Below are 114,037 nucleotides of genomic sequence, written 5' to 3'. Positions count from 1 at the left end.
CCACGCCGAGCTGCTGCGCGGCGTTGATGGCCACTGGCAGCACCACCAGCGCCGCGGCCTGGTTGCTCATCGGCGCGGACAGGACGATGGTCAGCACCATCAGCACCACCATCACCATGCGCGGGCCCCCCAATGCGCCCAGCGCCGCCACCCTATCTCCCACGAACGCGCCCGCGCCGCTCACCTCCATGGCCAGCCCCAGCGCCATCATGGAGCCGATGAGCAGCACCACGCGCCAGTCCACGCGGAACGCGGTGCGCGGGTCCACGCAGCCAGTGGCAATCATCAGCAACATGCCGGTGAGGCCCGCCACCGACAGCGGCACCACGTCCAGCGAGCCCGCCGCCAGCGCGCCCAGGAACAGCACCACCGCCAGCAGCGCCTTGCCGTAGCGCGGCGGCTGGTACTCGTGGCCGCTGAGTACCGTCAGGTTGCCGCCCCGCGCCAGCTCGTCCACCCGGTCGCGCGCGCCGCGCAGCAGCAGCACGTCTCCCACCGACAGCGGCAGCATGGACAGCGAGCGCTCCCCGAAGGTGCGGCCCAGGAGCTGGAGCTTGGTGACGCGCTGGATGGCGGGCTTGCGGTGCAGGGCCAGCGCCACCAGGCCGTAGCGCTCCACGAAGAGCGTCTCCTTCAAGCTGCGCCCCACCAACGGGCTGTCGGGCGGCACGCTGGCTTCGATGAGGATGGAGTCCTTGTCGTGCAGCTCCTCGTCGGACAGCCGCACGTCCGGGCGGATCTGGATGCCGCGCAGGTCCTTCACCCGCAGAATCGCCTCGCGGTTGCCCTCGATGAGCAGCCGCTCGTCGCCGCGCAGCCGGTACCCCGGCACCGCGGACAGGGCCTCGCCGTCGCGGATGATGCCGATGACGCGCAGCCCCAGCCCCTCCGAGATGTCCCCCAGCTCCTTGCCCACGTAGCGCGAGTCCGGAGGCAGCACCGCCTCCGTGAGGTAGTCGCGCAGCGTCCAGTCCTCCATGGCACCGCGGCCCTCGCGCGCCGGCAGCAACCACGGCGCCAGCAGCACCACCCCGAGGATGCCGACAATCGCCAGCGGCAGCCCCACCGGCGCCAGCTCCGCCACGCCGATGCCCGGCATGCCCAGCCGCTGCATCGCCGCGGACATCACCAGGTTGGTGGAGGTGCCGTAGAGGAACACCATGCCACCCAACATGGAGGCGTACGCCAGCGGCAGCAGCACCTTGCTCTTGGGCACCTTGGCGCGCTGGGCCGCGCCGATGGCCACCGGCAGGAAGGCCGCCGTCGTCACCGTGTTGGAGATGACAGAGGAGAAGGCCGCCACCGCCACCATCATCGCCATGACGAACGTCTGATGGCCGAAACGGGCGAAGAAGGCCAACCGTTGACCCACCAACTGAACCACGCCCGTCGATGCGAGTCCCTGCGTCATCGCGAGCAGCGTGAAGATGAAGATGACAGTGTCGTTGCTGAACCCCTCGAACGCCTGCACGGGCGTGAGCACGCCGGTGAGCGCCAGCAGGCACACCACCACGAGCGAGCTGACCTCGATGGGAAGCGTGTCGAACGAGAACAGCACCAGCGCGACGACGACAACACCCAGGACGATGGCGATGGTCATAAGGCCCGCCCCAACCTGCATTCGCTGCGCTGATATGGCGAGTGCCGTGGCGCACTGCGCCGTTTACTTCTGGATGACCGGCCGCTGATAAGTGGAATTAGGAGCGGCCTGTTCGGTACCAAGACGGGCGGTCGGTCACAGGTTGCATTTATGCCCCCCTTCCAGAACGTTTGGGGCCTGTCTCCAGACCTGAACCACGAGGACGAATCCATGGCTTCGACGCAAGTTGCGGCGGAGGGCCAGCAGGCCCCCACGAAAAATCCCACGCTCCTGGCCTGGGTGGCCAAGATGGCCGAGATGACCCAGCCGGACAGCATCGTCTGGTGTGACGGGTCCGAGGCGGAGAAGAAGCGGCTGACGGACCAGGCGGTGAAGGAGGGCATCCTCATCCCGCTGAACCCGGAGAAGCGCCCCAACAGCTACCTCCACCGCTCCAACCCGAACGACGTGGCGCGCGTGGAGCACCTCACGTTCATCTGCACGCCGAACAAGACGGACGCCGGCCCGACGAACAACTGGATGGAGCCCGAGGCGGCCTACACCAAGCTGGGCAACCTGTTCACCGGGTGCATGAAGGGCCGCACCATGTACGTGGTGCCCTACGCCATGGGCCCCATCGGCAGCCCCTTCACCAAGCTGGGCGTGGAGCTGACCGACAGCATCTACGTCGTGCTGAACATGCGCATCATGGCGCGCATGGGGAAGCAGGCGCTGGACATGCTGGGTGACAGCGACGACTTCAACCGCGGCCTGCACAGCACCGGCGACGTGGACCCCGACCGCCGCTACATCTGCCACTTCCCCCAGGACAACACCATCTGGAGCTTCGGCTCCGGCTACGGCGGCAACGTGCTGCTGGGCAAGAAGTGCCTCGCGCTGCGCATCGGCAGCTACCTGGGCCGCGAGGAAGGCTGGATGGCCGAGCACATGCTCATCCTGGGTGTCACCAGCCCCAAGGGTGAGACGACCTACGTCGCCGCCGCCTTCCCGTCCGCGTGTGGCAAGACGAACTTCGCGATGATGATTCCGCCCCCCGAGTACAAGGGCTGGAAGATTGAGACCGTCGGCGACGACATCGCGTGGATGCACCCCGGCAAGGATGGCCGCCTGTACGCCATCAACCCGGAGGCCGGCTACTTCGGCGTGGTGCCCGGCACCAACTACAAGACGAACCCCAACGCGATGGAGTCCATCGCCAAGGACACCATCTTCACCAACGTGGCGCTGACGGCGGACGGCGATGTGTGGTGGGAGGGCAAGGACGGCGAGGTCCCCGACGAGCTCACCGACTGGCAGGGCCGCCCCTGGAAGAAGGGCAGCGCGGAGAAGGCGGCGCACCCCAACAGCCGCTTCACCGCGCCCATGTCCAACAACCCGGCGCTGAGCCCCAAGGCCAACGATCCGACGGGCGTGCCCATCTCCGCGCTCATCTTCGGCGGCCGCCGCTCCAACACCGTCCCACTGGTGCTCCAGGCCTTCAACTGGACCCACGGCGTGTTCCTGGGCGCCACCATGGGCAGCGAGACGACGGCCGCGGCCACCGGCAAGGTCGGCGTCGTGCGCCGCGACCCCATGGCCATGCTGCCCTTCTGCGGCTACCACATGGGTGACTACCTCCAGCACTGGCTGGACATGCAGAAGCACATCGCCCAGCTGCCGAAGATCTTCCAGGTCAACTGGTTCCGCCAGGACAAGAACGGCAAGTTCATGTGGCCGGGCTTCGGCGAGAACATGCGCGTGCTGGAGTGGATCGTGAACCGCGTCCACGGCCGCGTCCCCACCCAGGAGACGCTGCTGGGCTGGGTGCCCCGCGCCGACCAGGGCCTCAACCTCAATGGCCTGGACCTGGCCTCCGACGTGGTGGCGGAAGTCACGTCCATCAAGGAGGACGAATGGAAGTCCGAGCTGAAGAGCCAGGAGGTCTTCTTCGAGCAGCTCGGCACCAAGGCGCCGGACGCGCTGATGCTCCAGCGCAAGCTGCTGATGGCGCGCCTGGACCACTGAGTCCCCGCCGGCCTGTAGCAGCCTGAAATCCCGGGGCCGCCTCCCGCTCGCACCGAGCGCGGGGGCGGCCTCTCCATTTTTCACAGGAAGTAAAAGTCAGCTCTTCGACCTTCCCGGAGCTCCGCGCTAGGCTCTCAGGTCATGAGACTGGCTTTCGTGTTGTCGGTGATTCTCGCGCTAGCGCCACCTGTGGCGTTCGCACAGCGCGGGAAAAATGCAGCGGCCCTCATCAAGGACGGCGAGCGGCTGTACCAGGGAGGCAAGTACCGCGAGGCGGCGGATGCGCTGAAGAAGGCGCATGAAGCCCAGCCCCACCCGCGGCTCATCTACAACATCGCCATCTCCCTGGAGAACGCGGGAGAGCTGCGCGAGGCGGTGACCTGGTACCAGCAGTACGTCGGCGCCACCGACGGCACGGACCCGACGCTGCTCAAGCGCAGCGCACGCAGCATCGACCGGCTGCGGGTACTCATCGAGAAGGAAGACCAGGTCGCGGCCGCGTCCAACGCCGAGCGCCAGCGGCTCCAGGACGAAGCGGACACCGCGCGCCGGCAGGCGGAAGAAGAGCAGCTCGCGGCCCGCCGCGCCGAGGAAGAGAGCCGGCGCCAGCAGGAGGCGGAGCTGCAGCGCGCGCTGACGTCCTACAAGCGCCAGCGCATCGGCGCGTTCGCCGCGGCCGGCGTGGGCGCGGCAGGCGTGGTGGCGGGCGTGCTGTTCGGCATGCAGGCGCGCGACGCGCGTGAACAGTTCGACGGAGCGACCCGGGTGGAGACCAAGGAGGAGTTCGCCGACAAGACGCGCAGCCGGGCGCTGCTGGCGGACGTCGGCTTCGGCGTGGGACTGGCCGGTGTCATCACCGCCATCGTCCTCTACCCGAAGGATGGCCCCCCGGTTGCGGGTGAGGTGCGAGTCACGATGGCGCCCAAGGGCGCTGGAGCAGGAATGGCGGTGAGCTTCTGATGCGCGCGCTGCGATTGATGATGACGGGAAGCACCCTGCTGATGGCCGGGTGCAGCTTCACCACCGCCAGTGGGCTGACCGAGTGCGAGACGTCCTCTGACTGTGAAACCGCGCAGGTATGCACCGCTGGCTACTGCCTGCCGCAGCCAGAGGGCTGTGGAGTGGTCTATGGCCCGGCCTCCGCGGCCAACGCCATTCCCCTGGGCGCCGCGGTGCCGCTGAGCACCTCCGACGGCCCGGACGAGTCCGAGGTGCAGGCGCTCAACGCCATCAAGCTGGCGCTCGACGAAATCAACCAGCGCGAGGGCGTCAACGGCCGGCCCTTCGTCCTCCACATCTGCGACACGCGCTCGGAGCCGAACCGCGCCGCCGAGCAGGCCCAGTGGCTGATGCGTGAGCGCCAGGTGCCGATGATCTTCACCTCCAGCAGCGCCCAGGCGCTCGCGGTGTCCTCGTTCACCGTGCCCAACGGCGTGCTGATGATGACGTACAGCGCCACCAGCCCGGACCTCGCCGCCATCAACGACCAGAACGGCACCACGGCAGGCCTCGTCTGGCGGACGGCCCCGTCCGACGTGCTGCAGGGCCGCATCATCGGAGACCTGCTCCAGGGCGCCATCCTGGTGAACGGCGCACCGCTCTACGACAGCATCTCCAAGGTCGGCATCAGCTACGTGAATGACGCCTACGGGCAAGGCCTCTTCGGCGTGACGCTGGGGCGCATCGACACCACCCAGCGGACCGTGACGTCCGCCCAGTACGCCCGCAACAGCGCCGACGTCTCCAGTGTGGTGCAGCACATCACCACCAGTCTGCCGGATGTCGAGGTCCTCATCGGCTTCTCCGAGGACAACGCGCGCATCATCAACCAGACGGCTGCCGCGGGCCGGAACACCCAGCGGTGGTTCTTCACCGACGCCGGCAAGGACCGGGGCCTCTTCACCTCGCTGGGCGCCAACGCCGCGCTCGTGGACGATTCCTACGGCACGTCTCCAGCGCAGGCCCGTCCAGACCTCGTCTATCAACTGTTCGCCCAGCGCTTCCGCTCCGCCTTCAACCAGACGGACCCGGGCCAGTACTCCTTCACCGCGCACGCGTATGACGCCATGTACCTGGTGGCGCTCGGCGCCGCGTACGCCGCCGGTCCCGACGTCAACAACCCGCAGGCCATCACCGGCGCGCGCATGGCGGACGGCCTTGCGCTCGTGACGCCGGGCGAGGCAGGCACGTCCCTGAACTACAACCTGGGCACGGAGGGCTTCGCGGGCGCTCGCGCGGCCATCCGCAATGGACAGGTCATCAACGTGACGGGCGCCAGCGGCGACCTCGACTTCGACGCCACGGGCGAGGCGCCGTCCGAGTACGAGCTGTTCCGCGTGAAGGACGGCGGGTTCCAGACGGTGCAGCTCATCGCGCCGCCCACGGAGTGACGTGACGGGGCCTCAGGGCCCCAACGTCCGCGCGAGCACCTCGACGGCGGCGGCGAAATCCTCGGGCTGGGGCAGCAGCGACAGCACGAGGAAGGCGCCGCCGCCGAAGTCGTAGAAGTAGCCCGGCTGCACCCGCACGCCCGCGTCCAGCAGGGCCAGGCAGGTGGCCTCCTCACCGGGCGCCCTCGGAATCCGGACCACCGCGCTCCACCCGCCCTCCGCCGGCACCACGTCCCAGTTGGCGTCGCGAGGCCGGGCCGCGAGCAGGCGCTGGCGGTTGCCCCTCACCCGCTCCAGCACCGCCGCCTGGAAGCGCGGCGCATGGGCCAGGAGCGCGGGCAGGACCCGCTGCACGAGCGTGCCCACGGGCAGGTACGTGTCCCCCACCCAGTCCAACCGGGCCAGCGCCTCGTCACGGAGCGCCGCGGGCCCGCCCACGTGCGTCCACGCCAGCTTGAGTCCGGGCAGCCCCGCGGACTTGGAGAGGCCGGAGAGGGCGAAGGTGAGCATCGGCAGCGCGCGCCCCGCCACGGTGGCCACGCGCCCGGGCGCCGGCGCCGATGCGAAGGGCGAGAAGACTTCGTCGCAGACGAGCGCCAGCTGGCGGTGCGCGCACACGTCCGCCAGCGCCGCCAGTTCACCGTCGTGCAGGAAGTGGCCGGTGGGGTTGCCGGGGTTCACCACCAGCACCGCGCGGGTGCGCGCGTCGCACGCCGAAGCCACCTCCCCCGCGTCCAGGCCGAAGCCATGCGCGCGCGGCAAGGCATAGGAACGCGTCTGGACGCCCTCCAGGCGCGCGAGGTGCTCGAAGAGGGGGTAGCAGGGGGCCGGGACGAGAACGTTGTCCCCTGGCTCGCACAGGAGCTTGAAGAGCCAGCCGTAGGCTTCGCTGGTGCTGGAGGTCAGCAGCAGGTGCGCTTCGGAAACCTGGGCGCCCCGCGCCGCGAAGTCCGCCACCAGCGCCTGTCGCGCGGAGGCGAGCCCCAGGGACTCGGGTTCGTAGGAGAAGGCGTCCTCGGGGGCCAGGAGCGCCGCGTCCGGCAGGGGCAACCCCACACGCGTGGGGTTGGATTCCGTCAGGTCCAGGAGGGGACGCCCGCTGGCGCGGAGCCTCTCGAGCGCCAGTGCCAGCGGGTTGGGTGTCCGTGCGAAGTCCGTCCGCGCGGAGAAGCGGCTCACAGGCCCGTTTGCAGCATGGCGTTCGCGACACGACGAATCAGGTCGCGGCGAACCTCCTTGCGGCAGTGCTCGATGGCCTTGTCGTGAGGCCGGGGAAGTTGAGGGTCGCGCGTGCGCAGAGCGGTCCGGAGCACGAGTTCCACCTTGGAGGGCTCGATGTGAAAGAGCCGAGGCCCTTCCTTTTGCAGGAAGTAGGAAAGCCCCCTCTGGTCGATGAGCTTCTTGTAGAACCGCCGGACGTCCGCGAGGAACGTGAGGTCGATGATGTCCGCCATTCGTGAGGCGTTCTCGCGCGGAAAAAACGGCACGTCCATTTCACGGCCGGATGTCCCGAAAACTTGCGCAACCTGTAGCACTCGCCCTCGGAAGGAAACGCGCCGGAGGCCGATTTTCCGGCCTCCGCGCGTTCAGGGCAGCAACGGCCGCAGCGCGCGGCGAAACGCGGCATGGCGGCGCCGCGCGTCGGGAAGATAGGGCACCGGTCCCAGCACCGGGACGCCGTGCCGCGACTCCAGGAGCCGCCGGTTGTCGCGCTCCGAAACATCCTTCGCGGACGTCCCGCGCGACAGCAGCACGGCCCGCACGGGAATGCGGCGCGCGGCCAGCGCCTGGAGCGACAGCGCGGCGTGGTTGAGCGTGCCCAGGCCCGCGCGCGCCACCAGCAGCACCGGCAGGCGCAAGGTGGCAATGAGGTCGATGACGTCGTGCTTCGAGTCCAGCGGCACGAACAGGCCCCCTGCCCCCTCCACCACGGCGTTGCCCCCGCACAGCCGACGCCACGCGGCCAGCGTGACGTCCCAGTCGGGCTCGCGTCCCAGGCGGCTGGCGGCCACGCCGGGGGCCACGGGCAGGCGGAAGCGGTGAGGACACACTTCATCCACGCTCAGCGAGCTGCCCGCCGCCGCGCGCAGGGCCAGCGCGTCCGCGGGTGCACGCAGGGACGCGCAGCCGCTCTCGTAGGGCTTGAAGCCCTGGGGCCGCAGCCCCGCGTCCGCCAGCAGCGACAGGAGCGCGCACGACGCCTGCGTCTTCCCCACGCCGGTGTCCGTGCCCGTCACGAAAATCTGGAACGGCTTGCCACGCTCAGCCACGGCGGACTCCCACGCTGCGCAGCGCCTCCAGCGCCAGGTCCACGTGGCCCACGGTGTGGGAAGCGGACAGGCAGAAGCGCAGGCGGCTGGTGCCCTCGGGAACGGTGGGCGGGCGGATGGCCTTCACCAGCACGCCCGCCTCGCGCAGACGGCGCGCGGCGTCCAGCGCCCGCTCGGGCTCGCCGAGGATGAGGGGGAACACGGCGCTGCGAGGCTCGGCGCGCACGCCCAAGCCGCGCAGGCCGTCCGCGAAGCGACGGATGTTGCGCCACAGCCGCTCGCGCAGGTCCGGGTCGCCCTCCACGGCGTCCACGGCGGCCTCGGCGGCGGCGCACAGGTGCGCGGGCAGCGCGGTGGAGAAGACGAAGGGCCGCGCGCGGGATACCAGCAGGTCCGCCACCTCGCGTGAGGTCGCCACGTACGCGCCCATGACGCCCAGCGCCTTGCTCAGCGTGCCCATGCGCAGGTCCACCTCGCTTTCCAACCCCAGCTCATCGCAGAGGCCCGCTCCACGTGCGCCTAGCACGCCGGTGGCATGCGCTTCGTCCACCATCAGCGCGGCGCCGTGGGCCCGGCACGCGGCGACGATGTCGCGCAGCGGGGCCACGTCTCCGTCCATGGAGAAGACGGTGTCCGTCACCACCAGCTTGCGGCGCGCGGGCGTCTCCGCCAGGGCGCGCGTGAGCGCCTCCACGTCCGCGTGCGGATAGACGCAGACGCGGGCGCGTGACAGCCGGCAGCCATCCACGAGCGAGGCGTGGTTGAGGGCATCGGAGAAGACGGCGTCCTCCGACCCCACCAGCGCGGGGATGATGCCGGTGTTGGCGGCGTAGCCGCTGTTGAACAGGCGCACGGCCTCCGCGCGCTCGAAGGCGGCCAGCCGCGTTTCCAACCGGTGATGCGCGGCGGTGTCGCCCACCACCAACCGGCTGGCACCGGTGCCCACGCCGTAGCGCTCCACGGCGGCCAGCGCCGCGGCACGCACGGTGGGTGACGCGGCCAGCCCCAGGTAGTCATTGGACGAGAAGTTGACGAGCGTCTCGCCCCCCACGCGCACCACGGGCCCCTGGGGAGAGTCCAGGGGCTCCAGGTAGCGGCGCAGGCCGCGCTCGGACAGGGCCTCCAGGTCCTCCCGGGCCCACGCCGCCGCGACGGCTTCATCACTCACGGTGGGCTCAGCCTTCCTGACGCGGCTCCAGGGGGCGGATTCCCGCCTTCTCCAGCAGGGCCATGTCCTGGGTGTACTCGGGGTTGCCGGTGGTGAGCAGCTTCTCGCCGAAGAAGAGTGAGTTGGCGCCCGCCATCATGCACAGCAGTTGCGCCTCTTCGTTCATCTGCTGCCGGCCCGCGGACAGGCGCACCATGGACTGGGGCATCAGGATGCGCGCGGTGGCGATGGTGCGCACCATGTCCACCGTCTCCACGCGCTGCTGCTCCTGCAGCGGCGTGCCCTCCACGGCCACCAGCGCGTTGATGGGCACCGACTCCGGGTGGTGCTCCTGGTTGGCCAGGGTGCGCAGCAGGTTGCAGCGGTCATCCACCGACTCGCCCATGCCAATGATGCCGCCGCAGCACACGGAGATGCCGGCGTCGCGCACGCGGTTGAGCGTGCGCAGGCGGTCTTCATAGGTGCGGGTGGAGATGATGTCGCCGTAGTGCTCGGGCGACGTGTCCAGGTTGTGGTTGTACGCGGACAGGCCGGCCTCGCGCAGGCGCTTCGCCTGGCTCTCGGAGAGCATGCCCAGGGTGGCACACGCCTCCATGCCCAGCGCGCGCACGCCGCGCACCATCTCCAGCACGCTGTCGAACTGCGGACCGTCCTTCACCTCGCGCCACGCGGCGCCCATGCAGAAGCGGGTGGCTCCGGCGGCGCGGGCCTTGGACGCGGCATCCAGCACGTCCGGCACGGCCATCAGCTTCTCCGCCTTGACGCCCGTCTTGTAGCGAGCCGCCTGCGGGCAGTACGAGCAGTCCTCCGGGCAGCCGCCCGTCTTGATGGACAGCAGCGAACAGAGCTGGACCTTGTTGTCCACGAACACGGCCCGGTGGACCGTCTGGGCCTTGTGCACCAGGTCCAGCAGCGGGAGTTCGTAGAGGGCCCTCACCTCCGACAGCGACCAGTCATGGCGCACGTCCACGCCCGCCGGTGGCGGCGCGGCGACGTGGGCGTGACCAGAGAACTCGCTCTCGCTGGAGACAGTGGCGGTATCGGGCATGGGCTCCTCTACGGACGGATGAGGGCCCGAACGTGCGTGGACCCCGGAAAGTTGTCAACGCCCGCGAGCAGGTTGGTTGACGACTCTCCAGGGTCCATCTCCCCTCAAGAGGGACTCAGCGCGTCAACTGACGCGCGGCCCTAGACGTGGACGCGGCGGCCCCTGCCTGCCAGGCCCACCAGGAACAACACCAGGAGTGCGCCCAGGACGGAGAACAGGAGCCCTGTCGGGTGCAGGTCGAAGACGCGGCCATCACTGCGGAAGAGCGAAGCGACGAAACCGCCCACGAAGGAGCCGGCGATCCCCAGCAGCGTGGTGGCGAGGAGCCCCATCGACTGGTTGCCCGGCATGAGCGCGCGGGCAATGAGACCCGCGAGAAGGCCAATGACCAGAAACGCGATAATCCCCATGACTACCTCCCTTGCTTGTTTAGCGACGCAGGGTGCGACGCCCACCTGGGAGCAAACCTGGGTTGCCCCTCCCGTTCGTACAACTTGGCGCGGGGGGCTTGACATGGTGCCTGCCCGCTCTGCGGTCGTGCCTGCCCGTAAGGTCGCAAAAACGTCAGGGTTCCGCGCTATTCACCCAACCCATGGCGAAGGCGAAGACGCACTACACCTGTCAGGCGTGTGGATACAAAACGGCGAAGTGGCTCGGAAAGTGTCCGGACTGTGGCGCGTGGAGTTCCCTGCTGGAGGAGACGGACCCGAAGGCGGATGAACGACGTCCGGCCTGGGGTGCCTCGGGCGGTTCGGCGCGGCCCATGCTGCTCAAGGAAGTGAGCGGCGAGACGGAGACGCGCCGGCGCACGGGCATCGCCGAATTCGACCGCGTGCTGGGCGGCGGCGTGGTGAGTGGCTCCATCGTGCTGCTGGGTGGCGACCCGGGCATCGGCAAGTCCACACTGCTGCTGGCGGCGTTGGACAGGTTGGCGCGCCACGGACCGGTGCTCTACGTCTCCGGTGAAGAGAGCCTGCGACAGACGAAGATGCGCGCCGAGCGGCTCCGGGTGGAGGGAGAGGCCATCCACCTGTTCGCAGAGACGGACGCGGAGCGGGTGCTGACGGCGACGGAGGCGTTGAAGCCCCAGGCGCTGGTGGTGGACTCCATCCAGACCATGTACCTGCCGGAGCTGGGCAACGCGCCCGGCAGCATCACCCAGGTGCGCGAGGTGGCGGGCCGGCTGATGGCCTACGCGAAGCGCACGGGGGTGCCCACGTTCCTGGTAGGCCACGTGACGAAGGAAGGTTCCATCGCGGGCCCGCGCGTGTTGGAGCACATGGTGGACACGGTCCTCTACTTCGAGGGTGAGCGGGGCCACCCGTTCCGAATCCTGCGCGCGCACAAGAACCGCTTCGGCTCCACGAACGAGATTGGCGTCTTCGAGATGAAGGGCGCGGGGCTGGTGGAGGTGTCCGACCCCTCCGCCCTCTTCCTGTCGGAGCGGCCGGTGGGCAAGTCTGGCAGCGTGGTGACGAGCACGCTGAACGGTACGCGCCCACTGCTGGTGGAGGTGCAAGCGCTGGTGGCGCCCACGGGCTACGGCACCGCGCGGCGCACGGCGATTGGCGTGGACGGCAACCGCGTGGCGCTGCTGGCGGCGGTGCTGGAGAAGAAGGAAGAGATTCCGCTGGTGGGCTGTGACTTGTTCGTCAACGTGGCGGGCGGCATGCAGCTCACCGAGCCCGCGTGTGACCTCGCGGTGTGCGCGGCGCTGGTGAGCAGCCTCCAGAATCGTCCGTTGGATCCGAAGACGCTGGTGCTCGGAGAAGTGGGCCTCGCGGGAGAGGTGCGAGCGGTGGGTCAGGTGGAGCCCCGACTGGCGGAGGCCGCGAAGATGGGCTTCCAGCGCGTGGTGATGCCCGCGGGCAGCGCGCGGCGCCTGGAGGATGCAGGCCCGAAGATGAAGATCGTCGGCGTGGAGACGCTCGGCGACGCGCTCGTCGCGATGTTCGACTGAGCCGACGCGGGCACAGCGTTGGCGGCAACGGATAACCTGGGAGCGGGCACCGCTAAATGACGGGGTGCCCATCCCGGGGGACCTCCATGCTGCTTCGATGGGCGCTGCTGCCACTCCTGCTCTTCGCCGTGAGCTGTTCGGCCTCTCGCCGCGTGCGTCTCGACATCGGCGATGAGGCACCCATCCTCGTCGCACCTCCGGACGCGACAGAGGCCAATCTACGAGCTTCCCAAGTAGAGGCTGGTGCGTTTCAAGAAGCGCTGGCGAGACTCGCCTGGGACGTGCGGCCCGCTCGACAGCCACTGAATCACGCACGACTCCTGATGGGCGTACCTCGGCGGAGCGGCGTGTACTGGTACGAGGGCCGCAGCCAGCGGCTCATCCCCCAAGACGAAAGCGACCAAGGTCCTCGCTTACGGATGTCGTACGCGGACGACGAACTCACGCGAGCGTACGGCCCGTGGTGTCACCGCAAGGGCCAGTCTCGCGATTGCCTGCGCCTCCTGGACGAAGGGCCGCTCATTGCGAGCGACGGCAAGTACGCGTTGGCCATGGCCATCGCCATGGACTCGGTCTGGGAGGAGACCACCGAAGCGTTGGAAGGCATGACGGACCCTCAGGCCGTGATGGCAACGGTGACAGCGTCGGTGAGCATGTATCTGCTTCTCTGGGCGCTGCCGGAACCCACGAGCAAGGGAGTCGCAGCGCTCATCACCGCGACCGCCATTGCCTATCTGGGAGTCGACATGGTGTGGCGGCTGCTTGACGGATGGGTGTCACTGGTCCGAACGGTGGACCACGCCACTACGTTCGAGCAACTCAGCGAAGCCGGCGAGTCCTACGGAGAAGTCCTTGGCGTGAATGCAGCCCGGGTCTTCGTCATGCTGGCCACTGCCGCCATCGGAAGCACCGCGGGGCTCGCGGCAAAGTCCTCGTCACTGCCCAACTCCGCGCAGGCAGCCCTCGCCATCGAATCCCAGGCAGGGCTTCGATTCACGTCCATTGGCAACGTGGGTTCGGTGGCGATGACCGCCGAGGGTTTTACCGTCGCCCTGGCCCCCACCGCCGTGGCCATGTCGACGCAGGACTCTTCAAAACGCTGGACGCACCGGCACCATCTCGCCACGAACAAAAACAGCGTGTCCACGGCACGCGGTGGCCCCTGGACACCGAGGTTCGAGGAGTTCTTCAAGAAGGCGGGGATGGAGCTGAAGGACCCAGAGAACATCGTCCCCGTTCAGGGACATCATGGACCGCACCCACAGGAGTATCATGCGTTGGTCTTCGCGAGACTCCGTGATGCAACCCGAGCATGCCGCACCGTGGAGTCCTGTCGGAAGGCGCTGACCTCGGCGCTCAGCGAAATGGCGGAGGAAGTCATCACGCAGGGAACAGAGCTCAACAGGCTCGTGACCCGGGGCAAGTAACGGTAAGACTCCGCCATGGCACATCGCTACTTCGCGCTGTCCGAAGACGTCCAGCCAGGGCACTGGTATCTGGGTGAGCCTCGACGTGCCGTGACGCACGAAGAGGCGGACGCTTGCGAGTTCACTGCTGGAAGGCCCATCTCCATCCAGGGCCGCATGAAAGTCCCCGTTACCGCGACAGGCCGGCCATTGGACTTTTCGACCGCGGGAATCAGCGCCACCCCCATCGTCCACGTCAAGGTGGCAACCCGCCTCTCGGAGCTGGCGCCCGACGACGTGCAGTTCATCCCCGTGGACGTCGAAGGCCAGCCGGATCAATACCTCATCCTCGTAGCGACGAAGCTCATTCGGTGCATTGACCCGAACGCGAGCAGAGAAGTCCGCTACTGGAAGCCGGAGCACGGCCAACCCGAGCGAGTGGGCGAATACCGCTCCGTCGCGGGCCTGCGCATCGACCCGGGCCTTGTGGGCAGCGCCAAGCTGTTCCGGACATGGGGCTGGGACATCGCCCTGATTGTCTCTGAAGACCTCAAGGTGGCCATCGAGCAGGAGCAGACCACGGGCGCACGCTTCACCGAGGTGTAGACCGGTCTCCCTGAAGGATTTCACCAAGGGGTCCAGCGCCCCAGCAACCCTGCGCTTGCTTACAGAAGTCGTCCCAAACAGTACTCCGGGAAACTGCCCTCTCAAGGTGCTGACAGGCTCAGCCTCCTCGTAAATCAGACGCATGGCTCACCGGATCGTCGGCCGCGTGACGCCCAAGCCAGATGGCTCGCTGAACACGGCCTTCGACCGCTCAGCGAGCCCACGCCGCCGGCCGCAAGGCCATCATCAGGGTGGGCGGCGCGGGCGAGCACGCGGGCTGGGTGGCCGCGGCCTCCAAACCGAACCGGGCGAAGTTCGTACAGAACCTGCTCAACTCCATGGACACCTTCGGCTACGACGGGCTCCACATCGATTGGGAGCCGGTGGAAGCGGCCGACAAGCCGAACCTGCTCGCGCTGGTGAAGGAGCTCCGCGCGGCGAAGCCGAACATGCTGCTCACCTTCCCCATCGGGTGGCTCAACAGCAACTTCGCCAGCGACGCGGACCCGTGATTCGCCAACCTGGCGCCGTACCTGGACCAGATCAACATCATGTCCTACGAGAGATGATTGGCCCATGGGACGGCTGGCAGTCCTGGTACACGTCCGCGCTCTACGGCGCGTCCGGCAACCGGCCGACGTCCGTGTCCTCCAGCCTCCAGGGCTGGGCCCGCACAGGCATCCCGAAGGCAAAGCTGGACATGGGCATCCCCTTAGCTCTCCTCGTCGGGCACGTACCGCTGGGACGCGGTGGCGGCGGCCAGCTACGTCACGTTCAACACGCCCGTGGAGGACGGCACCGTGCGATGGGTCTCCTATGACAGCCCGGAGGCAATCGCCGCCAAGGGCGCCTACGCCCGCGACAACGGCTTCGGCGGCACCATCATCTGGACCCTTAACCAGGGCTGCACCAACCCCACCACCGGCGCCAACCCGCTGCTGGACGCGGTGAAGGGCGCCTTCCTCCACCAGTAACCACACCCGGAGGGAGCGCGTCCAAGTCACGCGGACACGCTCCCTCCCGAGGTACCGCGAGCTAAGCCTGCGGCCGAGGCATCACGGCGTAGCGCAGCAGCACGACGCCGTTGGCGTAGACCTTGGTGGACTTGAGGTCCAGGTCCACCACCTGCTTCAGCGAGGACGCCAGCAGGATGCCCGAGCCGAGTATCAGCGGGTTCATCTTGAGCAGGACCTCGTCGACCAGCCCCTCGGCGAGCAGCAGCCCGGCGAACGCGCCACCACCGCTCAGGTAGATGTCACCGCCCTCCTGCGCCTTCAGACGCCGGACCTCGCCCACCGCGTCGTCCGACACCAGCTTCACGCGCGGATTCGGGCTCTCCTTCATCGTGCGGCTGAAGACGTAGGTGTCCATGTTCGGATAGGGGTCCGTCACCCCCACCTTGAGGCCGCCGTCATAGGTGCGCCGCCCCATGAGCACCGTCGCATAGGTCGCCAGCGACGCGACGTAGTCCGCGACATGCTCGCTGTCCTTGATGAGGCGGTCCTGCATGAAGGCGCCGTACGTATCGTCCTCGTGGGCGATGAAACCGTCGACGCTGGTGGCAACGTGGTACTTGAGCTTTCGCATACGTGTTCTCCATGCCGCGCGCGCAAAGGCGCCGGTCATTCAGGTTCAGGAAGACGACTGGGAAACACAGCGGGGACCCACGCATCCGGACAGAAGCCCACGTCAACGCCACGGCACATCGGCCGGAGCGGCAAGGGCAATCACGGAAGCCTGGGTTAGCGAGCGAAGGTCATGGGACAGCGCCGTGAGGCGCCACATATAAAGTACGCACACGAAGGCGCCCTCGGCAACCCCCATCCGAGCAGGCAGCAGCACACAGCCGCGCCCCCGCGAGGGAGACGAGGCTCGATTAGAGTCCCGCCCCGGACATGCCCCACGTTGCCCCACACACTTCGCGATGGCGTGACGCGCTGGGCTCGCTCTCCGCGCGACTACTGGTGGCGTTCCTCGTGCCCACCCTGCTCTTCGTCGCGGTGGCGGGCACCGCCGTCTACCAGCTCGCGCGCGTCATCCTGGAAGAAGAGCTGGGCACCAGCCTCAGCGGCATCGCCGCCGCCACCGCCACCCAGGTCCATGGCGAGCGGCTGCTGACCATCGAACCCGGCGACGACGTGGCAAGCACCCGCACGTGGCGCAACTTCGTCCGCACCTTCGAGAACATCGCGGAGGCCAGTGGCGTGCGCCGCGTCTACGCCGTGGACACGCAGGGCCGGATGCGCGTGGACGTCGGGGGCGGGCTCCCGGTGGGCGCGGAGATGCCGGAGCTGGCGCGCGACAGGCTGGAGCTCACCCGTGTCTTCGCCGGGGAGCGCGCCGCCAGTCAGGTGCTCTTCACCGGCTCGGACGGACAGCGCTACAAGACGGGGTATGCGCCCATCCTGTACGAGGGCCGCGTGGTGGGCGCCGTGGGAGTGGAGGCCAGCGCCGCCTTCTTCGGTCCCCTGCAGCGACTGTCACGCACCTACGCCATCATGGGCGCGGTGGCGCTGAGCGCGCTCGCCGTCATCGCGTTGGTGACGGCGCGCGGTCTGGCCCGGCCGCTGCGGCGGCTGATGGCGTCCGCGCTGCGAATCGGCCGGGGCGACCTGACGACCCCGGTGCCACCGGAGCCCACGCTGGAAATCGGCGTCCTCGCGCGCGAGCTGGAGGACATGCGCGGCGCCCTGGAGAGCCGGGACCGTCAGTTGAAGATGATGCTCGCGGGCGTGGCCCACGAGGTGCGCAACCCCATTGGCGGCATCGCGCTCTTCTCCGGAATCTTGAAGGAGGACCTCCAGGCCGGCGCCCACGCCGACGCGGGCGCGCACGTGGAGCGCATCCAACGCGAGGTCGCCTACCTCCAGCGCATCGTCGAGGACTTCCTCGCCTTCGCCCGCGAGCAGCCCCTGGCCCGCGCGCCCGTGGAGGCCCCCACGCTGCTCTCCGTCGCCTGCGAGCTGATGGCCGCCGAGGCCAGCGCCCGCGACGTCGTGGTGGACATCGACGCCTCCCCCGCGGTGCTGGAAGCTGACGGCAGCCTGCTCACCGCGGCGCTGGTCAACCTGGTGAAGAACGCGGTGCAGGCTTCCCCCCCGGGTGGGCGCGTACAGGTGTCCGGCGCGTCCAAAGACGGCCACTACACCATCCAGGTCCGCGACACGGGCCCCGGCGTGCCCGGCACGGCGCGCGAGCGCATCTTCGAGCCCTTCTTCACCACGCGCGAGAAGGGCACCGGCCTGGGCCTGCCACTGGCGCACAAGATTGCGCTCGCGCACGGCGGCGCGCTGCGGCTGGACTCCGCGCCTGGAGACACGCGCTTCATCCTCACGCTGCCGTTGGGTGGAAAGCCGGGCCACGGCGTATCCGTCACCCCGTCGCGTTGAACTGCCGCGCCATCCGCGCCACGTCGTCGGAGACGACCCTCAGCGTGTCGGTGGCCTCCTGTGTGGACTCCAACCGCTTCAGCGTGGCGTCCATGAGCTGCGACAGGTCCGCGATGGCGTCGAAGATTTGCGTGAAGCCGGCATCCTGCTGTGTCACCGCGGCGGCAATCTGCCGGGCCGCGGTGGAGTTCTCCTGGGCGATGCGAGACAGCTCCCGCAGCGAGTCCCCTGACGCCCGCATCTGGTCCAGGCCCGTGCCAATGGTCTGCACGCCGGCCTCCCCCATCTTCGCCGCGTCGCGGATGCCCGTGCTGATGTCCTGGAGGATGCCGCGGATGCGCCGCGTGGCCTGGATGGACTGGTCCGACAGGCCGCGAATCTCGCGGGCCACCACCGCGAAGCCCCGCCCCTGCTCGCCCGAGCGCGCCGCCTCGATGGCCGCGTTGACCGCCAGGAGGTGGGACTGGTCCGCCAGGTCCTTCACCGTCTCGGTGATTTCGCCAATCTGCGTGGTGCTCTGGGCCAACCGCGTCAGCCGTTCCTGGATGCCGTCCACCACGCGGCGGATGTCCGCCAGGCCGTTGAGACTCCGCTCCACGGCGGACTCTCCCTGCTGTCCCAGGGCCTCCGAGCGGCGGGCCACTTGAAGCACCTCCTCCGCTCGCTCGACGGCCATCAGCGACGTGCGCCGAATCTCCTCCGACGTCATCTGCGCCTCGTGCAGCGCGGACGCCTGACGGACCAGGCTCTGCTGGTGCTCATCGTGCGAATCCCGAAGGTGGCGCCCCGCGCCGCTCAGCCGCGTGGCGGAGGCATTGAGCGCCAGGGGCAACTGCCGCAGGCGAACGAGCACCGCGTTCATACCAGCCGACAAGTCCCCCATCTCATCCGTGGACACCCATGCGGGCGAGACGACGCGCCCCGCGGACAGTGACTCGATGGCCACGCCCACCGCGCCCGCCGCGTGTGCCTGACGACGCGCCAGCATCCAGGTGGTGACGGCGGGAATCGCCAGCAATCCGCCCACCCAGGCCAGCCCGAACGCCAATTCACCCGCCAGCATGCCGCCCATGCCCATCAGCGTCTCCGCCGAGCCGTGCGCGCCCTCCGCCACCAGCGCATTGTGCAGTTCGTCCCGGACGCCTTGCAGCTTCACCAGCACCACGCACCCGCTCAGCACCAACGCGCAGATGCTGGAGCCAATGAAGGTGACGGGCATGAACCAGGCCTGCCGCGGCCAGAAGAAGCCTCCGCCCTTGAGCGCCATCGTCGGGTCCTTGCGCTGCTCCTCCAGCGCCAGCGGCAACAGCAACCGCTCCAGCGTGACGCTGATGGGAAAGCCCTGCACCACGCCGAAGCAGATGCCGATGAGCGTGCCCACCACGACCAGGGACAGGTCCTTCTTCCACAGCAGGCACACGTGGAGGCTGAACCAGAGACCTCCCAGCGTCCACGCGCCCCACGAGGATGCGACCGCCGCGCGCCACGGCAGGCGCAGGATTCGCTCCAGCCGCGCGCCGGGCGTGTCCTCCGGCCGCTCCCGCAGCGCGCCGTTTACCAGCACGTGCATCACAAACGCGGGATAGGCGATGCCCAGGCCCACGATGATGGGCGGCAGCACCCACGCCACCGCAATCAGGCCCGACCAACCCGCCACGCCCATGGCCATGCCATTGAGATACGCGGCGATGGGCGCCACCGGCAGCACCCACAACATGAACACCTTGAGCGCACGTCCCCGGTACTCCTGGATGACCTTGTCTTCGGCATTCATGTGGCACATCCCCCCGAGGCCATGGGCTCACACCCCGAGGGCAGAGCCGGAAGTCCTCACCCGCAAGTACGGCACTCTCCGCGCGAAGCGGACAGGCGGGTCATCCGGAAGCTGCCGCCTTCCGGACAGAGCACATGAAACACGGGGCCCACGAGCCCACGCGGGGCCTCGAATTGTGCGGGAGGCGCACCAGAGGGCTGTGCGCTGGTGTCGCGCGATTCAGTCGTTGCAGCACGCGTGGAGCGCGGCGGCATACATCTGCAGCGACTTCCTGGCCGCGGCCTGGACGCGGAAGGGCTCACCGGTGCCCGCGTCGGTGGACAGCTTGATGATTTCAAGCGCCTCCTCCGGGTGCTGATCGTCATAACGCGCGTGCACCTTGAGCCACATCATCGAATACGCGTCGATGCGCGCGCCGTCCTCGGCATAGGCGCGGAAGGGTTCCACCACCTCCCGCGTCCACACGCCGGTGATGCCTTCCACCGCCCAGTTGGACGCGGCCACGCCTTCGGCCAGTGTCCCGTGCGCACAGGTGTCGAGCAGGAACTCATGCAGCGCTCGCACCTCCGGCAGGGGACGCTGGGTGAAGACATCTTCCGGCGCCAGGCCGATTCCGCGCATCCAGTCGATGAACCACTCGGCATGCTTCGCCTCCACGCCCAGGTTCTGCAGCAGCCAGCGGCGGGCGCTCGCGTCGCCGGGACGCTGGCCGTAAGTCGTCTTCGCCAGCGACAGGCCCATGTATTTGGGGAAGGACTCGACGATGAGAAAGAAGTGGGACAGCACCCGCCGCCAGTGACGCAGCGGCGGACGCTGGCCGTCAGCCGTCGCGCGGAACAACGGAGGCCAGCAGGCCGCGTTCCACTCGTCGCGCACGGACTCCAACATCGACTCCAGCCAGCGCGGGTGCGCGGTGAGCGTGAGCACAGGGGGGCTGTAACGGTGGGGCGCGGCGGACGACATGGGCACGGCTCCTGGCTTCCCGACAGGTGACAGGCCGGCATGGCCTCCCTCACCCGCCCAAGCAGGACGGCATGGTTGCAATCGCTTTCCAGCGGCACCATCGGCCCAAAGGCAATCAGGCCGTGTTTCCCATATTTTGTTTCAAATCCGGGTGCGGGCGCGCGCGCTCGGTCCGCGAAGCCACAGTGCCCCTGACCGCGAGGCCGTGCGCGCTTCCGCTTTCGAGCGCTTCAGGGCGCGGAGGCCACCACGCGCCGGGCTTTCGCCAGCATGCGACGCAGAGGCACTTCGTCCGCATGCGTCATGGCTTCATCCCAGGTGAGCCACCGCACGCCGAAGGACTCCGCCGGGTCATGCACCAGGGCGTCGGGGTTCTCCGCCACCACGAGGAAGCGCACGTCCAGGTGGTGGTGCTCCGGCTCGTCGCGGCGCGCGGGGATGGTGTGGATGTCCACGTCCAGCGGCTGGGGCGCGGCCGGGTGCAGGGACACGCGACATCCCGTCTCCTCACGGGCTTCACGCAGCGCCGTGGCCTCCATGTGGCCCGCGTCCGTGACATCCGCGTGTCCTCCGGGCTGCAGCCAGCGTTGGAGCTTGCGGTGATGCAACAGGACGACGCGCGCGCCCTCTGGGTCCACCACCACCGCGCTGCCCGTGAAGTGGGCCTCCAGTTGCTCCCGGGAGAAGGGCCGCGCCAGGGAACGGGCGAAGTGGCGCATGCGCTCCAGGTCCTCTCGCTCCTTCACGTCCTCGGGAACGTGGCGCTCGAGCAGGGCCTGGAGGGACGTGGCGGAAGAAACTTCGGATTCCATGCCTCCCCGTACTGCCCCCGGCCAGGCGGCGCCAGCACCTTCTCACGCCCGTGACATGTGACAACCTCCTGAGCCGGTGGAGTGAGCCGGTCCGGATGTGCTCTCATCCGGCGGCCCCGGGAGGCGGCCGGCCTCGGGATGCAGGGAGAATCGACTCAAGCCATGGCGCGAATCCTCGTCATCGACGACCACGACACGCTGCGTGAAGGGATGGCTGTCACCCTCACTCGGGCAGGCCACACCGTGTCCGCGGTGCGCAGTGGCCAGGACGGATTGGCCGCCTACCGCAAGGCACCGTTCGACCTGGTCGTCACCGACCTGAAGATGGACGGTATGGACGGCATCGAGGTGACGAAGTCGCTCAAGGCGCTGGATGCCGGCGCCGTCGTCATGGTGGTGACGGCCTTCGGCACCATCGAGACCGCGGTGCAGGCGATGCAGCAAGGCGCCTACGACTTCATCACCAAGCCCTTCCCGCCCGAGGTGCTGCGCGCCAAGGTGGACAAGGGGCTGGAGCTGGCCTCCACGCGCAAGCAGGTGGAGCGACTGACGGCGCGCACCGCCGCGCACGACACGGACGCGGCCCTCACGCACGGCAGCCTGGTGGGCGACAGCGAGCCCATGCAGCGGCTGGTGTCCCAGGTGCTCAAGGTGGCGCAGAGCGACGCCACGGTGCTGGTGCGCGGAGAGAGCGGCACCGGCAAGGAGCTGGTGGCACGGATGCTCCACCAGCGCTCCCCGCGCCGAGACGGCCCCTTCATCGTCGTGCACTGCGCGGCGCTGGCGGAGACCCTGCTGGAGAGCGAGCTGTTCGGGCACGAGCGCGGCGCCTTCACCGGCGCGGTGAAGCGCAAGCTGGGGCGCTTCGAGCTGGCCGACGGCGGCACGCTGTTCCTGGACGAGATTGGCGAGATTCCCGCCTCTGTGCAGACGAAGCTCTTGCGCGTGCTCCAGGAGAAGGAAATCCAGCGCGTCGGCGGAGAGGACACGTTCAAGGTGGACGTGCGCGTGGTGAGCGCCACCCACCGGGACCTCCAGGCCGAGGTGAAGGCCGGACGCTTCCGCGAGGACCTCTACTACCGCCTGCACATCGTTCCGGTGGTACTGCCGCCCCTGCGCGAGCGTCCCGAGGACATCTCCCTGCTGGCCCGACACTTCGTGGCCAAGCACGCCATGCGCGTGAACCGACGTGTGATGGGCTTGGACGACAGCGCGCTGCGCGCCCTGGCCCGCCACGCGTGGCCCGGCAACGTGCGCGAGCTGGAGAACGTCATCGAACAGGCGCTCGTCTTCGCCGAAGGTGAGCAGCTCACCGACCTGGACCTGCCCTCACACCTCACCGCCAGTGGCACCCCGCGCGTCGAGGCGGGCCTGCCAGTGCTCCAGGGCGACCGCCCCCTGCCCGACATCCTGGAGGATTTGGAGCGTCAGCTCATCGCCCGGGCCTATGAGAAGGCCAGCGGCGTGAAGACGGAGACGGCCCGCCTGCTAGGTATCAAGACGTCCGCGCTGTACTACAAGCTGGAGAAGTACGGCTTCCTCCCCAAGGGGACGCCTCCCGAGGAGAGCTGAACCTCGAAAATCTGTCATCCGCCCCCGCCCCCCATGACTTTTCACCGGTATCCCACCTCCGCCCCTGTCCCCCTGGATGCTCCAGGTGTCCGGAATTGTTGGGCGCCGAGTGGCCGCGAACCCTGGGGATGGGCAGACAGGCTGGCACTCACCTTGCTCTGGGGCTGTCGCTGATGAATCTCCGCTCCCTCGCCCTCCTGCTGAGCCTGCTGCTGGCCATGCCCGGTCAGGCCGCGTCTGGGCTGGAGGCGGTGCGGGGAAGGGCTCAGTCGGCTCGCGCGGAGACGCGCTCGCTGCGGGGTCAGCAGCAGGCCCTGCGCGACGAGCTCAACGGGCTGGCCGCACGCATCGAAACGCTGAAGGCGCAGCGCCAGGGCCGGCTGATGGCGGGGACGGAGCTGGAGGACGCGCTGCGGCGTTCGCAGGAGCTGAGCGGTCAGCTCACCGGGCTGGCGCAGGCCGTCGTCGCGGCGGAGGGCGAAGCGGAGCGCGCCCACCTCGCCCTGCACACGGCGCTGTCGGACGAGCTGACGCGGCTGCTCGCGGCGTGGGAAGGCACGGCGGACCGGGGCCAGCGGGAGAAGCTGTTGGAGGCGGTGCGCTCCGTTCGCGCCGAGCGGGAAGCCATCCGCGCCGCCCTGCCCGCGTCCCAGGTGCCCTCGCTGGACAAAGCCACCGCGGGCGGTGATGACCCCGAGGATTTGCTGGCCCAGGCGGACACGCTCCGCGATACCCGGGACAAGGTGCGCGAGCGGCTGAAGGCGCTCCGCGGCCGCATCACCGAGGTGCGCGAGGAGCGCGACCTGGACCGGCGCATGAACGACTTCCTCGGCGAGGAGTCGATGTTCGACGACCAGGACCGGCGGCTGCGCCTGCGAATGGGGAGCGACCGGACGCTGCAGGTGGAGCGCTCCGTGCCAGGCCCCAGTGCGCCGACCTTCCAGGGTGACAGCCCCGACGATCCGACCCCCAACGTGGGCGGACGCCCCGGTGAAGGTGTCGACCCGAGCCGCCCCCCCTATCCGACGCAGTTGTCATCCCGGGCCACGGACCGGCGGCCCCAGGTCGAAACGCAGCGCGCCCAGGACCTGGCGTCGGGCGGCCCCGTGGACCTGGCGGCGATGGAGGCAGAGGCCACGCGGCTGGAGACGCTGGCCAGGGAACTGGAGGGCCGCGCCACGAAGCTGGAGCGCCGCGCCCAGGAGATGGGCGTCCCCTGAGGGACGCGCCTCCCGGCACCGGACTACAAGAGCCCGGTCTCCACCTGGAGCTTCACCACCGCCTGCAGCCGCACCTCGCGCGCCGGCATGATGCCGCGGCCGCGGATGATGATGCTCATGGACGGCGCGGAGACGAAGGGCTGCAACTCCACGTTGTCCACGCGCAGCGACAGCACGGGGTTGGGCGGCCTCAGGTCCAGCGCGGACACGTCCTGGCGCGCCGCGATGCGCGCCTCCCGGTCTCCCGCGCGGGCATAGAACTCCACTGAGTCCAGGAAACGGAGGTCCTGGTCATTGGGGCTGAGGACCTTGAGCGTGAGGGACTCCACCTTGACGGACGTCACCTCGCCCTTGTGAATCCCCTGGTTCTTGAAGTCCTGGTTCTTGTCGAAGTCCATCCCCGCGAAGCTGCTGATGGCGGGAAGGCCGTTGAGGGGCGTGTCGACGCCAGGCGGGCCCGCGGGCACGGTCGACTCCCCCTTCACCTCGGTGGTGAAGGAGGAGGAGGCGCAGGCGGACAGGCCCAGGCAGGCCACCGCGAGAAGGGACACAAAGCGCATTCGCCCAATGTAACGGGCCGCCGGGGGCGTCGTCACCGGTGGGAGCGATTGGACGGCCGCCCCTGCCCTCCGGCGACGGAGTATGGTCGCGCGCCGTGGTCCGCTCCTTTGCGCCGCTCCTGCTCGTCCTCGCCATGCTCGCCGCCGGCCGTGCGCCCGCGGCCGAGTGGGAAGGGGCACTGAGGGGAACCGGCCGCCTGCTGCTGGACACCAACGCGCCCCGGGACTTCTCCGACCAGCTCACCCCCAGCCCGGAGCGGGACTTCGCCCTCAGCCTGTTGGGCTCCGCCGAGGGGCGCGGCTCCTTCGAACAGGCCCAACTGGTGGGCCGCTACGAGTTGGGCACGCGCGTGTACCTCCTGTACCAGGACGAGAACACGCTGGTGCAGTCAGGCGCGGTGGAGGCGTCACACACGCTGGGCACGGCGCTGGGAATCGGCCTGGAGGGCCATGCGAAGGACCGGCGGGGTGGCTCGCGCTCGTACTCGGACCTGGGGACCACCGCGTTCCTGGAATACGCCCCGGACGTGCGACTGGCGCTGCGAGTGCGGGCAGGCGCCCGGCGATTCGTGTACCGGCCAGACCCCACCGCCAACTTCGGCGGCCCCGAGGTGGGTGTGCTGGGCCGCTACCGCTTCGACCGGCGGCACAGCCTGTCCGTCTTCGGTGACTGGAACTCCCGGCGCTTCGGCACCCCACCCCGGGCACGCCCGCCGGAGACGGGGGGCGGCTCGGGATTCCTCGCCGGCCGGCGTCAGGATGCAGCCCTGACGGCGGGAGCGTCGTACACCTACCGGGGCCCGCTGGCCCTGGGGCTGACGTACGCCTTCCAGGAGAGCTCCTCCAACAGCTACGGCGAGACGATTCGCCGGCACCGGGTGTCGGCCAACGCCGGCGTCCGGCTGCCCTGGCGGGTGACCCTGCTGGCGCAGGGCTCGCTGGGCATCATCCAGTATCCGGACGGCATCTACCTCTCCCCGGAAATCATCCTGGTGGAAGAGGACGAAGGGCAGAACTCGCTGTCGGTGAAGCTGGCCCGGCCGCTGACGGAGTCGCTGGACCTGGAGGTGGCCTGGGGCATCTGGAGCACCCGTTTGCCCCGCAACTCGCTCACCTACACGCGCCAGGTCTTCAGCACCGGCTTCACCTGGCGCTACTGAGGGCGCGGCCTACGACAGGTCGGCGATGCGCTCGTCGATTTCCTCGGCGAGCCCCGGGTGCCCCTGGGCCAGGGCGTGCTCCCGGGCCCGGCCCAGCACCTCGCGCGCCTTGTCGGACTCCCCCGCCCCGGCCCAGGCATCCCCCAGGGCCACCATGGCGGCCGCATAGGTGGGGTCCAGCCGGACGGCCGACTCCAGGGCTTGGGCGGCCTCGGGGTACTGCCGCCGCTCCAGGTACAGCTTCCCAAGGGAGAAATGGCTCATGGGGGAGTCCGGGAAGTCCACCACCATCTTCTTGAACTGTTCCAGCCGGGCGTCGCTCATGGACACCAACAGATAGAGGACCGCTTCCGTGTTGCCAAGGGTGCGGTAGGGTGCGCCGCACATGGCCACGAAGAAGAAGACGACCGCGAAAAAGACCACCACCCGGGCCCCGGCGGCCCGGAAGAAGACGGTATCGGGCAAGACGCCCGCGAAGAAGAAGGTCCCCGCAGCCAAGAAGTCGGCGGCGAAGGCCCCCGCCAAGGCGGCCGCCAAGGCCCCCGCGAAGAAGAAGAAGGCGAAGCTCCCAGTTGCCCCGCCCCAGAAGGTGGGCCCCGCGGAGAACCCGGCCGCCAAGGCGCTGGCGCACCGCATCGGCAACCTGCTGGTGGACAAGAAGGCGCAGGACGTCGTCATCCTCGACGTGCGCGGGATGACGTCCTACGCGGACTACTTCGTCATCGCCTCCGCGGAGACCGACCGTCAGGTGAGCGCCATGGCGGAGAACGTCCAGGTGCAGCTCAAGACGGGTGACGAGCCCATGCGTCCCATCGGCACCGAGGGCTTCGAGACGGGCCAGTGGGTGCTGCTCGACTACGGCGAGGTGGTGGCGCACCTGTTCCTCACCGACCTGCGCGCGCACTACGACCTCGAGGGACTCTGGGCCGACGCGTCTCGGGAGAAGCTGGCCTGAGGTGAAGGTCCGGCTCCTCTCCATCGGCAAGGACCGCTCGGGCCTGTATGAGCCCGCGGTCCAGGAGTACGCCAAGCGCCTGGGCCACTACACCCGCTTCGAGTTGGTGGAGATGGCGGAGGCCAGCGGCAAGCGGCTCAAGCCCGGCGACGCGAAGGCCGCCGAAGCCGAGGCGATTCTCTCCAAGCGCAAGCCGCAGGACTGGCTGGTGGCCCTGGACGAGCGCGGCTCACTGCTCGACTCCGTCGAGCTGAGCCGCTACGTCGGCAAGGCGCAGACGGGCGCCAAGGACCTGCTGTTCATCATTGGCGGGGACGAAGGGCTCGACGCGCGCGTGCGGGACGCGGCGAACCTCACGCTGTCCCTGTCGAAGATGACGCTGCCTCACCGGCTGGCGCGCGTGGTGCTCATCGAACAGCTCTACCGCGCGTTCACCATCCTCAAGGGCGAGCCGTACCACAAGTAGGCGGCCGGGCACGGGGCCCGGCGCCACCGTCAGGCGTGGCGCGCGGGTGCCGTCAGCCCGGGCATGCGCACTGACGCCTCCTCTGAACATCTCCCCACTTCCGCGCCGCAGGCGCCCGTGCGTGTCATCGCCTCCGCCCAGTCCTGGGTGGAAGGCGAGGCGGTGCGGCAACTCGAAGCCATGGCCCGCTTGCCAGGAATGAAGCTGGCGGTGGGCCTCCCGGACCTGCATCCCGGCAAGGGTGCTCCGGTGGGCGCGGCCTTCACCTCCGAAGGCTTTCTCTATCCCTATCTGGTCGGCAGTGACATCGGCTGTGGCATGGGCCTGTGGAACGTGGACCTGCTGGCACGTAAAGCCAAGCCCGAGCGTTGGGCAGGCAAGTTGGACCTGGAAGGCCCGTGGACAGGTGACACGGAAGGCTTCCTCCAGGAGCACGGCGTGAAGTCCTCGGGCTACGAGGCCGCGCTGGGCACGGTGGGCGGCGGCAACCACTTCGCGGAGTTGCAGCGGGTGGACGCGGTCCATGACGCGAAGGTCTTCAGCGCCCTGGGCCTGGAGGCGGACCGCTTGCTGCTCCTGGTGCACTCCGGCTCGCGCGGCCTGGGTGAAGCGATTCTCCGGGCCCATGTGGACCGGCACGCGGCGGGCGGCCTCGCGGACGACTCATCCGAGGCGCAGACCTACCTCACGCGCCATGACCACGCGGTGGCCTGGGGCCGGGCCAATCGGGCCCTGGTGGCGCGGCGGATGCTGGACGGCATCGGCGCGATGGGCCAGCGAGTCCTCGACGTGTGCCACAACAGTGTCACCCCTCGGCGTGACACGGGACGGACGCAGTGGCTGCACCGCAAGGGCGCGGCGCCGTCCGACGAAGGGCCGGTGGTGATTCCCGGCAGCCGCGGCGCACTGAGCTACCTGGTGATTCCAACCGGGGAGAGCCACGCCAGCGCGCACAGCCTGGCGCACGGCGCGGGCCGCAAGTGGACACGCACGGCCGCCCGGGAACGGATGCGCGAACGCTTCACGGCGGAATCACTCACCCGCACCGCCTTCAAGAGCCACGTGGTGTGTGAGAACAAGGACCTCCTCTTCGAGGAGGCGCCGCCCGCGTACAAGCCCATCGACCGCGTGGTGACGGACCTGGTGGAAGCGGGGCTGGTCCGAGTGGTGGCCACCCTGGCGCCCGTCCTCACGTACAAGACGCGCGCCCGGCCGGAGTAGGGTCCCCGTATGCAGCCTTTCCTCGAACCAGACTCCCCGCGAGTGCGCTCCGCCATGGAAGCCAATCAGGTGGAGCACATGACCTATCTGGCGCGAAGCCTCCCCGGCGCCATCGTGAAGGACACTCCCGGGCTGCTGCTCGTCGACTCCGGGTTGCCCTGCAACACCTTCAACGTGGTGTGCCGGGCCCGGCTCGAGCGCCACGAAGCGGACGCGCGCATCGCCGCCGCCGTCTCCCACTTCCGTGACAAGGCCTTTCCCTTCGCATGGTGGGTGGGACCGGACGCCGCGCCCGAGGACCTGGACGCCCGCCTGTCGGCGCACGGTCTGGTGAACGCCGAGCAGGAGTTGGGCATGTCCATGGACCTCTCCCGCCTGCCAGGACTCGCGCTGCCTTCGGGGCTGTGCATCCGCCGCGCAGAGGACGAACACACCCTGACGGACTTCGCCCGCGTCGTCGCGGCGAACTGGGAGCCCGCCGACCCACACGTGCTGGACTTCTACGCGAGGACGGCGCACGTGGCGCTCGCACCCGACAGCCCCATCCGCTTCTTCGTGGGCTACCTGGACGGCGAGGCGGTCGCCGCCAGTGAGTGCCACCGGGCGTGGGGGGTCGCGGGCCTCTACTCGGTGGCCACCGTGCGGCACGCTCGGCGACGAGGCATTGGCGCGGCGCTCACGCTGGCACCCCTGCTGGATGCCCGGGAGGCGGGCTACCGGACAGCCACCCTCCAGGCGTCCGCGCAGGGCCAGGGCGTCTATTCCCGGCTGGGTTTCGTACCCCAGGGGACCTTCCGCGAGTATCAATAGACGCGCTCGCTTTTTGTCCTCTCCCGTCTGGCGCCTGCATGGTTAGGGTTCGGAGCATGACGCCCGCGCACAAGGTCCTGCTCTGCATCCTGGATGGTTGGGGTATTCGCCAGGAGCGTGACAACAACGCCATCGTCCTGGCCGGCACGCCGCACCTCGACAAGCTGGCGAGCCCCTACCCCTTCACCGAGCTGCAGACGGCGGGTCTGGCCGTGGGCCTGCCCGAGGGGCAGATGGGCAACTCCGAGGTGGGCCACACCAACATCGGCGCCGGGCGAATCGTCTACCAGGACCTGGTGCGCATCAATCGCGCCGCGGAGTCCGGAGAGCTGGCGCAGAACCCCGTGCTTCGCGCGGCCCTCGACGGAGTGAAGGCGGACGGCAAGGCCCTGCACCTGCTGGGGCTGGTGTCGCCCGGCGGCGTCCATTCCTCCATGGACCACCTGTTCGCGCTGCTCAAGGCCGCGAAGGAACGCAACGTGGCCCATGTCTACGTGCACGCCTTCCTGGACGGGCGTGACACGCCGCCGCAGAGCGCGCTGGGCTACGTGGAGGAGCTGGAGCGCTTCCTCCATGAGACGCACACCGGCCGCATCGCCACCGTGACCGGGCGCTTCTACGCCATGGACCGCGACAAGCGCTGGGACCGGGTGCACCAGGCCTACGAGGCGCTGGTGTTCGGCCGCGGGCCCAAGGCGCCGGACGCGCTGAGCGCCATCCGTGCGTCCTACGCGGAGAAGGTCACCGACGAGTTCGTGAAGCCCACGGTGCTGGCCGCCGGTGACGGCACGCCGGTGGGCCGCATCCAGGATGGCGATGCGGTGATCTTCTTCAACTTCCGCGCAGACCGGGCGCGGGAGCTGACGCAGGCCCTGGCGTTCCCGGAGTTCAAGGAGTTCGACCGGGGCGGGCTGCGGCTGGGGCGCTACGTGTGCATGACCCAGTACGACGAGACCTTCAAGCTGCCGGCGCTCTTCGAGCCGGACCAGCCGCAGGACATCTTCCCGGAGCTGCTGTCACGCCAGGGGCTGCGCCAGTTCCGCACGGCGGAGACGGAGAAGTACGCGCACGTCACGTTCTTCTTCAACGGCGGCCGCGAGGTCGTCTACGCGGGCGAGGACCGGCACCTGGTGCCCAGCCCGCGCGACGTGAAGACGTACGACTTGAAGCCGGAGATGTCCGCCTACGAAGTCACGGCCGAGTTGGTGAAGCGGCTCGACTCCGGGAAGTACGACTTCGCGCTGGTGAACTTCGCCAACCCGGACATGGTGGGCCACAGCGGGCGGCTGGACGCGGCGATGAAGGCGGTGAAGGCGGTGGATGAATGCCTGGGCGCGCTGGGCAAGGCGTGCGAGCGCAACGGCTGGGTGCTGGCCATCTCCGCCGACCACGGCAACTGCGAGCAGATGGTGGACCTGGAGACGGGCGAGCCCCACACCGCGCACACGCTCAACCCGGTGCCCTTCCACCTCATCCACCCGGACTTCCGCGGGCAGAAGCTGCGCCCGGGCATCCTCGCGGACATCGCGCCCACCCTGTGCAAGGTGATGGGATTGCCGCAGTCCAAGGAGATGAACCGCCAGGGCCTGCTGCCGTGATGCGCGTGGGGCACGGCCCGTGCTGAAAGCCCTGCTGGACGTGCTCTATCCCCCTTCGTGCCTCGCGTGCACGAAGGTGCTGCCGGGCCCAGAGGGCTTCTTCTGCGAGACGTGCGACACCGCGGTGGAGCGGCTTCCTCCCGCGTGCTGCCGCACCTGCGCGGAGCCCGGTGCGTTTCCCGGGGAGACGTGCCCCCGATGCCGCGCCACCCCGCCGCCCTTCACTCGCGCCTGGGCGCCCTTCGCGCACGAGGGGCCCCTGGCGCGCGCCATCCACCGGTTCAAGTATGCGATGTAAAGGCCCCTTGTTCCGTCGGGCGCATGTACTTTCGAAGGGTTGCAGTGCGGTAAGTGTCCGCCCGAGTTCGCCCCCGACCGCTTCTCGTTGTCATTTCGTTGTTACGGCTCCCCTCCCGCCCCGTCTGCCGGTCAGGACGTCGTCACGTCATCCGGGTGGCGCTTGCCGCGACCGCGAGGCGGCGTGAGCCCCAGCGCATCCAACATCTCTTCTGCCTGAGCTGCACGCGCCCTGAGTTCCGCAGCGGCATCAGCCTTCGTGAAGGTGCCCCCAACCCAGCCCGCTAGGTCTTTGGCCAGCTCTCCGGCGGACTGGTAGCGCTCGCGAGGGGAGACCCGAAGAAGCCGGTTCAGCGTCACGCGAAGCCCCTGGGGAAGCCCCTCCGTCATCGCGTCCACGTCCGCATCCGTCAGCGTCGCGGCACGCCAAATCGCGTCCTCCACCATGGGTGACGCCCCGGCCAGCGTGGCCCGCTTGATGGCCTGAATGACTCGCCGACGACTCTTCACAGACAAAGAGCCCATGACCTCGGGCGTGAGGGCGTCCGGGTGGAAGAGCAGATTCTTTCCCGTCGCCATTTCGAGCAGCACCACCCCCAACATGAAGAGGTCCGAGCGCGCGTCTACGGGCCCGCCAAGCAGCATCTCAGGCGACGAATAGAAGTAGTCTCCTCGCGGGCCGCGAACAGAGGAAGCCACGCGCCCCGGCAAGTTGGACAGCGCGAGACCGAAGTCGCCGAGCCGAACCGTCCCGTCCCAGTCGATGAAGATGTGCGCGACGTCGATGGCTCGGTGAACGATGTTCAATGGGCGTCCGCTGGCATCCTTCGCCGTGTGCGCGTGCTCAAGAGCTGCCGCCACCTGCGAGCCTACGAACATCACGAAGAGGGGCGAGAACCATCGACGGCACTCGACCGCGAGCGTCAGCAACTCATTCAGGGAGTTCCCGGATGGATGCTCAGCGCTGACGTACCAGTAGCCCTCTACCTTGTGGAGCCCGTGAACCTTGAGGATTGCCGGGTGCGCGAGGGAGGTGGCAAGACGAACCTGCTCATCAAGCTTTGCTCGTGCCCGCCGAACCCGCCCCCCCTCCTTCACCGATGGCGCAGGGACCGCCTTCAGCAGCACCTTTCCCCGAGGCTCCCCCGAGGAGTTTCGAAGCCGCGCCACGAAGAGGGACATCCCATGGTGCGTCGGCCCCAAGTCCTCGCGGAACTCGTAGCCGACGCCATCCGCCGAGAAGAGAATCGCCCCTGGCGGGATCTTGAACTCGATTGCTTGCGACATGCCGTTTCCCCTCGTGCGCAGACTCGCGACCAACGCGGCAAAGGAAGCTACCTGCCGCATCCAGCCGAGGGAACGCCTTCACAGGTCACCAGGACAAAACGGCTTGGTCGGCCCAATTTCGGCCTCCTACCTATTACGTCCTGTCCGGGATCTCAGGGCCAGCGGTCAACGACGTAACCCCCTCCCGAATTGTACGACTTCACCCGACCGTCTTCGTAAACCTCAGAGTGAGACTCGACGACGAAGCAGATGGGACGTTCATCCTGCCCCGGCAGCTTCACGCGGTCATAGCGGATGACCAATGCAGGCCCCTCCGAGCGGCCCATTCGGTCCGATAGGAAGTAAGCCTTGCCGTAGAAGCGTGTCCCTGGTGGGGTAACCGCTCGCTGGTCCGAGGGGACGCCCTTCGGAACCACTCCCACCACTTCCGAACCAGCCGTGAACCACACGTCATCGTCCGGGCCATGCCGGGCATTTAAGGTGAGCACGAAACGCTGGTTCACCCTCCAACGAAGATCCTCCCGCATTACCTCTTCCGCATCAGCCGGGCAGGTGAACGACTCGGGACGCATCTGGGCTCCGGGGCAGCCCGCCGCGAGCGCCGCAACGAGCGTCATCGTCGCGCAGTCGGCAACAGCGGTGGCCTTCGCCCTACCGCGTGGCTGGCGGCCTTGGGGTGGGACCTCGGGTGACGGAGTCGTCTTCACGGTTGAACCTTCCTTCGGTGCGGCAGTCGCGAGGCCCGTCGATGGCACAGGCGGGGGGCTAACTGGTGACATAGCAGGGGCGGCCGATGTGAGCGGCGCGGAATGTGGGGAACTAGGAGCCGGTGGCGCACTAGCAACCTGCGGCTCTCGTGGCTGCGGAGGTTCCCCCTGGCTGAGCCAGAAGCCCCCTGCCACGACGAGCACGATGAGGGCCGCTAGGCCCCCTAGGAGCCCGCGCCATCCCCGGACAGAACGCGTAGGCGCCCCAGGAAGGCTTGGGTCCGCAACTGGGGGCACCCGCTGTTCAGATGGTTCCTCCTGCCGCTGCTCGGACGGTGGATGCACCGGGGTCAGGTACTCCGCGCTCGAATAGGCCAGGAGTTCGCCTAGTTCGCGACGTAGTGCCTCGGTGTCGACGGGGCGCTTTGCAGGGTCCCGCGATAGGACGCTCGCGACGAGGTCGTTCAACGCTTCCGGCACGCGCACGTTCAACGCACGCGCGGGCGGGGGCAATGCGACTGTACTGTTGAGCGAAAAGCGCGCTTGAATCTCGGTCGGGCGGGGGTCGGTCAGCAACTCATAGAGCATCGCACCAATCGCGAAAATCTCGTCCGCGACTTGAAAGGCGTACTTCGCGCGGTGCTCCGCCTTGTGCTCTCGGAGCCATTGGAATTGCTCAGGCGCGCGAAAGCGGTCCGTGCCTGGGGGCAAGCCCGCATCCGTAAGCTCTTCGGCCAATGAGTAGTTCGCACAACTAAAGTCGATGATGATTGGCTCTCCATCGCTCTTTCGAATCAGAACGTTGGACAGCTTCAAATCCCGATGCAGGACGCCGCGACTGTGCATGTATGACAGTGCGGAGCAAAGCTTGTCGAAGACTTGCAAGACCTCCCGCACCGTGGGGTGTTTTCGTTCCGCCCACTCCGCTAGCGTCCAACCATCAATATATTCAAGCGCGAGATAGACGTTCCCATGCTCGGAGTACCCATACCCACGATGCTTGACGATGTTCGGATGGTCCAGGAGAAGGAGCGCCGCTAGCTCCCGGAGCGTCCTTGCGTGAGTTTGCTTTTCGTCCCCGCTTGAATCTCGGTGGCGCGCCACCTTGAGCGCACTTCTGCGGCCGTGTTTCTCAACTAGGAAAACGACTGCAAAACCACCGTTCCCAAGCTCCCTGATGACACGCCAACCATCAACGGACATCCCAGCACGCGGGAATATCGAAATCACGTTCATGGAGCCCTCGCAGAAGCGGCCTTCGGCAAACGCACATTGGGAAGCGTCAGTGTGCGCCCGTCTCCAACAATCTCCAGAGTAAACACTGGGCTCGCACTCAACTGCGATGTCTCAGTAGCTATGAGAACTCTCCCGTATCCCCCTGCTGGAATTGCCCCCGAATCAACTTGGACAATCCGAGCCTTTAGAGGCAGTCCAACGCGGCCGGTCAATGTGGCGACTCTTGGCGTCCACGGCGAATGTCCGGCCTCATTACGTATATCTGCATCTACAAGCACCCAACCGTTTCCACGATAGGCAATCGCAGAGACAACTGAAATCCCCTGCGTTGCATCTCGGGACCTTTTAATGGGCGTAGCTGAGACACCTTCCTTATCAACAAGTCCCAGCAACACGAAGTCTTCGGGGCTGGGCGCTCGCGGCTCATCAACGGGGCATGTCGCACCCGCCAATTCTGGGCGCTGAACATTGATCTGAATGTCCACTTCGGCCGGGTCTGTCACCAGCGAGAAAGCAGCTCGCGCGGGCGCCCTGCCATCCGCAAAGAAGACCCCAACTTCGTAGCGCTCGCCTTCGGCAAGGTCGGCCACCGGCTGAACGATGACCGACCGCTCACCGGCATCCAGGACGTGAATCCTCGACTCGTCGAAGGTGAGGGTCTTCCGGTTGATGGGGGCCGGGAACAGGAGGACCGTCGGTGTGTCGCGCGCCACCCGGACGACAGGGAGGGCATCGGTGGGGTTAGTGGCGACGACCACTGAGCGCTTGCGTACAGCGCGCTCCACTTGCGCCGCCGCGACTGGCGTCGCAGTCCCCCACACGAGAACAAGAGTAAGGACCAATCTGGCCGGTTGGCTCAAGGGCGCATGACCTCCCGGTGCCAGAAGCTACCACCAGGAAGCCGCGCGCAGTGGGACCATCTACCGCGCCCCGCTCCCGGGAGAGTCAGGCGCCTCCTTGTGCCCAACGGAACGCCCCTCGCGCAAAGCAGCTCGCCCCGGCGCAACTGTGAGCGACGCCGGGGCGAGGTCAGGGACTGCGGTGGGGCGGTTCAGACCTCCTCGAACTTGCCGCCGAAGATGCCGTTCGCTTCGAGGGCATCCTTGATCTCTTCGTCAACGATGATCGGCATGTTCCAGCCCCACAGACGGAACACCCTGACGTTGCCCACTTTGGACTTGTCGATGCGCAGGCCCATAACGGACCTGTACTGTCCGGCACGGTCTGCATGCAATTCCTCATCGGCAGTAAAAAACTGAACCTCCCTGCATGCACCATCGTCAATACAACGAATCTCCCGCGCCACATTCAAAACAAAAAATGGCCTTACCTGCCCCTCAATCTCCACAGGAAAGAGCTGAGTGTCATCGGCAGCCATCTCGCGAAAAACAGACGCGACCCGCTCACTAACGACAGGCGTGAACGCGGTTCCCGCGAACTCAATATCCAGGGGCTCTCCTGGTCGCTCGATTGGAACTCTGAGCTTTTCGTGAAGTTCAACAGGCTTCCCGTCCCTGAACAGCCACAGATCATCAAGCTGCCGCCCCTGCGCGTCGATTGGATCGTCAAGGCTCCAATGATCGCCCTTCACGTATACATCCATTTTCAGACTGAAGTAGCGCCGTTCCATGCTCTATTCCCGGGCCCCTTTGGTGATAAGGGAGCGCAGTTCCGACCCTTCCTTTATGAGTTCCCGAGCAATCTTGGCAAGCTCTTCCACCAACCGAGCCCGGCATCTAGCGGTCCCACGACATCCCTGAGTCGCGAACTCCAGCCGTTCAAAAACCGCCTCATGATACTCTCGAGGGTGCGGCCCCTTATGCCCTCGGATTTTCACAAGGTTCTCTGAATCACTCAGCTTCATTTCAGCCCGTCTAAAGATTCGCTCGAACCTCTGAGTCCAGGGGCCACCGGTCACATCGGAAACGGTGTTCTTATCAGTGCAGATGTGATGCACCTTGCCGTCGGGGTCGCCCTGAATGCCTCCAACAGCGCCCACCACAGCCCCAGCGCCTTCGCCTGCGCCCATCGCGACCGCGGCAACCGCTGTCGGTGCGAGCGTCACGTTCAGCACCCCGGCCGACGAAATCGAGATTGCCTGAACCTCCCCGGCCAGCGCGCCCGCTAGCTGGAAGCCCCCTTCAAGCTGCGCCCGGGAAGAAGCCTGGGCAAAGCCCGGCATCTTCGGTCCCTGTGCCGCCATCGCGCTCTTCCCGCCCAGCGCGGACAGCGCGACGATCACCAGGACACGGGCCCCGTTGTCGCCCAGCACTTTCCCGAAGCGATGCCCAGCCCGCTCCAGGTCCGCGAAGCCCGCCGCGTCCCGGGACTCGTCAAGCAAGCGCAGAAACCCCTGCCCGAGATTCCACACCGGCCCGGTCCCAAGGTAGGCGATGAGAGAGGCCGTAAGGGCAATCGCGATGACCTTCGTAATGGGCTCAGGCGCGACCAGCATCACGAGCGCCGTTCCGATTATCGTCGTGACCATCGCCCGCAGGGCGGCAGGGTTCACCATGTCCCGAATCGCGTCCTCGACGCCGACCCACACCGTGTCGAGCGCGAAGTAGAGCGCGAGCATTCGCCGTTCAGAGGGGCCCAGCGAGAACCCACCGGACAGCATGCTCAGGCAGCTATGGGGCTCGTCCTGCCGCTGGCAAATGCGCTCGTATGCCGAAGGGACCGATCTGCCTTGCGCGCCGTCAACGAAGCCCTCGGACGATGCGAGCAACGAGCGGCGACCGTCCTCCTCAACTTCCCTGAAGGCGACGTCGAGCCGCATGTCGAGCACGAGCTGCGCAACGGCACGCTTGAACTCGTCTTTGCCTATCTCGACAGGGTCGGACTCAACTGGAGTGAAGGCGATTGGCTCTCCGCCCCCAGTGTGCAGATGCACGACACGAGTCGACGCGCACCCGCTCGCAAGCAGCAACAGTGCAGCAATTCCTAAAGCTCTCATGTAGCCCCCGGGTCAGCCGCCAGCACATCGGCAAGCAAGGGGCCACATACCAGCCGAGTCTGACAATCTCCATGGTCCTACGAGACGATGGAAACCTTGAAGGTCTACTGCATCACCGGCCTCTACCGCGCCCAGGACAGACTAACGAAGCAGCCCGACGAGCAGCGCGCCGATGGTCACCGCCGAAGAGCACAATCGGCGACCGCTAGGCCGTCCCCTCCCTCTGGGCCGTGGGGCATTTCGGCGGGCCCACTTTACCATTCAGTGTCGCTTCTGTATGAAGGCGGCTGGGCGGCTGCGGTGTGTACGTAGTTCACGGCGTCGCGAGGTCCCAGACCAACCGCGCCGATTCCGTAGCCGCCCACTATCAATTCGCGAGCCTCGCAACGGCGAACCCGGCCCCAAGCCCGGCAAGCAGGGCCACAACGGCGACCGTGAAGGACACGTCCCCGGCCTGCTGGCGTAACGACTCGTTCTCGGCGCGCAGCCGCGCAATCTCCGAAGCGGTTCGAATGCAGCGGCTTTCCGCCAGCCAGCAGCCGCCCTCCACCTCAACGGCTGCCGAACCTCCATCCGGGAAGAGCTGAGCGCGCTCGACGCTGACGACCTCCGAGCCCGACGCGGGAAGCGCGAGCAGCACGGCCAGCACGAGCGCGCCGAGCTTCACTTGCCGCCCCGGGAGTCGAGCTGTTCCAGCACGGCAATCGCTGCGGCCTTCTCCGCGACCTGCCCAGCGGCAAGCGCCCCCGCCAGCTCAGCGCGGGCCATGGCGGCGCTCCCGAACAGAATCCGCTTGATGATGGTGAAGCCACCAGCAGCCGTCAGGGCGACTTGCAGCGCGGTCAGCATCAGCGCCAACGAGAACGGAGCCCCAGCAGCAAGCGCGTTCGCTACCGCTCCGGCGAGGGAGACGCCCAGCACGAGAACGGCGCCGCCCCTGTCGGTATTGAAGAACGGGACGAACCCGCCACCGAACCTCCGCAGCAGGTAGACGAGCACCACCACCACCAGGGCGGCGAGCAGCGCGTAGTTCCTGCTCGTCACGGCATTGAGAAGAAGGCGCGCGAACTCCTCGAACTGCTCGGGGTTCGGCCCGACTACACCAGCGTCAACCATGTTGCCTCCGGGTTAGAAGCCCAGCCGCTCCAGTTCGGCCGCGAGCTTCGGGTTTGCTGCACGCCACTTCGGCGACAGGCGCTCGGCATCGAGGCGAGCCCACACGTCGGCGAGGGAACTCTGCTGGACCAGGGTACGAAGCGGCGTGAGCTGAAGCGCGCTCACGTAGCCCGGCCACTGCACATGGGGGGAGTCGCCGAACCTGCCGCCCCAGACGAGTCCCGCCTTCGTGGATTCGTCACCCAGCACGCGGTAAGCCGACTCGCGCCAATCCGGCTGCACGCCAGGTCGCGGGCTCGCGTCACAGACGAAGTCGAAGGCGAGGCCGTAGTTGTGCGCGGACAGGCCTGCGGGCGATGCCTTGCCGCCCTTGCCCGCCACGTACAGCCGACGCAGCTCTGCCTGCTCCGGCAGGTCACGGAAGCCGTGGGTCGCGACGTAGCGGACGCCCCGAGCCGCACAGCGCGTGATGACCTCTAGGGACACGGCGACGAATGGCAGGAAGACACGGTCAAGGTCGACGCGATGGAAGTTGGCCCGGGTCATCGGGAATCCCCCGACGCGGCCTGGGTCCTGCGAAGAAGCTCCAGCTCCACCGTCTGCCGGACCTGGACAGGAAGGCCGACGGCGAACTCGTCGCGCCAGCGCCGCAAGGCCCCCAGCTCTACCGCAAGGGCGTTGATGCGCTCGTCCTGCCGCGCGACCTTCTCAACGAGGGCGCGAATCTCCCCGACCAGGGACTTCGCGGCCCAGGTAAGGACACCGATTCCCGCCGTTCCAAGCAGGGAACCGACGACGAGCTGCACGGACTGAGTCTCTTCTGCGGTCACAGCGCCACCGGGTCAAAGGGTGCCCCCGGTAAATGCGTGCGGATTCTGGAAGTGGCTCGGGCTAGGAATACACCCCGACAGTACAAGTTCTGCTAAGCTCGCAGCATTTAGCTTCCCCCCATCCCTACATTGTTCATCCTTGTCGCCCTTCCTACCGGAGAAAACAAACAATGCCCGAATGGATCAAGCTTCTAATACAGATTCTCGGACCTGCCGTCGCAACTGCAATCATTGTCGGAAGGTTCTCGCTGCGCTTCAACAATATGCTAGAGCACACAAAGCGCGATTTACAGGACTCACTGGCGAGCCGCGCGCGACGTGCCGACTACTTAAGAAACCAAATAGAGAAACTCTACGGTCCCCTCTCATTCTTACTAGAGACAACAAACGCCCGAGTCGAATGCGCCGACGAACTCTGGACAGTCGCGAACGCGCAACAAGATCAAGACAAGGCACCTCCTGGGACGGACCGATCTCCCATAAGCAAAAAGGCATACGAAGTTCAAGACAAATTCTACACACTCGCCCTTGACACAGGAAGCGAAACCATCAAGCTACTACACTCCGGGTGGGCGTGGCTTGATGAAGACGATCAAGCAGATGTCCTCTCGCACACAAAGGACATGGACAGAAACAAGATTGAATTCACCGGCCTTGGAAGCGCACACCTTCCAATCGAATTCTACAACACAGAAAACAACCCACATACAGCACTGGCCGTGCCTTCAATTCGAAACAGTTCGTTCGCCAAACGCATTCGCCAAAAACTAGCTGAAAAACAGCGCGAACTCTCAGGGCTCACACAGACACCGAACTGGACATCCAAATCTTAACCGCCGCACCAAAGTCAGCACGCCATCCATCTCAGCACATCACTCGCGCCTCACCGACTGCCTGGAGCGCTCTCTGCCAATTCACATGCCTTCGCCCATTCCCATTCATGCCGTTCAGATAGCTCACGCCAAGCCTCTGCATTCTGACGATTCATCACATGCTCACGCTCAACTTGGCGCAACGCATACTCTGTCGCCCTGTCCGGATCTTCAAGCAGGTCCGGCTCACTCAGTGACTGCAACTCCAAAAACAACTGCCGCCGACGCTCTCTCTTCTCAAGCGCCATCATTTCGCGAACATGGCGGATTGCTAAGTCATCCAGGCCCGGATGCTTACGCTGCATTTCTGCCCTTAAATAACGACATGGGTCGCTAGCTTCCAGTTCCTTACGTTCCCGGCGCTTGTCAATTTCGGCAACCAGGCTTCCCCCTAACGCAATCAGGAGCGCGACAGCCGAGTACTTCATTGACCACCTCCGCCGCAGGAGCCCATTCGAAGCGTTCCAGCGGGCCTCCCCGTAATAGCCGCGCATAACGCCAGACAAAAACAGCCAAAGCGGAACTCCAAGGATTCCCACAAGAACAAGCCATGCTGCGACCAAGCCCATGGCGTCGAAATACACGAGCATCATGCGAAAGACAAACTGACCAACCCGAGTCACTTGCGACCCACCACCAACTCCAGGGCAGACGCATTTTCAGCAGGGATGCATTTAATTGACTCAAGAGTCCGCAAATTGATTCAATCTAGACGTATCACCAATAGGAAGCTCTGCGTCGCTTGAGCTACGGACCGAGCAAATCCAGGGGCGGCAACCGCACCCTCGGAATCGCCAACCATTTCACCTCTATTGGAGCTCCTTTAGTCTCTCGGCTTCAGATTATGGGCAAGTAGTCCCTGCACAACGTAGGTCTTCGCGAACCGAACGGAGATCTTCATCACGTCGCCAGCCGCCGAAGGCTCAACGCGCGCCACTCGCCCCGGAGCGACACCATCGATGGTCTCTCCGGGGCGCAGTTCGTCGGTGCGAATCCATCCGCGCTCGAACGTCCGCCAGCGATGGTCCGGCGTCACGACGACAGCGCGCCCATCCGTCATCGTGAGCGTGCAACGCGCCGCCTGATGCCTGCTGACGTGCGTCACCTCGAAGATGCCGCCGTCTCTCTCGTGCTCGTGCATGGTGAGCACCTTCATCCCAGGCCGGAGCATCTCGGCAGGCACTTCCGAACCATCGCTGAGCAACACCGGCTCCCACGGCGCGACACAGGTTCCGTGCGAGCCCCCGCCACCTCCACCGCCGCCAGTGGGCGTTGACGCGGGCCCTGTCGCACTCCTCACCATGTTGACGTTGTAGCTGCTCGGAGGGAAGAACCACCGCTCGGCGCTGTAGCCGCTTGCATTGTGAAGCCGCACCTTCAGGTAAAGCATCCTGTTCGAAAGCGAGTCCCGCAGCCGGTTGAACCTGTCGCCATACATGAAGGTGAAGCCCGCGCTCGTCGCGTTGCTGGCGTCGCCGTCGACCGCGCCGTTCTGATACTTGCGGTCGGCCAGCGGCACCGACGTCCCGTAAAGCCACTGGGGCGCGTTGCTGTCGCTATACGCCCAGTAGAAACCCACCTCCAGGAAGCGCAGCGCATCCAGGTTGTCGCTCACCGCCTGGGGCTGGATGACGGCATGGTAGTGCGCCCAGGTGAAGTTCGCCGCTCCACCAGCAGCCCCGGCAATGGAGTAACCCTCAATCACCTGGATGTTGAGCCGGTCGATGTTCGGCACGCCCTCGTTGTTGCCTCGGTAGTAGATGCGGCTTCCCGTGTCCGCGAGGGCTTGCACGGAACGGAAGAAGCCGTCGCTCAGGTAGTAGCGCCCCACCTGGACGTTGTTCGAGGCCACCTTGAGCGTCGTTCCTACGTTGTCGAGCTTCGCCCCGGCCGTAGGGATGCCGCTGCCGTCCTCGGCGTAGTTGGACGTCTTGAGGGTGTTCGCCGCGAGCAAGTCGAAGGTGACCATCTTCCGCATGGAGACGGCATCGAAGTAGAGCCGCTTGCCCACGTCCGCCGCCGCCACCTGGGTTTCCCAGAAGAGCTGAACCCCCGTGCAACCGGCTGGGCACGTCCCCTTCACGGTGACACGCCGGTACGTCGTTCCCACCTGCCCCAGAAAGACGCCCGTATTCTGGCCCGCGTAGACGCCGCTCCCGTCCTCCCACAGCAAATGAAGGGTTCCCATGCCCCCCACAGTCGCTGAGGACGCCTTGACGTAAACCTCGGCGAAGAACTCGTCTCCAGGGGAGCACTTGAGCCGCCCGCCTGGGACATCCGAGCCATACCCGCCCGTCCAGCTCAGCCCCGGCCATGCCCCCGTGTTCGCCAGCTCCACCCGGCGCACCCAGCGGCCAACCCGGGCATTCACAGGGTCCTCGACAAGCCTGTCACCGTCGGGAGACTTCCCCACGGCGCGAATGCCCGCTTCGTTGTAGCCGTTCGGAATGAGGTTGTCGGTGGGCGGGTACAGCAGGTGCTGGAAACCGACTGCGGAGTCGCTCAGCGACGCGCCTTCGAGCTGCTTCGGCGTGACGGTGAATTGGGGCGATGGGTCCCCCCGGTTGCCGTAGCTATCCCTGGGCACCACGCGCACGTAGTAGGTCGCCCCCGGCATCAGGTCAGCCACACCGAATGCCGTCGTGTCGAAAGTCCCGCGCAGGGTGGAGCTGCTCGGCGTAAAGCCGCTCGACGTCGAAACGTGCAGCTCGTACCCCGACGCAACTGGGCCACTCGAAGCCGGGGTGAGGGACAGCGAGAAGCCGTTCACCACGGCCGTCACGTTGATGTCGAGTGGGACAAGCGGCGGGGACGTGTGCGCGGGCTCGCCCAGGCCGGGACGCGTGTCCATCTCCAGCCACATGGAGACGCCGAAGGAGGGCTTCCCGCGCGTTGTAAGCGTCGTGCGTGCGTCGCCCTCTGCCGTGAAGACGTGGCGGAACCCGGTGACTGCCAGGTTCTGCGCGTCCGAGTAGTGAACGCCGTTGGGGTGAAACCGAAAGAGGTCGCCCAGCTCCACCGGCAGGAAGAAGTCGAGGTCGATTTCCTGGTCGGCGAGCGGCTCGCACAAGTCGGACAGGGCCGCTTCCGCCATCCTCCGCGCTTCAACTTCGCGGTCGATGTTGCTCGAAGCATCCTCGGCAATCTGCATGTACCGCACGCCGTAAGCGGCCTGACTCGCGGCATCCTCGACGACGACACTCTTCGTCTTCGCGTGCCCCGCGACGTCCAAGTCGCCCGCGTCCGAGAAGACGACCTCCACCCTGTTGCGGACGTCCGTCCTGCTGACGACGAGCTTCGCAACGTCGCGGTAGTCGTCCGGACCAAAGGCCCACGCCAGGGGTGGATTCGTGCGAGTGGGCTCGGAGTACGTCAAAGCGAATGTCCCGCTCGACTCGCGCCAGCGATAGCGCGCCTCCCAGCCAATCTGTTGAGCCAGGTCGCGAACGGCATCGAGAACACTCGCCTTCTTCTGCGCGTACTGACGAAGCCTCCATCCTGGGGACACTGGGGTATGGAGCAGCACGCCCGTCCCGTTGTCCGTCAGGATGGCCTGCATCACCACCTCCACGGCAACGCCCTGCGCATCGTCACCATAGGCGCGCTCAACTTCAATGAACGTGTCCTGGAGCCGGCCGCCCAAGTCACGCCCACGGAAGACGAGCTGTTCGCCTGCGAAGTCGACTTCGTCGATGTCGCCATGAAACAGCGTCTGCCACTCACTCTCGCTGGGCGACATGCCGATGGGCGAAACCGCAGCTTCGACGATGAACTCTCTCCCCGGCCGGATGAGCTGCCCGTTTGCGGCATTCAGCTTCGAGTCGGCCCGGAGCGGGGCCACGCTGAAGAGTTCGATTTGCCGCTTGAGCGTCACCGTCGCGGCTGAAACGGGCTGGTCAACGTCCTCGTCCACCTCGACGGCGTCGAGAAAGTCGCGACCTTCAAGCTGGCTCAGATTCCGCCACGCCCCCGCGTCATCGAGCACCTTCACGCGAACATGGGAAGCGTGTCCGGCCGGGCTCGTGAGCGCCGCCAATCCCTGAGACGACATGCTGCGCATGGATTCCTAAACCTCTCGCAAGGTGAATTCGAGTCGCTCGCCGATGACGCGCGCCCCTTGGTGGATGAATTCGACGAACTCGCCGTCCCGCACTTCGCCAAGCACCTTCGTCTCACCGACCGAAAAGGCCCCGCCCGCCGACAGGTACGGCAACGCGCTCCAGGCACGAGCCGAGTGCCACGCGGCCACCTCCGGAACCCACGAGTCCGGAGCCATGAACGGCAGGCCGACAACGTCGTCGAAGCGCCGCAGGTTGAGCGCCCCAGTCAAAGACAGTGAGCCACTGGAGACGATCAACCCGCCCGCGCTCGCCGCAGCCGTCCCCTGCATCCAGCGCGCCCCATCGCTCCGGTTGATGACCTGGAGCCAAACGCCTCCCGTGGCATCGAAGAGGTGATGCAGCGTCGTCCAGCGGGGCCCGAGCTGCATCGCCCAGGAGCAAGACACGCCCAGGGGCAGTTCGAAGCCGCCACCGAAGCGCGCGCCTTGAAAGAGGCTCCCCGTCGCAATCGATGGGGCAAGGCCCCGACTCGTGAAGGTGTCGCCGTCGAATGCGAGTGCATGACCGTCCCCGGCAATCAGCCCACGGAAGGCCAACGCCTCAACGGATGACAGAGGCCCCGTCTTGAACTCCCACTCTTGGCGCGTCGCGCGGCGCCCAAGCCGGTAGACGCCGCTGAAGGAGCGCGAGTCGACGCCGATGCTCACCTGTCTTCGCCGTCCCTCGACAACGGGCACGGTGATGCCATTCAAGCTCAGGAAGGGCATCTCAATATCTCCCGTTCAGCCACTCGCCGTTGCCGCGACGTCGGCCCGCTTCGCGCTTCATTTCGATGTAGACCTGACGTGCTGTCTCAGCGGGGTCGTGCGCCGCCTGAATCACAATCTGCCCAACGCTGACGTTGCCGCCACTCACAGGGACAGCAGGGCTCGACGTAACGGGCGATGCGCCATGCACAGTTTGTGACTGCCCAGTAATCGGGTCCTGTGCGTTGAACCGTGCGAGCGCCACCTTGAAGCCGGAAGGAACGTTGCTGAGCGCCTCGGTTGCCTTCTTCGTGGCGTTGGCGTTCTCCCACTGAGCGACAGCGGCGGCTGAGTTCGCGGCGGCTGACTCGTAAGTCGTATCTCGCAGCGTGTTCAACGCCCCGTCGACTTGGTCCATCGGGACTTTCATGCTGTCGAGTCCCCGCGCCATCTTCTCGAAGGCGCCACCGACAACCGGAATCTTGCTGAGCGCACGGAAGACCCCGGCAATGAAACCGATGATGCCGTTCCACACCGTGCCGACGCCCTTCACGACGTAGAGAATCCCCATCGCCACGATTCGCACGACGGCGAAGAACGCCTTCATGATGGGGCCCGCGAGCAACGCCAGCGGCTGAGTCAGCGCGACGAGAATCTGTCCCAACACGCTGATGAGCGGGGCGAGTCCCTGGAAGAGCGTGCCAAGCACCTCCAGCACCGGGGCAATCGCCTGGAGCGGCGCGAGCAGCATTTCGAGCACCGGCACGATGGCGTCGAGCAGCGGCGCCACCATGTTGAAGGCGGACGCGAGGAGCGGCAGCACGGGGGCCAGCACGCGTCCGAGGGCATCGGCAACGAACTGGATGAAGCCCGCCGTCATCTGAATCAGCGTGGCGAACGTCGAGCTTTGCGCGAGCAGCTCGGCGACCACGGCGATGACGCCGCCCCACACGCCCCCCACGAGCATCCCTTGCTCGAAGCGCTCGAACAGCTCGTAGAGCCCGCCCAGGGCCTGCGTGAAGCGGCTCGTAAGGGTGCGCTTCGCTTCGTCGACAGCGCGAGCCAGCGCGTCCGCGAGTTCCTTCGCCTTCTTCCGGGCCACCTGCTCAATGACGGCCGCGACGTTGCCGACGCTCGTCAGGAACTCCTTCGCGTTGAAGTTCCCAATCTGGACGCGGCCCGCTTCGATTTCCGGTCCAGCGGACGGCGTGCGCAGCTTGCCCTTCGGCCCGCTGAGCATGTCGTCGAAGACGCCGCCGAACTTCTCACGGAGGAATGCCGCAGCGTCACCGCCGATCAGCTTCACGCCATCGAAGGCGTAGCCCGCGCCATAGGAGACGTCCGCCCAAACGGAAGCGAAGCCGTCCTTCAACTTGCCGAGTGCGCCGTCGGCGAACCCCTTCAGCCCGCCGAGAAGCGCGTCGCCGTTCAGGTCCTTCAACCCTTCGAGCGAGGCCGCGACGCCGTCGAGGTTGAGCGCGCGGGCGAGAGGCGCCGCCATGCGTGCCAGGTTGCGCACGACGAAGGCGAACGTTTCGAGCTGCCCGCGTGCCCACGTCCCGACAATGGCCCCAAGCCCCGTGAAGAGTTCCCGGAAGAAGGCCACCGCGCGCCCAGCGACTTCGGTGACGCCCCGCCAAGCAGACACGAACGCATCGCGCATGCCGGTGCTCGCGTCGTTCCACGCCTTGTAAAGCGTGCCCGCCAGAAGCACGACGCCTGCAACGGCGAGCGCGACAGCGGCCAGAGGCGCCGCCACCACGAGGATTCGCGCGGCGGCATTGCGGAAGGCCGCAGCAAAGCTCGCGTCGACCTGCTCAGCCCCCTTCGCGACTTTCTTCAGGTTGCCCTCAACAACGGGAGTCTCCCCACGGACGAAGCCGGAGAAGCGCACGACGGCCTTTCCCGCGCCGTCCAGCGCAGGGGCGACAACCGTACCCACAATTTCGGCAGTGCTCTTAACGACGCCAGCGGCAGTCCCCAGCGCGCCACCCGCGAGCGCCGCCGCAGTCCCCCATACCAGCATTGTCCCAACGGACTGCTTGACCGAAGGCTCAAGTCGTTGGAACCACCCGAGCGCGTGTTCAAGGACTTCGGAGAGTCTCTCAATGTGCGGCAGGACGGCTTCGCCGATTTCAGCGAAGACGTTGGTGAAGATGAGCTTGATTCTGTCGAGCCGCTCGGTGACGCCGCTGTCGAACTCAGCCACGGCGGCAAGCGCGCCATACAGGCCCACGCTGAACAGCCCGCCGATTGCGCCAATCTTCTTCCCGAGCTTCTCGATTTTGTCGGCCGTCTGCGCAACGTCCGCGACAATGCGTCGCATGGACTTGGAGAACTCGCCAACGGCGGCCGTGACGACGACATACAAGTCGCCAACTTTCAAACCGCCGCCAGCCATGACGAATCACCTCTTGCGCAAACGCCGAATGGACTGCTGGCCCGGCTGCGACACGCTTGGGGCCTGTTGGTTGGAAGAGCGCCTTTCGAGTTCGTCAGCCTCTCTTCGCGCATAGGCGACGAGCCCGACGACATCCTCGTAAGGCATTTCACGGACTGCGTCGGGCGGCAGCTTCAGGAGAGAGGCAACCCCGTAGAGCAGGCTCGCTTCGGGGTCGCTGTCTATTTTCCCCGCATCTTCTCTTCGCTGACGTTGAAGGCGTCGGTCAGGTCCGTCGCGAGGTCTTCAAGCCACGACTCATCGAGCAGCTCGTCGATGTCGTTGACGGAGAACATCGGGCGGCCCGTCTCCGCATCGTGAAGCACGCAGACGGCGATGCGCCCCAGCATCCGCGCTCCGGCCCGGTCCCCCGTCGGCTCGTTCTTCTCCGTCATCTCGCCAGCCTCGCGGGCCTGCTCAATCAGCCGCAGCCTGTCCCCCATCGTCGGCTTGATGATGTTCACCTTGACGCCGTCCACCTCCACCGACTTCAGGACGCGACGATTCTTCGCAAGCAGCTTGTGCTTGTTCGACATGGACTCTCCTTTGGGTGTGAAACGAGACAGCTCAGGGCGAGCCGTAGCCCCAGGCGAAAGCGGCGCCGTCCTCGGACTGGAAGGCGAAGCCGAGGAACTTCATCGTGTGCTCGTACAGGGCCCCGGGCGTCAGCTTGTGAGACAGCTCAGGCACCTTGACCCACGCGCGGAAGACTTGAGCCCCGGATGCCTTGCCAACTTCGATGAGCAGCGGAATCCCTTCAGCCAGCGCTTCAACCTCGAGCTCCGTGAGGGCCAGCCCCGTCAGCTCCCCCGAGAAGTCCCGGAGCGACACCGAACGCCGCTTGTAGGCGTCCCCCATGACTTGCAGCTCGACGACGTCGTTCGTCACCGTGAGGGAGATGGAGCGCACCAGGGCGAGCGGATGGACGGGCAACGCGTAGCCCGAGACGCGCACGAGGGCCGACGGGCCGGGAGCGCTGGCGAGGTGGACGTCGCCGAAGAGCGGGTCGACGTAGGCGTCAGCAGGTGTCCAGGCGTCGGCATCCCCGCTGGGGGAAACCTCGACGAACACGGGCGCTCCCGGATTGAGTCGGCGAAGCTCGGGGTCCGCGATTCGAAACTCGGTCCCCGTGAAGTCGGGCGCGGGCATGGGCACGGCTTCGGCTTCGAGGAACTCGGCAGGCTCACCAGCGACAGACAGCGAGCCGACATGCGCAGCGATGGCGGCCATCAGACGGCCACCGGGGCGCCATTGCCCAAAAGCTTGCAGGTGAACTCCACGACGCCACCCGGGGTCAGCTTCTCGTCGTAGCTGTTGACGACCATCGGGATGCGCTTGCCCTTGGAGCCGGCCGAGGCGCTGGGGTCGAAGATGAACGTCACGTAGACGGTGTTTCCGTCGTCGCGCGCGTCACGCAGCACGGACTGCGGCGCGTCGCCTTCCATGAAGTGGCCCGACAGGTCCGCGCTGGTGTCCTTCAGCGTCTGGACGCGGGACTTGTAGCCCGAGCCGCCGAGGTAATTCGTCTCAACGAAGTCGCCCGTCTCGCTGAGCGACGCATCCGTCAAACCGTCGACGCGGTCAGCGGCCTGCGTGGCATTCGCGTCTGAGCGCACCGAAACACTGTCGAGGTGAGCAGCAACAGGGGTCGCCATTGGTAGTTTCCCTACCGACTCGGAAAGAGTCGCGAAAGCGTGGCAAGAATCTGGGCGGCAACCGTCTTGCGGAACTTCGCGCGCCCCCGACGGGCGGGCTTGCGCAGGAAGTGGACCGGCGTGGCGAAGCGTTGCTCGCCCCAGTGAAACCCTTCGTGAATGGCGCCCGCAGCGTCGTGGGCATACCCAGCCGTTGCGCTGACGCTCGCCTTCGCGTCGTTCAGCTCCGGGCCGTCGACAAACCCGGACGTGCTAAGCGGCGGCTTGCCGTCCGTGTCCCGAGCGCCCACAGGCACCAGGGCGCGGCTCGCCTGGAGCACCGTCGACGCGTGTTCGCGAGTCAAAGGCGCCAGGTCGGCGAGTACGGGCCGCTCCACCTTCCGCAGCTTGTCGAGCAGTCTGAAATCAAGAGCAACTTTGAGTGGCATTGCCCCCGGTAAATGCGTGTGACTTTCGCGAGTGGCTCACGCGCCCAGGTCGATGAAGGAGGCATCCACGGTGAAGGTCCACCAGTGGCGGTCGCTTCCATCGGTGCCGATGTAGTTGGGGCTGCCTTCGTCCACCTCAATCAGCACGTAGGGCGCGGCGCTCGCGAGGTGGAGCACGTCGAGGGCCGCGAGCGCGAGCGCCTGTCCCTCCCGGAAGCGCTCACGGGCGGAGCGCACGCGGACCTGACAGGTGACAGTCCGGTACGTCTTGCGTCCCCCGCCGATGTAGCTCTGCGGCGGCTCCCCTCCGGTTTGCAACACGAAGCACGCAACGTCCGGCACGGTGGCGTCGTCGTCTTCGAGCGTCGGGCCGAGAAACAGGTTGGCCCCGGCGCTCAGGTTGAGGCCCCCACCGGCGAGAATCGTCGCGAGGTCGGCAGCAGTGTCGCGGGCCATTAGAGCCAAACCTTCCGGTAGCGCAGGACGCCCGCCCCGTCGACGTGCTCGTCAACGGCGGCAGGGCGACGGGCGTGGTTGAAGTCGGTGATGTCGTCGCCCTTGAACCAAAGTCGGTGGCGCAGGGTGACGGGCGCTTCGGTGTAGACGACGAAGGAGGCGACGAATTCGGCGCCGTTGGCATCGCGAATCAGCTTTCGACTCGGTTGGATGCGCGCGGGAGCTTCCTGGATGGGCCCCAGCAGAGGAGTCCCCCAGGCGTCCCGGCCGACGACTTCGGCGTAGCTCACTCGCTGGCGGAAGAGAGAAGCGGGCCCGCTCATCAACTGGCCCTCCACAGGACGTGAGGCGCTACGAGCAGCTCGGCGCGGGGGCTCGCAAGGCGCTGGCCCGCGCTCCGCTCCCGGTAGCTCACGGACCAATCGCCGAGACTCTCGCTGGACACGTCCGCATCCCGGCCCCGGCCCCGGTAGAGCGCGCAGGCTTCGAGGATGGCGGCCTCTTCCACTTCGGCGGGCAGGGTAACGGGCCCCTGGGACGCGTCGAGGGCCACTTGCCCCGGCGTCACGTAGCCGCCCGTGTACGTCACGGCCAGCGCATCGGGGCGCCCCTGCCGCATCTCGACTGTCAGGGTGACGAGCCCGCCGACGCGCGCCGTTACCGGCCAGAGGCCAGCGAGGCGGTAGAGAAGGCCCCCCGCAGCAAGGTCCCCGGCAAGGGTGTAGCTCCCCGCGTCGAGCAGCTCGCCCCCTTCCGCAACGCTGAGGACTTCGACGAGCGGCGGGCGGCTCAGGAGGACGTAGGGGCGGCCGTAGCTGTCCGGGTACTCCGTCACCGTGGCCCGCTCGAAGGCCCGGCTGCACAGCCTCGCGATTGCACTGCTGGCGGAAGTGACGCAGCGCTCGACGTGCGAGTCGGAGGGCACGCCCAGGTCGGCGGCCACGGTGGCGGCAAGGCAGAGGTCAGTCGGGCAGGCCATGGAAGGGGCTCAGGAGGGCGTAGGAACGACGAAGCCGGGGCCCCCTGGGGAAATGGGGAGCCCCGGCCCGGGAAATGCGTCCTGGCGCGGCGCTAGGTGGCGGGAATCTCGTCCGGCCCGCACAGGACAATCAGGCTGGACGCGCCCAGGGTGGGAGATGTGCCCCCCGTGAGGGCCACCGTCTCCACGACTCGGAGGTAGCGCTGCGCAGTGGGCAGCCGGACATTGAGCCGGGCCACCGCGTTGGGGGCAGTGAGGGGGACGACTGCGGCATCAGGCAGGTCCGTCCATCCGTTCTGGCCGTCGGCGCTCTCCTGGAGCTTCGCGGCCAGCGACAGCGCCGTCGGGGCACCAGTGGCGGTCCCCGTCAAAGCCGTCAGCACGCACGAGTCGAAGCCGAAGCGGTCGACGGCGGCGCTGTTCCGCGTCCCCACGCTCACAGCAGCGGGCACAGTCCCAGGGCGGATGCCGACGAGCACGCCCGCGTCGGTGGAATTGGCGTTCATGGTGGGGCCTCTCAGGTGTAGGTGATGGAGCTGAACGCCTTCGGCTGGCGAACCTTGAAGTCGCCCTTCACGATGGCGCGCACGGTCGTCTCGTCGTACTCGGCGCGAACGTCGTGCTCGGACAGAATCAAGTCCTCGTCGATGCCGTAGATGAACTGGCGCCAGTCCGCCGAGAAGGTGATGCGCGACACCGGCACGCGGGTCGTCATCACGAAGGGGAAGCCGCGAATCGTCCCCCGGTCGAGCATTTCCTGCCGGAACACCCAGACGCCGGAATTCTGAAGCTGAAGCAGCGCCGTCGCCCGCGTCGGGTGAAGCACCCACGCCGCGTTGCCCATGCGGACATGCGCCGTCAGCGGCAGCTCAACGGCCTTGTCGACGTCGGACAGGTAGGCGGCTGCCGTCGTCCCAGTGGAAGCGAAGGTGTGAGCGGCGTCGAGCTGAGCGAAGAGCCCCTTCGGCGCGGCGCCCGTCCCGTCCCCGTTGAAGCCCGCGTCGTCCAGGCCATCGGCCACCGTCGCCCGGATGTCCTCGCCGACGCCCGCGTCACCCACGCCCGGCGTGCGCAGCAAGTCGTTGCTGATGTCGGTCAGCACCATGCCCTTGTGCGCCTTGAGGACAATCTTCCCGTACTTCGGCGCGCTCTTCGGGACCGTCTCGCCCTCCCCTACCCACTTGAAGACGGACGTCCCGGTTTGCTTGCCCATGTGCAGCTCCCCCTTGAACGTCTGGGTTCGCACGCCCAGCTTGAGCATCGCCGCGTCGGGCCGCAGGAACTCAATCACTTCGCCGCTCTGCTGGATGGGCACCAGCACACCCGCCGAGTCGAACTTGCTGAGCTGAACGGCCTTCTGGACATCGGCGTTGCCAAAGCGCTTCGCGGCGTCGACCAACTCGGCGGCTCCGGTGCGGCGTCCGGCCGCGATGACGCTCTTCGCGAAGCCGCCGAAGTTCTCCGCGCTCGCGTAGACGCCAGTCCCGCGCGGCGCGTTGCCCGGCTCAGCCCGGCCCGGGGCACTTCGAGCGGCGGCGTCCATCAGCTCGCGCGCGACCTCGGGGCCGAGCGCCTTCACCATCTGTGCGATTTGCTCGCGAGTCATTCCTTCACTCCCCGGATGTAGCCCTTGAATGCCTCGACGAAGCTCTTCGCGGCGTCGGCGGCGTTGAAACCCTTCGTCTCGTCCTCGTCGGGCTCGCTCTTCTGCTCGTCCTCGACGTCTTCCTCGTCCGTCGACTTCGCTTCGTCCTCGATGTCTTCTTCGTCGGGCTCGCTCTTCTGCTCGTCCTCGTCCGTCGACTTCACTTCGGCCCGCGCGTCGAGCAACTCGACAACGCGCGCGGCAATCCGCTCGACGATGTCTTCGGGCGCTTCGTCCAGGGACTTCGAGCGCACGGCCCGCGAGTTCCCCGGAATCGTCACGACGGAGACTTCGAGCAACTCTTGCGCGTCGCAGTCGTAGCCGCCCCGCTCGTTCTGCCGGTACTGGCCAGGGAGCATGAGGTAGCGGACGGAGACGGCATTCAGGATGCCCTTTGAAACTTTGCGTTCGACCTTCTTCGCGAACTCGTCTTCGTCGTCGAATTCGATGTCCACCATCAGGGCATCGCCTTCGACGTAGACGCGCCCCTTCCCGATAGGCAACTGAGGTTCAGCCCCAGTCAACGAGGCGCTCGCCCCGTCGTCGTGGTTGTAGAGGACGACGCCATTCGCGTTGTAGCCGTCCACCCGCCAGCCTTTGACGTTCAGCCGGTCCGAGTAGCGGTCGAAGTCGCCGTCACTCGCTTTGAACTTGAAGACGCGCCGTCCGCCAATGGACTCGACGGCGCTCAACGTCGCCGCGTCCTTTCGAACGGCGCTCAGCCGCAGGGAGCGTGTAATGGGGCCAGTCATGCACCCGGTAAATGCGTGTGACTTCTGCGAATGGCTCAGCCGTCCTTCGTCGCCTCGGCATGCGCTTCCGCCGAGCTGCCTTCGACGGGCGTCGGCGTCTCGCCGGGCTCGTTGGGCTTCTGACCCGGAAGCAGCTCCGCGAAACCTTGCCGCTCCGGGTGAGGCTTGAAGCCCGCTTCGACTCGCCACTCGTCGAAGGTGAAGGCGCTCGGGAGCGTCCCCATCACCCGCAGCCGGTGCTCACGGTCGGCAGGCACGGGGGAGTCGTAGGAGAGAAGCACGTCGTCTTCGAAGCGGGGTGCCAGGTGCTTCTGCATCGACGCGAGAAAGACTTCGGCGCGCGGCTTCGTCGCCTGTTCGGCAAGGTGCTCTCGCGCCGCGTAGCTGGTCGCCTTATTGCTGCTCGTCACGTCGCCCACAATCTCCGGCGGCACCCGGTACACCATCCGCACGAAGTCCATGAGGAAGCGGCGCAGGTCGACGAGCTGCATGTCGCGGAAGGGCGTGTCGAGCCGGGCAAACGTCGTCCGCCCGCTCGTAATCATCACCCGGCCTGCGTTGGCGGGGCCCCCGTACTCACGCGCGAGCGACTCTTTGAAGGCCCTCGCGGGCCCGGCCTGCGACTCGTTGAAGCCCTCAATCGCGATGACGGCGCCCGGAAGCATGTTGTTGAAGAAGGCGTTCTTCGTGAAGCGCGCCGCGTGCTCGTCCGTGTCGACTTCGTCGCCCAGCGAGTAGGCGATGCCGATACCGCGGCCAAGCGGGTCAGCCGGATTCAATCGCTTCACGTAGATGACGCTCGCCGCAGGCAGGAGGAATGTCCGCCCGCCAGCGGCCACCGTGTAAGTGCGCTCCGACTTCGGCTTGCTCAGGTCCGGCAGCGCGAGGACGCAATCGGGCGGCACCGGCCACAGGCCTACGGGCACGCCCGCCAGCTCTTCGACGACAGCGAAGAACTCGCCCGTCAAGTCATAGTGCAGACAGAAGAGCTTCGCGAAGTCGCGGCCCGTCATGTAGTCGTTCGGGTCCGCCAGCAGCCGCAGCAGCGGATGGTCGGGCAGCTCCACCGCGTCCCCCGTCTCGACGAGCGACTTCAACCGCTCCCGGCGCACGTCGCCACAGGCCCGCCGCAGCGACACGTCGACCAGCGACTTCCGCGTCGTTGGGTCCTGCCGGGTGAAGGCCCGCCACGTCACGTCCGCGAAGGCATCGCCCACCGTATCGACGATGGTTCCCAGCCACGGCATCTCGGCGTAGGCCGCGAGCAGCGCGGGCACCTCGCGACGCGGCGGGGCCGAAGCCCAGCGGCTCAGCTCCAGCCCCGTTCCCTTGCGCTTGCTGCTCCCGCGAAACGCGGCGCGCATCCTGTCCAACATCCCCATGGAGAACCTCACACCGCGAAGAACTGTTCGACGAAGACCAAGTCATGAACGCCCCAACAGAAGGCGTCGGCCCTGTCGTCGCGACGCCCGTTGATGCCGGTGAACTTGCTGAGCTGCGCTTCGAGCTTCGGGAACGTCCCGACGAACTCGACGCGGCCCGCTTCGGCCAGGGCGGACACCGGCTCAGCGCGCTTGCTCTTCGCGCTCGTCGCCCGCACCGGCTTCACGTTGACACTGACGCCCATCTCGCCCGCGACGGTGCTGATGAGCGTTTCCACCATCTCCCCGCCCGTGTTCACTTCGACGACGAGCGCGTCACATCCCCATTCGAGATAGGCCCGGATGGCCGTCGTCGCCCACTCACGGGGGCTCGCTCGGCGCGACAGGTCCGCCAGCACAGAGACGCGCTTGAGCGGCACTCCGTCGGCACCGAAGAGCGCGCTCGACTTGCACCCCTGGACGATGATGCCCGTTTCGTCCGAGCCGGTTTCGCTCGTGGGGCTCGGGTCCACGCTGACGATGCGCCTGTCCAACTGCTGGGCATACTCGTGCGCGTCGGCCTCCACGCGGCCCCACTTCGCCGAGCCAAAAATTGCCCCGGGCACGTCGAAGAGCAGGCGGCCTAGAACCTCTTGCTGTCCCCAGCGGGTGTTCGCCAGCGCCCGCATGTTCGCCACGGCCGACGGCGCCAGGTTCGCGAAGTTGCTCAGCGAAGAGCCCGTTCGAAGCACCACGCCCGGCTTGAGTTCCTGCGTCTCCGCGTTGGCGAAGAGCAGCTCTTCAATCTTCTTCAGCGGGCGCGGCGTCCCGGTGAGCAGAAGCTGCGGCGGGTCCTCTCGCGAGCCGATGCGCAACACGAGCGGGAGCTGATCGACGGCCGCCATGTCGTGTTTCCACGAAGCGGGTTCGTCCCCCCAGCCCCACCCGGCATTCGGGCCGCGCAGCCGGTCGGGCTTATCCGCCGAGTAGCAGATGGCATAGACGCCGTTGGGCCACGTCACCCGGCGCTTGCTGGGCTCGTACTTGGGGGTAAACCAGGGGGGCGACAGGGCGAGGATGCCGGACGCGCCGCGAATCATCGTGTCGCGCACGTCCGCCGCAGTCGGGCCGATGAGGGCCCCGACGCTCTTCGCCTGCCACGCCTTTTTGATGACCCAGCGCGCGCCGCACCACGTCTTCCCGAAGCCGCGCCCGGCCATGACGAAGCACGTCGAGAACTTGTCCGGGGGCGACTGCTCGCGACGCGCCCAGAAGTCGAGGTCGTAAACGAGCAGCTCGACTTCCTTGTCGTCGAGCCCGCCGAAGAGCTTCGCGAGCTGAGCGCGGGAGCCGGCCGTTTGCACCATCCGGGACGCGGGGGACTCGTGCGGCGCGAGCCTCTCGGCGAACTTCCCCCAGGCGCCTTTCGACAGGAGGCTACGCATCGCTCGCCCCCTTGTCTTCGAACTGCTCGGACGGGGCAGCTTCGGCAGGGACGGACGCGGGCAGCTCGTCCGGGAGGAACTTCCCGAGCCGGTCAATCAGCAGCTCGCGAAGCGCGGCAGTGTCGGCAGCCTGGTCCTCGGGACTCTTCGCCTCGACGTTGTCGCGTCGGCCGTACAGCTCCGGGAAGCGGCGGCTCAAGAGCCACTGGACGTGCTTCGGGTTCGTCGTCGCGGCGGCCTGGAGAGTCTCTGTCGCCCCCTGCATGAACTCCGCTTCGGCCCGGTTCACCGCGACGAAGAACTCTCGGTAGAGCCCGCGCGCCTCGCTCGCGCCCCGGTGGAACCAGCGGGAAACGGTCTGCTCGTCGACGCCTACGAGGCCCGCAGCCGCTCGACGGAAGAGGCCCGAGCGCAAGTGCTCGCAGATCTGCTGTTGAAGCTCAGGAGTGAGTTTGGTTGGTCGCGCCACACCCGGTAAATGCGTGCGGTTTCGCGAAGTTTTTCGGGGGAGCGCTCAACAAAACGCATCGACCCCACGGTTTTTCTCAGAATTTTTTGAAAGTGGGGGCGCTCCGAGCAAGCCAGAATTCCGCCGCAGACAGAAAATCCGAGCCGGGGGGCCCCTCCCAGGTCATTTCACTCCGACTGAAACACAGATTCACTGCCAGTGATCGTCATTACTTGGCACGAATTCGCGCGTCACACGCAGGCACAACGATACACCGCGCATTCCAGCTACGGCGCCACCCACCATCGGGTGCCTGTCGCTCGACAACGGCTAGCCTTCCTTCACCCCGCAGGAGATGCACGCCGCACAGGTCGCAACGGGCGCCATAGGAGTTTCGCCGACGCGTGGCTTCCAAGTCCGCGCACGCCATGTGACGAGCGCCAACGGCACGCTCGTAAGCGATGACCTCGCCCTGCGCAATGGGCAGGGCGCACACGGCACATGGGGCGCGTCGCGAAGCCAGCATGACGGGCACGTTACAGGTCCTGTCTGACGAGCGCCTCGCGCAGCTCAGCCAACGCACGCGCGAGCATCCGGTCGATGCGGCTCTTTGGCGCTTTCCACGCCTCAGCAACGGAGCGCACCGACTGCGCCGGACGGTTGATTCCGAAGACGCGTGAGACAAGCTCGCGCTGTTCAGGGGCCAGTCGGCGCACGGCATCGAACACGAGGGCGCGCCGCTCAGCCGCCAGCAACTTTGCCTCTGGCGTCTCTTCGTCGGCGTCCAGGCACGACATCTCGCGGAGTGCGGATTCCAACTCGTCGACCCACGAGTCATCGGCAGAAGCACCGTCCGAGAAATGAGACGGTATGTCCATGCGGTGGACGCGGACGACGTTGCGTTCGTTGCTACGGATTGAACGCACGGTGCGACGCTTGTGCTCGCCGTCGCTCAGGTGAACGTCGGTGCCGTGCAAGCGCGCGTACTGTTCGCAGGCAGCCCGAGCCCGGAAGTAGGCAACCTGGCCGAACGACTGGCGCCCCCTCGTGGCGTCGTACTTGGACACCGCGCGAAGCATCGCCATGGCGGCAACTTGCGCGAGGTCATCAGGCGACAACGAGCCCGCGATGGGCAAGAGGGCCCCGACGATGCACCGGATGAGGGGCCTCACGGAGTCGAGCAACTCAGCGGACAACCGTCGCTCCAGCACGGCGTTGCCGCTCGCGCGGGCCGCCAGGATGCGGGACACGAGTTCGGATTGCCGAGCCGCCCGAAGGCCATACTCACTGTGTGAAACATGCTTCTTCGCACTCCCCCTGCGACAAATCGCTGCGTGAGACATCGCCCCAACAGAAGCATGCCGCATGCCGACTACGCTCGATTCACAGACAGTCTCAGCCACGGCGCCTCTACGCTCTCGCGGTTGGGCTGCGCGTCGACGCTCCATCGGCACGCAGTCGTTCCCCGCGTAAATGCGTGTGGATTTCGTCAACGGCTCACGCACGCTCGAAAGGCAGCGACGAAGGCGAGTCGGCATGTCCCGAGTAGATGCGTGCGACTTCCGCAAACAACTCAGGGCATCAACGCCCGTCATCAATCAAGCTCTCTTCCTATCCTCTCTCCTTCTTCTCTTTAGAAAAGATGGAGTAGTAGAAAGGAGGATAGGTAATAGAGAAGGCTAAGGATTTGGGGGAACGCGCTCCAGTGCCGCATGACGCCGGACGCCTCGCCGCGACGGCCGAGCCATTCGCGGAATCCGCACGCATGTACCAGTGGCGACGCGCACCACCTGCCGCATACGCCCGGCTGACGATTCCGTGGGCCACTCGGAAAATCCGCACCCATTTACCGGATGCCATGCACGTACCCCACACGCATCCCGCCCCTGTCGCACTCCTCGCTGAGCCATTCGCAGAATCCGCACCCATTTACCCAGGCATGAGCCACGCGCCCGACACCACGCGCCTGCGCGCCCTTCGGCTGAAGGTCGCCTTCTACGCGTCCGCCCAGGACAACATCCCCCAAGCCGCTGAGCTGTCGTGGCCCGAACTGTCAGCGAAACTCATCACTCACCGTCGGAGTCAGTGCCCCACGTCGCCATGCGTCCGTGGCTGCCCCGCCAAGAATGGCCCCGCCTGGAGTCCCGTGAACATCGTCGAGCGGCGTCGCTCGGAGAACGTGCGCGCCGTCACGGTGGCCGTCTTCGACCTGGACCACCTGACGGCGGCGCAGCTCGCGTGCCTCGACGCCGTCGAGCGCCATGGACTCGCCTTCGCCGTCCACTCGACGCACAGCAACCGCCCGCCCGAGGACTACTGCCTGCGGCTGGTGATGCCGTTGTCCCGGCCTGTGCCCCCGCGCGAGTGGCCGTCCGTGCGCGAGGCCGCAATCCGCATGCTCGGACTCCCCGCCGACCCGGCAACGAAGGACCTGGCGCGCATCTACTACCTGCCAGATGCGCCCGTGGGTGCGGAGCCCTACACGGCCAGTGGAGACGGAGCGCCCCTCGACGTCGACGCGCTGCTCGCCATGTCCCGGGCTGGACTCCCCACGGTGGCAGCCCCGGTGCCTTCCCCGAAGCCCGAGGAACCCGCCGACCTGTACGAGCTGCGGGCCCTCTTGCGTCGCATCCGCAAGCCCGAGCACCTCGCCATCGTCCGCCGCGCCCTTGCCGGTGAGCCCCTGGCTGCCGTCGGCGAGCAGGACACGACGCTGAACACGCTCATGTCATGCGCCGCCTTTGTCTTGCCGCTGTCCACGCCCGAGGCCGTCGTCATCGAGCTGTTCCGCGCGTCCTTCGCGGCCACGGACTGGCGCGAGGGCACCGAACACCTGTGCGAGCAGGCCGTCCTCAAGCTGCGGCGCCACCGCGAGCGGAGGAAGGCGCGGGATGCCTCACGGCTCGCGGACAACACGGCCATTTGGGAAACCCTGGGCAGTCACGCACCTGAATCCGCGGCGAGCGACGGCCCGGGAATCGAGGAGGACGCTCCCGACCCCGACGCGTGGATGAAGGAACTCTTCCTCGACATCACGAAGGACACCCGACGGCAGATTCGAAATTGCGAAGCGAACGTCGCCATCGTGCTCAGCAAGTCGCCCGAGTGGCGCGGCGTCTTCCGTTTCAACGAAGTCACGAAGAAGTTGGAGGTGGAGGGCGGCCCCCTCGGCCCCAGCGTGGACATTGAGACGCTCGACGTCCTGGTAGCTAACTGGATTCAGCTCAGCAAGTACGGGCGGCTTGGGCTGATGCCGAAGGCGCACGTCGTCGCGCAGCAGATCCTCGCCGTCGCGAAGCGCAACAGCTATGACCCGGTCGCCGACTACCTGGGAGGACTGGTCTGGGATGGAACGCCACGCCTCGACGGGATGCTCGCGACATACTTCGGCGCGCAAGGGGATGCTCGATACCTCCAGGCCGTCGGCGCGAAGTTCGCCATCTCAGCGGTTGCGCGTGCCCTGCGTCCCGGATGCAAGGTCGACACGGTCATGATTTTGGAGGGGCCCCAGGGCCTGCGGAAGTCGACGGCGTTCAGCATCTTGGGAGGTCGGCACTTCAGCGACGCGCCCATCGACGTCACCAGCAGGGACAGCGCCATGCTGGCCTCTCAGTTCTGGTTCATCGAACTGGCCGAGCTGAGCACCTTCCGGAAGTCGGAGGACCAGGCGCTCAAGGCGTTCATCACCCGGACGGAGGACACCTACCGGCCGCCCTACGGACGCTCCAACGTGCAGGCCCCGCGCCGCTGCGTCTTCGTCGGCACAACCAACGATGACGACTACCTGCGCGACCCCACGGGACAGAGGCGCTTCTGGCCGGTGAAGTGCTCCCGCATCGACACCGACGCCCTCAAGCGCGACCGCGACCAAATCTGGGCCGAAGCCGTCGTGCGCTTCCACCAGGGCGAGGACTGGTGGCTGAGCAACGAGGAGGCGGCAGGGGCCGAGCAGCAGGCCGCGCTGCGCATGGAGAACGTGGGGGACAGCCGGAAGGAAGTCATCCTGCGGTGGATTCTGGAGATGCCACCCGAAAAGCGACCCTCGGACGTGACACTTCTCCATGTGGGCATCGAAGCCTTTGCGCTCCACCCAGCCCAGGTTGACCACCGGATCTCACGGGAAATCGGCGCGGCCTTGAAGTCGCTGGGCTTCACCCGGGGCCAGCGTCGAATGGGAGACGGGAAGCGCCCGCTCGTCTACTACGTCCCGGATGAGCTTCGGAACGCCGCCACGGAGAAGCGGGGCGAGCGACGCGCGCCATTCCAGGTCATCGCGGGCAGCTCGGCGCCGCATGAGTGAGTCACTCGCAAAACCCGCACGCATTTACCGTGCATGAACAACAAGCTACTCACCAACCGTGCGGCGCTCTTCGTTGGAGATGCCGCGCGGGTGGGCGAGGTTCTCGCGCCAGACAGCGTCGACGCCATTGTCACCGACCCACCGGCCGGAATCGGCTTCATGGGTCGCGAGTGGGACAGCGACAAGGGCGGGCGCGACGCGTGGATTGCGTGGCTCTCCGGCGTGATGCGCGAAGCTCTGCGGGTGCTCAAGCCAGGGGACACGCGCTCGTCTGGGCCCTGCCGCGAACGTCGCACTGGACGGCAACGGCGCTGGAGGACGCGGGCTTCGAGATTCGCGATGTCGTGACGCACCTATTCGGCACGGGGTTCCCGAAGTCCCTCAACGTCAGCAAGGCACTCGACGCAGCGGCGGGCGCTCAGCGGCGCGTCGTCGGCCCGGGGAAGTACGCGAACCGGGGGCGACGCTCCGATAACCAGGTCTACAGCTCGGGCACGCCCTCTCACCTGGAAGTCGAGACGCTTCCGGCCACGGACGCCGCTCGCGAATGGGAGGGCTGGGGAACGGCGCTCAAGCCCGCCGCTGAGCACTGGATTCTCTGCCGAAAGCCCCTCGGGGGCACTGTCGCCGCGAACGTCCAGCGCTGGCGCACGGGGGCGCTCAACGTCGCCGCGTGCCGAACCCCCCACGCAGACCCGACGGACCTCGCCGAATCGAAGGCGCGTAACCCTGGGCGGCCTGACACGGTGACGAGCGCCGTCTACGGCACCGGACGCCCGCAGCAGCGAGTCGACGAATCCGGGCGCTGGCCAGCGAATGTCACGCTCGACGAATCGGCGGCCGAGCTGCTCGACGGGCAAGCGACGAATGGCGGCGCGAGCCGGTTCTTCTACATCGCCAAGCCCACCAGGACGGAGCGGGACACGGGCTGTGCCCACCTGCCGTTCCGCACGGGTGCCGAAGCGTGCGGGCGCAAGGAAGGCAGCGCGGGGATGAACTCGCCACGCGCGGGGGCGAACTCAGGAGGCGGGCGCAACCACCATCCGACGGTGAAGTCGCTCGCGCTGATGCGCTGGCTTTGTCGGCTCATCACGCCCCCGGGCGGGACGGTTCTCGACCTGTTCGCGGGTAGCGGCTCGACAGGTGTCGCGGCGCTCGCCGAGGGCTTCGATTTCATCGGCATCGAGCGCGAGCCCGCATATGCGGAGATTGCGCACGCACGTCTGTGTCATGCGATTGAGCCACTCCCGAAATCCGCACGCATTTAGAGAAGGTGACGCCTTCCGTCGACCTCCCCAAGCACGGCCCCTCGGTGATCGCCGGGGTCATCCAGCGACTGAGCGTTTCCCAGCTCAAGCGCCACAAGCTGTGCCCGCGCGCATGGTTCTTCCAGAAGGTCATGCGCGTCCCCGAGCCCAGCACGGGAGCGCAGCAGGTCGGCACCGAAGGACACGCCCAGCTTGAACATTTCCTAGTGACGGGTGAAGACGTCCTGGGCACGTTCGCGAGGGCAGGCGCCCATCTTCTGCCCACGCCCGGTCCCGACCTGCTCGTCGAACAGCCCCTGAACGGTGAACCGCCGCTGATGGCTGGCGGCATCCCCTTCACCGGATTCATCGACCTCGTAGACGCTCGACGGCTCGCCTCTGACGGCGCCCTTCGCATCACCGACCACAAGTTCACCAGCAACGTCGCGACGAATGCCGCGAGCGCTGAACAGCTCGCCGACGCCGACACCGAACCCGGCTTGCAGATGGTCGGCTATGGCGCGTGGGCACTCAGCCAGGTTGAGCGCTTCCCGGGGCTACGCACGCTGGAGCTTGAACACCTCTACTACCAGACCCGGGGACAGCGCCTTGCCGCGTCCGTCGTCGCAACGGTGCCCGCCGAGCACGTCGAGCGCGAGTGGCAGACAAAGGTCGAGCCCCAGGTCGAAGCGATGAAAGAGCACGCGCAAGCCGCCCGCGCTTCCGACGTGCCCGCGAACTACGGCCCCCCCTGCGGCAAGTATGGCGGATGTCCGTTCATGGCGAAGTGCCTCACAGGAGAGAACAAGACGATGTCCCTGCGTGACAAGCTGCTCAACAAGGCTTCCGAATCCACTCCACTTACCGTTGCCGCGGTTGAGCGCGATGCCCCGGAGCCGCCCGCCGTTCTTCCCCCGGACGCGCCCACACCTACGCCTGTGCAGACGGCTCCGGAGGTCGCCCAGGCCACTGAGCAGCCCGCGCCGAAGCGTCGCGGTCGCCCTCGCAAGGCGGCCGAGTCCGAGCAGCCCACCGACGCGGCCCCGTCGCCTCCGAGCGCGCTTCGCGTGCTCTTCGTCGACTGCATCCCGACGACCATCGACGGACCGACGCCTGAGTCGCTTACGAGCTACGTCGACACCATGCATCGCAAGGTGGCCGAAGCGGGCGGCGTCGACGACGTGCGCTTCGCGGGCTCCGACTCGGCGCTCGGGTTCGGCAAGTGGCGCGGGGCGCTGGCCATGGCGGCGCGCGCCGAGCTGCCCGCCCCCGGCAGCTACGTCGCGCTCGGGGTCTCCCAGTCGGAGCTGATGCAGGTCATCGTCGAGGCGCTCGAACCGGCGTTCGACGTGGTCGTTCGAGGTCTTCGCTAGCTCCCCTGGCGCTATCGCAAGTAATGTTTCCCATGCCAATGCCTCAGGATTTCCCACCCAAGGCACGACACTCGCAATCCACTACTCATCCACACCAGTCTCAGAACTCATGCGCCGAGCAATCTCTTCGGCAACCAACGTCTGCAACTCCGCCTCAGACACACCCATCCTCCGTCGAAACTCAACAGACACCTCAGTGGCAAGCGCGTCTGCTTCACGCAGTTTTTCATGCACCACCCGCAGCTCATCAATCATCACACCAATGCCACGCGACGTCATAATCGACCAATCATGTCGCCTAAAAAACGCATGCGCCAAGTCATTCCGCATATGCAGATACTCACGCAGTTTCTCCGCAAGCTTCGGTGCTGGATCTGGCTGTTTATCAAGCGCCCCAACCAACTGCCCGAGAGTCCGACGTGAGAGTTGCTCGTCAAGTGCATCAAGCTCCTGCACAGTCACCTCATTCACCTGAAATCTCTTCAGTATGAGATGGAGCGTAACCAACTCAGCCTCTAAGAGTTGTGCTGCGTACATAGCGCCGCCATGCCAAGCAAACATCTCCTTCTTGAGTTCCGATACGTCCTCTGCGCTCTCCATATGACCTCCACAACCCAATAATACTGAAAACCCCCATCGATTCGACCAGGTCCTTCGACGTCGAAGTCGAGGGACCGGCATTCCATCCTAATCAACGCCGGTTCCTTTGAGTGTTTGGGACTCTTCGGGTTCGAGCCCAGAGAGCCGACCGTCTCATTCAAATCTTCCAATCCCAGGGCTGAATATTAAAGGAGACGAGAGTCCTCCAGTAAGCCCTGCGTACAGGCTCCCTACACAGTCGGCTTCTTAACGGGCAGTTACGGCTTGACCAGTCGGCTCTCGGGGGGGGGGGCTGTAACCAAACCACCTACCCAGGAAGCCCCAGCCATCATTCGAGCGATTGCAGTCGATCCAAGTATGCGTCTTCTCCACCGGCTCCACCCGGGCTCGGCGACTTTCGCCGAGCACCCAGCCACCGATGCGCCGACAGCTCTCGCGAAGCTCGCTGGCGACCGTTTGACTATCGCGAAGGGGCAGCCCGTGGGCTGGTCGCCAGACCTTGCACGGGTGCTCAGCCTTCCGCGCCGCGACCTCGCGAGCACATACGGCGATGCCGACTTCGTCGCGCTGGAAGCCGCGCTGCGCGCCCCTGCCGACACGCGTTGCACTTGCGGGACGCTTGGGAAGCGATGCCCGTCCGCGTTGCTCCCCATTCAGCGCCTCGCCCTCTTGGAAGCCGCGCGCACGGGTGGCGGGCTCTTTCCCATCGGCGTGGGGCACGGGAAGACGTTGGTCGACCTCCTGCTGCCGCTCGTCGTGCCCGGGTGCAAGGTCGCCGTCCTACTCCTGCCGTCCAACCTTCGAGCCCAGCTCATCGAGGTCGACTGGCACTTCTACGGCGGGCACTGGCGCTTGCCCAACCTCGCGGGCGGCAGGTGGTTCCGACCTGGCTTGCCCGTCCTCCACGTCATCACCTACGAGAAGTTTTCGACCCAGGAAGGCACTGACCTCCTGACGCGCATCCGGCCCGACCTCATCATCTGCGACGAAGCGCACAAGCTGAAGGACCGGAAGAGCGCCCGCACTGGCCGATTCCTTCGCTACCTGGAGCAGCACCCCGAAACGCGCCTCGTAGCTCAGTCGGGCACGCTGGCGACAAGAACGGTTAAGGACTACGCCCACCTCGCGGAGTACGCGCTGCGTGACGGCAGCCCGCTACCGTTGAAGCAGCACGTCGTCGAGGAATGGGCCTCGGCGCTCGACCCTGGGACTACCGTGGCCCCTCCGGGCACGCTTCTCCAGCTCGTTGACTCGGCACATCCGCTTGCCCCACTTGAAGGGGAGAACGAAACCGACCGTGAGCGCCGACGCGTGCGTGATGCCTATCGTCGGTGGCGCAACGCAACGCCGGGTGTCGTAGCCACGGACGAAAGCGCCGTCGGCATGTCGCTCGTCATTCGCACGCGCGACCCGGGCAAGGTCCCCGACGAACTGCTCGCCCACATTCAGACTGCGCTCGGCGGCCAGCGCCCCGACGGCGAAGAGTTCGTCGACGAGCTGCAACGCGTCGTCTGTGCGCGGCAGCTCGCGAGCGGCTTCTTCCACCGCTGGCGGTACCCCGACGTCCAGGGCGTTCCGCAGGACCCCGAGCTGATCGTTCGGTGGTTCGCGCGTCGGCAGGAGTTCAACCGGGAGCTACGCGAGCGCCTCAAGCGCCCCGCCGAGCATCTCGACTCCCCGGGGCTCCTGGTGCGCGCCGCGATTCGCGCTCACCAGTCCCCGCCCTACGACGGGGAACTGCCGACTTGGCGCGCGATGTCGTGGCCCTCGTGGGCGGAGATGCACAAGCACGTCGTCCACGTCACGGAAGCCGTGTGGCTCTCCGACTTCATTGTGCGTGACGCGGCGAAGTGGGCGCTACGCAAGGGGCAGCCGGGAATCGTCTGGGTTGAGTTCCCGGAGCTTGGCCAGCGCATCGCGAAGGCGGCGGGCGTGCCTTTCTACGGCGGCGGCCCGGAAGCGTCGGCGACCATCATCCGGGAGAGTGGGAAGCGGTCCATCGTCGCTTCACTTCGTGCCCACGGGACGGGCAAGAACCTGACGATGTTCTCGCGAATGCTGTTCGTGAATCCACCGGCCGACGGCGCTGCGTGGGAACAGGCAATCGGCCGGTGCCACCGACAGGGACAGCTCGCCGACGAAGTTGAGGTCGAGCTGTACCAGCATACCGACGAGCTAGTCGGAGCCTTCCAGAAGGCCCGCGATTTCGCCCGGTTCATCGAACAGACGGAGGGCACGCCGCAGAAGATATGTCTTGCAAGCTACGACAAAGGTGCCAGTTCTAGTCAGCAGTAGGATTTGGGATACAGGCTCCGTTAGTGCTGCTGGCGGCGCGTCGACAAGAATCCGCGCTGTAGTACCAACAATTGGTGCCGTAAGAAGTTTGTACGCAGAAGGGCGCCCCCCTCCGCGCAGCCCGATAGTCCACCTCATCAGGGTTGATGACACAGAGCCCGTTGCTACGCTCGGCGGCATCTTCACAGGAACTACGGCTGTGGTACCAGCAATTGCGGCCGTAGCTCGTTTGGACACAAAACGGTGCTCCCAGCGCTGGAACGGACAACAAGACCGCGACACAAATCAGAAATCTCACTAACGCCCCCTCAGTCACACTGCGAGACTCATTAAACCACACAACAAATCCGAAGCGCCACCGGGGCAACTCCGACACCACGGAGGGTCAAATCAGACCCAATTCAATGACACCTTGAGCGCCTCCATTGAAAATCCGTTCGCACTAACATAGGCGAACTCGTGGAGTGCGCACACCCAGGCTGACTGCCAGATCTCACAGAATGGGAAAACGAAAGAAGGGCAATTGCATCTTTTGCTTGTCGCGCCCAGCAACAGAGAAAGAGCATGTCTTTCCCAGGAGTTGGTATCCATCTACTACGCCACCCTCGGTCCAGTACGTGACGGCACCGGTCTGTGACGTCTGCGCGGACGAGTTCGAGATTGCCGAGCGAAAATTCAGCTTCCCCGTCCTCATGGGAATGGACCCTAGCAATCCCGACGTGGCTAGCGTCATGGATGGTCTGCGCCGTTCGTGGCAGTTTGATAAGGCCCCTTCAATCCGGGAGTCCGTATATAGGGCAGCAAAACTAAAAAGCATCGCGCGACAAATTAAGTATGTCGTTCGGCCGCCCAATACCCCCGCTCCATGGCGGCTCGAAGTGCCCGTGCGCACGCCCGCAGGGTTGCTTGTAAAGGCGTCGCCAGCACTTGAGCTCGACCACGAAGTAGCTGTTAAGATTTGCGAGAAGTTCGTTCGAGGTCTTCACTACAATGAAACGAAAGTGCCCCTTCCGATAGACACACCGATCCTGTTTCAGTGGCTCAAGAGACTGGCCTTCGACGTACGGGCAAGCATTGAACAACTCCCGTTGAACAACCTCCTTGCCCCGGGCTTGCGGTATCGCGTGCGTCGCGAGGACAACTGCTCGTTTTGGGTGTTTTATCTTTGGGGGCAAGTGGAGTTCGTAGCATTTGCCGGAACACCAACGCCCGATTCGAACAAGGGACTGACCGGAGGAAGTACCGAGTAAAAAGGGTGCCTCTCCGAGCCACTCCCAGAATCCGCACACATTTACGTGGGGTCAGCGCACTTCGCCGCTGACGTAACCCGAGCCGAAGGGCCCACGTAACATGAACAACGCACTGACGAAGATTGCCACCGCGCAGGCTGCGGCTGGCGGACGCTACCCGCGCTTCGGTCGCTACCTGCTCGAAGTCGAGGTCATCCGCACGAAGGAGGGCTTCAAGGGCGACTCGGCCATCGCCGAGCTGAAGGTTCGCGAGTCCGAGCCCCTCGCGGGTGGCGAGACTCCGAGCCGACCGGGCGAGACGGTCGACTACGTCGAGAACCTGAGCGACCAGAAGAAGGGGGGCGGCGGACGCTTCAAGTCCTTCCTGATGACGCTCGTGGGGGCCGACGAATACGAGTTCGCCAACCCGGCCGCGCTGAAGAAGTTCTTCGACGAGCGGCAGGCGGGGACGCACCTCCTGATTCGCTGCGAGGTCTTCCCGAAGCAGCTCCCGGTGAAGGAGGGCCACGCCGGGAAGGTCATCAGCGGCTATCGCTGGTCGCACGTCGAGATGAACGACGAGCAGCTCGCCCAGGCCGAGCACGCGCGCAAGGCGAGCAAGCTCCCCGCGCTCACCGACGCCCTCGCCTGAAACCGGGCGGCGACTGACGGCGCGCTTCCGTCGGCGGCTGGCCCACGACACGGGCCGCTTTCCCACTCCCAAAGGCAGCCTTCATGAATGTCTGGTCCTTCGACACGGAAACGTGGCTGATTCAGCCCGGCTTGCTCGCGCCTCCTCTCGTGTGCGGCAGCATCGCGGCGGCAGCTCCAGGCAGTGAACGACTGCTGGACAAGGCCCAAGCCCGGCAGTTCTTCCGCGAGGCCATCGCCGCGTCTGACACGCGCCTCGTTGGCGCAAACCTCGCTTACGACCTGGGCGTCATGGCGGCGGATGACCCGAGCCTTGTGGCGCCCATCTTCGCGGCGCTCGAAGCAGGCCGACTGCATTGTGTCCAGATTCGAGAAGCCCTCATCGACATCGCGAGGGGACTCTACGGCGTGGACCCGTCGACGGGCCGGAAGCTCGACGATGACGAAGGCGCCCGCTACCCGCTCGCGCTTCTCGTGCAGCGCTACCTTGGGCTCGACATCAGCGAGGACAAAAAGAACCCGAAGGCATGGCGCCTGCGCTACGCGGAACTCGACGGCGTTCCTGTCGAGCGCTGGCCGACGGAAGCCGCTGCGTACCCGAAGCGAGATGCCCGCTACACGCTCGACGTCTTCTTCCGGCAGGAAGCCGTAGCACGGGAGACGCCCAACGGCGGCAACCTGCATGCCGAAGCCGAGCAGATGCGCGCCGCCTTCGCGCTCCACCTCGCTTCCATCTGGGGACTTCGAACGAACGGTGACTCGGTCGCCGTGCTGCGGGAGCGGGTGGAACGGGAGTGGGGAGAGAACCGGGCCAAGTTCCAGGCGGCAGGCATCTACCGAGCCGACGGCACCAAAGACTCGAAGCGCCTCGCTGCGCTCGTGACTGCCGCCTATGACGGACAGCCGCCCATTACCGCGCCCAGCGACCGATTCCCCGACGGCCAGGTCGCGACCGACCGTGACACGCTGCTCGGTTCGGGCGACGCGCTGCTCGAAGACTTGGGCAAGAGCGGGCGCGTCGACAAGTACAAGTCGACTTACCTGGACGTCGTCGAAGCGGGCACCTCGCTCCCCATCAATCCGCGCTTCAACGTGCTCGTTAGCACCACGCGCGTTTCGAGCGACTACCAGCAGCTCCCGCAGAAGGGCGGCATCCGGGAGGTCCACGAGGCCCGTCCCGGCTTCGCCTACTGCTCGGTCGACTACGGAGGGCTTGAGCTTCGCACCATGGCTCAGCGGGCCATCTGGGAACTCGGCTACTCGAAGATGGCCGAAGCGCTGAACAGTGGGCTCGACGTCCACACCCTTGCCGCGGCCGAATTCCTCGGGGCGAGCTACGACGAGCTGCTTCCGAAGGTGAAGGCGAAAGACCCCCTCGCGGTCGCCTTCCGTCAGCTCGCGAAGATTCTCAACTTCGGCAAGGGCGGCGGGATGACGGGCGGCTCGCTCGTCTACAACGCACGCGCGAAGGACCGGGTTTCCTTCTGCCTGCTGGCGAAGCGCGCAGACGTCTGCGGCATCGAGCGCATCGTCATCACCGTGCAGCGCAAGCCGAAGATGGTCTGCCGGGCCTGCGTCGAAGTGGCCAAGGAACTGGACACGAAGTGGCTCAACGCGTGGCCTGAGCAGCGCGAGCTTCAGCAGCGAGCGAAGTCGAGCACCTACGGGGGCGGGTTCGCCGATGTGATGATTCCGGGCGCGAACATCCTGCGCGGCGGGTGCGGCTACACGCAGATTCTCAACACGCCCTTCCAGGGGCTCGGCGCTGTCGGGTGCAAGCTCGCCATGTGGCGCGTCAGCCGCGAGATGTACGTCGACCGTCGCTCGCCGCTCTACGGCTCGCGACTCGTCCTCATGGTGCATGACGAGCTGATCAGCGAGCTGCCCGCCAATAGCGCCCAGCGGATGCACGACGCAGCCGAGCGCAAGGCGTACCTGATGCGCGAGGCGATGAAGGAGACGACTCCCGACCTGGCACCGGCAATCGAAGCCGAGCCCGCGTTGTCCCGCATCATGTCGAAGGACGTCGCCACCGTGCGCGACAGCTCCGGGCGGCTGCTCGTCTGGGAGCCACCAACAAAGCGCGCTGCCTGAACCACGGCCGAAATCCGCACCCATTTAGGGAGCACACGCACTCCCTAACAGGTGCAACGCATGGCCAAGACAACCGACGCGCTCGAACAGCTCCCGCCCGCCCTCTGCCCGTATCTCGACGCGGACCTCGACGACGCGGTCGCCTTCGATGTCGCCGACTTCCACGAGCTGAGCTTGCTGCCCACGCTGGGAGGTGAAGCGACCTCTCGTCATCTCCTGGTGGCGGCCCCCTGATGCCGACGACTCGGAACCTACTGGTGGCGCTTGACCCCGGGCTTCGCGAGTGCGGCGTCGCGGTCTTCGACCTGGACTCGGGCGAGCTGCTCGCGGCGGGCATGCCTACGAATCCCGAGCGGAAGGCCCGTGGGCTCGCGACATGGTCGCGCATGGCGGGAGGGGTCGCCGAGTTCGTCTCGACGTTCCTGGAGCCTCTCAGGGCCGCTGGCGTGGCTGTTTCCGTCACCGTCGCGTGCGAGTGCCCCCAGGTCTACACGGCCGGGAAGAGCAAGGGCGACCCGAACGACCTGATTGAACTCGCGGGAGTCGTCGGCCGGGTTGCCGGTGAGCTTCGCGCGACGAGTGAGCGCAGCTTCCTGCCGCGCGAGTGGAAGGGAACGCTCGACGGCGACGTCATGGTCGAGCGCATCAAAGCGCGCCTCGGCGAGCGACCGCACGAACACCTACGGGTGCAGCTCCCGCGAGCCCAGGACAAGCACCACAACGTTTGGGATGCCGTCGGCATCGGCCTTCACGTCGTCGGCCGACTCGCGCCCCGGAAAGTCTTCCCGAGGTAGCCATGCCCCAGCACCCTACCGGTCCCGGGCTCGATGGCCCCGTCGTAACGATTGAACGTGCCGCCGAGCTGCTTCTCTGCAAGAGGACTCGCGTGTTCGAACTCCTTGCCGAAGGGCGCCTGAAGCGGGCACCCAAGCTCGGCAAGAAGGCGACGGTGCGGCTCGATTCGGTCCTCTCATGCCTTGACGTCGACAAAGAGAGAGAGACAGCTCCTCATCGAAAGCGGCAAACGCCAACGCGGCGAACTCAGTCGATTGAAGCCGCTTTTCGCGAAGTAATACGGTCTGTCGAGGGGTCTTCTTGATGAACGAGTTGAAGAGGGAGTCGAATCATTGGGGGAACCTCTTCCGTCAAATAGAACTTCTTCGTCGTCTTGACGCTCGTGTGCCCCATAACGGCCGAGACCTCTTCGATGGGGAGCCCTTTGCCCGTCGGCCGCACAAGCTCTCCGTACTTGCGAGCCCACGTCGAAAAGCTATGCCTTAACTGGCTCGGATGAAGGGGAACGATCTTCTTCCGCTGCTCCTCGTCTACACACGTCAGCTTAAGTCGCTCCGCGATGCGGCGAAGAGACTGGACGATACCAGAGTCTTCCAGGCCCTTCCCGAATGCCTGAAGCCTCTCCACCGCAGCGAACGCTTGAGCATCCAGACTGATCGTATGCGTCATGTCCGCCTTGAGCTGCCGAAAAGTAATGGTCCCCTTGATTCCACAGGGGTCGCTCACGTCCTTTAGAATCGCATCCCCGCGCGCCACTCGGTCAATCTCGGTTCCATGCATCCCCGTCTTGGCACGTAGACACAACGTGTCTCTAAGGCGTTGACTGTTTGCTTCAGCATAAGCCTGCTCTACCGCAGCCATGCTGTACCCCTTTTGGCGAATGCTCTTTTCAGCCTTTGAAGGGGGAACCTTCAGCTCAGCCGTGGGGTCCTCGGCAAGCCGAAGCATATCCCTCTCTCGGAGCCAAGCCGTAAAAGCCTTTAATGCGATAATCCGGGGGGTCCGTGCAGTTGGCCATTTGTCCAACATTACGTGCAACTCAGTGAGAGACACGTCTCGCAGTGGCCTTTTCTCAAGTGCCACTCCCCAGGCGGTCAAATAGGGGGCAAGGATGTAGCGACGGTAACGGTCCGTCAGGCCCTCCGCCTTCACGTTCCTGAGAAACGCCTCGAAGGTCTCTTCGTCCAGCGCAACGCCCTTCTTTTCTGCTTGGGCGACGGACGCCGCAGCCTCTGCTGCAACCTGCTTCTTGGTCTTGTAGGCCCCCGGGTCGCGCTCGAAAAGAACCAGCTCGGCACGAGCGTCGCGCTCGCTGGCGACGTCCAGAGTGATGGCCCGAACGATACCGTTGACCCTCCGCTCGATGACCCACACGGACCGCCCTCGGGTCAGTCGAACTCGACCACCATCCCACCTGCCAATCCACTTCGCGCCACCTGTGGACACACTTCCTCCGATGTTGTTATCCCGTTGTTAGACGGCTGATTTCATCACCATCTGACTCGGAAGTATGCCCCTTCAAGTACGAGGACCACCCCAACCTCGCGGGCCCGCTGGGGGCGCTGCTGGCGGACGAGGCGCGAAGCTTCCTCAGCCGAGCACCCGAGCTGGTGGTCGCGTTGCCGCTGCACACGCGGCGCTATCACGCGCGCAAGTACGACCAGGCCCAGTTGCTGGCGGGCGCGCTGGCGAAGGCCACGGGGCGCAAGGCCCCCGTGGGATTGCTGACGCGGCACCGCGAGACACAGCGGCAGGTGGGGCTGAGCGAGGCAGAGCGGGCAAACAACGTCGCGGGGGCGTTCGCCGCGTCTTCCCGTGTCTCGGGGCAGCGTGTGCTGCTGGTGGACGATGTGTTCACCACCGGAGCCACCGCCAGGGCGGCGGCCTCGGCCCTGCTCGAAGCGGGCTCCGTCCAAGTGGAGATGCTGACGCTGGCGCGGGCCTTCAGCCTGGAGTGAGTGGACAGCGCCCGAGGACTACTTCTGGGCGGCCCGGACTCGCTCCAGTTCGGCCTGGAGCTCGGCCACGCGACGCTCCGCGTCTTCCCTGCGCCGGATTTCATCTTCTCGCAGGTGGGCCGCCTCATCCGCGCGCTGTTCGAGCCAGTTGATGCGCTCTCGCATCCGGACGATGAGCTCATCGGACTCCATCAAGAGCGCGTTGCCAGCCCAGAACCGCAGCCGCTCTCCCACCAACTCCAGCTCCAAGCCCAGCACCCGCGAGACATAGCGGCCCTGCGTCGGCTCCATCCGCACGTAGACGCCCGCGCCGGGTGACTCCAGCGTGTAGGCCTCCAGTCGCTCCCGGGACCGGTCGTAGATGAAGTACTCGGGAATTCCGAGCCGGGCATAGCGCCGCACGTTGAACTCGGCGTCCTTCTTCCGGTCGCCCCCGACGTGGACCTCCATCACCCAGTCCAACCCACGGCCCTCATGGCTGACGAGCCACTTCTCCCGCGGGTGGGCGCCCACATCGAAGACGACCAGCAGGTCTGGCGCGAAGCGCCGCTCGTCCGGGTAGTACACCGGCAGCTCCGAGCCGACGTAGGCCGTGCGCCGCTGATGACCGAAATAGCCCCGAAGAACATCCAACGCCCGGAACTTCGCCCACTGGTGCCGGTCCCCTTCGGGCGGCGCCATCTCCGCATACGTCACTTCCGCTGGCAGCGACTCCACCACCCGCGCCCGCTCCTCCGGATTCATCCTGTCCCACGCATCCTGCGAGGGCGCCCGGGGGATGGCAGCCCCTCCTTCATCAGTAGGCCGTCCCATGATGCCTTCATCGTGTGGCGGCACTCCGTCGCGGTCAATCCGCCCCCATGTCCTGGCGTCAGCAAATGGCGAACCAACGAACGCCTCCGACGCGCGCGGTCCGAATCACCGCACGGCCTCGTTCGCGTTCCGGAACACGGCATCCCATGACGCGGACGCTCAACGCACACGGTCCCACTCTCCGCCTCTCCGGAAAGAGCCGCGTTCATCAGCGAGTGGCCACACTCAGGGGCTTCGGCCCGAGGGCCGACTGGAGTTAGCGTCAGCCCATGCGCTCGCTCCTCCCACTTGCACTCGCGGTCGCCGTCCTCCGCTGCGCCCATGCGCCCGAGGCGCCCCCCGCCGCTCCCGTGGCCACTGCCCCTGAATGGCCCGAACCCCAGCCCCCCGCGCTGCGGCTGCCCGACTCGGTCCGCCCCACGCGTTACGCGCTCGACCTGAAGCTGCTGCCCGCCGAGCCCACCTTCTCCGGCAGCGTCAGCATCGACGTGGATGTGAGCGAGCCGGTGCGCCAGGTCTGGCTGCACGGGCAGGACATGGAAGTCTCGCAGGCCCGCATCGAAGCGGGAGGCCGCACCCTGGAGGCCCGTCCTGTCACCGCCAGCGAAGGGCGGCTCGGGCTGCTGCTCCCCGAAACGCTCGCGCCGGGCAAGGCCCGCATCCACATCGCCTTCACCGGCAAGGTCGACCGCGAGCGCAGCCAGGGCCTCTACGCCGTGGAGGAAGGCGGCGAGCCCTACCTCTACACCTTCTTCGAGCCCGTCGACGCGCGCCGCGCCTTCCCCTGCTTCGACGAGCCGGGCTTCAAGGTGCCCTGGACGCTGCGCATCACCGCCAAGGAGGACCACGTCGCGCTCGCCAACCACCCCATCGTCTCGCGCGAGAAGCTGCCGGACGGGCTGGCGCGCGTCACGTTCGCCGAGAGCAAGCCGATGCCCAGCTACCTCGTGGCGTTCGTGGTGGGCCCCTTCGACGTGGTGGACGCGGGCACCGCGGGCCGCAACGCCGCGCCGCTGCGCTTCATCGTGCCGCGCGGCCGGGGCGCGGAGACGGCCTACGCGGCCAGCGTCACGCCGCGCATCGTCACGCTGATTGAAGACTACTTCGACATGCCGTACCCGTACGAGAAGCTCGATGTCGCGGTGGTGCCGCGCTACTGGGGCACCATGGAGCACCCGGGCCTCGTCGCGCTCGGGCAGCCGCTGACGCTCATCCGTCCCGGCGAGGAGACGCTCGCGCGCCGCAAGTGGTACGTGAACATCGCCAACCACGAACTGGGGCACTACTGGTTCGGCAACATCGTCACCTGCCAGTGGTGGGACGACATCTGGCTCAACGAGTCGCTCACCTCGTGGCTGGACCGCAAGACGGTGGACCCCTTCGACACGAGCTGGGGCTTCGGACTGGAGCAGAGCACCCAGTCCACGCTCTTCGCGTTGGACACGGACGCGCTCGCCGCCACCCCGCCGGTGCGCAAGCCCGCCAACACGCATGACGAGGTGCTCGGCTCGTTCGACAACGGCACCACGTACGCCAAGGGCTCGGCCATCATCGACATGTTCGAGGCATGGCTCGGTGAGGAGCGCATGCGCGACCTGCTGCGCGGCCACATCAAGAAGCATGAATGGGGCGTGGCCACGTCGGAGGACTTCGCCGCCACGCTGTCGGCCGCCGCAGGGCCGGACGTCGCGCGTGCCTTCCGCAGCTTCATCGACCAGCCAGGCGCGCCGCGCATCGCCGCCGAACTGCAATGCCAGCCGGGAGCCCCCGCGAAGCTGACGTTCACGCAGGAGCGCTACGTCCCCGCGGGCTCCACCGCCAGCAAGGACCAGACGTGGTCCGTGCCGGTGTGTGTGCGCGCGGGTTCCGGCAAGACGTCCGAGCGCACGTGCACCATGCTCACCGGGGCCACGGGCGAGTTGGCGTTGCCCGGCAAGAGCTGCCCTTCCTGGTTCGTGCTCAACGCGGGCGGCACCGGCTACTACCGCTCCGGCTACACGCGCGAGCAGCTCACCCGCGTGCTGGCCGCGCCCACGGAAGCGTTGACGGTGCGCGAGCGGCTGACCCTGTTGGCCGACATGGAGGCCGGGGTGCGCCGGGGAGACCTGCCCCTGGGCGACGTCCTGCGCTACGTGCCCACCACGGCCAAGGCGGACCACCGCCTCATCATGCAGCGCGGCGCCCGGCTGCTGACCTTCGTGCACGTGGACCGACTGTCCAACGACGAGAGCGCGCGCTACCGGAACTGGGTGGCCGCGATGTACGGCCCTCGGGCCCGCGCGCTGGGCTGGGAGCCCAAGCCCGGTGACGACGACGCGGTGAAGTCGCTGCGACCCAACCTCCTGGGGCTGGCGGCGCTGCGCGGCGAGGACCCGGCCCTGGTCCGGGACGCGAACCGGCTGGTGAAGGCGTGGCTGGCGGACCGGAAGTCCGTCCACCCGGAGGCCGTTCCCCTCGCGCTGATGGTGGCGGCTCGAAACGGAGACAAGGCCTTCTTCGACACGCTGGTCGCGCGCGCCCGCGCCACGGAGGACCGGACCGAACGCAGCCGCGTCTTCACCACCCTGGGCTCCTTCCGAGACCCGGCGCTCATGCGCGAGGCGCTCGCGCTGGTGGCCGGCAGCGAGTTCGACGTGCGCGACACCCAGTCCATCCTCACGGGGGCCTTCTCGATGCCGCAGACGCGGGCGCTCGCCTGGGCGTTCTACCAGGAGCACTTCGACGCGCTCGCCAGCCGGATGCGCTCGGACGAAGTCGCCGGGCTCATCGGACTGGTGGGCATGCTGTGCGACGAGAAGACCGCCGCCGAAGCAGAAGCATTCCTCACCCCCCGAGCGGCGAAGCTGGAGAACGCGTCTCTCACCCTCACCCGCACCATGGAGTCCATCCGCCTCTGCGCCGCGTCCAGCACGCTGAACGCGCAGAGCGTCAGGGACTTCCTGAAGGGCCAGCCGATCCCCGCGAAGTCCCGCTGAGCGCGCGACACGCCTCCCGTGCGCGTCATCGCGAAACGCATCTGCGTTCCGTGATGACGCGCACGGCCGCCGCGGTGATTGCCCCCCGTGGCATGGGGCCACGCCAGCCACGTCCGGCACACGGGCTGCACTCAGTCCGCCGGACCCATGCCTCGAACGTACACAGCACAAGCGGGCGACTGCGTCTCCAGCATTTCCCACGCGCACAACCTGAGTCCTCAGCGCGTCTGGGAAGCGCCCGAGAACGAGTCACTGCGAAGGGAGCGGACGAGCCCCCATGTGCTCAAGCCCGGCGACACGGTGACGCTCCCGGACAAGGAAATCCGGCAGGTCCCCTGCGCGACGGGAAGGACGCACACGTTCAGGCTCAAGGGCATCCCGGAACGCTTCCGCCTGCGACTGCATGAGGACGGTGCGCCTCGGACGAAGGTGCCCTACCGGCTCGTCATCGGGGACGTCACCCACGAAGGAGAGACGAACGAGCAGGGCCTCATCGAGTGCGGGATTCCTCCCGGTGCCCGCGAGGCGACGCTGGAGGTCGGCGGCGAGGAGTACACGCTGTCCCTGGGAACGCTCCAACCCGTGTCCACGGAGGAGGGGCTGCGAGCGCGCCTGGTGAACCTGGGTTTCCTCGCGGACGAGGCCAGCGAAGAGGACGCGCTCTCCGAGGCGGTCGCGAGGTTCCAGGCCGAGTACGGGCTGATGCCCAACGGTACGGTGGATGAGCGGACCCGCCACAAGCTGCGGGAGGCTCACGGTGCCTGAGACCACGCCCCCTGCTCCAGTGTCCAAGCGCCGCCGTCTGGGCCGCGTCGCGCGCGGCGGTGAAATCAACACGCTCAACATCCGGTTTCCCGGCCGCTACTACGCGTTCGTCACGGAGCGGGAAGGCGCGGACGACGACCCGCTCTACCTGCGGCTGGAGTGCGTCGAACGCGACTGGATGGACCGTGTCTGGAACGAACTGGAGAAGCAGTTCGACCCGGGCGACTTCCTCCGCTTCTTCAATGCCGTCATCAACGGCCGGCGCTTCGAGGACTTCTACGATGCGCTGACGCTGGAGCAACTCAACCTCTTCTACGTCGTCTATTACTGGTTCCTGCGGCGAGTCATCGACGACGGCAATGATTCCGCCCCGGTGTCCGTTTTCGAGTTCGAGCTCGCGCCCGGGGACCCGCTGCGTGATGACCTCTACGAGACGGACTGGTTCCACCTGGAGCTGCAGGCGGCGCCGGGCAGCACCCGCCCGGACGGGCTCTTCGTGCGGGCGGGCAACGTGCGTCGCGCGGGAGTGCACACGGTGCGAGGCTTCACCCCGGACACGGACTCGCCGCCCGCGGAGCGCTGGCTGCGGAGCTTCCTGCGGGTGGAGGATCGCTCGGATGGAGGGCTGACGCAGGGCGCCCTCAAGGCGCTCCACTTCCCGCTGCCCGCGCCGCCACCACCGCCGCCTCCGTCTCGTCCAGGAGGCCCTGGCGGCTCCGGAGGCTCTGGCCCGATTCCAGAGCCGCCCGTGAAGAACCCCTTCGCCATTCCTTCCGCGCCCCTCCCCATCCCGGTGTCGGCCCGGGTCGCCACCCCGGCGCTGGCCCGGTGGATGCGCGCCGCGGCCCGCCAGCTCACTCAACAGGTGCGCGCCTTCACCGCGGAGGTCGCGGACTTCTTCGATGACTGGATGCCGCCTCCCGGAGGGCCCGTGCTCGCATTCGCCGGAGCAGCCGGCCCTGCGTTGACTTCACGAGTGGTGCCCAGGGAACGGTCGCGGCCAGGCGCCCCACCGCCTACGGCCCACGCCTACGTAGGTGATGGCGCGCCCAATCCGATGGATGCGTCCGACCCGAACCGCTTGTTCGCCCCCTTCGTGGGGCTCTTCAACGTGGGCCAGGGCGCGTGCTCGGTGCTGTACGACAACCAGGGGCGCGCCATCGTCTATTACGACTTCGGCAGCCCGGCGAACGGCCAGCAGGGGACCTTCCCCATCATTCCACTGGGGCACTGTGTGGGCCCCTGCATGTGCAACGGCCCGCTCATCATCCTGTCCCACTGGGACATGGACCACTGTGATTTGGGGCGCTACTACCCGGAGTCCTTCCGCTGCCGGTGGCTCGCGCCGCAGCAGCACATGGGCACCGTCGTGTGCCGCGACACGGTCGCGCGCGTCGTCCACGACGGTGGCGAGTTCTACATCTGGGCGGCGTCGGGGCGGCCTGGAACCGCCGCGAGTCCGCGCGGCACGCCGAGCTCCTGGAACCGCCCAGGTGGCAGTCACATGCGGTTTCCCTGGGGCTTCGTCGAACGCAACTACCGTGAAGGCGCGCAGAACCCGCTCGCCAGTGGCTCGGACCCGCGCAACAACTCCGGGCTGGCGCTGTATGTCTGCGTGCGCGACGCGGCCGGTGCGGCTGCTGTCGCCGCCGGCCCCGTGGCCACCGACGCCAACAACCTGGGGGGCAATGGGCGAGGTCTGGTCACCATCGGCGGAGGCGCCCCTCCGGGCTGGGTGGCGGCAGCGTTCGCGGGGCCCAACCTTCCTGGCATTGGAGGCGGCCTGGCCGCATTTCTCGCGGCGATGGGGCCGGCCGGTGGCAACCCCAATCCCGCGGCGATCCTCGCCCGGCGACAGTCGGCCGCGGCCACCGCGGCGGTGGGAGCTGGTGGTCCAGGCGCCGGTCTCACCGCGAGACAGCGGCTGGTCATCGCGACGCTGGCCGTGGCGCACCCCGCGCTCGCTGCCGCCACGGCGGTGGCGCTGGGCCGGGCCGCTGAAGTCGCCGCGGACGCCGTGGTGGTCGCGGGCGGAAACCTGCCCCAGATGGCGGCGGCGGCGGGCGCGGCCGTCATCGTGGCGAGCGGCGCGCCGGGCACGGCGGTCGCCACCTTCACGGCCATGGGGACAGCGGCGGCGGGCGGCGCGCCGCTGATGCCCGGGAGCGCCGGGGCCCTGGCGTTGGCCCATGTGCAAGGAGCCATCGTCGGTGCACCTGCCGCCTCCCCCGTCACGACGGCGGCGAATACGGCGGCCGGCGTCGTGCCACAGGGCGGCGAGGCGGTGCGGGCCGCGGTGGAGGCCGTGGTACGCACCCACGCCCCCGCGCCGCTCCCCGGCCTGTCGCTGGAAGGCGCGGTGGCCCGCGCCGCTGGCGTCAGCAACCCGGCCGCGGTCTGCAAGGCCCTCGCGCCCCCGCTGCCACCGACACTCCAGGGAGAGGCGCCCTTCCACGCCAACGAGCGGTTCGTGCTCCTCACGGGCGACGTCAACTACCAATACATCCCCGCGCAGCGGCGCCCCTTCGCCGCACCCGGCGGCGGAGCTCCCGGAGGCGCGGTGGCGCTGCCCTACGCCCCCACGGGCCACCCGCCCGTCGTCGTGGGCCTCACCGCGACCCACCACGGCTCCAACAAGGTGGGGGCGAACGACCTGAATCCCGACAGGATTCCATGGGCTCCCAACACGCTGCCCACCCGTGCGGCCGCGGTCGCGCACGCGGCGTCAGCGCTTCCCAATCCCAACATCCGCCGGGCCGCGACGGCCGCGGCGGCCGCGGCGGCGCTCCCACTCCCATTGCCCGCGAACCTGGCGAACCTGGCCGCCGCGGCGGAACGCGCCGCCTATGCGGCCTCCGCGGGGGCCTTCACCCCGCTCGTGGTGGCCCGTGCGGCGGCCGCGGCGGTGGTCCTGGAGAACGCCGTCCCGAACACGCCACAAGCGCAGTTCGTCCAACTGGGGGCCGTGTCCGCGGGCGCCCCGCTCCCCGTGCCCGTCCTGGTCGGAGGAACGGCGGCGGCGTGGGCCACGGTGACGGCCGCATTGGGCGGTGGCGCTGCGGCGGCGGTGCCAGGACTGGGTCCCGTGGTGGCAGTGCCAGGAGGCCCCCAGGTGGTCAGGGCGGCCACTGCGGCCGTCCTCATGGCCAGGGATCTCCCCAACGCCCACCGCACCGCATCAGCGCGCAGAGCCGTGGAGCAGGCGCACGTCAGCGCGAGGCCCGGAGCGCCACAACCCGTCCTGCAGGCCGTCGCCGCGGCCGTGGCCGTGCGGCGGAGCATCGCCCAAGGCGGAACCATCTCCGTCCCGACCGCCACCGCCATCGTCCAGGCCTCCCGCTTGAGCATCACCACCGGCGCCGGGGGCACCGTGGCGGCCCTCGCCGGAGCGGGGATTGCCAACCTCCCCGCGGTGACCCATCCCTATTTCGCCACCGCCGCCGCCGCCATTCCCAACCCGCCGCTGGCGGCGGTTCAGGCCGCGCTGGGGCTCGCGCGGAGCGCGCCCATCGACCCGGCGAATGCGCCCTTCGCGGTGGCCAACGCCTTCGCCCCCTCGCCCGTCCTTCCCGAAATCATCCTGGATGCGCTGGTGTCTCGCGGCCAGTCGCTCCCGAAGTTTCCGCTCGCGTTGGTTGAGATTGCCGCCGCCCTCGCGGCCATCGGGCCCGCGGCGTCTCTCTCCGAAGTGGCCGCGGTTGTCGAGGCGGCGCGCGCGGCGCAAAACGGTCAGGCGGCGGGCGCACCTCCCGCCGCCGGGCTCGCACATGCGGCGGCGGACCGCATCGGTTATTCCTACGGCGTCGCCACCCAGACGGGTGGCGCGGCGGCGGCCCCTCCCTTCGCGCACCGCTATCTCTCTCAGGGCGTGGGACATCCCGCCCATCTCGCCATCGACAAGTACCAGCGCCGGGGTTGGGCGGTGCGCCGCAACACCAGCATGCACGCGGACCAGAGCACACAGCCAGACCACAGCCCTCGCGGGCACCACGCCTTGGGGTGGGAGCTGGCCCCGTTCTACGAAGGACCGCTGCGTCCGGCCTCCGCCGTCACGGGCACCCTTTCGCGGACCTGCCATGGCTGCAAGGAGGTCGCCGCGGTCCGAGCCGCCGCAGCCGTGGGAGCGGGAACAGCGCCAGCCACGGCCGTAGCCACCGCCATCGGAGTGGTCCCCGCAGCGGCCGCCGCCACGGCCCCCGCGGCAGGTCCCGTCAACGCCGCGCAACTGGGCCGGCACGGCGTTCCAGCCACACGAGCGGCCCGTCGGAGCCTGGAGCCCGCCATCGCGGCACGGGCCGCCGTGCCCTTCGCCAGGGCAGCAGTCACGGGCGTCGCCGCGGCCCATGCCACGAGCGCATGCATCCTCGTGACCCAAGCGGTCCTCGCGGCCTGGTGGCCCGCCGCCATGGCGCGAGGGGACGTCGTCAGGGGCGGGCCTCTCTCCCCGGCGGCCGCGATGCTCGGGGGCGTCCCGCCATCGGCCGCCGAGGCCGTCACGGCGGCCCGTGCCGCGGTGCTGGCCGCCCCACTGGTCCTGCCCCCGGTGGACCTCGCCGCGGTGGTGGCCGCGCTGGCGGTGAGCCTGGGAGAGCCGCCTCTCACCGCTGTCGCCGCGACCGTGGCGCTTCCCTTCCTGGGAGGCACGGGCGCGGCGGCCCTCAGCGCGGCCCAGGCGGCGGCCGCCGGTGTCGGGATTGACAACTTCGCGGCGGCCATCGTCGGAAGCACCCATGCCTGCGCATTGGGCGCGAACCTGCCAGCGCCCGTCGCCGCCAGGGTGGCCGCCATCTCCGCCATGGTCGGAGGGGCCCCACTTCCCGCGAGGCTGGATGCGGTGGCCAACGCCATCTCGGCGGGACCTCCGGTCGCGGCGCACCACGCCCTCCTCCTGCGCACGGCGGGCATCACCCTTCCGGCCATCGCCGCGGTCGTCGCGGCGGCAGCGGGCATGGCCCACGCGGGCGTGACTCCGCCAGTCGCGGCGGACGCGAGCACCTGTCATGCCGCCGCGGCCGCCACCGTGCCGGGCATCGCCCAGGCCGCCGTGAATGTCTGCGCCGCTACGCTCGCGGGCGGCGCCATCCACCCCAACCCAGCCGCTGTCGCGGGCCTCGTGGCTGCCTCCACGCCAACAGCCGCCGCCGCCGTGACAGCCGCATCTGCCGTGCTGACAGCCACCGGGGCGGCCCCCCCGGCGCTCGGGGACGCCGCCGTCTGTTACGCATCAGCGACAGCCGCCGTCACCGCTGCGATGGGAGGCGCAGCCGCCGCCGCTGAAGCCGCGGCCGCCACCCTCACGGGCGTCCCCGTGCCCGCCGTCGGCAACACCGCGGTGACGGCCGCCACCGTCGCGAATTCCAGCGAGGAGGCAGCCGCGGCTGTGGCGGCGGCAGACGCCCTCGTCACGGCGGATGCATTGACGCTGCCGACCGCGGCCCAATCGGCGGCCTGTTACGCGGCGGCAGCGGCGGCAGCGGGTGTTCCGGCGCTCGCGGCGAACGCGGCGGCTGGGACCATTGCCCTGGCCGGCGTCACCGCCGCCACCGATGCCAACACGGCACTGGTCGCGGGCGCCGCCCCGCTCGCATGTGCCACCGTCGCCGCGGCCATGGTCGTCACCCAGCTCGCCGTGGGTGGCGCCGCCAATCACCGCGCGGTCGCGGCCGCGGCCAGCGCATCAGCCATCGGCGTTCCCGCGGGGCCGGTGGACCAGGCCGCCCAGAGCCTCAGCGTGGGCATGGCCCATCCCATCTCCGTGGCCATCGCCGAGTCCGCGTCGATGCGGGCATCGGGCGCATCGGAAGAAGCAGCCGCGGCCATGGCCACCGTCCGGGCGCTCGAGCCTCGGAGCGCCCCCCTGGCTGCCACGGCAGCAGCCAGTGCGGGCGTACCCGCCGCGGACGCCGCCGCCACGGCCGCCATCCGTCTCTTCAATGTCTGACCCGTCTGCGCCCTCGCGTGACACAGTTCCCCCATGTTCGACGTCGCGCGCTACCTGGAGCGAATCGGTGTCGGGGCGGAGCAGTCCCTCACGAGGCTGCACCGGGCCCACTTGGAGGCCGTGCCCTTCGAGAACCTGGACATCCACCTGAAGCGGCCCATTCGGCTCGACATGAACGCCCTCTTCGAGAAGGTCGTCGTCCAGCGGCGCGGCGGCTTCTGCTACGAGCTCAACGGCCTCTTCGCCCGGCTGCTGACGGCGCTGGGTCACCGGGTGACGCTGCTGTCCGCGGGCGTGGCCACGGCCCCGGATGGCAGCGCCTACGGCCCCGAGTTCGACCACCTGGCCCTCCAGGTGGAGGATGAACAGGGACGCTGGTTGGCGGATGTCGGCTTCGGTGAGTGCTTCACCGAGCCCCTGCGCCTGGACACCCACGACGTCCAGGTGCGCTCCGGCCGCGCGTACCGCCTCTCACCGGAGGGTAACAACCTCATCCTCTGGAGTGAGAAGCCCTCCGGATGGGAGGCGGAGTACCGCCTCTCCCTCGTGCCCCGCCAACTCGCGGACTTCGAGGGCATGTGCCGCTACCACCAGACCTCCCCGGACTCCATCTTCACCCAGCGGCGGCTGTGCACCCGGGCGACGCCTGAGGGACGCATCACCGCCAAGGAGGGCACACTCGTCCTGACCCGGAGTGGGGTCCGGACGGAGCAGCCTCTCCCCGACGAAGACGCCCTGCGGCGCGCGCTCGTCGAACACTTCGGCGTCATCCTCCCGTCCCTGGAGTAGTGCGTACCTGTCCCCACCCCATCCTCCATCGTACGATGGCCAGGCAGGGGAAGCCCCAGAGGGGTTCACCTGTTCATCCGCGTCGACGCCCCTGCCCGGGGCTGGCGCCCCTTACCGCAAGCCGTCCACCCAGGAGAACGGATGTCCCGCTTCACATTGCTGGCCGCAGTCGTCGTGCTCACCTGCCCGTTGTGGGCGCAGGCGAAGCCGGCCGCGGATGAGACCGCTCGCGTCCATGCGGCCGAGGCGATGAAGCAGGCCTCCTCCCCCCGAAGCGCCGCCAGCCTGCTGCGGATGCACGCGCTGGTGGACGAGGTGGAGGACCTCACGCCCCTGCTGAGCACCTACGCCTACGTGGCCTCCCGCCGCACCTCGGACCCGAATACCCGCGCCACCGCGCAGATGCTCCTGCTGGACACCGAGCGCGCCCGGGGACGACTGGTGCGCGCCAACGAGGTGAAGCAGTGGCTGGGCTACGTGGGCGACTACTACGTCACCGGCGGCTTCGAAAACGAAGGCAAGGCCGGCTGTGACACCGACTTCGGCCCCGAGGCCGCCAACCTGGACCTGTCCGCCACCTACCCCGCGGCCAAGGGCGGCAACACCACCTGGCGCAAGCTGACGGCGAACACCGCGGATGGCTACATCGACCTGGCCACCGCCATCCGCCCCAACCGCGAGGCCGTGGCCTACGCCGTCACCTGGCTGGAGTCCTCCCAGGAGTCGCGCGTGTCGCTGGGCGTGGGCACGTCCGGCGCGTTCCGGCTGTGGGTGAACGGGCAGCTCGCCGCGAAGGAGGACCGCTACAACCTGCCGCGCCCGGACCAGTCCCGCGTGTCCGTGAAGCTGCGCAAGGGCCTCAACCGCGTGCTCGTGAAGGTGTGCCAGGAGTCCGGCCCGCTGGGTTTCTACCTGCGCCAGGAGTCGCCCACCGTGCGCGCGACGCTGCCGGCGAAGGCGCCCGCCCTGGAGAAGCTCACCGCGCCGCAGCCCCAGCCGCTGCCCACCCTCACCTCCGCCCTGCGCGCGATGGTGGAGAAGAACCCGGATGACGCCGCGTTGCGCGGCGACTACGCCCGGGTGCTGGGCTTCTTCCGCGCGTATGACGAGCGCGAGCACACCGCCAGCGCCGAGGCCGCGCGCGCCGCGGAAGCCGCCCCCAAGGACGCTCGGCTCCAGTTGCTCGCCGCCCATGCGCAGCGGGATGACCTGAACGAGCGCCGCCGCTTCCTGGAAGCCGCCATCGCCGCCGACCCCGCCATGCCGGAGGCGCGCGTGGCGCTGGCCGACCACGAGCTGGACCGCGGCCACCCCGAGCGCGTGCAGCCGCTGGTGGCGCCCGTGCTGGAGAAGACGCCGGATGACGTCAACGCGCGGCTGGTGCTGGCGCGCGCGCATGAAGCCCTGGGCGAGCGCCCCAAGGCCCACGCCCTGGTGGAGGAGACGTTCCGCCTGCAGCCCCGCGTGCCTCGCGCGGTGCGCGCCGCGGCCCAGGTGTCCCGGCAGCTCGACCGTGGCCGCGAGGCCATGGACCGGATGCGCGTGGTGCTGGCGCTGCGCTTCGACGACACCACCACGCGCCACATGCTCGCCACGATGCTGGCGGAGGCCGGGCAGGTGGAGTCCGCCCAGCGCGAGTACGCGCAGTTGGTGAAGCTCAACCCCTTCGACAATGGCTCCCGCGTGCGGCTGGCGGAGCTGAAGGCCAGCAACGGCGCAGTGGAGGAAGCCGTCGCCCTCTTCGCCGAGGCCCGCGCGCTGTCCCCGGACGAGCCGGAAGTCTATGAGCGCGAGGGCCGCGCCCTGCTGGCCGCGGGCCGCCGCGAGCCGGCGCTGGCCTCGTTCGAACGCTCGCTGGCGCTGCGCCCGCAGAACCCGGGCCTGAAGGAGGCCCTGCGCACCCTCAAGGGCGAGAGCACCGGCACCGGCATGCAGTACCTGGTGGACGCCCAGCCGCTGGCCAAGGAGTCGGAGGCCTACGTCCACGAGGACGCCCTCTACCTGGTGGACAACACCTACGTGCGCGTCCAGCAGAGCGGCCTGTCCAGCCGCCTGCACCAGACGGTGGTCAAGGTCTTCAACTCGCGCGGCGTGGACGCGTTCCGCACCATCCCCGTCACCTATTCGCCGGACCGCCAGGAGGTGCGCGTGCTGCGCGCCCGCGTCATCAAGGCGGATGGCTCCGTGGTGGAGAGCTACGGTGAGAACGAGCGCAACATCAACGAGCCGTGGACGGGCATGTACTACGACGCCCGCGCCAAGATTCTCTCCTTCCCCTCGCTGTCGGCGGGAGACACGCTCGAGCTGACGTACCGCCTGGACGACACCGCGCAGGACAACCTCCTGTCGGACTACTGGGGTGACGTGGAGAGCGTGCAGGGCGTCTACCCGAAGGTGCGCTTCCAGTACCTGGTGGACATGCCGCAGGCACGGCCCCTGTATTGGAACAAGAGCAAGCTGACCGGCGTGGCGAGCGCGCAGGAGACGCTGGACGCCGGCCGCGTGCTGTACCGCTGGAACGCCAAGCACGTCGCCAAGGTGGTGCCGGAGCCCGGCATGCCCGGCTGGGCGGAGGTGGCGCAGAACCTCCACGTCTCCACCTACCAGACGTGGGAGCAGGTGGGCCGCTACTGGTGGGGCCTGGTGCGCGACCAGCTCCAGCCCAACGCGGAGCTGCGGCAGACGGTGGACCAGGTGCTCCAGGGCGTGGACCGGAAGAACGAGCTGGCGGTGGTGCGCGCCATCTACAACTTCGTGGTGACGAACACGCGCTACGTGGCGCTGGAGTTCGGCATCCACGGCTTCAAGCCCTACCGCGTGGACCGGGTGCTGGCGCGCCGCTTCGGCGACTGCAAGGACAAGGCGAGCCTCATCCACTCCATGCTCCAGGTGGCGGGTGTGGAGAGCCGGCTGGTGCTGCTGCGCATGCGCAACCTGGGCTCCATTGGCGAGGAGCCCGCGAGCCTCGCGGCCTTCAACCACGCCATCGCCTACGTGCCCAAGTTCGACCTGTACCTGGACGGCACCGCGGAGTTCCACGGCGCCAACGAGCTGCCCAGCGCGGACCGGGTGGCCAACGTGCTGGTGGTGGAGCCCAACGGCAAGAGCACCTTCCTCACCACGCCGGAGGCGAAGGCGGCGGACAACGCCACGCGCATGTCGCTGGACGTGACGCTCCGCGCGGACGGCGGCGCTGAAATCACCGGCTCCAGCTCCGTGGGCGGGCAGCACGCGCCCGACTACCGCCGCGCCTACCGGCCGGAGGCCACGCGCAAGTCCACCTTCGAGCGCGCCTGGGCGCAGAGCTTCCCCGGCCTCACGGTGCACGAGGTGAAGCTGAGCGACACCACGCGGCTGGATGACAACGTGGCGTTGGACTTCAAGATGAGCATCCCGCGCTACTCGGAGGTGCTGCCCAACGGCATGCGCTTCCTGCCCTTCGGCACCGGGCGCACCTACCAGCAGGCCTATGCGTCGCTGGCCCAGCGCCGCTTCGACCTGGTGATGTCCAGCCCGTGGACCAACGGTTTCCTCCTGCGCTACGCGCTGCCCGCGGGCTGGACGGTGGCGGAGCTGCCCCAGGCCGTGGAGGAGACGACGAAGTTCGGCCACATCAAGCTGAGCTACCGCCTGGAGGGCGGCAAGCTGGTGGCCGAGGGCGAGGTGGCCCTCACCACCGCGCGCGTGTCCGCGGACGACTACCCCGCGTTCCGCGAGTTCCTCGGCCGCGTGGACCGCGCCTTCGGCCGCCGGGTGTTCATCCAGAACGCGGCCAACCGCACCGCGTCCTCGACGCCGTAGCGAACGCGAGCAGGCCCGCGCCCGCCGAACCTCCGGCGGGCGCGAGGTGGTTACGGCTCCAGCAGACCCGCCAGCAGCGCGCGGACCTCGTCCGGGCCATTCACCCGGAACGCCGCGCGCGTGGGCTTGTTGCCCGCGTGGATGGTGAGCCCGCCGGGCGGAATGGATGCGAAGAGGTCCTCGTCCGTGCGGTCATCGCCGATGGCCACCACGAGGGCGCCGGGCGCCGCGTCCTTCGTGGCCTCGCCCACCACGCGGCCCTTGTGCACGCCCCGCGGACGAATCTCCACCACCTTGTCCCCGGGGAGGATGTCCATGGACTGCCCTGCGAACTTCTCCGCCAGGTACAGCCGCAGCTCGCGGGACTGGATGGCGCCGAACTCCGCGTCCACCAGGCGGTAGTGCCACGCCAGCGACGCTGTCTTCTCCTCCACGAAGGAGCCCGGCACGCGCGCGGAGAAGGTCTCCAGTTCGGGGCGCACGCGCTCCTTCCAGTCGAACGTCACGCCCTCCAGCATCCTCCACGCCTCCCCCGGCGCCGGGCGGGACCACAGGCCGTGCTCGGCATACAGGCCCATGGCCAGGTCGCCCAACCATTCCTCCAGCGTCTCCTTGGGCCGGCCGCTGACGATGCTCACCGAGATGCCGGGCCGGGCCACCAGCTTCGCCAGCAACTCCTTCAGCGCCGCATCCGGCGCGGCCAGCTCCGGCCGGGGCGCGTAGCCCACCAGCGTCCCGTCGTAGTCCAGGAGCAGTTGCAGCCGCTCCACCTGCTTCATCTGCGCCAGCGCCTCGGGCGCGCTCGCCTCGGCGCGCACGTCCACCGCGGGCAGCGACTGGAGCCGGTCGAGGAAGGAGGACGTCCACCAATGCACGTCCCGCGACTTCACCTGCTTGCGCAGCGTGTGCATGCGCGTGCGGCGCTCCTCCTCCGCCATCCCCAGCGCTTTCTCGATGGCGTCCGCCATGGCGTCCACGTCGTAGGGGTTGACGATGAGCGCGCCCCCCAGCTCCGCTGCGGCGCCCGCGAACTCGCTGAGCACCAGCACGCCGTCGTCGTCCGGACGCGCCGCGCAGAACTCCTTCGCCACCAGGTTCATCCCGTCCCGCACCGGCGTGACGAGCATCACATCCGCGCCCCGGTACAACCCCACGAGCTGCCGTTCGTTGAATGAGCGGTAGAGGTAGTGCACGGGCACGTTGTGCACCGTCCCGTAGAGCCCATTGATGCGCCCCACCAGCTCGTTCACCAGCTCGCGGTAGTTGGCGTACGCCTCCACCTGGGTCCGGCTGGGTACCGTCACCTGGATGAAACGCAGGCGGCCACGCCACGCGGGCGTGCGCTCCAGCACGCGCTGCACCGCCAGGAGGCGCCGCGGAATGCCCTTGGTGTAGTCCAGCCGGTCGATGCCCAACAGGATGCGCTGTCCTTCGGAGGACCGGCGCAAGTTCGCCACCTCCTCCTGCATGCCGGGCTCGCTCGCAATCGATTCGAAGGCCTGCGCGTCGATGCCCATGGGGAAGGCGCCCACGCGCACGTCGCGCCCCTCCCAGATGATGCGGTCGATGTCCGTGTCCAGCCCGAGGTGCCGCAGCAGCGCTCCGGAGAAGTGCCGCACGTAGCTCACCGTGTGGAAGCCGATGAGGTCCGCGCCCAGCAGCCCCTTCAGCAGCTCACGCCGACGCGGCAGCGTGCTGAAGATTTCCGACGACGGAAACGGGATGTGGTGGAAGTAGCCGATGCGCGCGCCGGGCAACCGCTGGCGCAACATGCCAGGCACCAGCATGAGCTGATAGTCGTGGACCCAGATGGTGTCCCCGGGCTCGTAGTGCTTCGCCACCAGGTCCGCGAAGCGCTCGTTGACCTTGCGGTACACCTCCCAATCGCGGTCCTGGCGCGGAATGCGCTCCAGCATGTAGTGGCACAGCGGCCACAGGACGCGGTTGGAATAGCCTTCGTAGTAGCGGCTCACCTCGCTGGCGGACAGCGTCAGCGGCACGCAGCGCAGCTCCGCGAGCTGGGCGTCCACGCGGGCGCGTTGGCTTTCCGACAAGCGGGAGACGTCCCCGGGCCAGCCAATCCACAGCCCCCCCGAGCGTTCGTGCGGACGGCGAAGGCCGGTGGCCAGGCCTCCCGCGCTGCGGACCACGGAGACAGTGTCCTTCTCCACCTTGACGGTGACAGGAAGTCGATTCGAGACGAGTAGGAGTCGGGACATAGGCCCCTCCTGAATTAGTCACTCCGTGCAGGAATGGCCATCGTCGAAACGGGCTTCATGCCAGATGTTGGTCCCTCGTGTCGGGTGGCCATCGGTGTCCAGCCCAGCCGTGACAGCAGCGCGGGCTGCCGGCCCGGCTTCCACACGAAGGCATCCAGCACATAGTGCGTGGCCTGCGGCAGCGCGAGCAGCGGCACCACGAGCGACAACACGTCCGGCGGCAGCGTCATGTCGCTCTCGCCGAAGAGCGCGCCGTGTTCGCGCCACACGACCTGGTCCCACAGGAACTCCTCCGCCAGGGCCAGCGCCACCAGGAACAGCAGGAAGCCCGGCAGCCCCGCGCGCAGCAATGCCGCCCCCGCGCCGTAGCCACCCTCGTCCAGCCGTCCCCGCGCATAACGGAAGAGCAGCGCGAAGTAGGGAACGCCGTGCAGCACCACGTTCATCACCGTGAACGTGAAGTCGTCCCGCGCGACGACGATGCCGCCGAACCACGCCACCCACGTCGCCACCACCAGCAGCACCTTGCCCGCTTGCACGCCCTCGCCGCGCACCACCCGCGCGACCTGGAAGCCGGCCCACGCGAAGAGCACCCCCGCGTGAAGCCCCAGCCCCACGGTGCCCACCCAGGACGGCAGGCCCGACAGGAAGTCCCCGGGCACGAACCACCAGAAGCCGCGCGGCAGGTTCGCATGCCACCAGACGACGGGGCCCAGCGTGGCGGCATAGACGGCGGCGGCATCCAGGCGCCGCTCCAGCACAGAGACGCGCGCCTTGCGGCCGTACAGCGCCACCCAGCCGTACTGCTGCCGCACGAAGTGGCTGAGCGCGACATAAGCGAACAGCGTCCAGAACGTGCCCGGCGACACCAGGTGGGCGACCACGCCCGCCATGTAGGCGGCCAGCGGCGCGCCCAGGTAGAGCCCGGGGCGGGTCCGCAGCTCGTCCGGATCCAGATAGGTGCGGAACAGCGTGGACCAGACGTGGGCCACGTCCACGCAGACGACGAAGAGCAGCCATGCCCACAGCGGCGTGCCGTCCGCCACGCCCAGCCAGGGCGCGGCGAGCACGAAAGCCACGGAGACGAGCGCGCTGCCAGCGAAGACGGACAGGTCCACTCCCGGACTGAACAGCCAGCCCTGGGAGGGCGCGAGAAGACGAGGCATCGGGGCCATGAAGCCTACCAGAGTCTCCGCGCCAGGGACTCGGCACCGGGCCCACATCCGGATGCGGTATGAACCGTCCCATGCACGCCGCCGCGCCCACAGAGGCCCCTACGCACGGTGACAGGGTGGGCCTTGAACACGCCGCGGACCTTCCGCTGCCCCCTCCACGCTTCCGGCGCCGGCTGCTGGCGGTGATGCTGCTCGCCGGCTGGGTGCCGCTGGTGCTGCTCGGCGTGCTGGCACAGGCCGCGCTGGAGCGGGTGCTGTCGGTGTCCATCGCCCCGGTGGAGGGCGTGCTGGAAGAGGTCGCCTCGGAGCTGGCGCGGCGGGAGCTGCCGCAAGACTCGCTCAACGAGGCGCGGCTCAACCTCGCGCAGGCGGAGCTGGCGCGACGAGCCCTGGTGCGCCGCGTGCCCGCCTTCATCACCGCGCTGATACTCATATCAGGCGCGGCGCTGACGGTGGCCGCGGTGCTGCTCGGGCGGGCCCTCACGCGTCCGGTGCGCACCCTCACGGAAGGCATGTGGGCCTATGCGCGCGGCGACCTCTCCGTGCGGCTCGCCACCCCCGAGCCTCCACGCGACGAGCTGCAGTTCCTCCTGGGCCAGTTCAACCGCATGGGCCAGGAGCTGCTGTCGCAGCGCGAGCGGCTCAAGTCCGCGGAACAGATTGCCGCCTGGCAGGACGTGGCCCGCGCGCTCGCGCACGAGCTGAAGAACCCCCTCACCGCAATGAAGTTGTCGCTCGCGCGTCTGAACCGGACGGATGCGTCCACGCCCCACGACACCACCCGCATCACCGAGGCCGTGGCCCTCCTCCAGGAGGAAGTAGACCTGTTGATGCGGATGACCCAGAGCTTCTCCACCTTCGCGCGCCTGCCCGCGCCGCGCTTCCAGGACGTGCCCCTGCGCCCGCTGCTGGCCGAGGTGTGCACCCTGTACGCGGGCACGTCCCCCGTGCCCGTGGAGCTTCGGCCTGGCGCGGAGGCTACGCTGCGCGCGGACCCGGATGGCCTGCGTCGCCTCTTCGGCAACCTGGTGAAGAACGCCACCGAGGCCTCTTCCGCCAGCGCCGCGCCAGTCCACGTCACACTGGAGTCGCCGCAGCCGGGCACCGTGTGCGTCACCGTGGCGGATGGAGGCAGTGGCGTCCCCACCGTCCTCGAAGGCCCGGCCCTCACGCGTGGCCTCTTCAGCACCAAGCCCGGCGGCAGTGGCCTGGGCCTGCCCATCTCCCAGAAAATCGTCCACGAGCACGGCGGCAGCCTGCGCCTGGAGCCCGCGCCCGGAGGCGGTACGCTCGCGCGTGTGGAACTGCCCCTCACCCCGCCTCCGTCCCCATGAAGCCCGGTCCTCGCATCCTCATCGTCGATGACGACTCTGGCGTCCTCAGGGCCCTGCGCGGACTGCTGAGTGATGAGGGCTTCACGCCCGTGGAGGCCCGCTCCGCGGCGGAGGCCTCCCAGTTGCTCGACGCGCCCGAAGGTCCCCCGGCGATGATGCTGCTCGACCTGCGCATGCCGGGCGAGACGGGCCTGGAGCTGCTCGCGCGCCTGCCCCGGCCCTTCCCCGCGCCCGTGGTGGTGCTGTCCGGAGAGGCGTCGCCCGCCGAGGCCGTGCAGGCGCTGCGGCTGGGCGCGACGGACTTCGTGGAGAAGCCGCCCTCCCCCGAGCGGCTGCTCACCGCCGTGCGAAACGCACTGGCACTGGGCTCGCTCCAGGAAGAGCGCGAGCGGCTGCTGGACGCACTGGCCCGCCCCGGGCACCTGGTGGGTGACAGCGCTGGCATGGCGTCACTGCGCCAACTCATCGCGCGCGTGGGCCCCAGCGACACCGCCATCCTCATCACCGGCGAGACGGGCACGGGCAAGGAACGCGTGGCGCGAGCGCTGCACCTCGCTTCGGGACGCAAGGGCCGGCTCGTCGCCGTCAACTGCGCGGCCATTCCCTCCACCCTGCTGGAGAGCGAGCTGTTCGGCCACGAGAAGGGCGCGTTCTCCGGTGCGCTGTCGCGGCGCGCGGGCCGCATCGAACAGGCGCACGGCGGCACGCTGTTCCTCGACGAACTGGGCGACATGCCCCTGGAGCTCCAGGCCAAGCTGCTGCGCGTCCTGGAGACGAAGGAAGTGGAGCGGCTGGGCGGCAGCCTGCCCGTGCCGGTGGATGCGCGCGTCGTCACGGCCACGCACCAGGACCTCGCCCGCGCGGTGAAGGAGGGCCGCTTCCGGCAGGACCTCTACTTCCGCCTCAACGTGATGCCTCTCCAGGTGCCGCCCCTGCGCGAGCGGCCGGAGGACCTGCTCCCCCTGGCCCGCGCCTTCGCGGCGGAGTTCGCGGGGCCGCAGGTGCCACTGGTGCTCGCGCCCGGCGCGGAGACCTCGCTGCGCGCCTATGCGTGGCCGGGCAACGTGCGCGAACTGCGCAACCTCATCGAGCGCCTCAACCTGCTCCGGGGTGAGGGCCCGCTCACCCTGGGCCCGGAGCTCGTCTCCGCGCCCCAGGCCACCGCCGCGGCCAGCCGCCCCTCCCTGGGACAAAAGAGCTACCGAGAGCACGTGGAGGACTTCGAGCGCGAGCTCATCCGCGCGGCGCTCCAGGAAGGCGAAAGCATCGCCGGGGCCGCGCGGCTGCTGCAGGTCGACCGGGGCAACCTCTACCGGCGCATCAAGGCGCTCGGACTCCCTGTCACCTGAAGCCCCGCGGGAGTGCAGCTGCTCTGCCCCCGATTTTCGGACCGGCCGCAACCACGGCCCCAGTACCGAAAGCGCCCCCATGCCTCCAGGTGGATGCCGGACGGCCGCACGCAATCGCCGCTGGCGATGTCAGTACTACATCACGACTCGACATCCGGATGTCTCCATGACATCGGCCTGACTGCTCGGCCCTCGTTCTTTCAGGCACTTGCCCGACGCCTCTGGGTGGAACGGCCCGTGCTCTCCCTTCGTGCATGAACCGCTTCGCGCTCCTCATTTGTCTCCTCCCCGCGCTCGCAGTCGCGCAGCCAGCCCCTGCACCTGAGCCACGCTCCGACGCGCCCTCATCCGCGGAAGCCGCTCCGTCGCAAGGTGAAACGGGAAACAACCCGCAGTCAGAGCGTGCGGAAGGCGCAACCACTGCCACGGACAACCAGGAGGCTGGCGGCAAGCCACGCTCCCCCACGACCGACGCCCGAGGCGACACCCCAGCGGACACGCAGAAGTCCTGCCCCGACGACTTCGAGGACGACGACTCGGGAGACACCAGCGTTCTGGCCCCGCTTCAGCTCGCCGTGGATGGGCGCTCGCTCACGCCCGGCCGCATCGAACTGCACGGGCTTCACTGGCTGACGGATGCGCAGGTGCGTGCCTTCATCGGTGCGCCCCGTGCGGACTCGGGGGCCCTGCTGAGCGGAAGCGAAGTCCACCTGTTCCTCCGGCGGCTCGCTCGCTCGGGGCTGTTCGCCCGCGTGGAGCCGCGCGTGCGCGTGGCCGAGGCGCCGCAGCCGGCGGTCCTCGAAGTCCACCTGGAGGAGAACCCCGTCGTCTCCGCCGTGGAGGTGAACGGGCTCCAGGACCTGCAGGCCACCGAGATTCTCGAAGAGCTGCTCCGGCTCCCGTACCGGTTCCCCACCGAGGACGAAGACGAAGAGTCCTTCACCGCCACGCTGCGCGTGGACTCCCGGCGCGGCACGCTCTCCGTCGTCCGTCCCTGCCCGCCTCGCTATCCGCCCCGTGACTGGGTGGCCCGGCTGGAGCGCGGCACGCTGCACCCCGGCATCTTCCTGGGCGGCGTCGCCCACGGCCTGGAGCGCACGCTGAAGCGCCTGCGTGACGACGGCTACATGCTCGCCAGCCTGTCCGCGGTGTTGTCGCCGGACGGCAAGCTGATGGTGACGGTGGATGAAGGCCGGCTCGAGTCCATCGAGGTGCGCGGCGTGGACGCCGACATCGCCGCGCGTGTCCAGGATGCGCTGGACCTGAAGCCTGGCACCGTGTTCCTCCGCAGTGACGCGAAGCGCGCCGTGCGGCGGCTGACCTCGCGACTCCCCTTCCTGGAGCCCGCGGACGCGGACGACTCCGACAGCCCGCGCGCCCAGCGCGCCAACATCATCGAGACGCGCGAGCCGGACGGCACCCGCGCCTATCACACGCAGGAAGCACCGCGCGCGAAGCCGCGCCACCGGGAGCAGGTGGAGTTCGAGCTGAACTGGAAGCAGTTCGCCGACTGGTGGGACGACGTGGACTCGGCCGACAGCATCACCCTCGAGGGCAAGAAGCTGGTGGTGCACCTGCGCACGCGGCGGCCCGACTTCGACGTGGACCTGCTTCCGATGCACACGCAGGTGACGGGCTTCTCGCCAGGTCTTGCGGGGCGGCTGCGCCTCTGGGATGCGAAGGACCGCGCGCACGTCACCGTGGATGCCGCGCTCACCATCCCGCTGCGGTGGGGCGGCCAGTATCTGCCGGATGACCCGGAAGGCACGCAGCGCCAGCGGCGCATCAACATGCTCGGTGGGGCGAAGCTCCAGGTGCCGCGGGTGGGGCTCGCGGAGCTGGGTGCGCAGGTCTACGACTTCACCGACACGCTGGACCGGTGGCGGATGGGCGACATCGACTCGTCGCTCTACTCGGCCCTCATCAACCGGCCGGACCGCGACTACTTCCGCCGCAAGGGCCTCACGGCCTTCGCCACCTGGCGCTGGGCGGACGACTGGCTCGCGGGCGTCGAGTACCGCAACGACCGCTACGAGTCGATGCGCAGCTTCACGCCACCCTTCTCCCTGTTCCGGAACGACTCGGCGCCCTTCCCCAATGCGCCCGTCACCGAGGGCCGCTTCGACTCCGTGGTGGTGCGCATGGAGTACGCCAGCAACGTGCCCGCCGCCGCGTCCGTGGGCTCGCTGTTCCGCACGCCGGAGACGTCGCTCTTCGATCGGGATGGCGACTGGGAGAGCCGCGCCTCGCTCCGGGGTCTGCTCACGCTGGAGGTGGGCAACGGTCCGGGGAGCGCGGGCGGTGACGCGCGCTTCTGGAAGCTGGTGAGCGACATCGCGATGGAGGTGCCCACCGGCTGGGACACCGGTCTGTCGCTGCGCGTGCGCACCGCGGGGGGCCACCGTCTGCCCGAACAGAAGCGCGAGGCACTGGGTGGATGGACGGCGCTGCGCGGCTTCGGCTTCAAGGAGTACCGCGGCGACGTGTCCGTGCTCACCAGCGCGGAGTACCGCTGGAGCGCCCTGGGCGTCTTCGTGGACCTGGGCACGGTGCGGGCGGATGACGCATGGACGGATGCACGGCTCGGCCTGGGCGCCAGCCTCCACTTTGGAGACAACGTGCGGATGGACGTCGCGTGGCGCACGGATGAGCGGGCCACCGCCACGCCCGAGGCCCGGCTGCTCTTCCAGCGGACCTTCTGAGACGCATGGACTGGCCACGCAAACACGTGGGACGCGGGCTCGGCACGGCGCTCATCGCCGTGGCGGGCCTGCACGCCCCCACGGTCCATGCAGAAGAGCCGCGCACCACCTGCACCGCCACGTTGGCCGGACGGCGCGTCATGGTCCGTTCCGAAGCCTTCGACTTCGTCTCACCCGAGCTGGACCGGTTGGTGCGACTGGGCATGGCGGGGAAGCTGGAGGTGGAGCTGACGCTCTGGCAACGCAACACCGTCTGGTTCGACGCGCGAATGGACACCGCCCGGCTGACGCAGGTGCTCGCCTTCTCCAAGGGCGCCTACGTGCTGGATGGACGCCCCCTGCCAGAAGGCCCGTCCTCACTGACGCTGGAGCGCGTGGCGTGGACCTTGGAAAAAAGGCCCGAGCCCGGCGCGCGCTATGAAGTGCGCATCAGCGTCCGCCTGCACGTCGTGACCGCCGCGAGCCTGGGCCGGGTGGCCGCGTGGCTCACGCAGGGGAAGCAAGCGCCTGGCGAGGAAGGCACCACCCTCACGGGCACCGTGCTGCTTCGCTCGGTGGCCGAGGACCTCGCCCGCGGCGCCAGTGCGCGCTGTGACGTCACCCGGCCGCCCTGAGCCACGGCCGCGCCGCACATCCGTCATGAACCCATCGAGCGCCCGGCCACCAGGTCGAGGCCAGGAGTCCCGTCATGCGACGTTGGCTGTCCTTGCTGTTCGCCCTGGCCGCTGGGTGTGCTCCGGCGCCGGCGCCACCCGAGTCTCCTGACCGCGGCGTCCAGGTCTTCGCGCCTCCGGGCATCGAGGCCCGGGGAAGCCGCGTCCCCGTCCTCTACGTGGAGGAGGAAAGTGCACTGTACTTCCCCCAGGGCGTCGGAGGCGGAGGCTCACGGCACCCGGTGGTGCCCAGCCCTGCCGAGTTGCTGGCCCTGGGGCGACGCACCGACATCATCATCGTCACCGTCGCCCCAGGCCACTCCACCACCTCCGCGGCTATTGCCGCGCCATGACCGTGTTCGCCTCCGTCGCGGCGTCGTGGACGTGCTCGCCCGACACGTCCACCACCACCTCCGTCAGCGTCCCACCCTTGAACGCGAAGGGCGGCTGGTACCGCTGACTCACCGGCGAGTTCTCGTCTCGGCCGCACGTGAGTCCCTCGCCCAGGCTGATGAGCAGCGGCATGGTCTCCGAGATGTCGCTCTGCGCCACCAGGTCGCCGTTGATGAAGAGGCGTCCCCGCCCCGGCGCGCCCCGGCCCGCGGGAAGGTCGGGCGCGCCCGTGGGCTGGAACTCGAAGCGCAGCTCCGCGTGTCCCTTCGGCACGTCTACGGAGGACTCCAGGTGGAACTCCCTCTCTCCCACGAAGTTGTAGACGTAGTGCAGCTTGCCGTCCTTGACGAAGAGCGAGTACCCGCCCGTCAATCCACCGTGGCAGAGCAACACGCCCTCGACGCCGTCCTCCACCTCCACCCGCGCGGTGATGGCGTGGGCTCGATTGAGGACGTGCACCGCCACGTTCTCCGGCGCGGGTGAGGTGTTCGGCCGGTAGACGTAACGCTCCCGCTCTCGAGAAATCTGCGGCCGCTCCACGGCGAAGAGTTCGCGGGACGGCGTTATCAGCGGAAGCACATCGTACCGGCCCGCCTCGACGTACCAGCGGGCAATCATCTCGATGAGCTTGTCGCGCTCCTGCGCGGCCACGTTCCGCGTCTCCGAGCAGTCCTCCGCCACGTGGTACAGCTCCCAGCCCTCCGTATCGAACTCGCGCAGTCTGGCCTCGGTGAGCTTCAGCATGCCGAACGGCTCGTGCGACTCCGTGAAGGACGGTCCGGGGAACGGGCACACCGCCCGCCATCCGTCGTGGTACAGGGCCCGGTGGCTGAACATCTCGAAGTACTGCGTGTGGTGCCGGCTCTCCGCGTCCGCGTCTTGGAAGGAGTACTTGAAGCTGACGCCTTCGATGGGTGACTGTGTGACGCCGCGAAGCTCCGTGGGCGGATCGATGCCCAGGCAGTCCAGCACCGTGGGCACCATGTCGATGGCGTGGCAGTACTGCGAGCGAATCTCGCCCCGCGCCTGGATGCCTCGGGGCCAGTGGACGATGAAGGGGTCCGTGGTACCTCCCCGGTACGTCTCGCGCTTCCACCGTTTGAAGGGCGTATTGCCCGCCCAGGCCCAGCCCCAGGGATAGTGGTTGAAGTGGCGCGGTCCGCCCAGCTCGTCCAGCGCCGCCAGGTTCTGCTCCAGCGACTCCGGCGCGTTGTTGAAGAACTTCAGCTCATTGACGGAGCCATGCAGGCCGCCCTCCGGACTGGCGCCATTGTCGGAGATGACCATGATGAGCGTGTTCTCCAACTCCCCGCTCGCCTCCAGTGACTGGATGAGCCGGCCGATGTGGTGGTCCGTGTGCTCCAGGAAGCCCGCGAACACCTCCATCATCCGCGCGTAGAGCCGCCGTTCCTCCGGAGACAGGCTGTCCCAGTCCTGCACGTCCGGGTCATGCCGCGACAACCGGGTGCCCGGCGGCAGCACGCCTGTCTCGAGCTGACGCCGGAAGACCTTCTCGCGGTAGGCATCCCAACCGTCGTCGAACTGGCCCTTGTAGCGGTCCGCCCATTCCCGGGGGACATGGTGGGGCGCATGCATGGCGCCGGTGCAGAAGTAGAGGAAGAAGGGCTTGTCGGGCGCCACCTGCTTGGCGTCGGCGATGAAGCCGATGGCCCGGTCCACCAGGTCCTCCGTCAGGTGATAGCCCTCCTCGGGCGTCTTCGGCGGCCGGACCTGATGATTGTCGTGAACGAGGTCGGGGTAGTACTGGTGCGTGTCGCCCCCGAGGAAGCCGTAATACCGCTCGAAGCCGCGGCCCAGGGGCCAGCGTGAGTAGGGCCCCGCGGCGCTCGTCTGCTCCGCGGGTGTGAGGTGCCACTTGCCCACGCAGTAGGTGTTGTAGCCGTGCCCGGCCAGCATCTCGGAGAGGAAGCCATTCTCGAAGGGGATGGTGCCGTTGCGGCCGGGGTAGCCCACGGAGATTTCGGTGATGGCCGCCATGCCATTGGAGTGGTGGTTGCGGCCGGTGAGGATGCACGAGCGCGTGGGCGAGCAGAGCGCGGTGGTGTGCATGTTGTTGTAGAGCAGCCCGCCCTTCGCCAACCGGTCCAGGTTGGGCGTGCGGATGGGCGAGCCATAGCAACCGAGCTGACCGAAGCCCGTGTCGTCCAGGACGATGAAGAGGACGTTGGGTGCCCCCGGCTTCGCGCGCAGCGGCGCGGGCCAGGCAGGCGAGGACTCCTCATCCGTCCGGCCGATGACACCAGGGAATGGCGTTCCGGGAAGGTATTCCTTGAGCGACATGGCGCGGCCTCCACGAGGACGCGCGGGAATGAACGTGCCGCGGGCCCTCGTGGAGGGAGATGCACATGGGGACCGACAATGCCCCCTGTCCTTCAGGTGGGCACGGGCAGGCGGAACACCGCATGCCAAGGGTGCTCACCGCAGCAGAAGAACTCTTCCATGGGCGCCTGGAATGGAACGCGGCAGCCGGCGACTACAGCCAGCTCACCTCACGCCGGCCCAGCTCCGCCAGCACGCGCTCCGCGGCCCGCACGCCAAACCAGTTCGCCTCTTCGAAGAGACCCATGCCGCCCAGGTCCGAGTGCGCGAAGTGCAGTGAACTCCCCAGGCTCTCCCCCGCGGACTGCTTCGCCTGCCCCCACATGAAGCCCGGTGTAGGCCGCACCATGGCGTGACCCCAGCGCTGGACCTCCAGCCGCTGCGCCTGCCCGGAGATGCCAGGGTGCGCGGGCCGCATGTCCGCCATCACCAGGGCCTCCCAGTCCGCGTAGCTGGCCGACAGCGCCTTCTCGCGCTCGGCCTTCACGTCCGCGCCGTCCATGGGCAGGTACCAGGTGAGCACCGTGGGGCCCTGCTCGTCCTGGCGCAGCGTCTGGTGCGTGGCCACCACGTAGCCCAGGCTGCGGCTCTCATAGAAGACGTTGTCCCAGGCCAGCGGAAAGCCCCGCGAGCGCGGCGGCGACGACAGCGTCAGGTTCGCCACCACCCACGGCCCATACGTGAAGCCATTCAGCCACGCCGGACGCTCCCGGCGCCACGGCGCCACCACGTGCGCGGCGATGAAGCGCGGACACGCCAGCACCACCTGCCGCGCCAGGAAGGCCCGGGGCTTGCCCGAGCCCGCCTCCAGCGCGTCCACACGGCAGCCACCCTCCACGGGCTCCACGGTGTGCACCAGCACGCTGCGCTCCACCGCCCCGTTCGGCAGCGCCGACACGAGCTGCCGCACCAACCGGCCATTGCCTTCGGGCCAGCTCAGGTAGCCCTCGCTGCGCTCCCCATTCCCGTCCTGCCGCGCGGTGAAGTACCAGATGCCGGCCCAGGCGGAGACATGCTCGGCGGTGGTGCCGAAGTCGTCGCGGCACGCGTAGTCCACCACCCACTTCAGCCGCGCGGAGCGGAAGCCCTCGCGCTCCATCCAGGCCGCCATGCTCAGCGCGTCCAGTGCCGTCCATTCGGCGTCGTCACTGGACAGGCCGGAAGGCACCGCGAAGGCCCGGCGCCCCTTCGCGTCTCGCGCGGAGGCGAAGCCGTTCATCCGCGCCTCGAAGCGCCGCAGCTCCTCCAGGTCCTCCACGCTGGCGCCCGCGTGCAGGTAAAGCCCTTCGTACCAGTGGCCCCGGTAGAAGAAGCGCTCCTCCGGCTCGTGGATGAGCAGCGACTCCTCGAAGCGCGGCCGGCCCGCGTCATCCACGTCGGTGACGGCCCCCATCTCCCGCAGCAGCCGGACGACAGGGCCCCGGTCCTCCAGCGGCGCCGGCAGGTAGTGCGCGCCCCATGGGTACGCGGAGATGGCGTTGCGCCCGGAGCGGGACGTGCCTCCCGGCTCCGCCTCCAGCTCCAGCACGCGCACGCCTCGCACGCCCGCGCTCGCCAGCCGCCAGGCCGCGGACAGTCCCGCCACGCCCGCGCCCACCACCAGCACCTCCACGGGCTCCATGATGTCCGCGCGGGGCAGCGGCCCGCCGCGCAGCCGGTGCCCCAGCTCCACGGCCTGGTCCACCACCGCGCCGGGGACACGCTCCCGTGACCCCGACTTCCGGCACGCACTGGCCGCCACCGCGGAACCGAGGAACGCGGCGACCAGCTCCCGCCGCGTCAGTTCCACCGCTGCCACTCCGCCTCGTAGTAGTGCACCAGCACCTGGTTGTTCAGCCGGTTCACCTCCACGGGCAAGGGCCCCATGTCCGGAGGGAACTGGGTGAGTGACGCCATCGTCGCGTCGTCCAGGAAGAGCAGCCCTTCGGGCAGCGGCCGGTGCCGGGCGGGCGGCTCGTGCGCAATCAACACGTAGCCCCACTCACCGAACGACGGCACCAGCGCGTGGTACGGCTCCGTCCAGAAGCCCGCGGCCTTGAGCGTCGTCTCCACGCACCAGAAGGAGCGCCGGGCGAACAGCGGGCTGGTGCTCTGCACCACCGCCACGCCGTCCGGCGCGATGCGCTTCTTGAGCAGCTTGTAGAAACCCGTGGTGTACAGCTTCCCCAGCGCGAAGTTGTTCGGGTCCGGGAAGTCCACCACCACCACGTCGTACTGCGCGCCGCCCTCGGTGAGGAACTGCATCGCGTCCCCATTGACCACCCGCATCCGCGGGTCCGTCATCGCGTGGCGGTTCAGCTTCGCCAGCTCCCCGTAGTTCGTCGCCAGCCCCGTAATCACCGGGTCCAGGTCCACCAGCGTGACGGAGCGGACCTCCGGGTAGCGCAGCACTTCCCGCGCGGCCAGGCCGTCTCCACCGCCCAGGATGAGCACGTTCTCCACCTTGCCCGCGCGCACCATGGCCGGGTGCACCAGGGACTCGTGGTAGCGGTACTCGTCCAGGCTGGCGAACTGGAGGTTGCCGTTGAGGAACAGCGAGAAGCCCCGCTTGCCGCGCGTGAGGATGATGCGCTGATACGGCGAACTGGACGCGTGGACCACGTCATCCGCGTAGAGCTGGTCCTCGTAGAAGGTGGTGAGCCGGTCGCCCATGACGAAGCCCGCCAGCAGCAGCACCGTCAGGCCCACCGCCTTGATGCGCAGCCGCAGCGGGTTGCCCAGCAGCGGCGCCAGCAACCAGGTGCTCCACAGCGCCACCGCCGCGTTCAGCACGCCGAACAGCAGGGACGTGCGCACCAGCCCCAGCTTCGGCACCAGCAGCAACGGGAAGGCCACGCTGGCCGCGAGCGCCCCCACGTAGTCCAGCGACAGCACCTGGCTGATGAGGTCCTTGAACTTGACCTGGTCCTTCAGGATGCGCAGCAGGAGGGGAATCTCCATGCCCACCAGCGCGCCAATGGCAATCACGCTGCCGTACAGCGCCACCTGGAACAGGTCCGTCAGCGTGAAGGTGAGGAACAGCACCGGCGCGCAGATGCCGCCCAGCAGCGCCACCGCCAGCTCCACCTCCACGAAGCGCTGCGCCACCCCGCGCTCGATGTAGCGCGACAGGTAGCTGCCAATGCCCATGGCGAACAGGTAGCCGCCAATGACGGTGGAGAACTGGGTGATGGAGTCGCCGAGCAGGTAGCTCGCGAGCGCCCCGACGACGAGCTCATAGATGAGCCCGCACGTCGCGATGACGATGACGGTGATGTACAGCAGCGTCTTGTTCACGGCGTCACTTCACTTCGCACAGGCATGGGTGTGCTGCGCGCGCACTCATCCGCCGCTGATGGCCGCGGCCACGATGATGGCCAGACCGATGATGAAGGAACCGATGACGATGCCCACCGCCGTGTTCTGGTCGGCCTCCAGCTCCTTGTGCACGTCGAACGGCATGATGAGGCGGATGACGTAGAAGCCCGCCACGAACACCGCCAATCCGATGAGCGAGTAGATGATGCTCGCCAGCACACCCTGAACGCTGACCACCACGCCAAGTAACAACATCACTTCCCTCCCATGTAGCCGCCAGTCCACAGCAGGACGCCGCCCGGCCCACGCCGAACGTTGCCCGGTACCTTGTCCCGCTCTTCCTTCGTGAAGGGGGACCAGCCCGAAATCGTCAATGCCGCGTAGCCCAGCAGCACCAGTCCTCCAAACCACTTCATGACGCGCCTCCGTCACGTTTGACGACTCAAACCTAGACGTTGCTCTCCGCCCAGCGCCGCGTCTCGAAGCTGTGCGAGCGATACAACGCCACCACCGGCCCCACCACCATCAACCCCAGCGCGAAGCAGAACCAGCTCGAGTTGGGCGTGTCGTGGATGAGCTTCACCCTGTACGTCATGGGCCGCGGCCGCCTCGGGTTCGCCTCGAAGCTCGCCGTCGTGCGCAGCGCGTACTTTCCGGCGGGCACCGGCGACAGGTAGGTGCTGGTGGACATGTTGCTTTCGGTCCACTCGCCGTCGCCGTCGTTGCCACGGTAGTAGCTCAGCTCTTCGTAGAAGAGGACCACGTCGTTCGTGTCCTGGTTCACCAGGTCGCCCTGGATGCCCAGCCACTCGTTGAAGGGCGTGCCGCTGATCTCCACGCGCATGTTGCCGCGCTTGGGCAATTCGAAGGGCTCGCTGAAGTGCATGGCCGCGGGCGTGCCTGGCGTGGCATCCGGCGGTACCACCACCGCCTTCTCCAGGACGACCGTCTTCGCGGCGGTCAAGGACAGCACGGCCGACAGCACGAACAACGCCAGTATCCAGAGGCCAGTCCAGACGAAGACGGAGCGCAGGCCCGACTGGTGCGGGTTCGGCTGGCTGGGGGCAATGCCCTCCCGTTGAGGCATCGGCTCCTTCAAGCCGAAGGCCTCCTTCACCACCTCGGGCTCCAGGTACTCGCCGTGGGTGTACGACACCTCGTCGTCCGTGGCGTCCACGTTCACCGAGTACGGCGCGGAGACGTACTCCGACGCCTGGGCCCGCTCGCCCACTCTCACCGTCCAGTAGAACTCCCCCAACACCTTGTCCGTGACCGCGGTGACGTGCTGGAAGCACTTGTAGCGGCGGTGCTCATAGAAGGCGGCGACGTCGGGCGACAGCGACACGTCACCCGCGGGCAGCGGCTTCAGGAACACCCAGTGGCCGTTGGAGTTCATCAGCCAGACGAAGCCGCGCGACGCGTTGTAGAGGAGGAACTCCTCCCACGGGTAGCGCACGCCCTCCACGGTGCACGAGCGCTCCAGGTAGCCGATGCAGATCCACTCCGCGCCATCCAGCTTCCCCTTGGTTCCCAGGGGGATGATGAGCGGCCGGCTCGGCTTCTCCAGCATGCGCAGGAAGGACAGCTTGCCCTGGCGCGCGTCCAGCAGCGCGCCGCAGTAGGGGCACGCCACGCGCAGCGTCTTGTCCGGCGCGCGCAGTGACAGGTTGCCGTTGCACTGCGTGCAGCGCGCCTGCTGCAGCTCCACCTTGCGCACGCGGGGCCGGAGCTGCCCGGCCGGGATGCCCAGCTGCTCCAGCTTGAGCGCCTCGCCAACGAAGACCTCGGGCGAGTGCCCACGCGTGCCGAAGTCGAGCGTGAGGAAGGCGCCCTTGGGCCCCGTGGCGTCCACGTACCAGGCGTCCTGCGTGGGGTCCACGTCGCTGGGGAGCTGACCCGCGGCGGCCACCACGCGGCCATGGCCACGCTCCTCGATGACCCACGCGCGGTCGCGCAGGTGCAGCCGCTCTCCCGGGTGCAGGTCCTCCAGCACCACGCCCTCTTCGGGCCCCATGTCGAACATCAGGTGGAAGGTGCCCTCGGACTCGCTGAGCCACCCGGTGCGGCCGTCCGCGAACTCCACGTACCACTCGTCCCACGGTCCCGCGCCGTGGTCCTTCTGCAGGTGGCCGACGATGGTGTACGCCGCCTTGCGGTAGCGCCCCTCCGCGCGGAGCTGCAACGGCGAATCGGTGGGGACGATGCTGCCAATCTTCCCGTGGGACTCGAAGTCCAGGCCCTTGCGAGCCACCACCGTCTGGCAGTAGCCGCACACCACGACCTGCGCCGAGCCGGCGGTGAACTCCACCATCGCGCCGCACGATGGACACTTCCCCTGCGTCACGCCGTCACCCCTCGCTTCAGCTCACGCACCACGCACGCCGTCGCGCCCAGATGGCGCGCCAGCAGCGCCTCGAAGTCCGGACGATGGCGCTCGCGGCAGCAGTACACGTTGAGCGCGGCGAACCCGTGCTCCGGAAACGTGTGGATACCCAGGTGGCTTTCGGCCAGCAGCGTCAGCCCGGTGATGCCACCGGGCTCCGGGAACACGTGCCACTGCGGCTGGCCCACGACCTTCAGGTCCAGCACGACGATGAGCTCCTCGAAGAGCGCCGCCAGTGCCGCCGCGTCCTTGAGGCTGCCAGGCACGCAGCCGCTGGCGTCAACCAGCCATTCCTGTCCGGTGGTCAGCTTCGAAATCCTCCCGTCCTCGGGCGTCTTATCACGGGCCCTCCCTCGCGTCTGGCTTCATGTCACCCCCTGGAGCACACAGCGCCTCATTGGCGCCCGCCTCGGACTTCCCAGTACGCTGCCCTCCAAGATGACGCCGTCGCAGACCGATGCCCCACACGCGCCGTCCACCCCCGCCGCGGCCCCGAGCGCCATCACCCGGCTCGCTCGCACGCTGCGCGGACTGCCTCCCGCCGAGCGCTGGTGGGGCCCTGGCTGCGCGGGCATGGCCGGCTGGCTGAAGCGGGCGGCGCAGTCCCTCCCCCCCGAGGACCTCACGCCCCGCTTCCATGCGCTGCTCGCGCGCGTCCGCCAGGGGCTGCCGGTGCTGCCGCAAGAGGCCCAGCGCCACCAGTACGTGCTGGTGCGCGGCATGCTGGGAGACGAGCTGCCCGGCTACCTGCTGGACAACGTGCAGCGGCTGGAGCGCCGGGGACTGAGCGTGCGCGAGGCCGCGGTGGACACCGAAGGGCTGCTCGCGAACAACGTGGCGGTGCTCCGCGAGGTGCTGCGCGACGCGGAGTACTTCGGCCGCAGCGTGGTGATGGTGGGACACAGCAAGGGCGGCGTGGAGTGCACCGCCACGCTGGCGCTCTACCCGGAGCTGCGCCACGTGGTGCGCGCGGTGGTGACGCTCCAGGCGCCGTATGGCGGCTCATCCATCGCGCACGACCTGGCCACCACGCCCCAGCTCCGACGGCTCATCGACTTCGCCTTCCCGCTGCTGTTCCACGGCGTGTCCCGCTCCGTGGAGGAGCTGTCCTATCCCCAGCGGCAGGCCTTCATCCAGCAGCACCCCTACCCCGCCGACATCCCCACCGTGTCGCTGGCCACCTCGCGGCTGTCGCGCACGTCCACGCTGTACCCGCTCCAGCGCTACCTGCACGAGCGCTACGGGTACCAGTCGGACGGCATGGTGACGGCGGTGGACGCGGAGGTGCCCGGCGCGCGCGTGGTGCGGCTGCACGACATGGACCACGCGGAGGCCGCGCTGCGCGGCCTGCCAGGCCTGGTCCGCTACCACCCGGGCGACCTCACCGAGGTGATGGTCGCCCTGGCCTTGGAAGCGCGCTGAGGCTCACGCCGCGGCGGGCGTCAGCGTCACCTTCTTCATCACGTGGTCGATGGTGGAGAAGCGCAGCGCCATTTCGTACAGGCGGCGAGCCAGCGCCTCGTCCTCCTTCACCGCCACGCCCAGCTCCTGCCGGTTGACGCCCGTGAGGTTCGCGAGGTCCTCCAGCATGGCCTCCGTCGCCGCGCGGTCCGGCTGGATGCCGTCGCGTTCGGCGATGGCTCGCAGGACCAGCGCCAGCGTGATGCGGTACGCCGCATCCATGCGGGTCAGCGGATCCTGCAGCCACCCCTCCAGCGCTTCCTGAAGCTCGTCGGGCTGGAAATCCTTGCGCTGGAGGATGGGCCGCTCGGCCTCCGCCCAGCGCTGGCGAATCTCCTCATCCACCAGCGCGGCGGACAGCTCCACCGGCGTGCGGTCCACGAGCACGTCCATGACGCGCTCCTGGGTCAACCGGTCGACGTCGGCGAGCCGCGCCTGGGCCAGTTCGTCCCCCAGCTTGCGCATGACGTCCGTGATGGAGCCCATGCCCAGCCGTGACAGCAACTCCGGCGAGTCATCTTCCAGCAACTTCAGCTCTCGCGCCGCCTTCACGCTCACGAGGAAGCGGGCCGGCTGCCCCCGCAGCGCCTCCACGGGATAGGTGTCCGGCAGCGTCAGCTCGATGCCGACCGACTGGCCCACCTTCGCCCCCGCCAGTGATTCGAAGAAGCCGGGCAGCCCCGGGTCCGCCGCGACGCGCACCCACCAGTTCTCCCGGACAGAGAAGGGCATCAGCCGGTTGTTGGCGAAGCCCAGCACGTCCACGAGCGCGTCGTCCTCGAGCGCCACATCCTCGCCCGGCTGACGCTCGCGGACGTCTGCGTGCTGGCGACGGAGCGCATCGAAGCGGTCCACGAGTTCCTGCTCCGTCAATGGCGCAGGCGCCACCTGGGCCACCGACACCCCCTCCAGGGAAGGCGCCTCCACCGTGGGAAGCTCCACCGGCTCGGTGCTGTCGAGCTGCAGCGCCGCCGGCATCTTCTTCATGATGCCGAGCGCATGAAGCTCAGCCAGCGAACGGGCATTCTTACGACCGCCCTGCGAATCGTCATGGGTCGTCATGGTCTCTCGCTCCGTCCCCCTCGGATAGCACAACGCTCCGGAAGGACCGAAGCCCCCCGGAGCGTTGAGATTGACGACGCGGCGCTTCCTAGAAGAAGGAGCCGATGAAGCCGGACACGGTGGAGACGGCCGCACCCACCTGGCTCACGACCGGGATGTTGGTGGCAGCGGCGATGGACCCCAGCGCCGTCACTCCAGCGGTAATCTTCTTTCCAGCCGAAGCGTTCGGGTCCGTGATGGTGTTCACGGCCGCCACGGTGTCCGCCGCGGCGATGGCGACGTTGAGGCCCGGGGTGAAGCGGCCCGCGGCACGCGCCACCGCGGTGCCACCGCCCTGCACCGCGGCGCGCGCGGCGGTGCCAGCGGTGCGGGCGGCGCCCTCGAGTCCGCGCTCGGCGACCTCGGCGGCCGCGCGGCGCACGACCTGACGCGACGCACCTTCCAGCGCGGTGTTGGCGGCGGTGGTGGCCACGCGGTTGGCGGCGGCACGCGAGGCATCCGGGGCCGCGGCGGTGAAGGCGGTGCGAGCCGCGTCGGTGGCAGCGCGGTAGTTGCTGACATTGCCCGCGAGGCTCAGGCCATCCCGCGCCGCCATCAGCCCCGTGGAGAGCGTGCCCGAGGCGGTGCCCACCGCCTCACGGACGTTCGCTTCGGTCGGGTTGCGAAGCGCATCGCGCACGTCACGGAACGTCTCGACGGCTCCGGTGGGAAGCTGCGCCACGTTGGCCGCGAGGCTGACGGCACCGGCGCCGCGCGCGAGGCGGGTGTTCGCCCCTTCGACGACGGGGCCATTGCCACCCGGCAGGTTGACGGGGCCGAAGCGGCGGGGCCCGAAGGCGTCACGCACCTGCGTGGCGACCGCGGCATCCGAGACAGAGCGGAGCCCAGTGGCGGCCTGCGTCACGCGGTTGTGCGCGTCCTCGAACCGGTCGGACTGCCCGGGACGGGCCTCCGCGCGCGCCGGAGGAGGAGGCGGAGGCGGCGGAGTCGGACGCGCCGTCACGGGAGGCGGCGGGACGGGACGGGGCTCGTTGCGGCGAATCGGAGGCGCCATGGAGTGTGCTCCTACGGGAATTTGAAGGGCTTTTTTGTAGCGTTACCCGGATCATCGGGCTTTCTGGCCATTTGTTGCGTCCAGACTCACAGACCTTACTGATTTTCACTCCCGGTATCTGACAGATGCCGACCGATGACCCCGTAAGCCCCTGGAATCCATTGGAAAAGGGGCTAAGGTCCGCGCGCCATGCGGACCCAATTCCTGACGACTGTCCTCCTCTGCCTTACCCTCACCGCCTGCAAGGACTCCGACAAGAAGGAATCCATGGGGGGTGGTACCCCGCCTTCCGCGACGACGCCGGCGAAGCCCACGGCGCCTTCCGCCGCCGAGGTGCCGGCCGCGGCGCCCCCCGCCGAGGCCGCCTCGGGTGAATGGACGAAGAAGGTCCAGGCGGGCCAGGACGTCTACGCCACCCTCGAAACGAACCAGGGCGCCATCGTCGTGCGCCTCTTCTCCAAGGATGCCCCCAAGACGGTGGCCAACTTCGTGGGCCTGGCCACGGGCGAGAAGGCCTGGACGGACCCGAAGACGGGCCAGCGCGTGGAGGGCAAGCCGCTGTACGACGGCGTCATCTTCCACCGGGTGATTCCGGGCTTCATGATTCAGGGCGGCGACCCCACGGGCACCGGCCGCGGCGACCCGGGCTACCGCTTCGAGGACGAGTTCCAGAGCGGCCGCACCTTCGACAAGAAGGGCCTGCTGGCCATGGCCAACGCCGGCCCCGGCACCAACGGCAGCCAGTTCTTCATCACCACCTCCACGCCGGACTACCTCAACAACCGTCACACCATCTTCGGTGAAGTGGTGTCGGGCTACGACGTGGTGGAGAAGATTTCCAACGTGCAGCGCGACCCGCGCGACAAGCCCCTGGAGCCGGTCGTCATCCAGAAGATCGCGATGAGCGACCAGGCCCCGGCCGGCAGCGGGAACTGACGATGGAACGCGCCCTGCGCCACGTGGCCACACGGTTGGGTGAGCTGGACTGCCACGTCATCGACGCGCTCCCCGAGGGCGCGACGCCCGAACTGGTCGTCGTCCTCTCCCATGGCCTGGGCGCGCCCGCCACCGACCTGGTGCCCCTGGGGCCGGAGTTGATGGCGTTCCAGCCGGCGCTGGCGGACCGCGTGCGGTTCGTCTTCCCCGGCGGGCCCATGGCCTGGGCGCACGGAGGGCGCGCCTGGTTCCCCCTGCCCGACGCGGTGATGCGGGGGGAGCAGCGCGACTGGGAGCAGTTCGCGCGCGACGTGCCGCCGGGCATGCCCGCCGCGCGCAGGGCGCTGATGAGCACCGTGGACGCGCTGTGCGCCGCGATGAAGCTGCCCTACGGGCGCATCGTGCTGGGCGGCTTCAGCCAGGGCGGCATGGTGTCCACGGACGTGGCCCTGCGCCTGGATGAGCCGCCCGCCGGGCTGTGCATCCTCTCCGGCACGCTGACGTCGGAGCCGGAGTGGCGCCCCCGCGCCCAGGGCCGCACGGGGCTGCCCGTGTTCCAGGCCCACGGGCGCTACGACCCGCTGCTGCCCCTTGGCAGCGCCGAGCGGCTGCGGGACCTGTTCGTGGCATCGGGCCTCACCGTGGACTTCCACGCCTACGACATGCCGCACGCCATCGTCACCGAGGAACTGGAGGCCCTGGCCGCGTTCCTCGCCGCGCGGCTGGGAGGACGCTGAGCCATGTTCCACGCGAAGGAGCTCACGGTGTCCAGCCGGGGCCGCGGCTTCACCGACATCACCGCGGACGTCCAGCGCGCCGTCGCGGAGAGCGGCGCTCGCCAGGGGCTGTGCACCGTGTTCCTTCATCACACGAGCGCGTCCCTGCTGCTGTGTGAGAACGCGGACCCGGACGTGCGCCGGGATTTGGAGTCCTTCTTCTCGCGGCTGGTGAAGGACGGAGACCCGCTCTTCGTCCATGACGCGGAGGGGCCGGACGACATGCCCGCGCACGTGCGCACCGTCCTCACGCAGAACGCGCTGAACATCCCCGTGAAGGACGGCCGCGCGGACCTGGGGACGTGGCAGGGCGTCTACGTCTGGGAGCACCGGACCTCACCGCACCGGCGCCGCGTCACCGTGTCCGTGGTGAGCTGACCGCTACGGCGCGCCCCCCTGCGTCGCGGCGACCGCCACCCTGCGCGGCTTGCCCGTCGGCCGGGCCTGACCGCGGATGCGAATCCACGAGCCCGGCGCGTCCTCCGTCGCGTGGACCATGGACCAACCGACGGGCACCTGCGGCGCGGCCCAGGCATAGAGCGCACGGGCGTCCTTCGGCGACAGGTTGACGCAGCCATGGCTCATGGGCTGGCCGAAGCGGTCGTGCCAGTAGGCCGTGTGCAGCGCGTAGTCGTCCTGGAAGAACATGGTCCAGGGCACCGTGGCCACGCGGTAGGTGTCGTTGCCGGCGGTGCCGCTGCCTGTCATGTCGGCCTCCGCGAATTTGATCCAGATGCGGAACAGGCCCTCCGGCGTGTCCGTGCCCTGCTTCCCGGAGGAGATGAGCGTCGCATACACCGGCCGCTCACCTTCGTAGGCCACCAGCACCTGGGCATCCAGGTCCACGTCCAGCCAGCGAGAGCCGGGCTCCACCTGCGGCGGCGCGTGTGAGAACCAGGCGACGTGCAGGTCGTCTCGCGCCACCCATTGGTCCTCCGCGATGCTCACCCAGTGGCCGTCCTCGGACAGCTCCTTCACTGCCACCAGCGTGCGTGGTGGCAGCACCGTTTCGCGGGCGGCCTTCGCGTCTGGCGCTGTCCGTACTTCCACGGCGGCGAAGGGGCGCGTGCGGGACTGGGCCCAGGCGAATGTCGGCGGCAGCTCGGCGATGGCCTCCGCGTTCACGCCTTCGTAGGAGGACGGCCGGTACTCGCGCAGCACCCGCGCTTCCAGGTACTGGCCGTCGGTGGTGCGCCAGTACGTCCTGCGGCGGATGCGGACCTGCCCGCGGAGCTGTACGGATACGGAGCCCTTCAGCAGCACGCCCTTTCGCCGGGCGCGCGCCAGGGCGAGGCTGGGATAGGCGCGCACGCGCTTGCCTACGACACGGGCGTAGATGCCGGGCGTCAGCTCGCCCTCGCGCAGCTTGGGGAGTTCGCGCACGCGGGGCTCGCGGAAGTTGGGCTCCAGGTAGCGCTCGCAGACCCAGCCGCGCGGTTCAATCTGAATCCACGCCTCGCAGTCCGGGCCGCGCACCGCCGTTTCGCCCTGCCAGCGCACGCGCATGTCCTGCGCCACGGTGCCCAGTGCCGGTGCGTCCTGCCGAGGCTCCTGGCGGACCACGATGGAGCGGCGCACCCGCAGCGAGCCCGCGTCCGGAGCGAAGGGCACGGCGTACGTCCCTCCGTCATCCGCGCCGCTCACGGGCTCCAGTCCTGGGTCGACGTCTTCGAGCACCAACCCCGTGTCCTCGAGCGGCTCGCCGTCCGGGCCGAGCACCAGTTCCTCGCCCGGGTGCAGTTCATCCGGGATGACCGTGAGCTGCTCGGGCAGGGGGAGCTCCTCTCCGCCCGGCGTGTCCTCTTCCTCCTCGGACTGGGCAAGGTCGTCCAGCGCGGGGTCGATGGTCAGCGCCGGCACCTCGTCGCGCGCCTCGGCCGCCCCATCGTCATGCGTGCGGAGCGGCGGAGACAGCGCCGCCTCGGCCGAACCATCAACGCCGCCGTCAGTCCCCCCATCCGCCGCGGTGCGCTGCCACGCCGCGAACAGCGCATCCGCTGCCGTGCGCCGGGCATCCGCGGGGAGGTCCCCAGGAGCGTTGCTATCGGCGTGAGGTGCGCGGACCTCCACGCCGTCCCCTGGCGTCCCTGGGCCAGCGCCGCCGTCGAACACCGCGGCCCTGGATGCCGACACAGATACACTCGGTGTGTTACCGCGTTCCTCCGCGCCCCGGGGCGCGGCCACTCTCGCCAGAGAGGCATCGGGCGAGGTGTCCTCCGGGCCGGGAGGCGGCGTGCAGGCAATTCCAGGCAGCAGCAGAACGAGCGGAAGCCAACGGCGCATGGACCTGACACGGTACGGAGGAGCGGCGGCACACTCAACGTCGGCCACGGTGCGCTCGCCTGCGTGCGGCTCCGTGTGAGTGGGCATTTCGTGCCATCGCAGCGGCCCTTGTCACGTGCAGCGGAAATGACGGTCCGCGGCCCATGGCGCGCCGGGCTCCCGCTCATCATCCCGCTGCGCGCCCAAGCGACGCGCCAGTGAAGACAGCGCCCGCGAACCACCCCGCACGCAGGCCAAGGTGGCGCGCCGGTGAAGGCGGCCCCCGGAAGCCCGCAGCATCCCCGAGCTTGGCGCCCGGGCGTCCGCCTCCCCCTGTCTCTTATAC

Annotated in this window: 97 protein-coding genes and 1 pseudogene (1 of these 98 cut by a window edge); 43 read left to right on the top strand and 55 right to left on the bottom strand. The window is 68.1% G+C overall.

Annotation, left to right across the window (positions count from 1 at the left end; translation table 11 throughout):
• On the bottom strand, positions 1-1,600 hold the 5' portion of the coding sequence (locus FMQ63_RS11000; protein WP_011551382.1) for an SLC13 family permease. 263 nt of this gene lie to the left of the window's left edge; 1,600 of the gene's 1,863 nt are visible here — the first part of the coding sequence; the start codon lies at positions 1,598-1,600; its stop codon lies off the left edge, out of view.
• Positions 1,601-1,810: 210 nt separating this feature from the next.
• Between FMQ63_RS11000 and FMQ63_RS10995 the strand changes: the two genes are divergently transcribed.
• The 3 genes from FMQ63_RS10995 to FMQ63_RS10985 all read left to right on the top strand — a co-directional run bounded on the left by FMQ63_RS10995 (position 1,811) and on the right by FMQ63_RS10985 (position 5,994).
• A complete protein-coding gene (locus FMQ63_RS10995; protein WP_011551381.1) occupies positions 1,811-3,604 on the top strand; it encodes a phosphoenolpyruvate carboxykinase (GTP) in 1,794 nt (597 codons plus the stop codon).
• A 141-nt stretch (positions 3,605-3,745) separates the two neighbouring features.
• Positions 3,746-4,564 carry a hypothetical protein gene (locus tag FMQ63_RS10990; protein WP_011551380.1) on the top strand — a complete coding sequence of 273 codons (819 nt, stop codon included), beginning with the start codon at positions 3,746-3,748 and terminating at the stop codon, positions 4,562-4,564.
• Complete coding sequence (locus tag FMQ63_RS10985) at positions 4,564-5,994, top strand: ABC transporter substrate-binding protein (protein ID WP_011551379.1); 1,431 nt, start codon at positions 4,564-4,566, stop codon at positions 5,992-5,994. The genes FMQ63_RS10990 and FMQ63_RS10985 overlap by 1 nt, the downstream gene beginning before the upstream one ends.
• Before the next feature lie 12 nt (positions 5,995-6,006).
• Here the strand turns inward: FMQ63_RS10985 and FMQ63_RS10980 are convergent, their stop codons facing one another.
• From FMQ63_RS10980 to FMQ63_RS10955, 6 genes are all read right to left on the bottom strand, one after another.
• A complete protein-coding gene (locus FMQ63_RS10980; RefSeq protein ID WP_011551378.1) occupies positions 6,007-7,173 on the bottom strand; it encodes a pyridoxal phosphate-dependent aminotransferase in 1,167 nt (388 codons plus the stop codon).
• The gene (locus tag FMQ63_RS10975) at positions 7,170-7,448 is read right to left on the bottom strand and encodes a hypothetical protein (protein ID WP_026114139.1); all 279 of its coding nucleotides are present in this window, start codon (positions 7,446-7,448) and stop codon (positions 7,170-7,172) included. The genes FMQ63_RS10980 and FMQ63_RS10975 overlap by 4 nt, the downstream gene beginning before the upstream one ends.
• A gap of 132 nt (positions 7,449-7,580) precedes the next feature.
• Complete coding sequence (bioD, locus tag FMQ63_RS10970; RefSeq protein ID WP_011551376.1) at positions 7,581-8,264, bottom strand: dethiobiotin synthase; 684 nt, start codon at positions 8,262-8,264, stop codon at positions 7,581-7,583.
• Positions 8,257-9,432: an 8-amino-7-oxononanoate synthase gene (bioF, locus tag FMQ63_RS10965; RefSeq protein WP_011551375.1), complete on the bottom strand. Its 1,176-nt coding sequence runs from the start codon at positions 9,430-9,432 to the stop codon at positions 8,257-8,259. The genes bioD and bioF overlap by 8 nt, the downstream gene beginning before the upstream one ends.
• Positions 9,433-9,439: 7 nt before the next feature.
• Complete coding sequence (gene bioB, locus FMQ63_RS10960; protein ID WP_011551374.1) at positions 9,440-10,480, bottom strand: biotin synthase BioB; 1,041 nt, start codon at positions 10,478-10,480, stop codon at positions 9,440-9,442.
• 140 nt (positions 10,481-10,620) lie between these two features.
• Positions 10,621-10,890 carry a GlsB/YeaQ/YmgE family stress response membrane protein gene (locus FMQ63_RS10955; RefSeq protein WP_020478235.1) on the bottom strand — a complete coding sequence of 90 codons (270 nt, stop codon included), beginning with the start codon at positions 10,888-10,890 and terminating at the stop codon, positions 10,621-10,623.
• Between the two features lie 182 nt (positions 10,891-11,072).
• Between FMQ63_RS10955 and radA the strand changes: the two genes are divergently transcribed.
• The 4 genes and pseudogenes from radA to FMQ63_RS10935 all read left to right on the top strand — a co-directional run.
• Positions 11,073-12,440 carry a DNA repair protein RadA gene (gene radA, locus FMQ63_RS10950; protein ID WP_011551373.1) on the top strand — a complete coding sequence of 456 codons (1,368 nt, stop codon included), beginning with the start codon at positions 11,073-11,075 and terminating at the stop codon, positions 12,438-12,440.
• Positions 12,441-12,526: 86 nt separating this feature from the next.
• A complete protein-coding gene (locus FMQ63_RS10945) occupies positions 12,527-13,867 on the top strand; it encodes an AHH domain-containing protein (RefSeq protein ID WP_026114140.1) in 1,341 nt (446 codons plus the stop codon).
• A gap of 15 nt (positions 13,868-13,882) precedes the next feature.
• The gene (locus tag FMQ63_RS10940) at positions 13,883-14,452 is read left to right on the top strand and encodes a DUF1629 domain-containing protein (RefSeq protein WP_011551371.1); all 570 of its coding nucleotides are present in this window, start codon (positions 13,883-13,885) and stop codon (positions 14,450-14,452) included.
• 142 nt (positions 14,453-14,594) lie between these two features.
• Positions 14,595-15,426 (top strand): annotated as a pseudogene (locus tag FMQ63_RS10935) (glycosyl hydrolase family 18 protein); the annotation flags it as partial.
• A 61-nt stretch (positions 15,427-15,487) separates the two neighbouring features.
• Here FMQ63_RS10935 and FMQ63_RS10930 read toward each other — a convergent pair.
• The gene (locus FMQ63_RS10930) at positions 15,488-16,039 is read right to left on the bottom strand and encodes a dihydrofolate reductase family protein (RefSeq protein WP_011551369.1); all 552 of its coding nucleotides are present in this window, start codon (positions 16,037-16,039) and stop codon (positions 15,488-15,490) included.
• Positions 16,040-16,347: 308 nt separating this feature from the next.
• Here FMQ63_RS10930 and FMQ63_RS10925 point away from each other — a divergent pair, with 308 nt between their 5' ends.
• A complete protein-coding gene (locus FMQ63_RS10925; RefSeq protein ID WP_011551368.1) occupies positions 16,348-17,841 on the top strand; it encodes an ATP-binding protein in 1,494 nt (497 codons plus the stop codon).
• On the opposite strand, the gene FMQ63_RS10920 is transcribed toward FMQ63_RS10925, so the two are convergent.
• The 3 genes from FMQ63_RS10920 to FMQ63_RS10910 all read right to left on the bottom strand — a co-directional run bounded on the left by FMQ63_RS10920 (position 17,825) and on the right by FMQ63_RS10910 (position 21,390).
• Complete coding sequence (locus FMQ63_RS10920) at positions 17,825-19,615, bottom strand: methyl-accepting chemotaxis protein (protein WP_026114142.1); 1,791 nt, start codon at positions 19,613-19,615, stop codon at positions 17,825-17,827. The two genes, FMQ63_RS10925 and FMQ63_RS10920, sit on opposite strands and share 17 nt — an antisense overlap.
• Positions 19,616-19,834: 219 nt before the next feature.
• Positions 19,835-20,578, bottom strand: a complete 744-nt coding sequence (locus FMQ63_RS10915; RefSeq protein ID WP_011551366.1) for a TenA family transcriptional regulator — start codon at positions 20,576-20,578, stop codon at positions 19,835-19,837.
• A gap of 230 nt (positions 20,579-20,808) precedes the next feature.
• A complete protein-coding gene (locus tag FMQ63_RS10910; protein WP_011551365.1) occupies positions 20,809-21,390 on the bottom strand; it encodes an NUDIX hydrolase in 582 nt (193 codons plus the stop codon).
• A 162-nt stretch (positions 21,391-21,552) separates the two neighbouring features.
• Here FMQ63_RS10910 and FMQ63_RS10905 point away from each other — a divergent pair, with 162 nt between their 5' ends.
• Together FMQ63_RS10905 and FMQ63_RS10900 are read left to right on the top strand one after the other, a co-directional pair.
• Positions 21,553-22,962: a sigma-54 dependent transcriptional regulator gene (locus FMQ63_RS10905; RefSeq protein WP_020478237.1), complete on the top strand. Its 1,410-nt coding sequence runs from the start codon at positions 21,553-21,555 to the stop codon at positions 22,960-22,962.
• Positions 22,963-23,135: 173 nt separating this feature from the next.
• Complete coding sequence (locus FMQ63_RS10900; protein WP_026114143.1) at positions 23,136-24,182, top strand: hypothetical protein; 1,047 nt, start codon at positions 23,136-23,138, stop codon at positions 24,180-24,182.
• Between the two features lie 23 nt (positions 24,183-24,205).
• On the opposite strand, the gene FMQ63_RS10895 is transcribed toward FMQ63_RS10900, so the two are convergent.
• The gene (locus tag FMQ63_RS10895) at positions 24,206-24,742 is read right to left on the bottom strand and encodes a hypothetical protein (protein ID WP_171452236.1); all 537 of its coding nucleotides are present in this window, start codon (positions 24,740-24,742) and stop codon (positions 24,206-24,208) included.
• 38 nt (positions 24,743-24,780) lie between these two features.
• Here FMQ63_RS10895 and FMQ63_RS10890 point away from each other — a divergent pair, with 38 nt between their 5' ends.
• Complete coding sequence (locus FMQ63_RS10890) at positions 24,781-25,902, top strand: hypothetical protein (protein WP_011551361.1); 1,122 nt, start codon at positions 24,781-24,783, stop codon at positions 25,900-25,902.
• Between the two features lie 9 nt (positions 25,903-25,911).
• Here the strand turns inward: FMQ63_RS10890 and FMQ63_RS10885 are convergent, their stop codons facing one another.
• Positions 25,912-26,289, bottom strand: coding sequence for a tetratricopeptide repeat protein (locus tag FMQ63_RS10885; protein WP_171442961.1), 378 nt, complete (start codon positions 26,287-26,289; stop codon positions 25,912-25,914).
• Between FMQ63_RS10885 and rsfS the strand changes: the two genes are divergently transcribed.
• From rsfS to FMQ63_RS10855, 6 genes are all read left to right on the top strand, one after another.
• Positions 26,288-26,857, top strand: coding sequence for a ribosome silencing factor (gene rsfS, locus FMQ63_RS37855; protein WP_216608724.1), 570 nt, complete (start codon positions 26,288-26,290; stop codon positions 26,855-26,857). The two genes, FMQ63_RS10885 and rsfS, sit on opposite strands and share 2 nt — an antisense overlap.
• 1 nt (position 26,858) lies before the next feature.
• On the top strand, positions 26,859-27,323 hold the full coding sequence (locus tag FMQ63_RS10875) for a 23S rRNA (pseudouridine(1915)-N(3))-methyltransferase RlmH (protein WP_011551358.1): 465 nt from the start codon (positions 26,859-26,861) through the stop codon (positions 27,321-27,323).
• A 63-nt stretch (positions 27,324-27,386) separates the two neighbouring features.
• Positions 27,387-28,544: an RNA ligase RtcB family protein gene (locus FMQ63_RS10870; RefSeq protein ID WP_011551357.1), complete on the top strand. Its 1,158-nt coding sequence runs from the start codon at positions 27,387-27,389 to the stop codon at positions 28,542-28,544.
• A gap of 54 nt (positions 28,545-28,598) precedes the next feature.
• Positions 28,599-29,354, top strand: a complete 756-nt coding sequence (locus FMQ63_RS10865) for a GNAT family N-acetyltransferase (protein WP_225909772.1) — start codon at positions 28,599-28,601, stop codon at positions 29,352-29,354.
• Between the two features lie 56 nt (positions 29,355-29,410).
• Positions 29,411-30,952: a 2,3-bisphosphoglycerate-independent phosphoglycerate mutase gene (gpmI, locus tag FMQ63_RS10860; RefSeq protein ID WP_011551355.1), complete on the top strand. Its 1,542-nt coding sequence runs from the start codon at positions 29,411-29,413 to the stop codon at positions 30,950-30,952.
• Between the two features lie 19 nt (positions 30,953-30,971).
• A complete protein-coding gene (locus FMQ63_RS10855) occupies positions 30,972-31,250 on the top strand; it encodes a double zinc ribbon domain-containing protein (protein WP_011551354.1) in 279 nt (92 codons plus the stop codon).
• A 131-nt stretch (positions 31,251-31,381) separates the two neighbouring features.
• Here FMQ63_RS10855 and FMQ63_RS10850 read toward each other — a convergent pair whose 3' ends face one another.
• The 9 genes from FMQ63_RS10850 to FMQ63_RS10810 form a co-directional block, all read right to left on the bottom strand.
• A complete protein-coding gene (locus FMQ63_RS10850) occupies positions 31,382-32,596 on the bottom strand; it encodes a protein kinase (protein ID WP_011551353.1) in 1,215 nt (404 codons plus the stop codon).
• 92 nt (positions 32,597-32,688) lie between these two features.
• Positions 32,689-34,479, bottom strand: coding sequence for a serine/threonine-protein kinase (locus FMQ63_RS10845; protein WP_011551352.1), 1,791 nt, complete (start codon positions 34,477-34,479; stop codon positions 32,689-32,691).
• Positions 34,476-35,339, bottom strand: a complete 864-nt coding sequence (locus FMQ63_RS10840; protein WP_011551351.1) for a DUF2381 family protein — start codon at positions 35,337-35,339, stop codon at positions 34,476-34,478. Before FMQ63_RS10840 ends, FMQ63_RS10845 begins: the two co-directional genes overlap by 4 nt.
• A gap of 191 nt (positions 35,340-35,530) precedes the next feature.
• Entirely contained in the window at positions 35,531-36,109 is a 579-nt protein-coding gene (locus tag FMQ63_RS10835; RefSeq protein ID WP_020478239.1) for a DUF1629 domain-containing protein, read from the bottom strand.
• A 3-nt stretch (positions 36,110-36,112) separates the two neighbouring features.
• Entirely contained in the window at positions 36,113-37,435 is a 1,323-nt protein-coding gene (locus FMQ63_RS10830; RefSeq protein ID WP_011551350.1) for an AHH domain-containing protein, read from the bottom strand.
• A 367-nt stretch (positions 37,436-37,802) separates the two neighbouring features.
• On the bottom strand, positions 37,803-38,102 hold the full coding sequence (locus FMQ63_RS10825; protein ID WP_011551349.1) for a hypothetical protein: 300 nt from the start codon (positions 38,100-38,102) through the stop codon (positions 37,803-37,805).
• On the bottom strand, positions 38,099-38,551 hold the full coding sequence (locus FMQ63_RS10820; RefSeq protein ID WP_011551348.1) for a hypothetical protein: 453 nt from the start codon (positions 38,549-38,551) through the stop codon (positions 38,099-38,101). Before FMQ63_RS10820 ends, FMQ63_RS10825 begins: the two co-directional genes overlap by 4 nt.
• A gap of 12 nt (positions 38,552-38,563) precedes the next feature.
• Entirely contained in the window at positions 38,564-39,037 is a 474-nt protein-coding gene (locus FMQ63_RS10815) for a M15 family metallopeptidase (RefSeq protein WP_228556404.1), read from the bottom strand.
• A gap of 56 nt (positions 39,038-39,093) precedes the next feature.
• A complete protein-coding gene (locus FMQ63_RS10810) occupies positions 39,094-39,357 on the bottom strand; it encodes a hypothetical protein (protein WP_020478240.1) in 264 nt (87 codons plus the stop codon).
• Between the two features lie 194 nt (positions 39,358-39,551).
• Here FMQ63_RS10810 and FMQ63_RS10805 point away from each other — a divergent pair, with 194 nt between their 5' ends.
• The gene (locus FMQ63_RS10805) at positions 39,552-40,214 is read left to right on the top strand and encodes a hypothetical protein (RefSeq protein WP_141276610.1); all 663 of its coding nucleotides are present in this window, start codon (positions 39,552-39,554) and stop codon (positions 40,212-40,214) included.
• 50 nt (positions 40,215-40,264) lie between these two features.
• Here the strand turns inward: FMQ63_RS10805 and FMQ63_RS10800 are convergent, their stop codons facing one another.
• The 18 genes from FMQ63_RS10800 to FMQ63_RS10715 all read right to left on the bottom strand — a co-directional run bounded on the left by FMQ63_RS10800 (position 40,265) and on the right by FMQ63_RS10715 (position 57,919).
• Entirely contained in the window at positions 40,265-40,846 is a 582-nt protein-coding gene (locus FMQ63_RS10800) for a hypothetical protein (RefSeq protein WP_141276608.1), read from the bottom strand.
• A 230-nt stretch (positions 40,847-41,076) separates the two neighbouring features.
• Positions 41,077-44,313 (bottom strand): hypothetical protein, encoded by a 3,237-nt coding sequence (locus FMQ63_RS10795; RefSeq protein WP_011551345.1) that lies wholly within the window; start codon positions 44,311-44,313, stop codon positions 41,077-41,079.
• 6 nt (positions 44,314-44,319) lie between these two features.
• Positions 44,320-45,081, bottom strand: coding sequence for a hypothetical protein (locus FMQ63_RS10790; RefSeq protein ID WP_011551344.1), 762 nt, complete (start codon positions 45,079-45,081; stop codon positions 44,320-44,322).
• 1 nt (position 45,082) lies between these two features.
• Complete coding sequence (locus FMQ63_RS10785) at positions 45,083-47,461, bottom strand: hypothetical protein (RefSeq protein ID WP_011551343.1); 2,379 nt, start codon at positions 47,459-47,461, stop codon at positions 45,083-45,085.
• A gap of 221 nt (positions 47,462-47,682) precedes the next feature.
• Complete coding sequence (locus tag FMQ63_RS10780) at positions 47,683-48,036, bottom strand: tail protein (RefSeq protein WP_011551342.1); 354 nt, start codon at positions 48,034-48,036, stop codon at positions 47,683-47,685.
• Positions 48,037-48,067: 31 nt separating this feature from the next.
• Entirely contained in the window at positions 48,068-48,730 is a 663-nt protein-coding gene (locus FMQ63_RS10775) for a hypothetical protein (protein WP_011551341.1), read from the bottom strand.
• Positions 48,730-49,155, bottom strand: a complete 426-nt coding sequence (locus FMQ63_RS10770) for a phage tail tube protein (protein ID WP_011551340.1) — start codon at positions 49,153-49,155, stop codon at positions 48,730-48,732. Before FMQ63_RS10770 ends, FMQ63_RS10775 begins: the two co-directional genes overlap by 1 nt.
• A gap of 11 nt (positions 49,156-49,166) precedes the next feature.
• Positions 49,167-49,583, bottom strand: coding sequence for a hypothetical protein (locus tag FMQ63_RS10765; RefSeq protein ID WP_011551339.1), 417 nt, complete (start codon positions 49,581-49,583; stop codon positions 49,167-49,169).
• A gap of 36 nt (positions 49,584-49,619) precedes the next feature.
• On the bottom strand, positions 49,620-50,039 hold the full coding sequence (locus FMQ63_RS10760) for a minor capsid protein (RefSeq protein ID WP_011551338.1): 420 nt from the start codon (positions 50,037-50,039) through the stop codon (positions 49,620-49,622).
• Positions 50,039-50,362, bottom strand: a complete 324-nt coding sequence (locus FMQ63_RS10755) for a hypothetical protein (RefSeq protein ID WP_011551337.1) — start codon at positions 50,360-50,362, stop codon at positions 50,039-50,041. The genes FMQ63_RS10760 and FMQ63_RS10755 overlap by 1 nt, the downstream gene beginning before the upstream one ends.
• Positions 50,362-51,018 carry a hypothetical protein gene (locus tag FMQ63_RS10750; protein WP_011551336.1) on the bottom strand — a complete coding sequence of 219 codons (657 nt, stop codon included), beginning with the start codon at positions 51,016-51,018 and terminating at the stop codon, positions 50,362-50,364. The genes FMQ63_RS10755 and FMQ63_RS10750 overlap by 1 nt, the downstream gene beginning before the upstream one ends.
• Positions 51,019-51,110: 92 nt before the next feature.
• On the bottom strand, positions 51,111-51,524 hold the full coding sequence (locus tag FMQ63_RS10745; RefSeq protein ID WP_011551335.1) for a hypothetical protein: 414 nt from the start codon (positions 51,522-51,524) through the stop codon (positions 51,111-51,113).
• Positions 51,525-51,535: 11 nt separating this feature from the next.
• The gene (locus FMQ63_RS10740) at positions 51,536-52,624 is read right to left on the bottom strand and encodes a phage major capsid protein (protein WP_011551334.1); all 1,089 of its coding nucleotides are present in this window, start codon (positions 52,622-52,624) and stop codon (positions 51,536-51,538) included.
• Positions 52,621-53,415, bottom strand: coding sequence for an HK97 family phage prohead protease (locus FMQ63_RS10735; RefSeq protein WP_011551333.1), 795 nt, complete (start codon positions 53,413-53,415; stop codon positions 52,621-52,623). The genes FMQ63_RS10740 and FMQ63_RS10735 overlap by 4 nt, the downstream gene beginning before the upstream one ends.
• Before the next feature lie 35 nt (positions 53,416-53,450).
• The gene (locus FMQ63_RS10730) at positions 53,451-54,779 is read right to left on the bottom strand and encodes a phage portal protein (protein ID WP_020478244.1); all 1,329 of its coding nucleotides are present in this window, start codon (positions 54,777-54,779) and stop codon (positions 53,451-53,453) included.
• A 26-nt stretch (positions 54,780-54,805) separates the two neighbouring features.
• Positions 54,806-56,221, bottom strand: a complete 1,416-nt coding sequence (locus FMQ63_RS10725) for a terminase family protein (RefSeq protein WP_011551331.1) — start codon at positions 56,219-56,221, stop codon at positions 54,806-54,808.
• Positions 56,214-56,636, bottom strand: a complete 423-nt coding sequence (locus FMQ63_RS10720; protein ID WP_216608725.1) for a hypothetical protein — start codon at positions 56,634-56,636, stop codon at positions 56,214-56,216. The genes FMQ63_RS10725 and FMQ63_RS10720 overlap by 8 nt, the downstream gene beginning before the upstream one ends.
• 569 nt (positions 56,637-57,205) lie before the next feature.
• Positions 57,206-57,919 carry a sigma-70 family RNA polymerase sigma factor gene (locus FMQ63_RS10715; RefSeq protein ID WP_020478245.1) on the bottom strand — a complete coding sequence of 238 codons (714 nt, stop codon included), beginning with the start codon at positions 57,917-57,919 and terminating at the stop codon, positions 57,206-57,208.
• A gap of 689 nt (positions 57,920-58,608) precedes the next feature.
• Here FMQ63_RS10715 and FMQ63_RS10710 point away from each other — a divergent pair.
• Genes FMQ63_RS10710 through FMQ63_RS10700 form a run of 4 tightly spaced genes read left to right on the top strand, consistent with a single transcriptional unit; the run spans position 58,609 to position 63,589 of the window.
• Positions 58,609-60,969: a virulence-associated E family protein gene (locus FMQ63_RS10710; RefSeq protein ID WP_228556403.1), complete on the top strand. Its 2,361-nt coding sequence runs from the start codon at positions 58,609-58,611 to the stop codon at positions 60,967-60,969.
• A gap of 33 nt (positions 60,970-61,002) precedes the next feature.
• Entirely contained in the window at positions 61,003-61,317 is a 315-nt protein-coding gene (locus FMQ63_RS37850) for a site-specific DNA-methyltransferase (RefSeq protein ID WP_225909769.1), read from the top strand.
• Complete coding sequence (locus FMQ63_RS10705) at positions 61,314-62,237, top strand: site-specific DNA-methyltransferase (RefSeq protein WP_225909768.1); 924 nt, start codon at positions 61,314-61,316, stop codon at positions 62,235-62,237. Before FMQ63_RS37850 ends, FMQ63_RS10705 begins: the two co-directional genes overlap by 4 nt.
• A gap of 5 nt (positions 62,238-62,242) precedes the next feature.
• A complete protein-coding gene (locus FMQ63_RS10700) occupies positions 62,243-63,589 on the top strand; it encodes a PD-(D/E)XK nuclease family protein (protein ID WP_011551326.1) in 1,347 nt (448 codons plus the stop codon).
• Between the two features lie 81 nt (positions 63,590-63,670).
• Here the strand turns inward: FMQ63_RS10700 and FMQ63_RS10695 are convergent, their stop codons facing one another.
• A complete protein-coding gene (locus FMQ63_RS10695) occupies positions 63,671-64,189 on the bottom strand; it encodes a hypothetical protein (protein WP_020478246.1) in 519 nt (172 codons plus the stop codon).
• A 357-nt stretch (positions 64,190-64,546) separates the two neighbouring features.
• On the opposite strand from FMQ63_RS10695, the gene FMQ63_RS10690 reads away from it, so the two are divergent.
• From FMQ63_RS10690 to FMQ63_RS10665, 6 genes are all read left to right on the top strand, one after another.
• On the top strand, positions 64,547-66,484 hold the full coding sequence (locus tag FMQ63_RS10690; RefSeq protein WP_043612761.1) for a helicase: 1,938 nt from the start codon (positions 64,547-64,549) through the stop codon (positions 66,482-66,484).
• Positions 66,485-67,101: 617 nt separating this feature from the next.
• A complete protein-coding gene (locus FMQ63_RS10685; protein ID WP_141276606.1) occupies positions 67,102-67,734 on the top strand; it encodes a hypothetical protein in 633 nt (210 codons plus the stop codon).
• A 100-nt stretch (positions 67,735-67,834) separates the two neighbouring features.
• The gene (locus FMQ63_RS10680; RefSeq protein WP_011551323.1) at positions 67,835-68,365 is read left to right on the top strand and encodes a hypothetical protein; all 531 of its coding nucleotides are present in this window, start codon (positions 67,835-67,837) and stop codon (positions 68,363-68,365) included.
• Positions 68,366-68,448: 83 nt separating this feature from the next.
• Entirely contained in the window at positions 68,449-70,458 is a 2,010-nt protein-coding gene (locus FMQ63_RS10675) for a hypothetical protein (RefSeq protein ID WP_011551322.1), read from the top strand.
• Positions 70,459-70,518: 60 nt separating this feature from the next.
• A complete protein-coding gene (locus tag FMQ63_RS10670) occupies positions 70,519-70,692 on the top strand; it encodes a hypothetical protein (protein WP_171452237.1) in 174 nt (57 codons plus the stop codon).
• Positions 70,692-71,252, top strand: coding sequence for a hypothetical protein (locus FMQ63_RS10665; RefSeq protein WP_011551320.1), 561 nt, complete (start codon positions 70,692-70,694; stop codon positions 71,250-71,252). Before FMQ63_RS10670 ends, FMQ63_RS10665 begins: the two co-directional genes overlap by 1 nt.
• Before the next feature lie 247 nt (positions 71,253-71,499).
• Here FMQ63_RS10665 and FMQ63_RS10660 read toward each other — a convergent pair whose 3' ends face one another.
• Complete coding sequence (locus FMQ63_RS10660; protein ID WP_020478247.1) at positions 71,500-72,627, bottom strand: site-specific integrase; 1,128 nt, start codon at positions 72,625-72,627, stop codon at positions 71,500-71,502.
• 236 nt (positions 72,628-72,863) lie between these two features.
• On the opposite strand from FMQ63_RS10660, the gene FMQ63_RS10655 reads away from it, so the two are divergent.
• A complete protein-coding gene (locus FMQ63_RS10655; RefSeq protein WP_011551318.1) occupies positions 72,864-73,211 on the top strand; it encodes a ComF family protein in 348 nt (115 codons plus the stop codon).
• 18 nt (positions 73,212-73,229) lie between these two features.
• Here the strand turns inward: FMQ63_RS10655 and FMQ63_RS10650 are convergent, their stop codons facing one another.
• Positions 73,230-74,024, bottom strand: coding sequence for a Uma2 family endonuclease (locus tag FMQ63_RS10650; RefSeq protein WP_011551317.1), 795 nt, complete (start codon positions 74,022-74,024; stop codon positions 73,230-73,232).
• 269 nt (positions 74,025-74,293) lie between these two features.
• On the opposite strand from FMQ63_RS10650, the gene FMQ63_RS10645 reads away from it, so the two are divergent.
• From FMQ63_RS10645 to FMQ63_RS10625, 5 genes are all read left to right on the top strand, one after another.
• Positions 74,294-76,999 carry a M1 family metallopeptidase gene (locus FMQ63_RS10645; protein WP_011551316.1) on the top strand — a complete coding sequence of 902 codons (2,706 nt, stop codon included), beginning with the start codon at positions 74,294-74,296 and terminating at the stop codon, positions 76,997-76,999.
• Positions 77,000-77,146: 147 nt separating this feature from the next.
• Entirely contained in the window at positions 77,147-77,764 is a 618-nt protein-coding gene (locus FMQ63_RS10640; protein WP_011551315.1) for a peptidoglycan-binding protein, read from the top strand.
• Positions 77,757-83,705 (top strand): flagellar hook-length control protein FliK, encoded by a 5,949-nt coding sequence (locus FMQ63_RS10635; protein WP_225909766.1) that lies wholly within the window; start codon positions 77,757-77,759, stop codon positions 83,703-83,705. Before FMQ63_RS10640 ends, FMQ63_RS10635 begins: the two co-directional genes overlap by 8 nt.
• A gap of 33 nt (positions 83,706-83,738) precedes the next feature.
• Positions 83,739-84,494: an arylamine N-acetyltransferase gene (locus tag FMQ63_RS10630; protein ID WP_011551313.1), complete on the top strand. Its 756-nt coding sequence runs from the start codon at positions 83,739-83,741 to the stop codon at positions 84,492-84,494.
• Between the two features lie 141 nt (positions 84,495-84,635).
• Positions 84,636-88,295 carry a DUF3857 domain-containing protein gene (locus tag FMQ63_RS10625; protein ID WP_011551312.1) on the top strand — a complete coding sequence of 1,220 codons (3,660 nt, stop codon included), beginning with the start codon at positions 84,636-84,638 and terminating at the stop codon, positions 88,293-88,295.
• A gap of 50 nt (positions 88,296-88,345) precedes the next feature.
• On the opposite strand, the gene FMQ63_RS10620 is transcribed toward FMQ63_RS10625, so the two are convergent.
• Both FMQ63_RS10620 and FMQ63_RS10615 read right to left on the bottom strand, forming a co-directional pair.
• A complete protein-coding gene (locus tag FMQ63_RS10620) occupies positions 88,346-90,514 on the bottom strand; it encodes a bifunctional alpha,alpha-trehalose-phosphate synthase (UDP-forming)/trehalose-phosphatase (protein ID WP_011551311.1) in 2,169 nt (722 codons plus the stop codon).
• A gap of 14 nt (positions 90,515-90,528) precedes the next feature.
• A complete protein-coding gene (locus FMQ63_RS10615) occupies positions 90,529-91,680 on the bottom strand; it encodes a hypothetical protein (RefSeq protein WP_026114146.1) in 1,152 nt (383 codons plus the stop codon).
• 68 nt (positions 91,681-91,748) lie between these two features.
• On the opposite strand from FMQ63_RS10615, the gene FMQ63_RS10610 reads away from it, so the two are divergent.
• The 5 genes from FMQ63_RS10610 to FMQ63_RS10590 all read left to right on the top strand — a co-directional run bounded on the left by FMQ63_RS10610 (position 91,749) and on the right by FMQ63_RS10590 (position 98,080).
• Entirely contained in the window at positions 91,749-93,023 is a 1,275-nt protein-coding gene (locus FMQ63_RS10610) for an ATP-binding protein (protein ID WP_011551309.1), read from the top strand.
• Entirely contained in the window at positions 93,020-94,372 is a 1,353-nt protein-coding gene (locus FMQ63_RS10605) for a sigma-54 dependent transcriptional regulator (protein ID WP_011551308.1), read from the top strand. Before FMQ63_RS10610 ends, FMQ63_RS10605 begins: the two co-directional genes overlap by 4 nt.
• 254 nt (positions 94,373-94,626) lie before the next feature.
• Complete coding sequence (locus FMQ63_RS10600; protein WP_011551307.1) at positions 94,627-97,074, top strand: hypothetical protein; 2,448 nt, start codon at positions 94,627-94,629, stop codon at positions 97,072-97,074.
• Positions 97,075-97,079: 5 nt separating this feature from the next.
• A complete protein-coding gene (locus FMQ63_RS10595; RefSeq protein WP_011551306.1) occupies positions 97,080-97,688 on the top strand; it encodes a hypothetical protein in 609 nt (202 codons plus the stop codon).
• A 74-nt stretch (positions 97,689-97,762) separates the two neighbouring features.
• Positions 97,763-98,080 (top strand): hypothetical protein, encoded by a 318-nt coding sequence (locus tag FMQ63_RS10590; RefSeq protein WP_011551305.1) that lies wholly within the window; start codon positions 97,763-97,765, stop codon positions 98,078-98,080.
• On the opposite strand, the gene FMQ63_RS10585 is transcribed toward FMQ63_RS10590, so the two are convergent.
• The 7 genes from FMQ63_RS10585 to speD all read right to left on the bottom strand — a co-directional run bounded on the left by FMQ63_RS10585 (position 98,064) and on the right by speD (position 106,406).
• The gene (locus FMQ63_RS10585; protein WP_011551304.1) at positions 98,064-100,421 is read right to left on the bottom strand and encodes an arylsulfatase; all 2,358 of its coding nucleotides are present in this window, start codon (positions 100,419-100,421) and stop codon (positions 98,064-98,066) included. The genes FMQ63_RS10590 and FMQ63_RS10585 overlap by 17 nt on opposite strands.
• Before the next feature lie 193 nt (positions 100,422-100,614).
• Positions 100,615-102,249 carry an NAD(P)/FAD-dependent oxidoreductase gene (locus FMQ63_RS10580; RefSeq protein WP_026114147.1) on the bottom strand — a complete coding sequence of 545 codons (1,635 nt, stop codon included), beginning with the start codon at positions 102,247-102,249 and terminating at the stop codon, positions 100,615-100,617.
• Positions 102,240-103,736, bottom strand: coding sequence for a polyamine aminopropyltransferase (locus FMQ63_RS10575; protein WP_011551302.1), 1,497 nt, complete (start codon positions 103,734-103,736; stop codon positions 102,240-102,242). The genes FMQ63_RS10580 and FMQ63_RS10575 overlap by 10 nt, the downstream gene beginning before the upstream one ends.
• A gap of 45 nt (positions 103,737-103,781) precedes the next feature.
• The gene (locus tag FMQ63_RS10570; RefSeq protein WP_011551301.1) at positions 103,782-104,012 is read right to left on the bottom strand and encodes a DUF350 domain-containing protein; all 231 of its coding nucleotides are present in this window, start codon (positions 104,010-104,012) and stop codon (positions 103,782-103,784) included.
• Positions 104,012-104,173 carry a hypothetical protein gene (locus tag FMQ63_RS37370; protein WP_020478251.1) on the bottom strand — a complete coding sequence of 54 codons (162 nt, stop codon included), beginning with the start codon at positions 104,171-104,173 and terminating at the stop codon, positions 104,012-104,014. Before FMQ63_RS37370 ends, FMQ63_RS10570 begins: the two co-directional genes overlap by 1 nt.
• A gap of 32 nt (positions 104,174-104,205) precedes the next feature.
• Positions 104,206-106,101 (bottom strand): DUF4178 domain-containing protein, encoded by a 1,896-nt coding sequence (locus FMQ63_RS10565; RefSeq protein ID WP_011551300.1) that lies wholly within the window; start codon positions 106,099-106,101, stop codon positions 104,206-104,208.
• Positions 106,098-106,406 (bottom strand): S-adenosylmethionine decarboxylase, encoded by a 309-nt coding sequence (gene speD, locus FMQ63_RS10560; RefSeq protein WP_020478252.1) that lies wholly within the window; start codon positions 106,404-106,406, stop codon positions 106,098-106,100. Before speD ends, FMQ63_RS10565 begins: the two co-directional genes overlap by 4 nt.
• Positions 106,407-106,578: 172 nt before the next feature.
• On the opposite strand from speD, the gene FMQ63_RS10555 reads away from it, so the two are divergent.
• Positions 106,579-107,562, top strand: a complete 984-nt coding sequence (locus tag FMQ63_RS10555; protein ID WP_225909764.1) for a lipase — start codon at positions 106,579-106,581, stop codon at positions 107,560-107,562.
• Between the two features lie 3 nt (positions 107,563-107,565).
• Here the strand turns inward: FMQ63_RS10555 and FMQ63_RS10550 are convergent, their stop codons facing one another.
• Both FMQ63_RS10550 and FMQ63_RS10545 read right to left on the bottom strand, forming a co-directional pair.
• Positions 107,566-108,663, bottom strand: coding sequence for a peptidylprolyl isomerase (locus FMQ63_RS10550; RefSeq protein WP_216608726.1), 1,098 nt, complete (start codon positions 108,661-108,663; stop codon positions 107,566-107,568).
• An 88-nt stretch (positions 108,664-108,751) separates the two neighbouring features.
• Entirely contained in the window at positions 108,752-109,717 is a 966-nt protein-coding gene (locus FMQ63_RS10545; RefSeq protein ID WP_011551297.1) for a hypothetical protein, read from the bottom strand.
• A gap of 189 nt (positions 109,718-109,906) precedes the next feature.
• Here FMQ63_RS10545 and FMQ63_RS10540 point away from each other — a divergent pair, with 189 nt between their 5' ends.
• Genes FMQ63_RS10540 through FMQ63_RS10530 form a run of 3 tightly spaced genes read left to right on the top strand, consistent with a single transcriptional unit; the run spans position 109,907 to position 111,807 of the window.
• Positions 109,907-110,653 carry a peptidylprolyl isomerase gene (locus FMQ63_RS10540; protein WP_011551296.1) on the top strand — a complete coding sequence of 249 codons (747 nt, stop codon included), beginning with the start codon at positions 109,907-109,909 and terminating at the stop codon, positions 110,651-110,653.
• 2 nt (positions 110,654-110,655) lie between these two features.
• Entirely contained in the window at positions 110,656-111,390 is a 735-nt protein-coding gene (locus FMQ63_RS10535; RefSeq protein ID WP_011551295.1) for an alpha/beta hydrolase, read from the top strand.
• 3 nt (positions 111,391-111,393) lie between these two features.
• Complete coding sequence (locus tag FMQ63_RS10530) at positions 111,394-111,807, top strand: secondary thiamine-phosphate synthase enzyme YjbQ (protein WP_011551294.1); 414 nt, start codon at positions 111,394-111,396, stop codon at positions 111,805-111,807.
• Between the two features lie 3 nt (positions 111,808-111,810).
• On the opposite strand, the gene FMQ63_RS10525 is transcribed toward FMQ63_RS10530, so the two are convergent.
• Positions 111,811-113,499: a L,D-transpeptidase family protein gene (locus FMQ63_RS10525; protein ID WP_020478253.1), complete on the bottom strand. Its 1,689-nt coding sequence runs from the start codon at positions 113,497-113,499 to the stop codon at positions 111,811-111,813.
• Positions 113,500-114,037: the final 538 nt, after the last annotated feature.

This window comes from Myxococcus sp. CA005 (assembly GCF_006518205.1).
Classification (GTDB): domain Bacteria; phylum Myxococcota; class Myxococcia; order Myxococcales; family Myxococcaceae; genus Myxococcus; species Myxococcus xanthus.
The sequence above is the reverse complement of the archived record's forward strand: the minus strand, read 5'-3'. Positions and strand labels throughout refer to the sequence as shown.

Excerpts from the sequence above, each read along its gene's own strand:
- FMQ63_RS10540 (WP_011551296.1), top strand. The coding sequence starts at position 109,907 with ATGCGGACCCAATTCCTGACGACTGTCCTCCTCTGCCTTACCCTCACC.
- FMQ63_RS10900 (WP_026114143.1), top strand. The coding sequence starts at position 23,136 with ATGAATCTCCGCTCCCTCGCCCTCCTGCTGAGCCTGCTGCTGGCCATG.
- FMQ63_RS10590 (WP_011551305.1), top strand. The coding sequence starts at position 97,763 with ATGCGACGTTGGCTGTCCTTGCTGTTCGCCCTGGCCGCTGGGTGTGCT.
- FMQ63_RS10945 (WP_026114140.1), top strand. The coding sequence starts at position 12,527 with ATGCTGCTTCGATGGGCGCTGCTGCCACTCCTGCTCTTCGCCGTGAGC.
- FMQ63_RS37850 (WP_225909769.1), top strand. The coding sequence starts at position 61,003 with ATGAACAACAAGCTACTCACCAACCGTGCGGCGCTCTTCGTTGGAGAT.
- FMQ63_RS10675 (WP_011551322.1), top strand. The coding sequence starts at position 68,449 with ATGAATGTCTGGTCCTTCGACACGGAAACGTGGCTGATTCAGCCCGGC.
- FMQ63_RS10645 (WP_011551316.1), top strand. The coding sequence starts at position 74,294 with ATGCGCTCGCTCCTCCCACTTGCACTCGCGGTCGCCGTCCTCCGCTGC.
- FMQ63_RS10710 (WP_228556403.1), top strand. The coding sequence starts at position 58,609 with ATGAGCCACGCGCCCGACACCACGCGCCTGCGCGCCCTTCGGCTGAAG.
- FMQ63_RS10555 (WP_225909764.1), top strand. The coding sequence starts at position 106,579 with ATGACGCCGTCGCAGACCGATGCCCCACACGCGCCGTCCACCCCCGCC.
- FMQ63_RS10665 (WP_011551320.1), top strand. The coding sequence starts at position 70,692 with ATGCCGACGACTCGGAACCTACTGGTGGCGCTTGACCCCGGGCTTCGC.
- FMQ63_RS10740 (WP_011551334.1), bottom strand. The coding sequence starts at position 52,624 with ATGACTCGCGAGCAAATCGCACAGATGGTGAAGGCGCTCGGCCCCGAG.
- FMQ63_RS10550 (WP_216608726.1), bottom strand. The coding sequence starts at position 108,663 with ATGACGACCCATGACGATTCGCAGGGCGGTCGTAAGAATGCCCGTTCG.
- FMQ63_RS10620 (WP_011551311.1), bottom strand. The coding sequence starts at position 90,514 with ATGTCCCGACTCCTACTCGTCTCGAATCGACTTCCTGTCACCGTCAAG.
- gpmI (WP_011551355.1), top strand. The coding sequence starts at position 29,411 with ATGACGCCCGCGCACAAGGTCCTGCTCTGCATCCTGGATGGTTGGGGT.
- FMQ63_RS37370 (WP_020478251.1), bottom strand. The coding sequence starts at position 104,173 with ATGAAGTGGTTTGGAGGACTGGTGCTGCTGGGCTACGCGGCATTGACG.
- FMQ63_RS10885 (WP_171442961.1), bottom strand. The coding sequence starts at position 26,289 with ATGTGCGGCGCACCCTACCGCACCCTTGGCAACACGGAAGCGGTCCTC.
- FMQ63_RS10775 (WP_011551341.1), bottom strand. The coding sequence starts at position 48,730 with ATGGCCGCCATCGCTGCGCATGTCGGCTCGCTGTCTGTCGCTGGTGAG.
- FMQ63_RS10670 (WP_171452237.1), top strand. The coding sequence starts at position 70,519 with ATGGCCAAGACAACCGACGCGCTCGAACAGCTCCCGCCCGCCCTCTGC.
- FMQ63_RS10725 (WP_011551331.1), bottom strand. The coding sequence starts at position 56,221 with ATGCGTAGCCTCCTGTCGAAAGGCGCCTGGGGGAAGTTCGCCGAGAGG.
- FMQ63_RS10930 (WP_011551369.1), bottom strand. The coding sequence starts at position 16,039 with ATGCGAAAGCTCAAGTACCACGTTGCCACCAGCGTCGACGGTTTCATC.
- FMQ63_RS10790 (WP_011551344.1), bottom strand. The coding sequence starts at position 45,081 with ATGCCCTTCCTGAGCTTGAATGGCATCACCGTGCCCGTTGTCGAGGGA.
- FMQ63_RS10650 (WP_011551317.1), bottom strand. The coding sequence starts at position 74,024 with ATGGGACGGCCTACTGATGAAGGAGGGGCTGCCATCCCCCGGGCGCCC.
- FMQ63_RS10795 (WP_011551345.1), bottom strand. The coding sequence starts at position 44,313 with ATGCGCAGCATGTCGTCTCAGGGATTGGCGGCGCTCACGAGCCCGGCC.
- FMQ63_RS10785 (WP_011551343.1), bottom strand. The coding sequence starts at position 47,461 with ATGGCTGGCGGCGGTTTGAAAGTTGGCGACTTGTATGTCGTCGTCACG.
- FMQ63_RS10955 (WP_020478235.1), bottom strand. The coding sequence starts at position 10,890 with ATGGGGATTATCGCGTTTCTGGTCATTGGCCTTCTCGCGGGTCTCATT.
- FMQ63_RS10695 (WP_020478246.1), bottom strand. The coding sequence starts at position 64,189 with ATGGAGAGCGCAGAGGACGTATCGGAACTCAAGAAGGAGATGTTTGCT.
- FMQ63_RS10690 (WP_043612761.1), top strand. The coding sequence starts at position 64,547 with ATGCGTCTTCTCCACCGGCTCCACCCGGGCTCGGCGACTTTCGCCGAG.
- rsfS (WP_216608724.1), top strand. The coding sequence starts at position 26,288 with ATGGCCACGAAGAAGAAGACGACCGCGAAAAAGACCACCACCCGGGCC.
- FMQ63_RS10805 (WP_141276610.1), top strand. The coding sequence starts at position 39,552 with ATGCCCGAATGGATCAAGCTTCTAATACAGATTCTCGGACCTGCCGTC.
- FMQ63_RS10755 (WP_011551337.1), bottom strand. The coding sequence starts at position 50,362 with ATGAGCGGGCCCGCTTCTCTCTTCCGCCAGCGAGTGAGCTACGCCGAA.
- FMQ63_RS10625 (WP_011551312.1), top strand. The coding sequence starts at position 84,636 with ATGTCCCGCTTCACATTGCTGGCCGCAGTCGTCGTGCTCACCTGCCCG.
- FMQ63_RS10595 (WP_011551306.1), top strand. The coding sequence starts at position 97,080 with ATGGACTGGCCACGCAAACACGTGGGACGCGGGCTCGGCACGGCGCTC.
- FMQ63_RS10750 (WP_011551336.1), bottom strand. The coding sequence starts at position 51,018 with ATGGCCTGCCCGACTGACCTCTGCCTTGCCGCCACCGTGGCCGCCGAC.
- FMQ63_RS10915 (WP_011551366.1), bottom strand. The coding sequence starts at position 20,578 with ATGTCGTCCGCCGCGCCCCACCGTTACAGCCCCCCTGTGCTCACGCTC.
- FMQ63_RS10800 (WP_141276608.1), bottom strand. The coding sequence starts at position 40,846 with ATGATGCTCGTGTATTTCGACGCCATGGGCTTGGTCGCAGCATGGCTT.
- FMQ63_RS10600 (WP_011551307.1), top strand. The coding sequence starts at position 94,627 with ATGAACCGCTTCGCGCTCCTCATTTGTCTCCTCCCCGCGCTCGCAGTC.
- FMQ63_RS10535 (WP_011551295.1), top strand. The coding sequence starts at position 110,656 with ATGGAACGCGCCCTGCGCCACGTGGCCACACGGTTGGGTGAGCTGGAC.
- FMQ63_RS10920 (WP_026114142.1), bottom strand. The coding sequence starts at position 19,615 with ATGAATGCCGAAGACAAGGTCATCCAGGAGTACCGGGGACGTGCGCTC.
- FMQ63_RS10940 (WP_011551371.1), top strand. The coding sequence starts at position 13,883 with ATGGCACATCGCTACTTCGCGCTGTCCGAAGACGTCCAGCCAGGGCAC.
- FMQ63_RS10850 (WP_011551353.1), bottom strand. The coding sequence starts at position 32,596 with ATGCGGCAGGTAGCTTCCTTTGCCGCGTTGGTCGCGAGTCTGCGCACG.
- FMQ63_RS10870 (WP_011551357.1), top strand. The coding sequence starts at position 27,387 with ATGCGCACTGACGCCTCCTCTGAACATCTCCCCACTTCCGCGCCGCAG.
- FMQ63_RS10760 (WP_011551338.1), bottom strand. The coding sequence starts at position 50,039 with ATGGCCCGCGACACTGCTGCCGACCTCGCGACGATTCTCGCCGGTGGG.
- FMQ63_RS10905 (WP_020478237.1), top strand. The coding sequence starts at position 21,553 with ATGGCGCGAATCCTCGTCATCGACGACCACGACACGCTGCGTGAAGGG.
- FMQ63_RS10545 (WP_011551297.1), bottom strand. The coding sequence starts at position 109,717 with ATGGCGCCTCCGATTCGCCGCAACGAGCCCCGTCCCGTCCCGCCGCCT.
- FMQ63_RS10990 (WP_011551380.1), top strand. The coding sequence starts at position 3,746 with ATGAGACTGGCTTTCGTGTTGTCGGTGATTCTCGCGCTAGCGCCACCT.
- FMQ63_RS10910 (WP_011551365.1), bottom strand. The coding sequence starts at position 21,390 with ATGGAATCCGAAGTTTCTTCCGCCACGTCCCTCCAGGCCCTGCTCGAG.
- FMQ63_RS10845 (WP_011551352.1), bottom strand. The coding sequence starts at position 34,479 with ATGAACGTGATTTCGATATTCCCGCGTGCTGGGATGTCCGTTGATGGT.
- FMQ63_RS10925 (WP_011551368.1), top strand. The coding sequence starts at position 16,348 with ATGCCCCACGTTGCCCCACACACTTCGCGATGGCGTGACGCGCTGGGC.
- FMQ63_RS10730 (WP_020478244.1), bottom strand. The coding sequence starts at position 54,779 with ATGCGCGCCGCGTTTCGCGGGAGCAGCAAGCGCAAGGGAACGGGGCTG.
- FMQ63_RS10865 (WP_225909772.1), top strand. The coding sequence starts at position 28,599 with ATGGAAGCCAATCAGGTGGAGCACATGACCTATCTGGCGCGAAGCCTC.
- FMQ63_RS10820 (WP_011551348.1), bottom strand. The coding sequence starts at position 38,551 with ATGGTTGACGCTGGTGTAGTCGGGCCGAACCCCGAGCAGTTCGAGGAG.
- FMQ63_RS10835 (WP_020478239.1), bottom strand. The coding sequence starts at position 36,109 with ATGGAACGGCGCTACTTCAGTCTGAAAATGGATGTATACGTGAAGGGC.
- FMQ63_RS10630 (WP_011551313.1), top strand. The coding sequence starts at position 83,739 with ATGTTCGACGTCGCGCGCTACCTGGAGCGAATCGGTGTCGGGGCGGAG.
- FMQ63_RS10605 (WP_011551308.1), top strand. The coding sequence starts at position 93,020 with ATGAAGCCCGGTCCTCGCATCCTCATCGTCGATGACGACTCTGGCGTC.
- FMQ63_RS10780 (WP_011551342.1), bottom strand. The coding sequence starts at position 48,036 with ATGTCGAACAAGCACAAGCTGCTTGCGAAGAATCGTCGCGTCCTGAAG.
- FMQ63_RS10530 (WP_011551294.1), top strand. The coding sequence starts at position 111,394 with ATGTTCCACGCGAAGGAGCTCACGGTGTCCAGCCGGGGCCGCGGCTTC.
- FMQ63_RS10570 (WP_011551301.1), bottom strand. The coding sequence starts at position 104,012 with ATGTTGTTACTTGGCGTGGTGGTCAGCGTTCAGGGTGTGCTGGCGAGC.
- FMQ63_RS10615 (WP_026114146.1), bottom strand. The coding sequence starts at position 91,680 with ATGCCTCGTCTTCTCGCGCCCTCCCAGGGCTGGCTGTTCAGTCCGGGA.
- FMQ63_RS10995 (WP_011551381.1), top strand. The coding sequence starts at position 1,811 with ATGGCTTCGACGCAAGTTGCGGCGGAGGGCCAGCAGGCCCCCACGAAA.
- FMQ63_RS10770 (WP_011551340.1), bottom strand. The coding sequence starts at position 49,155 with ATGGCGACCCCTGTTGCTGCTCACCTCGACAGTGTTTCGGTGCGCTCA.
- FMQ63_RS10895 (WP_171452236.1), bottom strand. The coding sequence starts at position 24,742 with ATGCGCTTTGTGTCCCTTCTCGCGGTGGCCTGCCTGGGCCTGTCCGCC.
- radA (WP_011551373.1), top strand. The coding sequence starts at position 11,073 with ATGGCGAAGGCGAAGACGCACTACACCTGTCAGGCGTGTGGATACAAA.
- FMQ63_RS10610 (WP_011551309.1), top strand. The coding sequence starts at position 91,749 with ATGAACCGTCCCATGCACGCCGCCGCGCCCACAGAGGCCCCTACGCAC.
- FMQ63_RS10975 (WP_026114139.1), bottom strand. The coding sequence starts at position 7,448 with ATGGCGGACATCATCGACCTCACGTTCCTCGCGGACGTCCGGCGGTTC.
- FMQ63_RS10735 (WP_011551333.1), bottom strand. The coding sequence starts at position 53,415 with ATGACTGGCCCCATTACACGCTCCCTGCGGCTGAGCGCCGTTCGAAAG.
- FMQ63_RS10680 (WP_011551323.1), top strand. The coding sequence starts at position 67,835 with ATGAACAACGCACTGACGAAGATTGCCACCGCGCAGGCTGCGGCTGGC.
- FMQ63_RS10745 (WP_011551335.1), bottom strand. The coding sequence starts at position 51,524 with ATGAACGCCAATTCCACCGACGCGGGCGTGCTCGTCGGCATCCGCCCT.
- FMQ63_RS10765 (WP_011551339.1), bottom strand. The coding sequence starts at position 49,583 with ATGCCACTCAAAGTTGCTCTTGATTTCAGACTGCTCGACAAGCTGCGG.
- FMQ63_RS10985 (WP_011551379.1), top strand. The coding sequence starts at position 4,564 with ATGCGCGCGCTGCGATTGATGATGACGGGAAGCACCCTGCTGATGGCC.
- FMQ63_RS10640 (WP_011551315.1), top strand. The coding sequence starts at position 77,147 with ATGCCTCGAACGTACACAGCACAAGCGGGCGACTGCGTCTCCAGCATT.
- FMQ63_RS10585 (WP_011551304.1), bottom strand. The coding sequence starts at position 100,421 with ATGTCGCTCAAGGAATACCTTCCCGGAACGCCATTCCCTGGTGTCATC.
- FMQ63_RS10830 (WP_011551350.1), bottom strand. The coding sequence starts at position 37,435 with ATGAGAGCTTTAGGAATTGCTGCACTGTTGCTGCTTGCGAGCGGGTGC.
- bioB (WP_011551374.1), bottom strand. The coding sequence starts at position 10,480 with ATGCCCGATACCGCCACTGTCTCCAGCGAGAGCGAGTTCTCTGGTCAC.